Annotated in this window: 97 protein-coding genes (1 of these 97 running past the window's edge); 51 read left to right on the top strand and 46 right to left on the bottom strand. The window is 53.3% G+C overall.

Annotation, left to right across the window (positions count from 1 at the left end; all coding sequences use genetic code 11):
- The 4 genes from JIN85_RS02725 to JIN85_RS02710 form a co-directional block, all read left to right on the top strand.
- Positions 1-610: the final stretch of an amidohydrolase gene (locus tag JIN85_RS02725; RefSeq protein ID WP_200267402.1), read on the top strand. The gene continues 1,196 nt to the left of window position 1, outside the view; 610 of the gene's 1,806 nt are visible here — the last part of the coding sequence; its start codon lies off the left edge, out of view; its stop codon occupies positions 608-610.
- Between the two features lie 57 nt (positions 611-667).
- Entirely contained in the window at positions 668-3,586 is a 2,919-nt protein-coding gene (locus JIN85_RS02720) for a serine/threonine-protein kinase (protein ID WP_200267400.1), read from the top strand.
- A 144-nt stretch (positions 3,587-3,730) separates the two neighbouring features.
- A complete protein-coding gene (locus tag JIN85_RS02715) occupies positions 3,731-4,555 on the top strand; it encodes an alpha/beta fold hydrolase (protein WP_200267398.1) in 825 nt (274 codons plus the stop codon).
- A gap of 19 nt (positions 4,556-4,574) precedes the next feature.
- Positions 4,575-5,204 carry an FMN-dependent NADH-azoreductase gene (locus JIN85_RS02710; RefSeq protein WP_200267396.1) on the top strand — a complete coding sequence of 210 codons (630 nt, stop codon included), beginning with the start codon at positions 4,575-4,577 and terminating at the stop codon, positions 5,202-5,204.
- 150 nt (positions 5,205-5,354) lie between these two features.
- Here the strand turns inward: JIN85_RS02710 and JIN85_RS02705 are convergent, their stop codons facing one another.
- From JIN85_RS02705 to JIN85_RS02690, 4 genes are all read right to left on the bottom strand, one after another.
- Entirely contained in the window at positions 5,355-8,810 is a 3,456-nt protein-coding gene (locus JIN85_RS02705; protein ID WP_200267394.1) for a sulfatase-like hydrolase/transferase, read from the bottom strand.
- 126 nt (positions 8,811-8,936) lie between these two features.
- Positions 8,937-9,644 carry a PEP-CTERM sorting domain-containing protein gene (locus JIN85_RS02700; protein ID WP_200267392.1) on the bottom strand — a complete coding sequence of 236 codons (708 nt, stop codon included), beginning with the start codon at positions 9,642-9,644 and terminating at the stop codon, positions 8,937-8,939.
- A 90-nt stretch (positions 9,645-9,734) separates the two neighbouring features.
- The gene (locus JIN85_RS02695) at positions 9,735-11,285 is read right to left on the bottom strand and encodes a LamG-like jellyroll fold domain-containing protein (protein ID WP_200267390.1); all 1,551 of its coding nucleotides are present in this window, start codon (positions 11,283-11,285) and stop codon (positions 9,735-9,737) included.
- Positions 11,282-11,839: a sigma-70 family RNA polymerase sigma factor gene (locus JIN85_RS02690; RefSeq protein ID WP_200267388.1), complete on the bottom strand. Its 558-nt coding sequence runs from the start codon at positions 11,837-11,839 to the stop codon at positions 11,282-11,284. The genes JIN85_RS02695 and JIN85_RS02690 overlap by 4 nt, the downstream gene beginning before the upstream one ends.
- 227 nt (positions 11,840-12,066) lie before the next feature.
- Between JIN85_RS02690 and JIN85_RS02685 the strand changes: the two genes are divergently transcribed.
- The gene (locus tag JIN85_RS02685; protein ID WP_234047197.1) at positions 12,067-12,774 is read left to right on the top strand and encodes a glutaredoxin; all 708 of its coding nucleotides are present in this window, start codon (positions 12,067-12,069) and stop codon (positions 12,772-12,774) included.
- A 109-nt stretch (positions 12,775-12,883) separates the two neighbouring features.
- Here JIN85_RS02685 and JIN85_RS02680 read toward each other — a convergent pair whose 3' ends face one another.
- The 3 genes from JIN85_RS02680 to JIN85_RS02670 all read right to left on the bottom strand — a co-directional run bounded on the left by JIN85_RS02680 (position 12,884) and on the right by JIN85_RS02670 (position 20,329).
- Entirely contained in the window at positions 12,884-17,626 is a 4,743-nt protein-coding gene (locus tag JIN85_RS02680; RefSeq protein WP_234047196.1) for an AAA domain-containing protein, read from the bottom strand.
- A 692-nt stretch (positions 17,627-18,318) separates the two neighbouring features.
- A complete protein-coding gene (locus JIN85_RS02675) occupies positions 18,319-19,521 on the bottom strand; it encodes a M48 family metalloprotease (protein ID WP_200267382.1) in 1,203 nt (400 codons plus the stop codon).
- Positions 19,522-19,669: 148 nt separating this feature from the next.
- Positions 19,670-20,329 (bottom strand): NAD(P)H-dependent oxidoreductase, encoded by a 660-nt coding sequence (locus JIN85_RS02670; RefSeq protein ID WP_200267380.1) that lies wholly within the window; start codon positions 20,327-20,329, stop codon positions 19,670-19,672.
- Between the two features lie 57 nt (positions 20,330-20,386).
- Between JIN85_RS02670 and JIN85_RS02665 the strand changes: the two genes are divergently transcribed.
- From JIN85_RS02665 to JIN85_RS02645, 5 genes are read left to right on the top strand one after another with little or no spacing between them, the layout of a single operon-like run.
- Positions 20,387-21,331 (top strand): LysR family transcriptional regulator, encoded by a 945-nt coding sequence (locus tag JIN85_RS02665; protein ID WP_200267378.1) that lies wholly within the window; start codon positions 20,387-20,389, stop codon positions 21,329-21,331.
- Between the two features lie 51 nt (positions 21,332-21,382).
- A complete protein-coding gene (ispD, locus tag JIN85_RS02660; RefSeq protein WP_200267376.1) occupies positions 21,383-22,057 on the top strand; it encodes a 2-C-methyl-D-erythritol 4-phosphate cytidylyltransferase in 675 nt (224 codons plus the stop codon).
- The gene (locus tag JIN85_RS02655) at positions 22,054-23,298 is read left to right on the top strand and encodes a M16 family metallopeptidase (RefSeq protein WP_200267374.1); all 1,245 of its coding nucleotides are present in this window, start codon (positions 22,054-22,056) and stop codon (positions 23,296-23,298) included. Before ispD ends, JIN85_RS02655 begins: the two co-directional genes overlap by 4 nt.
- 11 nt (positions 23,299-23,309) lie before the next feature.
- On the top strand, positions 23,310-24,011 hold the full coding sequence (locus tag JIN85_RS02650) for a YwaF family protein (RefSeq protein ID WP_200267372.1): 702 nt from the start codon (positions 23,310-23,312) through the stop codon (positions 24,009-24,011).
- 37 nt (positions 24,012-24,048) lie between these two features.
- Positions 24,049-25,290 (top strand): 4-hydroxy-3-methylbut-2-enyl diphosphate reductase, encoded by a 1,242-nt coding sequence (locus JIN85_RS02645; RefSeq protein ID WP_200267370.1) that lies wholly within the window; start codon positions 24,049-24,051, stop codon positions 25,288-25,290.
- Between the two features lie 11 nt (positions 25,291-25,301).
- On the opposite strand, the gene JIN85_RS02640 is transcribed toward JIN85_RS02645, so the two are convergent.
- Positions 25,302-27,173, bottom strand: coding sequence for an acyl-CoA thioesterase (locus tag JIN85_RS02640; protein WP_200267368.1), 1,872 nt, complete (start codon positions 27,171-27,173; stop codon positions 25,302-25,304).
- Between the two features lie 115 nt (positions 27,174-27,288).
- Here JIN85_RS02640 and JIN85_RS02635 point away from each other — a divergent pair, with 115 nt between their 5' ends.
- The 5 genes from JIN85_RS02635 (at position 27,289) to JIN85_RS02615 (ending at position 32,423) form a co-directional block, all read left to right on the top strand.
- Positions 27,289-27,987 (top strand): glycoside hydrolase N-terminal domain-containing protein, encoded by a 699-nt coding sequence (locus tag JIN85_RS02635; RefSeq protein ID WP_200267366.1) that lies wholly within the window; start codon positions 27,289-27,291, stop codon positions 27,985-27,987.
- Between the two features lie 110 nt (positions 27,988-28,097).
- Positions 28,098-29,750: a peptidylprolyl isomerase gene (locus JIN85_RS02630; protein ID WP_200267364.1), complete on the top strand. Its 1,653-nt coding sequence runs from the start codon at positions 28,098-28,100 to the stop codon at positions 29,748-29,750.
- Positions 29,747-30,082, top strand: coding sequence for a tetratricopeptide repeat protein (locus JIN85_RS02625; protein WP_325108020.1), 336 nt, complete (start codon positions 29,747-29,749; stop codon positions 30,080-30,082). Before JIN85_RS02630 ends, JIN85_RS02625 begins: the two co-directional genes overlap by 4 nt.
- A gap of 156 nt (positions 30,083-30,238) precedes the next feature.
- Positions 30,239-31,537: a hypothetical protein gene (locus JIN85_RS02620; RefSeq protein ID WP_200267362.1), complete on the top strand. Its 1,299-nt coding sequence runs from the start codon at positions 30,239-30,241 to the stop codon at positions 31,535-31,537.
- Positions 31,538-31,700: 163 nt separating this feature from the next.
- Positions 31,701-32,423 (top strand): hypothetical protein, encoded by a 723-nt coding sequence (locus JIN85_RS02615; RefSeq protein WP_200267360.1) that lies wholly within the window; start codon positions 31,701-31,703, stop codon positions 32,421-32,423.
- A gap of 180 nt (positions 32,424-32,603) precedes the next feature.
- On the opposite strand, the gene JIN85_RS02610 is transcribed toward JIN85_RS02615, so the two are convergent.
- A complete protein-coding gene (locus tag JIN85_RS02610) occupies positions 32,604-33,404 on the bottom strand; it encodes a PEP-CTERM sorting domain-containing protein (RefSeq protein WP_200267358.1) in 801 nt (266 codons plus the stop codon).
- A 29-nt stretch (positions 33,405-33,433) separates the two neighbouring features.
- Positions 33,434-34,279, bottom strand: coding sequence for a PEP-CTERM sorting domain-containing protein (locus JIN85_RS02605; protein ID WP_200267355.1), 846 nt, complete (start codon positions 34,277-34,279; stop codon positions 33,434-33,436).
- 228 nt (positions 34,280-34,507) lie between these two features.
- On the opposite strand from JIN85_RS02605, the gene JIN85_RS02600 reads away from it, so the two are divergent.
- On the top strand, positions 34,508-35,746 hold the full coding sequence (locus JIN85_RS02600; protein ID WP_200267353.1) for a hypothetical protein: 1,239 nt from the start codon (positions 34,508-34,510) through the stop codon (positions 35,744-35,746).
- Positions 35,747-35,835: 89 nt separating this feature from the next.
- Positions 35,836-37,425 (top strand): methionine--tRNA ligase, encoded by a 1,590-nt coding sequence (gene metG / locus JIN85_RS02595; protein ID WP_200267351.1) that lies wholly within the window; start codon positions 35,836-35,838, stop codon positions 37,423-37,425.
- A 72-nt stretch (positions 37,426-37,497) separates the two neighbouring features.
- Here the strand turns inward: metG and JIN85_RS02590 are convergent, their stop codons facing one another.
- Positions 37,498-38,310, bottom strand: coding sequence for a hypothetical protein (locus JIN85_RS02590; protein ID WP_200267349.1), 813 nt, complete (start codon positions 38,308-38,310; stop codon positions 37,498-37,500).
- A 511-nt stretch (positions 38,311-38,821) separates the two neighbouring features.
- Here JIN85_RS02590 and JIN85_RS02585 point away from each other — a divergent pair.
- Positions 38,822-39,748, top strand: coding sequence for a LysR family transcriptional regulator (locus JIN85_RS02585; RefSeq protein ID WP_200267347.1), 927 nt, complete (start codon positions 38,822-38,824; stop codon positions 39,746-39,748).
- A complete protein-coding gene (locus tag JIN85_RS02580) occupies positions 39,748-40,668 on the top strand; it encodes a LysR family transcriptional regulator (protein ID WP_200267345.1) in 921 nt (306 codons plus the stop codon). The genes JIN85_RS02585 and JIN85_RS02580 overlap by 1 nt, the downstream gene beginning before the upstream one ends.
- Positions 40,669-40,697: 29 nt before the next feature.
- Here the strand turns inward: JIN85_RS02580 and rsmH are convergent, their stop codons facing one another.
- From rsmH to JIN85_RS02530, 10 genes are read right to left on the bottom strand one after another with little or no spacing between them, the layout of a single operon-like run.
- On the bottom strand, positions 40,698-41,729 hold the full coding sequence (rsmH, locus tag JIN85_RS02575) for a 16S rRNA (cytosine(1402)-N(4))-methyltransferase RsmH (protein WP_234047195.1): 1,032 nt from the start codon (positions 41,727-41,729) through the stop codon (positions 40,698-40,700).
- Positions 41,726-42,076 carry a nucleotide pyrophosphohydrolase gene (locus JIN85_RS02570; protein WP_200267343.1) on the bottom strand — a complete coding sequence of 117 codons (351 nt, stop codon included), beginning with the start codon at positions 42,074-42,076 and terminating at the stop codon, positions 41,726-41,728. The genes rsmH and JIN85_RS02570 overlap by 4 nt, the downstream gene beginning before the upstream one ends.
- A 43-nt stretch (positions 42,077-42,119) precedes the next feature.
- On the bottom strand, positions 42,120-43,067 hold the full coding sequence (locus tag JIN85_RS02565; protein ID WP_234047194.1) for a sugar phosphate isomerase/epimerase family protein: 948 nt from the start codon (positions 43,065-43,067) through the stop codon (positions 42,120-42,122).
- Between the two features lie 18 nt (positions 43,068-43,085).
- On the bottom strand, positions 43,086-46,778 hold the full coding sequence (gene xdhB, locus JIN85_RS02560) for a xanthine dehydrogenase molybdopterin binding subunit (protein WP_200267342.1): 3,693 nt from the start codon (positions 46,776-46,778) through the stop codon (positions 43,086-43,088).
- Positions 46,775-48,016, bottom strand: a complete 1,242-nt coding sequence (locus tag JIN85_RS02555) for a M20 family metallo-hydrolase (RefSeq protein WP_200267341.1) — start codon at positions 48,014-48,016, stop codon at positions 46,775-46,777. Before JIN85_RS02555 ends, xdhB begins: the two co-directional genes overlap by 4 nt.
- Complete coding sequence (allE, locus tag JIN85_RS02550; protein ID WP_200267340.1) at positions 48,013-48,750, bottom strand: (S)-ureidoglycine aminohydrolase; 738 nt, start codon at positions 48,748-48,750, stop codon at positions 48,013-48,015. The genes JIN85_RS02555 and allE overlap by 4 nt, the downstream gene beginning before the upstream one ends.
- A gap of 3 nt (positions 48,751-48,753) precedes the next feature.
- Entirely contained in the window at positions 48,754-50,085 is a 1,332-nt protein-coding gene (allB, locus tag JIN85_RS02545) for an allantoinase AllB (RefSeq protein ID WP_200267339.1), read from the bottom strand.
- Positions 50,082-51,302: a M20 family metallo-hydrolase gene (locus JIN85_RS02540; protein ID WP_200267338.1), complete on the bottom strand. Its 1,221-nt coding sequence runs from the start codon at positions 51,300-51,302 to the stop codon at positions 50,082-50,084. The genes allB and JIN85_RS02540 overlap by 4 nt, the downstream gene beginning before the upstream one ends.
- Positions 51,303-51,315: 13 nt before the next feature.
- Entirely contained in the window at positions 51,316-51,645 is a 330-nt protein-coding gene (gene uraH, locus JIN85_RS02535; RefSeq protein WP_200267336.1) for a hydroxyisourate hydrolase, read from the bottom strand.
- A gap of 54 nt (positions 51,646-51,699) precedes the next feature.
- Positions 51,700-52,476, bottom strand: a complete 777-nt coding sequence (locus JIN85_RS02530) for a class I SAM-dependent methyltransferase (protein ID WP_200267334.1) — start codon at positions 52,474-52,476, stop codon at positions 51,700-51,702.
- A 158-nt stretch (positions 52,477-52,634) separates the two neighbouring features.
- On the opposite strand from JIN85_RS02530, the gene JIN85_RS02525 reads away from it, so the two are divergent.
- Positions 52,635-54,344, top strand: a complete 1,710-nt coding sequence (locus tag JIN85_RS02525; RefSeq protein WP_200267332.1) for a DUF3500 domain-containing protein — start codon at positions 52,635-52,637, stop codon at positions 54,342-54,344.
- Entirely contained in the window at positions 54,341-54,904 is a 564-nt protein-coding gene (locus JIN85_RS02520; protein WP_200267330.1) for a hypothetical protein, read from the top strand. The genes JIN85_RS02525 and JIN85_RS02520 overlap by 4 nt, the downstream gene beginning before the upstream one ends.
- 4 nt (positions 54,905-54,908) lie before the next feature.
- Here JIN85_RS02520 and JIN85_RS02515 read toward each other — a convergent pair whose 3' ends face one another.
- Positions 54,909-56,333 carry a sulfatase family protein gene (locus JIN85_RS02515; protein WP_200267328.1) on the bottom strand — a complete coding sequence of 475 codons (1,425 nt, stop codon included), beginning with the start codon at positions 56,331-56,333 and terminating at the stop codon, positions 54,909-54,911.
- 171 nt (positions 56,334-56,504) lie between these two features.
- Here JIN85_RS02515 and JIN85_RS02510 point away from each other — a divergent pair, with 171 nt between their 5' ends.
- The 5 genes from JIN85_RS02510 (at position 56,505) to JIN85_RS02490 (ending at position 62,020) form a co-directional block, all read left to right on the top strand.
- Complete coding sequence (locus tag JIN85_RS02510) at positions 56,505-57,992, top strand: sulfatase family protein (RefSeq protein ID WP_200267326.1); 1,488 nt, start codon at positions 56,505-56,507, stop codon at positions 57,990-57,992.
- A gap of 187 nt (positions 57,993-58,179) precedes the next feature.
- The gene (locus JIN85_RS02505) at positions 58,180-58,386 is read left to right on the top strand and encodes a hypothetical protein (RefSeq protein ID WP_200267324.1); all 207 of its coding nucleotides are present in this window, start codon (positions 58,180-58,182) and stop codon (positions 58,384-58,386) included.
- A gap of 97 nt (positions 58,387-58,483) precedes the next feature.
- Positions 58,484-59,680, top strand: a complete 1,197-nt coding sequence (gene trpB, locus JIN85_RS02500; RefSeq protein ID WP_200267322.1) for a tryptophan synthase subunit beta — start codon at positions 58,484-58,486, stop codon at positions 59,678-59,680.
- Positions 59,681-59,740: 60 nt separating this feature from the next.
- Positions 59,741-61,318: a citramalate synthase gene (gene cimA / locus JIN85_RS02495; protein WP_200267320.1), complete on the top strand. Its 1,578-nt coding sequence runs from the start codon at positions 59,741-59,743 to the stop codon at positions 61,316-61,318.
- 45 nt (positions 61,319-61,363) lie between these two features.
- Positions 61,364-62,020 (top strand): hypothetical protein, encoded by a 657-nt coding sequence (locus JIN85_RS02490; RefSeq protein WP_200267318.1) that lies wholly within the window; start codon positions 61,364-61,366, stop codon positions 62,018-62,020.
- A gap of 50 nt (positions 62,021-62,070) precedes the next feature.
- Here JIN85_RS02490 and JIN85_RS02485 read toward each other — a convergent pair whose 3' ends face one another.
- The 5 genes from JIN85_RS02485 to JIN85_RS02465 all read right to left on the bottom strand — a co-directional run bounded on the left by JIN85_RS02485 (position 62,071) and on the right by JIN85_RS02465 (position 66,925).
- Entirely contained in the window at positions 62,071-62,745 is a 675-nt protein-coding gene (locus JIN85_RS02485; protein WP_200267316.1) for a PEP-CTERM sorting domain-containing protein, read from the bottom strand.
- 116 nt (positions 62,746-62,861) lie between these two features.
- The gene (locus JIN85_RS02480; RefSeq protein ID WP_200267314.1) at positions 62,862-64,175 is read right to left on the bottom strand and encodes a DUF1501 domain-containing protein; all 1,314 of its coding nucleotides are present in this window, start codon (positions 64,173-64,175) and stop codon (positions 62,862-62,864) included.
- A 31-nt stretch (positions 64,176-64,206) separates the two neighbouring features.
- Entirely contained in the window at positions 64,207-66,141 is a 1,935-nt protein-coding gene (locus JIN85_RS02475) for a DUF1549 domain-containing protein (RefSeq protein ID WP_200267312.1), read from the bottom strand.
- A gap of 47 nt (positions 66,142-66,188) precedes the next feature.
- Entirely contained in the window at positions 66,189-66,554 is a 366-nt protein-coding gene (locus JIN85_RS02470; protein ID WP_234047205.1) for a (deoxy)nucleoside triphosphate pyrophosphohydrolase, read from the bottom strand.
- A 101-nt stretch (positions 66,555-66,655) separates the two neighbouring features.
- Positions 66,656-66,925 carry a hypothetical protein gene (locus JIN85_RS02465; protein WP_200267308.1) on the bottom strand — a complete coding sequence of 90 codons (270 nt, stop codon included), beginning with the start codon at positions 66,923-66,925 and terminating at the stop codon, positions 66,656-66,658.
- Positions 66,926-67,124: 199 nt separating this feature from the next.
- Between JIN85_RS02465 and tgt the strand changes: the two genes are divergently transcribed.
- From tgt to secD, 3 genes are read left to right on the top strand one after another with little or no spacing between them, the layout of a single operon-like run.
- The gene (tgt, locus tag JIN85_RS02460; protein ID WP_200267306.1) at positions 67,125-68,267 is read left to right on the top strand and encodes a tRNA guanosine(34) transglycosylase Tgt; all 1,143 of its coding nucleotides are present in this window, start codon (positions 67,125-67,127) and stop codon (positions 68,265-68,267) included.
- Positions 68,264-68,587, top strand: coding sequence for a preprotein translocase subunit YajC (yajC, locus tag JIN85_RS02455; RefSeq protein WP_200267304.1), 324 nt, complete (start codon positions 68,264-68,266; stop codon positions 68,585-68,587). The genes tgt and yajC overlap by 4 nt, the downstream gene beginning before the upstream one ends.
- Before the next feature lie 56 nt (positions 68,588-68,643).
- Positions 68,644-71,082 (top strand): protein translocase subunit SecD, encoded by a 2,439-nt coding sequence (secD, locus tag JIN85_RS02450; RefSeq protein WP_200267302.1) that lies wholly within the window; start codon positions 68,644-68,646, stop codon positions 71,080-71,082.
- 96 nt (positions 71,083-71,178) lie between these two features.
- On the opposite strand, the gene JIN85_RS02445 is transcribed toward secD, so the two are convergent.
- Positions 71,179-71,871 carry an EF-hand domain-containing protein gene (locus JIN85_RS02445; RefSeq protein WP_200267300.1) on the bottom strand — a complete coding sequence of 231 codons (693 nt, stop codon included), beginning with the start codon at positions 71,869-71,871 and terminating at the stop codon, positions 71,179-71,181.
- A gap of 132 nt (positions 71,872-72,003) precedes the next feature.
- On the opposite strand from JIN85_RS02445, the gene metF reads away from it, so the two are divergent.
- A complete protein-coding gene (gene metF / locus JIN85_RS02440) occupies positions 72,004-72,927 on the top strand; it encodes a methylenetetrahydrofolate reductase [NAD(P)H] (protein WP_200267298.1) in 924 nt (307 codons plus the stop codon).
- 19 nt (positions 72,928-72,946) lie between these two features.
- Here metF and JIN85_RS02435 read toward each other — a convergent pair whose 3' ends face one another.
- On the bottom strand, positions 72,947-73,678 hold the full coding sequence (locus tag JIN85_RS02435) for a class I SAM-dependent methyltransferase (protein WP_200267296.1): 732 nt from the start codon (positions 73,676-73,678) through the stop codon (positions 72,947-72,949).
- Positions 73,679-73,753: 75 nt separating this feature from the next.
- Between JIN85_RS02435 and JIN85_RS02430 the strand changes: the two genes are divergently transcribed.
- Positions 73,754-74,677 (top strand): LysR family transcriptional regulator, encoded by a 924-nt coding sequence (locus JIN85_RS02430; protein WP_200267295.1) that lies wholly within the window; start codon positions 73,754-73,756, stop codon positions 74,675-74,677.
- Here the strand turns inward: JIN85_RS02430 and JIN85_RS02425 are convergent.
- Complete coding sequence (locus JIN85_RS02425) at positions 74,674-75,942, bottom strand: DUF2254 domain-containing protein (RefSeq protein WP_200267294.1); 1,269 nt, start codon at positions 75,940-75,942, stop codon at positions 74,674-74,676. The two genes, JIN85_RS02430 and JIN85_RS02425, sit on opposite strands and share 4 nt — an antisense overlap.
- 23 nt (positions 75,943-75,965) lie before the next feature.
- Between JIN85_RS02425 and JIN85_RS21615 the strand changes: the two genes are divergently transcribed.
- Positions 75,966-76,091 (top strand): hypothetical protein, encoded by a 126-nt coding sequence (locus JIN85_RS21615; RefSeq protein ID WP_267906601.1) that lies wholly within the window; start codon positions 75,966-75,968, stop codon positions 76,089-76,091.
- A gap of 14 nt (positions 76,092-76,105) precedes the next feature.
- Entirely contained in the window at positions 76,106-76,957 is an 852-nt protein-coding gene (locus JIN85_RS02420) for a fructosamine kinase family protein (protein WP_200267293.1), read from the top strand.
- A gap of 29 nt (positions 76,958-76,986) precedes the next feature.
- On the opposite strand, the gene JIN85_RS02415 is transcribed toward JIN85_RS02420, so the two are convergent.
- Positions 76,987-78,615 (bottom strand): MFS transporter, encoded by a 1,629-nt coding sequence (locus JIN85_RS02415; protein ID WP_200267292.1) that lies wholly within the window; start codon positions 78,613-78,615, stop codon positions 76,987-76,989.
- 213 nt (positions 78,616-78,828) lie between these two features.
- On the opposite strand from JIN85_RS02415, the gene JIN85_RS02410 reads away from it, so the two are divergent.
- A complete protein-coding gene (locus JIN85_RS02410; protein WP_200267291.1) occupies positions 78,829-80,274 on the top strand; it encodes a DUF481 domain-containing protein in 1,446 nt (481 codons plus the stop codon).
- Positions 80,275-80,285: 11 nt separating this feature from the next.
- Here the strand turns inward: JIN85_RS02410 and JIN85_RS02405 are convergent, their stop codons facing one another.
- Complete coding sequence (locus JIN85_RS02405; protein WP_200267290.1) at positions 80,286-81,785, bottom strand: amidohydrolase family protein; 1,500 nt, start codon at positions 81,783-81,785, stop codon at positions 80,286-80,288.
- Between the two features lie 19 nt (positions 81,786-81,804).
- Between JIN85_RS02405 and JIN85_RS02400 the strand changes: the two genes are divergently transcribed.
- Positions 81,805-83,532, top strand: a complete 1,728-nt coding sequence (locus tag JIN85_RS02400) for a mechanosensitive ion channel (protein ID WP_200267288.1) — start codon at positions 81,805-81,807, stop codon at positions 83,530-83,532.
- 7 nt (positions 83,533-83,539) lie between these two features.
- Here JIN85_RS02400 and JIN85_RS02395 read toward each other — a convergent pair whose 3' ends face one another.
- Both JIN85_RS02395 and JIN85_RS02390 read right to left on the bottom strand, forming a co-directional pair.
- Positions 83,540-84,445, bottom strand: coding sequence for an ADP-ribosylglycohydrolase family protein (locus tag JIN85_RS02395; protein ID WP_200267286.1), 906 nt, complete (start codon positions 84,443-84,445; stop codon positions 83,540-83,542).
- Positions 84,446-84,510: 65 nt separating this feature from the next.
- Positions 84,511-85,872: a cytochrome-c peroxidase gene (locus JIN85_RS02390; protein WP_200267284.1), complete on the bottom strand. Its 1,362-nt coding sequence runs from the start codon at positions 85,870-85,872 to the stop codon at positions 84,511-84,513.
- Between the two features lie 112 nt (positions 85,873-85,984).
- On the opposite strand from JIN85_RS02390, the gene JIN85_RS02385 reads away from it, so the two are divergent.
- The 5 genes from JIN85_RS02385 to JIN85_RS02365 all read left to right on the top strand — a co-directional run bounded on the left by JIN85_RS02385 (position 85,985) and on the right by JIN85_RS02365 (position 89,895).
- Complete coding sequence (locus JIN85_RS02385) at positions 85,985-86,641, top strand: response regulator transcription factor (RefSeq protein WP_200267282.1); 657 nt, start codon at positions 85,985-85,987, stop codon at positions 86,639-86,641.
- Positions 86,638-88,071 carry a sensor histidine kinase gene (locus JIN85_RS02380; protein ID WP_200267280.1) on the top strand — a complete coding sequence of 478 codons (1,434 nt, stop codon included), beginning with the start codon at positions 86,638-86,640 and terminating at the stop codon, positions 88,069-88,071. The genes JIN85_RS02385 and JIN85_RS02380 overlap by 4 nt, the downstream gene beginning before the upstream one ends.
- 93 nt (positions 88,072-88,164) lie before the next feature.
- Positions 88,165-89,244 (top strand): calcium/sodium antiporter, encoded by a 1,080-nt coding sequence (locus JIN85_RS02375; protein WP_200267278.1) that lies wholly within the window; start codon positions 88,165-88,167, stop codon positions 89,242-89,244.
- A gap of 184 nt (positions 89,245-89,428) precedes the next feature.
- Positions 89,429-89,578 (top strand): DUF1328 domain-containing protein, encoded by a 150-nt coding sequence (locus tag JIN85_RS02370; protein ID WP_200267276.1) that lies wholly within the window; start codon positions 89,429-89,431, stop codon positions 89,576-89,578.
- A gap of 20 nt (positions 89,579-89,598) precedes the next feature.
- Positions 89,599-89,895 carry a DUF4235 domain-containing protein gene (locus tag JIN85_RS02365; protein WP_200267274.1) on the top strand — a complete coding sequence of 99 codons (297 nt, stop codon included), beginning with the start codon at positions 89,599-89,601 and terminating at the stop codon, positions 89,893-89,895.
- A gap of 8 nt (positions 89,896-89,903) precedes the next feature.
- Here the strand turns inward: JIN85_RS02365 and JIN85_RS02360 are convergent, their stop codons facing one another.
- Both JIN85_RS02360 and JIN85_RS02355 read right to left on the bottom strand, forming a co-directional pair.
- Positions 89,904-91,202 (bottom strand): glycosyltransferase family 4 protein, encoded by a 1,299-nt coding sequence (locus JIN85_RS02360; RefSeq protein ID WP_200267273.1) that lies wholly within the window; start codon positions 91,200-91,202, stop codon positions 89,904-89,906.
- Between the two features lie 51 nt (positions 91,203-91,253).
- Positions 91,254-93,404: a glycoside hydrolase domain-containing protein gene (locus JIN85_RS02355; protein ID WP_200267271.1), complete on the bottom strand. Its 2,151-nt coding sequence runs from the start codon at positions 93,402-93,404 to the stop codon at positions 91,254-91,256.
- Between the two features lie 254 nt (positions 93,405-93,658).
- On the opposite strand from JIN85_RS02355, the gene JIN85_RS02350 reads away from it, so the two are divergent.
- From JIN85_RS02350 to JIN85_RS02330, 5 genes are all read left to right on the top strand, one after another.
- A complete protein-coding gene (locus JIN85_RS02350; RefSeq protein ID WP_200267269.1) occupies positions 93,659-94,405 on the top strand; it encodes a fasciclin domain-containing protein in 747 nt (248 codons plus the stop codon).
- Positions 94,406-94,494: 89 nt separating this feature from the next.
- On the top strand, positions 94,495-95,367 hold the full coding sequence (locus JIN85_RS02345) for a YihY/virulence factor BrkB family protein (protein WP_200267267.1): 873 nt from the start codon (positions 94,495-94,497) through the stop codon (positions 95,365-95,367).
- 34 nt (positions 95,368-95,401) lie between these two features.
- Positions 95,402-95,683, top strand: coding sequence for a hypothetical protein (locus tag JIN85_RS02340; protein ID WP_200267265.1), 282 nt, complete (start codon positions 95,402-95,404; stop codon positions 95,681-95,683).
- A gap of 96 nt (positions 95,684-95,779) precedes the next feature.
- A complete protein-coding gene (preA, locus tag JIN85_RS02335; RefSeq protein WP_200267263.1) occupies positions 95,780-96,907 on the top strand; it encodes an NAD-dependent dihydropyrimidine dehydrogenase subunit PreA in 1,128 nt (375 codons plus the stop codon).
- 87 nt (positions 96,908-96,994) lie between these two features.
- Positions 96,995-97,456: a hypothetical protein gene (locus tag JIN85_RS02330; RefSeq protein ID WP_200267261.1), complete on the top strand. Its 462-nt coding sequence runs from the start codon at positions 96,995-96,997 to the stop codon at positions 97,454-97,456.
- Between the two features lie 37 nt (positions 97,457-97,493).
- On the opposite strand, the gene JIN85_RS02325 is transcribed toward JIN85_RS02330, so the two are convergent.
- The 3 genes from JIN85_RS02325 to JIN85_RS02315 form a co-directional block, all read right to left on the bottom strand.
- Positions 97,494-97,736 (bottom strand): hypothetical protein, encoded by a 243-nt coding sequence (locus JIN85_RS02325; protein ID WP_200267259.1) that lies wholly within the window; start codon positions 97,734-97,736, stop codon positions 97,494-97,496.
- A 45-nt stretch (positions 97,737-97,781) separates the two neighbouring features.
- The gene (locus tag JIN85_RS02320) at positions 97,782-98,564 is read right to left on the bottom strand and encodes a DUF3050 domain-containing protein (RefSeq protein ID WP_200267258.1); all 783 of its coding nucleotides are present in this window, start codon (positions 98,562-98,564) and stop codon (positions 97,782-97,784) included.
- A gap of 121 nt (positions 98,565-98,685) precedes the next feature.
- Positions 98,686-99,687, bottom strand: coding sequence for a Gfo/Idh/MocA family protein (locus JIN85_RS02315; RefSeq protein WP_200267255.1), 1,002 nt, complete (start codon positions 99,685-99,687; stop codon positions 98,686-98,688).
- 529 nt (positions 99,688-100,216) lie between these two features.
- On the opposite strand from JIN85_RS02315, the gene JIN85_RS21855 reads away from it, so the two are divergent.
- Complete coding sequence (locus JIN85_RS21855; protein ID WP_200267253.1) at positions 100,217-103,471, top strand: sialate O-acetylesterase; 3,255 nt, start codon at positions 100,217-100,219, stop codon at positions 103,469-103,471.
- A gap of 79 nt (positions 103,472-103,550) precedes the next feature.
- On the opposite strand, the gene JIN85_RS02305 is transcribed toward JIN85_RS21855, so the two are convergent.
- The 5 genes from JIN85_RS02305 to JIN85_RS02285 form a co-directional block, all read right to left on the bottom strand.
- On the bottom strand, positions 103,551-104,174 hold the full coding sequence (locus JIN85_RS02305; RefSeq protein ID WP_200267251.1) for a LysE family translocator: 624 nt from the start codon (positions 104,172-104,174) through the stop codon (positions 103,551-103,553).
- Between the two features lie 8 nt (positions 104,175-104,182).
- On the bottom strand, positions 104,183-105,025 hold the full coding sequence (gene yaeI / locus JIN85_RS02300; RefSeq protein ID WP_200267249.1) for a phosphodiesterase YaeI: 843 nt from the start codon (positions 105,023-105,025) through the stop codon (positions 104,183-104,185).
- Positions 105,026-105,105: 80 nt separating this feature from the next.
- Complete coding sequence (locus JIN85_RS02295) at positions 105,106-106,179, bottom strand: CNNM domain-containing protein (RefSeq protein WP_200267247.1); 1,074 nt, start codon at positions 106,177-106,179, stop codon at positions 105,106-105,108.
- A 120-nt stretch (positions 106,180-106,299) separates the two neighbouring features.
- The gene (locus tag JIN85_RS02290; protein ID WP_200267238.1) at positions 106,300-106,668 is read right to left on the bottom strand and encodes a hypothetical protein; all 369 of its coding nucleotides are present in this window, start codon (positions 106,666-106,668) and stop codon (positions 106,300-106,302) included.
- A 9-nt stretch (positions 106,669-106,677) separates the two neighbouring features.
- Complete coding sequence (locus JIN85_RS02285) at positions 106,678-107,229, bottom strand: hypothetical protein (protein ID WP_200267236.1); 552 nt, start codon at positions 107,227-107,229, stop codon at positions 106,678-106,680.
- A 217-nt stretch (positions 107,230-107,446) separates the two neighbouring features.
- Between JIN85_RS02285 and JIN85_RS02280 the strand changes: the two genes are divergently transcribed.
- Both JIN85_RS02280 and JIN85_RS02275 read left to right on the top strand, forming a co-directional pair.
- Complete coding sequence (locus tag JIN85_RS02280) at positions 107,447-107,845, top strand: hypothetical protein (RefSeq protein WP_200267234.1); 399 nt, start codon at positions 107,447-107,449, stop codon at positions 107,843-107,845.
- Positions 107,846-108,010: 165 nt separating this feature from the next.
- Complete coding sequence (locus JIN85_RS02275) at positions 108,011-108,175, top strand: DUF4250 domain-containing protein (protein ID WP_200267232.1); 165 nt, start codon at positions 108,011-108,013, stop codon at positions 108,173-108,175.
- A 35-nt stretch (positions 108,176-108,210) separates the two neighbouring features.
- On the opposite strand, the gene JIN85_RS02270 is transcribed toward JIN85_RS02275, so the two are convergent.
- The gene (locus JIN85_RS02270) at positions 108,211-109,671 is read right to left on the bottom strand and encodes a translocation/assembly module TamB domain-containing protein (protein WP_200267230.1); all 1,461 of its coding nucleotides are present in this window, start codon (positions 109,669-109,671) and stop codon (positions 108,211-108,213) included.
- Between the two features lie 233 nt (positions 109,672-109,904).
- Here JIN85_RS02270 and JIN85_RS02265 point away from each other — a divergent pair, with 233 nt between their 5' ends.
- Positions 109,905-110,684 (top strand): segregation/condensation protein A, encoded by a 780-nt coding sequence (locus JIN85_RS02265; RefSeq protein ID WP_200267228.1) that lies wholly within the window; start codon positions 109,905-109,907, stop codon positions 110,682-110,684.
- Between the two features lie 100 nt (positions 110,685-110,784).
- Here JIN85_RS02265 and infA read toward each other — a convergent pair whose 3' ends face one another.
- Positions 110,785-111,087 carry a translation initiation factor IF-1 gene (infA, locus tag JIN85_RS21190; RefSeq protein ID WP_200267226.1) on the bottom strand — a complete coding sequence of 101 codons (303 nt, stop codon included), beginning with the start codon at positions 111,085-111,087 and terminating at the stop codon, positions 110,785-110,787.
- A gap of 209 nt (positions 111,088-111,296) precedes the next feature.
- On the opposite strand from infA, the gene JIN85_RS02255 reads away from it, so the two are divergent.
- The gene (locus tag JIN85_RS02255) at positions 111,297-112,673 is read left to right on the top strand and encodes a UDP-N-acetylglucosamine--peptide N-acetylglucosaminyltransferase SPINDLY family protein (protein ID WP_200267224.1); all 1,377 of its coding nucleotides are present in this window, start codon (positions 111,297-111,299) and stop codon (positions 112,671-112,673) included.
- Positions 112,674-112,962: 289 nt separating this feature from the next.
- On the top strand, positions 112,963-115,343 hold a 2,381-nt coding region (locus tag JIN85_RS02250), incomplete at its 3' end, for a discoidin domain-containing protein (RefSeq protein ID WP_200267222.1).

The raw sequence follows: 115,343 nt of genomic DNA, 5'->3' as shown, positions 1-115,343 counted from the left end.
ATTTCAGGGTGAATACTTTGTCGATCGTTACGGTGCGAAAGCGGCAGAGCGCACCCCTCCTGTTAGACGGATGCTCGAAATGGGCATCCCAGTGGGCGCGGGCACCGATGCAACCCGCGTGGCAAGCTACAATTCCTTCAACTCGCTTTACTGGTTAGTCAGCGGTCGCACTCTTGGCGGGCTGGAACTGTATCCAGAGGCGAACCGGATGAACCGGGAAGAAGCACTCCGTCTCTATACTGCGGGTAGTGCATGGTTCTCCGGAGAAGAGTCGACCAAGGGGACCTTGGCTCCTGGCCAACTGGCGGATATCGTTGTGACCAGCGAGGATTATTTCACGATACCTGAAGATCGCATCCGTGACTTGCAGTCGATTCTAACCATTGTCGGCGGCAAGCCCGTGTATGCATCCGGTCCATTTCAACGCTACGATGCACCACCGATTCCGATTTTACCCGAGTGGTCCCCGGTCGCAAAATTTGGAGGTTACGGTGCGCCGAATTGGAATAGATTCTCGCCCCCGCCCCACCAGCACACCACCTTCATGGGAAATGCATCAAGTGGGCTGAGCCAACTTTGGGGCTCCGGATGCGATTGTTTCGCATTCTAACCCGCCGCCCCATAAATCACCTTTCCCATCGTGCGAAATGTGATTGAATCCGCTGTCATGTCGGGCAATTCGCTCCACAATATTCCGTCCGGGGTTTCACGCCAAATCGTGGATCTCCCGGGGGACATGATCGATCGATATCGTTTGATTGAGCCACTGGGAGAGGGTTCATTTGGCAGTGTCTGGTCTGCATTCCAGACGGAGCCTGTCCAACGCCGCGTTGCGATCAAAATGATCAAGCGCGGCATGGATAGTGATGAGATTACCGCCCGATTCCTAGCCGAGAGCCAAACATTGGCATTGATGGATCACCCGAACATCGCGGCAATTCTCGATGTCGGGACAACGAACGAAGGTCGCCCCTTTTTTACGATGGAACTGGTAAATGGCGAACCACTCGCTGATTACTGTGAATCCCGTAATTTAAGCCATCGGGATCGATTGAGACTGTTTATTCCGGTTTGCAATGCGGTGCAACATGCCCACCAAAAGTCGGTCATCCATCGCGATCTGAAACCTTCAAACATACTGGTCAGTGAGGTAGATGGCAGGCCAGTTCCAAAAATCATTGATTTCGGGATCGCGATGGGGCCAGCCGATGAAACCGTGTTTGCGAGCCCCAACGCAATCGCTGGAACTCTTCCCTATACCAGTCCGGAGCAACTTGCTCACCCTTCTGATATCGACACCCGTAGCGACGTCTATTCTCTCGGGGCTGTGCTGTATCAACTCCTGACCGGAAAACCACCTCTGGTTGACGATAGCATTTCTTACGAAGAAGCCCTGCGGCGCATTCGAGAAGATTCACCACAAAAACCAAGCGCTTGCCTGGCGAAAGATCCGAATCTTCAAAAAGCACGTAAGTATTGTCACGGAGAAGTGGATGCAATTGTCATGAAGGCCTTGGCGAAGGACCTCAGGTGGAGATATGACACTGCTTCCGCTTTAGCTGAGGACATCCAACGATTTCTGATCAACCTTCCGGTTTCTGCGCGTCCACCTTCAACCAGCTACCGCTTCAAGAAATTCGCGCGTCGCAATCAGATTCCTCTTCTCGCCGCCGCACTCACCATTTTCGTACTTGTGGCCGGTGCCACCATCAGTCTCAAACAAGCCAGAGAAGCGAGAAAGTCACGATGGATTGCCGAACAAAAAAAGAAGGAAGCATTGATCAATTTCACACGCGCAAAATCCGTCGTCGATCAATACCTGAGCCGCGTTACTGAGAATCCAAAACTCAATGAAGCGGATTTCCTAAAGCTGCGGCGTGACTTGCTGGAAAGTGCGATGCCATTCTTCGAAGAGCTGGTCAAATACACGGGATCGGATTGGGAGCTTCTCAAAAACCAGGCATGGGCAGCTGGTCGGCTAGCGGAAATTTATGGCAGTTTGGGAGAAACCGGGAAGTCGCAGGAAAAATATCATCTCGCCATCTCAATAGACGAGCAGCTGATCGCACAATTCCCTAACAACCCTCTCTATCAGGCAGATCTAACACTCCATTGCAATAATTTCGGGGCCTCCATCATGCCTGAAGATGCACTTCCGGTTCTTCACCGGAGTCTGTCCATTGGTCGGCAGTTAGTCGCTCGATTTCCAACGAATGAGGTTTATTTGAAAGGTCTCATGATCACTCTGCAAAACCTCGGCTATGCGTTGAGTGAACTGCACCGACCCATGGAGGCTACTCCACTATTCAACGAAGCCCTTCAAATTGGAAAGCAACTCGTGGCACTTTCTCCCGATGACCCGGAGAATCAGGCTCATCTGGTTACCAGCCTGACGAACTACGCTAGCAACCGCGCCTCAACCGATTCCAAGTCTGCCATAGAATCCTATCAGGAAGCGTTGAGCATACTGAATTCGCTCGTTGAAGACTCACCAAAGAGTTACAGCTACCGAGGCATCCTGGCTACCACTCTATCTAACTTTGGCACAACATTAGCGATGGCTGGACAACCTGATGCTGCGAAGGAGGAAATCCAGCAAGCCATCCATATCAACCGTCGACTCGTTCATGAATTTCCTTCCATGCCGTCGCCACGCCTGCAGCTAGCAACTGCCTTATTATTTCTAGGAGATCTCGATTCCGCAGGAAACCAGTTCAAGTCCGCAGAGGAAGTTTATAACGAATCGCTTTCCATCTACCGCGCTCTATCCGATCAATACCCGGAGGTTCCGCAATATGCTTATCAAGGTTCAATGGCGCTCAGTCGACTGACTAAAATTTCCCACATCCAGTCGAATTGGCCTCAAATGGAGAAACAATCGGCTGACGCAATCCAACTTGCTCGCCAAGCCTTGGCTTTGGCCCCGGAATCCGTCGACTATCAGAACAGTTGGAAAGTCGCGCTGTTCAATCATGCCATCGCTTGTCTATCGAATGATGAATTTGATTCAGGACTGGCTGACGCCATAGAATTCGGAAAAATGTTGGACGAATCCTGGCAATCTAACGAAGCCGCCGCACTTTTATTCGCGGCAGCAGTTGCTGAGCTCCCCGAAGCTAAGAGCGATCTCCGAGACAGCTTGGGCGAACAGGCAGCCGGTTTTCTTGAACATGCCATTGAATTGAACTATCCAAAAATGGATTCATTCAAAGACGATCCTAATTTCTCTTCGCTTCGTCGCTTTGATGCATTCATGGGCCTGCAGCCCAAACCCGCTGATCTGAATGACCGAAGTCCTAGTTCATTTCACTTCGATTATCCACACGACGACCCTGGGGTGCGTCAGTGGACAAAGTCTGGCGATCGATGGATAGAGCGCTTTCCCTCCGGTAAAGAAGATCAATTCAAGAGTCTCCTACGAATTCGGGTGGAGGGAATCAGTGGTACTGAAATCGAAAATATCGCTGATCCAACGGTCCATTTTTTCATTCCTGACATCGGCGCGGAGCAGCCTTACCGATTCAGAATGCGCTCAGCGTCTGGCAAATGGAGCAATGCAGGCGTCATCACAGACCTCACCGAATAGCGAATTCCCGGGGTAGATGTTCCGTATGCAAAGCTTCAGTTAATTGTTTTAAAACTTTTTCCGAATAAGTCGGTCACGCTTTTCAGGCATTCTCCAAAAGAGATTGGACGTCCCAAATTTAAAAAAAGCGTAACCTATAAAAACATGAGCTCCATCACCACCAAAGACGGCACCAGCATTTATTATAAAGACTGGGGAAAAGGACAACCTGTAGTATTCAGCCACGGCTGGCCACTCACCGCTGACGCTTGGGAAGCACAGATGTTCTATCTTGCCTCTCACGGATATCGTTGCATCGCCCATGATCGCCGTGGTCACGGCCGATCCAGCCAACCATGGGACGGCAACAACATGGACACCTATGCGGACGATCTTGCGGAACTCTTCGAAGCACTGGATCTGCGGGACGCTGTCATGATCGGTCACTCAACCGGTGGTGGAGAAGTTGCCAGATTCATCGGCCGGCATGGCACCTCGCGTGTTGCCAAGGCGGTCCTCATGGGAGCGGTGCCACCTATCATGTTGAAAACCGAGGCAAATCCCGGCGGCCTGCCAATGGAGGTTTTCGATGGATTCCGTGCAGCGTATCTAGCCGATCGGGCCCAGTTCTTCCTCGATGTCGCCAGCGGTCCGTTCTTCGGATTCAATCGCCCGGGGGCAAAAGTCTCACAAGGGCTCATCCAATCCTGGTGGTCACAAGGCATGATGTCCGGTCATAAAAACGCCTACGATTGCATCAAGGCATTTTCAGAAACGGACTTCACCGAGGATTTGAAGAAATTTGATATCCCGACACTCATCATCCACGGCGATGATGATCAAATTGTTCCGATCGGGGCATCGGCGATGATTTCGTCTCAACTGGTTCCTGGCGCGATTCTGAAAATTTATCCAGGCGGCGGGCACAGTCTGGGCGATACTGCCAAAGATCAACTCAATGCAGATCTTCTGGAGTTCATCCAATCCTAAAGCCTAACACTTCATCATCATGTCAAAGCTCTTACACATTCAATGCTCGCCACGCGGACAACGCTCGGCATCCATCGCGGTAGCTACCGAGTTTCTTCAAGCTTATCAGGCAAGCCATCCGGATGATCAGATAGAAACCCTGGATCTTTGGGCGACTAGCCTGCCTGAATTCGACGGTGAAACCTTGAATGCGAAATATGCAGTCCTTGGGGGTGAATCCCACACCGCAGCCGAGCGGCAAGCATGGGATGCAGTCGTCCAACTCACCGAGCATTTCAAATCCGCCGACAAATATCTAATTTCACTGCCGATGTGGAATTTCAGCATGCCTTATAAGCTGAAGCACTACATCGACCTGATCGCTCAACCCGGACTGACTTTTTCTTACACCCCTGAAGAGGGATACAAAGGATTGGTCACAGGCAAACCCATCGTTGCCGTCTATGCACGCGGGGGCGCCTATGGACCGGGGACCGGTGCGGAGGCATACGATCAGCAGAGCACTTACCTGAAACAGGTTCTTGGCTTCATCGGTTTCACCGGGATTCAGGAAATCTTTGTTGAGCCGACTCTTGCCGGGCCAGATGCCAAGCAAGGCGCGATTGCCAGTGCATCCATGTTAGCAGCCAAACTCGCCAGCGATTTCTAATCGCGAAACCAAAATGAACCGGGGTTGAATGCTCCCTATCATATTACCGCCCCGGTTCATTTTGGTGATTCACCAGCTAAGAAGAAAGCGAGCTGCTCGCAGCTGACTTCACCTAGCTGTAGATTTTTTCCGAATTCGTTTACTTACCGATCACTTCTCCGCAATAGTGTAAAACCGGCGACTTTTCCCGACCGCATCCGGATCATCGAAGGATATGGTCGTTGACGACCCCACACCCTCCACCGTCGCTACTTCTGTGAAATGGAGTAAATCGTCAGACCCGTAGACGGCATAAGTCCGCTCATCAATCGAGTTGAAGGTAAGGGTAACCTGGCTACTTTCATCACCGGTTGGGTGAACCTCTGTGATCTTGAAGCCTGTTGGCCCCGGGGCGTTGAGGAGCTGTCCATCTTCAAGCCACGATCTGCTAATTCGAAGTTCATCGATTTTTCCGTCGAAATAAGATCCAATGCTTCCGCTCGCAACGTGGTGCGCCCCAATGATCAGTGAGCTCGTGTTCGCGGCAATCGTTTGGGTCACGCTTGTGATATCTTCGTTCTGATCATCCAAGGTAAAGCGAACCTTATTGGCAGTATCGTCGAACCGAACCGCGACGAAATGCCAATCGGTATCCGCGACTTCGAATGTCGAGAAAACCGCGCTGCTCGTGCTGCCATTTCCAAGCAGCAAAGCCATCCTCCGCCCTGTCCCGGAGTCACCGTAGCTGCCGCTGGTATTAATCATGAAAGCATAGTTCAAATTCGCATCCGTTAGAGCTCCGGATTTTTTGATAACCAAATATTGGCGATTGGATTCAGCAGAGGAACCCAGGGTGCTAAGTTTAACCCAGGCTTCGATCGTAAATGCTGAGCCCGTTCCGAAATCAAGAGAGTCACTATCTGGGACCACCGCGTATTGTGCAGAGGAGCGTTTGAGCGAGAACGAAGTCTTGTTTGACAGCAACTCACGCGGAATCTCGTCGCCAAATACATCCGTGCTATAGGTTGCCTGCCCAGCCGGTGTTCCATCGTTCATCTGGCTTGAGCGATCGAACAACACCGTAGCTGGATCCTCGGTATCATCTCCTGGATCTCCGTCAAAGCGATGATACAGCACCGATTGGACCCGTCCGTAGCGTGGCCCGGCCAGCATCACCACCGGCGAAAGCGCTTCGGATTCATTACCATCCACATCAGTCGCAGTCACCCGATAGAAATAGACAACGCCCGGAATCGCGGTTTCATCGACATACTCACTGGATGTCAGCTCCACGGCGATGGCGACTCCGACTTCGTCGATACTCGTTGATCGGTAAACGCTATAGGTCGCCAAATCGAAATCGGTAGAGTCATTCCAATCAAGCGCCATCATGAAGCCATCGGGAGTGACGACCAAACCAGTCGGCGCCGCTGGCGGTGTTTCACCGGCAAGGACCGATGCAGATTCTGAAATCTGCGACTCGAATGAATCGGAGTCCACCGCCTTCACAAAATAATAATAGGTCGTGCCAGTTACTGCCGTGGAATCGAAATAATTGCTGTTGATGACACCCGTCGCCAAGACCTCTCCAGTTCCGCCTTCGGTAGCCGATCGGTAAACGGTGTAGCTAACCGCGTCATCCTCGGAATTGGTGTCCCAATCGAGAGAAACTCCGGAGTCACCAGCCTTTGCGACCAGGCCCGCGGGAGCCACAGGTGGCGCAGGAGCACTGGTATCTTGTTCTCTAACAAAAATCTCGCGCACATGCATGCCGTCGCCAGACGCACGGAATGTCGCACCGCTGGAAATATCATCCGCATCCTCCGCAGCTGCAAATGTCACCGTTTGCCAAGTATTCCAGTTCGCGGTCGTGAAAGTCAAACTGCCACCACTGGCGACCGATAAATCGTCATCGCCACTGAAGCGCGAGACGGTAACAGTCTTGGCTGCAGATCCTGACAACTTGACTCGCACACTTGCCGTGCCCCCCTCCGTAACGGCAACCCCGTCTTCCTCAAGCTCAATACGAACCGAACCCGCATTGCCCGCCTCACGCGGTGTCATATTGAGATTCCAGGAGCTTACCAAATTTTCGAGTGTGGATTTCAAAGTTCCGTTAGATGTTGAAACATCCGTCGTTTCCTGGAAATCCTCGGTAAATCCGGTGCCCAAGGCAAACAGCTGGCTGTTGATCAACTTGTATTTGTGAGGAGTTGAAAGATCCAACACTCCACCAGCTTGACTTACGCCACTTCCGTAAAAGTAAAACTTGTCATGCGGTTCCGATAGATCGGTCTGCGTCAATAGTGGCCAGAGATCGACCCCATCAATGTCGCGATCATCTGGAACCTTTCCGCCGACAAGTCGCACCAGGGTAGGCATGAGGTCCAAATTCGCAGCAGTTTGATCGAGAACCTTGCCCGCTTCCAAAACGCCGGGATATCGCGCAAGCATCCCCACACGGTGGCCACCTTCCCAGTTCGTGTGCTTGGCTCCATAAAACGGATACGCGGAACCTGCTCCTTGAAATACGTCAGCTGCGATGCCGGAAGTCGGCCGCGAATGCCATGGGCCGTTATCTGATGTTAGGATCACCAGTGTATTGTTGACGATGCTGTCATCCGTTTCCGGGTTACCGTCGGGATCAGCGAGTTTATCCAGAATCTGGCCTATCCGATAGTCGATTTCAGCCACTTGATCCAGATAGCACTGAACTTTATCCACTTTTCCCTGAGCTGTTAGAAAGTCAGGGTGAGGATGAACCGGAACATGGGGAGCATGCGGGCTGAAGTAGAGAAAGAACGGCTTCGAGTCCTGCAAGGCGAGATCAATCGAGTCCAGGGCATGCTCGGTCATTGCCTCTAACAAATACGATTGCTCATCATCTGTATCGACCGCGCCATTGATGGTATATCCTGTTTTCGTCGTGTAGGATGAAACCGCCGCTTCATCCTGCATCAGATACATGGTAGGCCATGCAGAACTGTATGGGTTCTGCGGCCACATGTCGTTGGAATAAAGAATTCCAAGATATCGCTGAAAACCTTCGCGTCGTGGATTGAAATCCGTGGTGCTGCCGAGATGCCATTTTCCCGCCATCGCGGTGGTGTAGCCGTTCTCACGTAGAAGTTCCGGCAGAGTGACTTCCGTCGAATTGAGACCGGTGGTCCATGCAGCCCCAAGAGCATTATTGATCTGGGTCCGGCGAGAATAGCATCCGGTCATGAGGGACGCGCGTGATGCCGAACATACGGGCTCCGACGCATAGAAATGTGTCATTCTGATGCCATCTTCCGCCAGACTGTCAATTCGCGGCGTCAGGCTCAGGCACTGGTTCGGCGAAACAATTCCACTGACACCCGAAGCCCGGTCCGCAGGTGGAGGACCCGGGTTCTCCTTGCTCGGAAACGTATAAGCCCCGATATCATTCACTCCCAAGTCATCAAACATGATGAGCACAATGTTCGGCTTGGCGGAAACAGGCTGCGCGAAGCCAATCAAGCCAAGGGATGAAATCAGGCACGCCATCAAAAATCGCGCCGACTGCTTCTTGAGCGAGGTCGCACTGCATGCGTGATTCCGGCTGGATGCCACTTGCCCGGAAACTTGTTCGGAATGAAAGGTCATAGATTCAGTATCAATGGAAAGGTTCATGGTGGTGGTCGCTGGGAAAATCCATTCCCCAGCGACCGAATGCACCGCTTTCGACCATGAAATATTGAAGCGGCATCAATTGGGTGCGTCTTGCGATGATCAGCATTTCACGCGGCGGCGGAGGCCCATGGCCAAACCGCCGATACCAAGAAGAGCGACCACCGAAGGTTCTGGAATCGAAGTGATATCCCGGATCTGATAAGCCGTGATGTGGGAGTTACCAAATGAACTCAAATAAGGAATCAACAAGAGATCCGGATCAGAGCCATCGGCAGTAAACGTCCCGATGACATATTGACCATACTCTGTTTCTTTAATATTATCTGGATCGGACTCCACCTCCACCGAGTCACCAGTGGTCGTTCCATCCGTGCTACTGAATGACATAAATCGATCATTGAGCCCAGCAACAGATGTGCGCTGATCCGTGTAAAAAACCTGGATCTCATAAATGTGACCTGTGGTAAATGTGCCCAAATCAATGCTTGCCGCAGTCGTGCTACCACCGCCGGAAGAAGCCTGATCCAGCAAGGTCGTAAAGTTGGCATCATCTGTTGTCGCTCCTCCGAGCAAACCGGCTTGATAGGTTCCAAGTGGATTACTGGACAACCAAGTTTCGCCATTGATTTCCACAGTGGAGGTTCCTGCATTATAGGCACTAACCAATGTGCCTGTAGTGCTTACGACAGATACTCCAGTGGTATCCTCGACAGATCCCCAAGTGATCACAGCCGCATTTGCAGCAGAGCCAAGGGCAAATACAGAGGTCAGGAGGAGTGGCAGCCATTTTTGGGTTGGTATTTTCATCTTAGTTTATGCGTTTTGGGTTCGGGTTGGTAGATCGGGGGGAAGACTTCTATTCCTCTGTTTGTTGATCTTATTAAGGCTACTGCCGATTTAATCTCCGCCGACTGGTGGACCGGCTGCGCGCAATGAGTTGATGATCTTTTCGTCGATCACTCCCTGATAGATATAAATCTCATCCAGCATTCCTTCAAATTTCGGCAAGTCTGGAGTAATACCATAACCCATCCGTAGAGGACCATCGCCAGGACCTCCAGTCAGCGTATCGACCGTGTTGGTGTACGGTTTCCCACCAGCGCCAAACTGATGCTCCAACTTGCAAAGTTCTCCATCCAGATAAAGCGAGCAATCCGGCAATCCGTCTTCATGGGTTTTCCCTGTATAAATTGCCGCCAGGTGGTGCCAGTGACCATCATCCAGGACATGACTGTCGTAAAATCGGTCACCGCCGAAGGAGATGCAGGCGTGTAGTTCACCATCGCCGCTGTCGCGTGGAAACCAGACCTTCCACTTGCGGTTAAAATGGTTGTCAGGATCTCCCCATGCGATGGCTGCAGGGACCAATCCTGTTTTCTGGGCATCCTTTTCAAATTTGAACCAAAACGCAGCGCTCCTTGGGGTATTGCCATTGAATCCCGACCAGTTGGTATCAATCCAAGCCCCCTCACCTTCGCCAAATGAAATCGCATTCCCCACGGCTCCCGGGACCAATCTTGAAGTAGGATCATCTCCGATCAGGTGTGCCTGAATCACATTCGCACCGGGTAAATTTCCTTCTACCTGGATTTTGCCCGTTCGATCGACTTTATCGAAGTTGAAATAGAGATATGGCATCTCACCCGGCAGCGTGCTACGGAAGCGTCCGGGATTCGGCGGCAAAGGAAGCAAGGTCCCATCGTGATTCACCACCCTTACTTGACCTGCGGTTAGAACCTCGGAAGTTCTGGAACCAATCCGGGTTGTTAGAGCTACCTTGCCACTCAAGACGTGAACCTGGTCCGGCCCCTTCGATAACGACAAGACACCGAACTCCGATCCCTGATCGATCACCTCAAGTTCATTCGTACTCACCGAAAATCCTTTCGCGGTCTGCGGGATCTGAAACCAACCGACTCCCCGCTCCAGCACCAGATGGTTCTGATCCTGCAGATAAAACTCAGCGGGTCCCTCAATCACCAGATGCGCCCCGTTTCTTAAAGAGCATTCAAAACTGCCACCCAGCAAGTTGACCTGAGCTCCATTGCTCAAATTATCCCCATGCGATGCTTTACTGCCATTGGCATAACTCACCTCACAGACGGCACCGGGAGAAAGCCGATACGCAACCGCATCGGATACCGCCGGACCTTTCCTGAACATCAGGAACGCAATCATCAACACGGCAGCTGCAGCAATCGAACCGCCGAGAAGCCAGCGACTCGTGGATGGCGTGCTTCGTTGGAAGCGAGCCGGAAAGATGGTCTCCACTTCCGCCTTGCCTTCATAACGGGCACCGAGCGCGCTGTGCAGACGGCTCAAGGTTCGGTAAACAGATCTAGCCTGTGGATCACTTCTTAAAATCTGTTCAAGTTCGGCCGCGCGCTCAACTGATGCATTTCCATCCAGCAGTTCCAAAATCCGGCTTTCCAAATCTTCCCGTTTCATCTGGTGCCAAGGGCGATTTTAGATTCCACGCAGAGCTTGAGATTCCTGCGAATCCTCATCAGCGCGATCCTCAAGCTGCTCGCGCTCGCACCGGTATGGTCGGCATATTGTTCCAGGCTTTTGCCGGGAGTGTAGCGGAACTCGATCAATTCCTGCTCCTTTCGACTCAACTTGGCGATGCAATCATCCAAGGCATCCATCGAAACATCACGGCTGTTGCTGGCTGCCGATTGAGCTTCCTCATCTGCCAAAAGTTCGATCATCTGATTTGAGAAAACGACTCTTCCATCCCGTCGCAACCGATCCCGATGGTGCATCACTTCGTAACGCGCAACCGTGAACGCCCAGTTTAGAAATTCACTATCCTCCCTCAAACTCTCGCGCTTTTTCCAAAGCACCATATTGGTTTCCTGAAGCACATCAGCAACCGATGGACTCCCAGGCAACAGGGTCACGATGTAGGCGCGCAATGCAGATTGGTGCTGCGTGATCAATTGGACAAACGACTGCAGCCGCTCGGTTGGATCCGGCGGCATCAAATGGGGATAATCCACATCTGAATTGGAATGACTGGGCATCGTCTTCCTTAAAAACCAAAATCACTCCAAAAACGTTACAGAAAAAAAATTTGCTTCGGTTGAAAACTGATCCACAGCCACCGCCCCCCAACCGCCGCTAGCTCCAGCCCCCCTAGATTTGACGACTTCCTAGGCTGCCATTAACTTCGAAAACTGGAAGCAACTGAAGAATCATCATGGAAAAGCACGCAACAATTTACCGAATGGTCACTCCGAACCACCTTTGCCCGTGGGGAGTGAAAGCACTTGATCTGCTCAAGCGGAATGGCTTCAAGGTGGAGGATAAGCACCTCAAGACCAAGGAAGAGAACAAGGAATACAAAGAGGAAAACGGTTACGATGAAACACCGCAGATCTTCATCGAGGGCAAGCATCTGGGCGGTTATGATGATCTCCGTGAGCACCTTGGGCTCGGGCCGGATCCCAAAGAAGGCGAGACTTACCAGCCGGTGATCGCCGTTTTCGCAGTGACCTTCTGCATGGCGCTCGCAACCAGTTGGGCCATGCTTGGAACTCTTTCCCCGATCCGCATCGGGGAGCTTTTCATTGCCTTCAGCATGTGCGTTTTAGGCATTCTAAAACTGCAGGATCTACTTTCGTTCGCGACCGGCTTCGTGCAATACGACCTGCTTGCCCAACGCTATGTCCCCTACTCGTATGTTTACCCATTTGTCGAAGCGGGTGCGGGTGTACTGATGATCGCCGGGGTTGCGACCTGGCTCGCAGCCCCTGCGGCCTTGATCGTCAGCACCATCGGTGCGATTTCGATCGTGAAAGCGGTTTACATCGAAAAACGCGACCTCCATTGCGCCTGCGTCGGCGGTGGAAGCAGCGTTCCTCTCGGCTTCATATCCCTCACCGAAAACCTCATGATGATGGCCATGGCGATCTGGATGTTGGTGACGAATTAACAGTAACTTGATTCAGAATCCGGGGACTCCTCTGCCCGATTTCAAGAACTCAAAAATGAGTCCACATTCCAGATCGAACCACGCTAAATTCAACTTGAAAGAAATCGACCTAGATCACTTCTACGTATCCCTTTGCCAACTTTTCAGCCACCAGCTTTTCAACTTCAAGCGCCGCTCTGGACTCGTTGGAAAATTCTTTCACCCGGGCCTGACCCGACGAGCCGATTCGACCGTAGTTCAATCTAATCGAGCAACCTATTTGATTGATGGACCAGAATTTATGCGAAGTTCCTGCGGTAAACTCAAAACGCCTCAGCGCATCAGGCGTGGTATTTTGGGGTTCGCTAATCCCGGTTTCCAAGAATGATTCCTCTAGGGGGATTTCTTTATGCAGTTCCAGCTCTTCAGGCGTCTCTTCTTTGTGGAGTGCTCGCTCGATGCGTTGCAGAATCGCTTCAGGCTCATGCCACCAATCCTTTATCATTACCACAACCACTCCCCAGCCAAATGCACGTAAAATCCCGGGCCGGGTATGGAATTGTTCCATGGCACTGCCCAAGGTTCCGCGGTCAATCAGAATCGCTATTTGATAGCGCTCCTCATCGGCAGCCCTGATTGCGATGTCACATCGGAAGCGCCCTTGACCAACAGAGGTATCAGCGATCCATCCTCGCATCTCCAGAGCTGCAGCAATCTGTGCCGCCACGAAGTGGTTGGTATATTCCTTGGTATGCGTTTTGTTCTTCAATGGATTGAGTCCATCCAGAACGAGACGTGCGGTAGCTACATCGCCGTTTGATTGGCCTTCCGCATACTGGAGGAAATTTTTCAGAGCCCTCGCACCATCGTTATAGTCATTGGTGATTTGAGTATATCGGATGCTACTGACGAGCACCATGTGATGCCGTGCACGGCTAAAGATGACATTCAGGCGTTTCTCGCCACCCCGTTGATTGATCGGACCAAAATTCATGCGCATCCTACCCTCTGATTCCGGCGCGTAACAAACGGACATGAGTATAATATCACGCTCATCACCCTGAATATTCTCCAAGTTCTTCACGAACAAACCACAGAATTGATCGTCCTCCTCGCGCGCATACTCCGCTTCAAGCCGATTGGCGAAATCGGAATCCACTGCAGCAATCGCATTGAGGGCAGATTCAATCTCGTCCTGCTGCGCCTCACTGAACGCCGCGACGCCAATACTGAGGTTCGATTCGCAAACCAGCAAATCGTGCACTAGGCGGGCCACGACGGCAGCCTCCACAGAATTACGACGATTACCGTAAACACCATTTGGGCAATGAACAAAACTGATCGGTCGCGCTAATATCTCCGGCACCAGATCCGTCATTTCATCGACGGAATCCACCTGCAATTTCTCCCTCTGCGCTACGGAAATCTGACGATCCGGAATCGTGAATAGCTCTCCTTTATAAAAAGCAGCATTGCTGAAACCAATCAGTGCCTCGTAACGGCTGCGATAGTGCCACGCCAGCAAAGTGCTAGGCAAACTGCGAGTACTCTGAGTCAGGAAGCTATCCGCGTCCATCATGATACTGACCGTTTCACCATCTTCATCAATCGATATCTCGTCCTCCTCATCTCCGTCAGCGCTACCGAAAAAATTGGTCGGAGGGAGCTGCATTTCATCACCTACCACGATCACCTGTTCTGCCCGATAAGCAGCTGGAATTGCATCTTCAACGGGAATCTGGCTTGCCTCGTCAAAGATCACTACATCGAAAAGTCCTGTATCAAGAGGCAGTGTATCCGAAACTGACAAAGGACTCATCAACCAGATCGGTTTCAGATCGCGAACCACTTGCCCAGTATCCCCTGCAGCAAGGTCGCGGATCGATTTGTATCTCATCGTCTTTCCGAACTCATGCTCCACTTCGCGGCGGCCGGCAGAGTAACTTTTCTTGAACAATTTCAATTCAGGGCTCAACGCTGTAGCTGACTGAGTTGAAATCTGCACATGTTCGAGAAATCGTTGCCGTACTTGATCAAGGATCCAGTGTACATTCTGATGCAGCCACTCGTTGTGGACGCGAGACAGTCGATCCATCTTCTGTTGCAAGACGCGACTATCAAAACGCTGGATATGACGATCCGTCTGATAGAACGATTCGAGAGTCTTGCGTGCGTATGCCGCTTCTAACTGATTCGATATCAGGTCAAATTCACGTATCGAACGCCGCATTTTATCAGATGCAGCTGAAAGCTCGCATAAGGTCGGCAATAGCTCAGGCAAAGTATCCAACTCCTCGCAAATTCCACGGATCGCGGAGGAGACATCCTCCAGATCCATGCCACTGGCATCAAAAATCAGAGAATCGACTTCCTTACGCAGCATTTGGAAGCCAGCAGCGAGGGCCGCCAACTCATTCACCAATTTAGTGCTCTGCTGTGTCGAGAGCAGGCTTGATCTGAACTCAGAGATGGCTGATGGAGCACTGGGGTCTGTTAGCTCTGCGAGCCTAGATGCAAATGCCTGCGGATCTTTCTCACCAAACTTAGTCAAACTCTGGTCTGACAACTCATCGACAATTGCAATGGCTGCATGCTCTGCTGCCAAGTCCGTGAGAATTTGCTCCCAGGTAGGTGCTATAGCATGTGTAGAGAAATCGTAATTCGACTTCAGAACCTTCCTCAAACGCCACCATCCCGGATTCAGGAAACCGAAGGTTCCATGCACTCTTTTTGCAAGTTCAAGTGCGGCGAGGGTTTCTTCAGCTGACAGTTTGACTCTCCACTTACTAGTTTTCTTTTGTGCGGTTTCCAGCTCTTTAAGCGCTTTCGTGTGATCAATCTTGAGTTTAGACCATTCTTTTGAACGCGGACTTTCAGGATCTAACAAATTGATCTGATCCCGGCTCGCTATTGGCTGGAGACGTTGGGAAAAATCGAGCAATTGCGAGATGCGTTCAAAGGAGTTCCAGTCCTCTTGAGGCAATCCGGTACGTTGCAGTGCATCAAGAAGGTCATCTAGCTGCCGTTCAACTGCGCCCAACCGATCCATGCAGCCATCCAATGGTGAATCGCTATGGATTACATCTTCACCGAGGTGACGTAGGGGGTGTCTTGCAAAAATTGGATCTACCCCAAGATCTAACAAAACAGCATTCAACCTCTCAACCGTATCGCCGAATTTTACCCATTCTCCATAATGAGGCAGTCTTTCTTCCTGTTCCGCTGTAAGAGCCGGACATGCGCTACCATCCTGGCTTCCTCGAAGCTGAATTAGTCGGAGAAGAATCTCACGCAATGGAACACCAGCTTCTCCAGGCACGGAATTCAGTTGCTCCATATAATTTTGAAGCAAACCCAACTCGGTCTCCATCGTTCGCAAGGCCGCATCTCGTTTGGGAGAGCTTCCTGACACAGTGTTGCCCGCAAGCCAACCTTCGTAGGTTTGCTTGAGGTTCATCACAAACTCCTTCTTGTCCGTCTGGGAATCATGGATCAAGCAACAGAGTTCATCGAGTCCCTGCTGGCGAAGACGATGAAAAACCACATCAATGGCGGCACGTTTTTCACAGACAAAGAGCACTCGTTTGCCACGGGCTACGTAGTCTGCAATGAGATTCGTGATCGTCTGCGACTTTCCTGTTCCCGGAGGCCCCTGGATGATGAGACTTTCCCCATGCCTAGCCTTCGCGATGGCACTGACTTGGGTAGCATCTGCCGAGATGATAAGATATTGGTCAGACGGCTTAAGCGGCACTGGAGAAGACACATCCACAGTTTTTGGATCAATCGAAAACAACTGATCAAATGCCTTACCCGAGGTGTTGTGTTCGATTAGATTGGCATAATCACGCACCAAGGTCATCTTGCGATAATTGAAGTTCGCCAGGGTAAGCGCGCAGAGGTCAAATTCCCAAGAATACGGATTCCCCTCGGCTTCTTGAATCAATGCATAGTGTTGCGCTTCGTGTTGATCGGGTGAAGCCAAAAAAGGCGTCCGTGGCCGCGGTGGTGCACCGGCTAATTCACGCAAGGGTAATGGCGACGGCACCACCATCTTCTGGAACATTTGAAGTCCCAGCGGGCGAAAATCTGATCGATCGTAACTATAAGCGAGGTCATCCGCACGAGTAGCTACGGCTTTCCGTTTTTTCTCCATCCTGCGCCGGTATTGATCCAGACGCTTGCTGGCTTTTTCATGAATCAGTTGGATCCTGGGCTTGTCGCATAAATCCAGAAGCACCCCTGGTTCGGTTTTCTGAATTAAACCTCGAAGTGATTCGTGGAAATCTGCGATCGTCGTTTCCCTCAAATCAATCTGGTCGGGCAGCTCAACATCGTAAAGCTGATGGAGTTGATGGCGCAATGCCGGATTAATCTCTAACTCCGTACCCTGTGGTTCCAGAATGTATTGATCTTTCACACCTTTGCGTTTCACTAAATTCACCGGCATCAGTAGCAATGGGGAGTGAATTCGCTCCTGAGGTGATTCCTTCAGATTGTTCCAGCGCAAAAATACCACCACCAATCTGAGCTGGGAGAAGCCATACTCGGCACGACTTCTTCGAGCATCACTGATCAGCTTATCTAGCTGCCCAGGCAGATATGGTGCGTCTTCGAGCCGCAGCCATTTTTGCAGAGGGATCGAACGACCTGACTTCACCTCACCTTCGAGATGATGATGCCAAAATAACAACTGGTCTTCCTTGATATTCCGATAGTCGAGCACTAACGGCACGCTGGCAGTTGTTAGATTTAAGGTAGACTGCGAGCTTTTAAAATACAGTAAGCGATTGCGGCGCGAAACTTCGAACAGACGATCACGTAGATGATTCTGGATGATCTTTCTTCGTCCCCCGCTGGTTGCATTTTCCAATCCCGGCAACCGGTTGACATCGGTATCCGCGGGTTGATCACGATACGTTTCCAGGGTCCGTAGTAGTCTGGATAGATCCTGAGAACGCTTCCCCCGGTGCAGCTCAGTCATTTCCACCAAAGCCGCCGCAATGACTGGATGCAGATGCGATTCTAACAAGAACAGGTTATGACGTGCATTGACAAAACTTTCCAAATCTGCCAGCACGTTGAAATCCAGACCAAAGATCAAACTGGCGAACAGCATACCAATCGAATGAATGTCGGTCAGTTCATCGTGATGGCCGATCTGATGCTCCCAACTGACATAGCCAGGAATGAAAACGGGGCGTGTAATTTCTTCCCTTGCGCCGTTGATTTCCAAATTTGAGAAATTCTCTCTGAAATCATCCTGATTGATCTCACGCGACAATTTTCCAATCACCTCCACCCCACCACCTGCCGGTGCAAGCAACTCGCTTAACTTGGTGAGATTCGAGGTCTGAGCAATCCCTTCCGCTTGTACGAGCCTGAGTTCCAGCCCTCCGGAAATCCCCAGCCCGGATAGTCCCCGCAAAGCAGCAACTTTACCCGCATGGTGGATCGCAATAGTTTCTCGGATTAGAGGAAAAATCGCGGACAACGCATCTTCCAGCTGAAAGCCTCCTCGCTCAATCCCAAGTCGAAGAAACCGACTGAATGCTGATTCTTCGTTCATGGTTTTTCCTTACCAATTTTCGCTAAGACCTGTGCCGCAGTCTCCTTCAAATTCTTCATCACTTTCGGTTTCACTTTTAGCTCCTTGGTGGCGATTTTTTCAAAGTATCCCAAACATTCCATTGCCCGCGCCTGCTCGATTCCGGATGCGAGCGGTAATTCCTCCAAATCCGAATCAACCGCGCAAAAATCGAGCATGACATTACAAAGATACTCCCTTTCAGCTTTGGAAAGCGACCCGAGATTCTGTATCAAAGAGGCGTCGTCATCGTTTTGTTCCAAATCGAAATCTGGAAAATACAGCCTGGCGTGCGCGAGTACTTCGTCACTTCTGAACCAATCCGGCGAGAGGTGAAACTTCAAGAAACTCCGAGTGATCCGAACCAACTTCAGCTGGCGTATCAGGTCGAGCGACTCCAGCTCCTCTGATTGATCCAGCATCCGATCAATAGCCTCGTCACAGTCTGGTGAATCCTCAACCCACAATTGTAGGGCTCGGGCACGGATGAATGTTTCAGGATGCGTAAGCTGGCTGATCTTAGGTTTCGATTTCGCGAAAATCTCCTCAGCTTGAGAGAGATAACTTTTGCCGCTCACCTTTGATAAACCAGTCACCGCCTTCACCAAACTTGCCACGGATATTTCTAAATTGCCGGTCGCTAAATAACTGCCACGATCTGAGAACAATTCAGTCGCCAAACTCCACAATCGAGCACTCTGGCGGTGACTCGACTTCCCGTTTGGGTGGATCGCAGACTGATGGAGGATGCGATCTGCCAGAAAATACACCCCGCCTTCCATATGCCATAGCCGGTAGTGAGCCAGTTCGTGGCCTACCACACCGCGCAACTCCTCAGGTGCCAGCAACGTCAGAATCGGCCCTGAAAAAAGCAGGTGGATCTCACCAGATACATAACAAATCGCGGCATTGGCAACGGATTCCCCCTCGGACTGATAAGCGTTAACTACGATATCCGCCAAACCAAGTGCTTCCTGAGCAGCGGCAATCTCCTGGAAAAGCTCAGGATGCTCTTCAGCCGTCAGCCGATAAGTATCACGCAGAAGCGAGAGTCTGACTTCGTCTAAATTCTGATCTGTTCTCTCAGCCTCTGCCTGCCATTTCCACACTTCAGGTTCATAGGTTCTTAGCCAATCGACCATCATCTGGTGCTGTGGCAACGCTGTTAGGGACCGACTCATATCGCGTTGAATTCAAGACGCAGAATTGTCGGTCTACAACCTTCAATCGAACTACGAAGGGAGAACATGCCCCCCTTAAAGAGGCTCTAACTGCTCTACCTAATAGCCATTTTTGCAAAAAGGTAGAGCACGTAAGAGCAGATGATTCTCAAATCCGCACAAACACCTCTTCCTTCGGCATGCGGACTTTGGCCAAGTCGGCGTATGGATCGGTGGCATCGCGGTAGCCGAGCGGACAGATCACGACCGAGGACAATCCTTTTTCTTCCAGGCCTAATATCGCATCGAACTCGCCAGGCAGGAATCCTTCCATCGGGCAGGCATCGATGCCGAGCATCGCCGCACTGGTCAGCAAGGTGCCGAGGGCGATGTAAGTTTGGCGAGCGTTCCAGGCTGCAAGTTCGGCTTCGCTTTTCGCACTCACGGTCCCGGCCATCATGTCCCGATAGGCCTGGAGTGAATCCGCCGGAATGCCGCGAACTTCGGCTGTCCGTGAAATGAGCGCATCCACATCGGCCACGCTGAAATCCTTTTTAATGGTGAAGACCACCAAATGAGACGCTTGCCCAACCTGTGGCTGGCCGTAAGCCGCTGGGACCAGTTTTGCCAAAACTTCAGGGTCGGTCACGACGACGAATTTCCATGGCTGCAAACCGTAGCTGGATGCGGATAAATGGATCGCCTCCTCCAAGGCCGCCCAATCCTCCGCACTGATCTTGCGGGAAGGATCAAATTTCTTGGTAGCGTAGCGCCAGTTGAGGTTGCTGATGAGTTGATCGTTGGAAATGGGCTGATTCGTATTGCTCATGTCTCATTCATAACGGTTCGCAGTGCCGTTGGATAATGCGCTTTCCCGATTGCAGTGATGCCGTTTCCGCATCACATTCGCGGTGTGCTCGTGCAAATCCGATCGTTTCTCACCATCGTCGAAGAAGGCAGCCTGCGCCGCGCTGCGGACCGGTTGCGCGTTTCCCAATCGACACTCACCCGGCAAATCCAGGCGCTGGAGCACGAAATCGGCGGTCGCCTGCTGGAGCGAACCTCATCCGGGGTGCTGCCAACGAATGGAGGCCATGCTTTGGCGGAGCGGATGCGAAGTTTTTTGAGCGACTACGACGATGCCCTGCTCGAAGTGCGCCGCCTGGTGCGTGGCGAAAGCGAGCAGCTGCGGATTGGCTTCATCGCCTCCGCCGCCGCGCAATACCTGCAACCGCTGATGTCCGACCTGCGCGAACATTTTCCCGGTTCAAAAGTCCGAATGCTCGATCTTTCTCCGGGCGAACAAATCAGTGCCCTGCGGCGTGGGGAAATCGATCTCGCCCTGATTGATCAAGGCAGTGAATTGCTATCGCGCGATTTCTACGTGCGCAAAATTGCCGAAGTCCCGAGCGAAGTCATTCTGCCAAAAAACCACCCGCTTGCCTCGCGAACTGGGGTGTCGATCGCCGATCTCAAAGACGAAACGTTCGTCAAGGGCCCGGATGCGGATTTGCCCGGGTATGAGCAACGGCTCGTGCAGCTGTGCTGGAAACTCGGCAAATTCCGGCCGAAGTTCATCGGTCAGCCGGACAGCCTCGCGGACGGACTTTCCATGGTCGCAAATGAAGACGCGGTGCTGCTCGTTCCGGGATTTGATCGCCAACAAATGTCGGCCTGTTTCACCACTTGCTTCGCCTCCGTTCCGATCACCGATCCGGGCGCGGTGTGGGATCTCTCGATCGCCTGGCAACGCGGCCGCGCCTCGGCGCCACTACGATTCATGATCGACTCTTTTTCCAAATCGGGCTCTATCCAGCAGATCGCCCGATGATTCAGAAATTCCGGGGTTGCGGCGGGTCGCTGGGCTGGTGAAGCTGGGCGGGTGACTCATGATTCCAACCCCGCGAAATGCTGTGCGATTGTCGTCGCCGCAGGATCGAGCCGACGAATGGGCTTCGATAAATTGGCCGCTCCGCTGGCAGGTGTTGCCGTGTTGCGCAGAACGTTGGAGATCTTTCTCGCTGCGGAATCGATCGCGGAAGTGATCGTCGTTTGCCCTGAAGATCGCTGGGATTTGCTGAAAACAGAAAGTTCACCCAAACTGGTCAAACGCGTCGATGGCGGCAAGGATCGGCAGGACTCGGTGGCAGCGGGATTGGCGGCGACGGACCTTCCCTGGGTCGCGGTTCACGATGGAGCACGGCCGCTGCTGCCCGCTTCGGAGATCGACCGATGCGTGGCGGAAGCTCAGAAACATCGTGCAGTTTCGCTGGCACGCCGGGTGACCGAGACTTTGAAAAAATCGGACGATTCCGGCTTTTGCACGGAGTCGGTTTCGCGGGAGAATTTGTGGTTCATGGAAACTCCGCAGATTTTTGACACGGAGCTGCTGCGCCAGGCTTACGCCGAGGTTGCGCGGGCAGGGTTAACCGTCACCGATGAGGTTTCCGCGCTGGAAGCGATCGGCGTTCGCGTGAAATTCGTCGAATCCGCGCATCCGAACTTGAAAATCACGACGCCCGCCGATCTTGCTCTGGCAGAGGCACTTCTCAAATGAACAAAGCAACTTACGAATGGCGGCAAATTCCGGGTGGACCGAAACTCGCGGTGGCAACGGTGCCGGATTCGGAGTGCGCGGCGCTTTCAATCTACATTCCGGCTGGCAGCCGTGACGAAGCCAACCTGCCCACCGGCTTGGCGCATTTCGTGGAGCACATGGTTTTCAAAGGAACCACCCGCCGCAGCGCGAAGGAGATCAGCTTTGAAATCGAAAACGGCGGTGGCCAACTCAATGCCTGCACCACCGAAGATCACACGGTTTATGAAGGTCGTGGCGAAGCCGATCTGATGCCGGTGCTGGTCGACGTGCTCTCCGACATGGTCTGGAACGCGACCTTTCCCGAACATGAAATCACGCTGGAACGCGAGGTCATCGGCGAGGAAATCACGATGTATCGCGAATCGCCTTCGGATCACATCGGCGATCTGATTTCCAGCGCACTCTGGCCGGATCATCCCCTCGGCAACCCGATTTCTGGATCGCTGGAATCGATTGCGCAAATCGATCGCAGCACCTTGCTCGGCTTTCGAGATCAACATTACTTCCGCGAAGACATCGTGATCGCCGCCGCCGGGCCGTTTTCGATTGATGAGATATCGGCGATGTTCGAGCCATTTTTGCCGGAGAAGTTTCACGCGGTTGAAGCACCACTGGCATTCCACCGGAACGGGCAGATTCCGGGTCGGGTGACGGATGCGCGCGAGACCGATCAGTTGCAATTGGCCATGGCCTGGCACACGCCCGGGTTGCAATCGCCGAAGCGCCACGCGTTGCGCATGCTCAGTCTGATGCTCGGAGAAACGGCGAGTTCACGGCTGTTTCTGGAACTGCGGGAGGAACGAGGGCTTTGCTACCAAATCGGCAGCGATGTTTCGTTTTTCGACGAAACCGGCGCATTCGAAATCAGCGCGGGACTCGATCCTGAATCGCGCGAGGAAGCCATTGACTGCATTTTGCGGGAGATCGATGATTTGCTGGAAAACGGGCCGCGCCCGGGCGAGCTGGATCGGGCGAAGCGGTTGTCGATTTCGCAAAGCAAGCAGGCTTTTGAATCGACCTCATCGCATGCCGCGTGGGCGGGTGAAGGATTGATGGATTTCGGACGTATACCTGCACCACTCGAATGGCGTGAAAGCGTTTTGGCGGTGACGGACGAGGAGGTTCATGCGGTCGCGCGTGAGATTTTCCTCAACCAGAAACCGGCCATCGCTGAAATCCTGCCCAACGAGGACGAGTAAAACCCTCTCCCATGCCCCAGCCGTTCCACCCATTTTCGACGCAACATTTCACCGCGGTGGCGATTGGCGGGGTAATCACGACGATTTTGCTATTGGCCGGAAAACGGGGTGGCAAGCCACGCCTGATTTCCACCGGCATTCTCGCATTTCTCTGCCTTGCAGCCTATCCGCTGAGTCAGGCGGCATGGATGACCTATCCGGGAGATAAATCCTTGGAAACGGTGCTGCCATTCCAACTTTGCGACCTGGCAGCGATAACGGGAGCTTTCGCCCTGCTCTCGCGGCGGCATTATTTCGCCACCCTGACTTATTTCTGGGGCTTGGCGGGCACGATCCAGGGCTTGCTCACGCCAGCGGTGACCGTGGGCTTCCCAAGCGCGCCGTTCATCATGTTCTTCGTCCAGCACTTCGCGATCGTTGCGGTGGCGTTGTATCTTCCGATTGTCGAAGGTTGGCGGCCCAAGGTGCCGTTTTGGCGGAGCCCGGTCGAAGTCATGGGCTGTTCGCTGATCTATCTGGTTTTTGCCCTGATCATCAATCGGCTGCTCGGAACCAATTTCGGTTTCGTCAATCATCCACCGGAAAACCCAAGTTTGATCGATTACCTCGGCCCCTGGCCCTGGTATTTGGTGTGGATGGCGCTGATCGCCCAATTGGCTTACCTGCTGTTGGCGTTGCCCTTCGCCGGGCGCAAATTGCAGTCAGGAAAATGATTTGGAGGCTGCGGGTTCCAATTGTATATCGATCGCGATGAGCGATGCCTCCGCCAATGCGGCCCCGAAACCGAAGAAACCCCGTGTCAACGTCCGTCGTCCCGATGTGATGGAGCGGGTAGCCGCCGAAGTCGCGGTGCATTTCCACTCATCCATCGTCGAAAAACTCAAAGATCGCGGCGGCAAAGTCACCATCGGCAACACGACGGTGCTCTTGGCCCAGCAATTCGGGTTTTGCTACGGCGTGGAGCGCGCGATCGATCTGGCCTATGCCTCGCGCCGGGTATTTCCTGAAAACCGGATCTTTTTGATCGGCGAGATCATTCACAATCCGGACGTAAACCACCAATTGCGCGAAATGGGGATCGTTTCCCTGCCGTGGCAGGAAATCACGCCGGATTATGACGATTTGACCGAGGACGATGTGATCATTGTACCGGCATTTGGCGCGCCGACCCATTTCATGAAAAAAGTGGAAGAGCGCGGCAGCTATGTGGTCGATACCACTTGCGGCGACGTGATGAAAGTGTGGCGGCGAGTGCGGAACTACGCCAAGGAAGGCGTGACTTCGCTGATTCACGGCAAGGCAAATCACGAGGAAACCCGGGCAACTTCATCCCGCGCCCTCGGCGAAAAAGGCGACGGCCACTACCTTGTCGTGCTGACGCTCACCGACACGGATTACGTCTGCGATTACATTCGCCATGGCGGCGACAAAGAAGAATTTCTGCGCCGGTTTGAGGGCTCGACCTCACCGGGATTTGATCCGGATTTGCATCTGCAGCGGGTCGGGGTGGCCAATCAGACCACGATGCTCAAGAGCGAGACGGAGGAAATCCAGCGCCGGTTTCACCAAGCGATTGCGGATCGGGACGGAACCGACACGGCGTTTCAGGTTTTCGACACGATTTGCGGAGCCACTCAGGAACGGCAGGATGCGTTGTTCGAGATGCTGCGCACGAAAATGGACCTGCTTTTGGTGGTCGGCGGCTACAACAGCTCAAACACGCAGCATCTGGTGGAAATCGGCGAAAAAAGCCTTCCGACGTTTTTCATCCGCGATGCCAGCTGCATCAAGTCGCTGGACGAAATCGTCCACTACGACCTGCACCACAAGCAGGAGGTTTCCTCGCCTTATTCCGAATTATTGCTCGGTGATAAGCCCGTCACGGTTGGCATCACCGCCGGCGCGAGCTGCCCTAACAATCTGATCGAGGAGACGATCGTGAAAGTGTTCTCGCTGCGGGGTGTGGACCACAGCGAGTTGGAACGCCTCTAATCCGGAGCCGATCAAATGTAAGGCATGAAGGAGGTGTAAACTTCCGACGGAATGTCGAGCAGGCTGTAGTCCTTTGAAGAAACGAACAGCAGGCTCTGCTTGCCTTTGCCGAGCAGCTGGTTTTCCGAGCCGAAGATCTGATGCTCCAGCGTGCAGAACTTGCGGTTGGTTTCGGCGACGCGGATTTTGACGGTGATCGTATCGAACTCGCGCGATTCGCGGACGAATTTGTGCTCGAAGGAGCGGGTGAGGATGTAGAACTTCGTCGTTTTCAGATCGAAGTCCGGCATGACTTTGTTGAAGAACAACTCGCGGGTCTTGCCGACAAACATGGCATACATGCCGAAGTAGACGTTACCCACCGAGTTCGTATCCGAATAACTGGCAATCAGCGAGTAAACGAACCACTTGCCCTCGAAGTGCCCGCCGAGCGCATGCGCATCATCGGGGGGCGCAACCGGCGAACCCGGCACGGCAGCCGCAGGTTTGGTAATCGCACGCAGGGCTGGGATTTCAGTCGCGGCAGCTTCCATCACCTCGCCAGCACGCTCGGTCACGACCCGAAGCAGATCTGCGTTGAACACCAGCCAGATGACATAAATCAACGGAAGAACCGAACCGAGGATCATTAAGGCGGTGCCACTGGTATAGTAACCGAAGGCGAAAATCACCAATGAGATGCTGGCGAATGAAAACATCCGGATTTGCGGCAACGACTGCTGAGAATTGGGAATGAAGCAGCGGGCGATCGCCAGCGATGCATAGCCAACGAAAAACGAGGCGAAGAACACCATAAAGTATTCCAGCTCGAGCTTCGCCCAAAGCCCGATCAAAGTAATGACCGCAACCAGGAAGAACGTCGGGATTGGTGAATCGAGGATTTTCTTAGGCAGCATCGCAACCAGCATGTGCTGGCTCTTGCCCACCGTAATTCCCAGGAACCACTTCAACGCGACATAGCCGCTGTCCAAGGTCGTCAGAATACAGATTCCGAGGAACGAATAATATGCCAGTGGCAGTAAGCCGGCGGAGTTATCATTCAAGCGATCGATGTATTGGACCACCAACTCATGGGCATAGTGGAACTTATCGATGCCGAGCTGTCCGAAGCTGGTCGCATCGCCCTTGCTCAATACCCAGGTCGCAAGGCAACCGTGGAAAATCAGCAGCAGGAAGAAAATCGAGCCGCCGAAGAAATAGCTCAAGCGCACCGAGGTCTTTTCCCGGTGAATTTGGATCGCACGCTGCCAATGCTGTAAATCCAGCCAAGGGCCAACCAGCAGACCGACCAGCAATGGCACGGAATACCCCAGCAGGCTCGGTCCCTCCCAAGCCTTCGGAAGAACCGCATGCCAATCCAGGCCAACCGGGATGAACGGTTTCAAGGATAGCAGGATCATCGCAATGCAGATGACCAGCAGAACGCCGAATATCGCGTGGCCGACCTTGATCTTCTGGATACCGAATTCCTCACCGAACAAACAGCCAGCGGCTAGCACCACAAAAACCACCAGGCACATGTAGAGCGGAAACAATCCACCGGTCGCCAGTTGCAGGGGCCAGAACAGGTACCTCGCCAAGGCAAAAACCGTCAGGGACAGCGCTACTACCTGATAGAGATAGAAAATCAGCCGGAATGGTTTCGAAAATTTCTCAAAGAAGATCGCCAGCGATTCCTGCCCGCCGCTATGACGCTTCGCCACGATGTGGGTCAAAAACCCGAACAGCATCAAACCCAGCGCGTTCGGCACGGCAAACACCAGCAGCCCTTCCAAGCCGAACATGTAGGTCATCTGGACACTGAAAAACAGCCCCAGCCCCCACATCCACGAGAGTGCCACCGAGTTCCCCCAAAAAAGCGCGTTGATCCACCGAAAATTCATGAAGGATTCAAGAAACCCCCGATCGGCCACAGCCGCAAGCCGGATTGTTTTGAAGAACGATTCCGCTGACAAATCCCGGTCGCGCGCGCGGTATTTTCGGGGTATTTGCTTCACCATGCCGATGTTCCGAACCGCATTGCTCCTTTCCGCCGCCACCTTGGTGGCTTCCGCTGATGAACCGAAGACCCTCCAAGGCGTGCCCAAAGACTGGGACGGTGCGGTAAAAATCGGCCCCGCGCAAATTCTCGACACCCCGGAGCTGACCACCATCCGCATTTCTACAGAACCCGCTGATGGTAAAACCGATACCAAAACGGAACCGATCGAATTCAAAATCGAGTGGAAAAACGAAAAGCCGGATTTGGAATCGTTCCAACGGACCTTGAACACCAAGCAATCCATGACCACATCGGGCCACCGCTCCGGCATGACCTCCATCACCCGGGAACTGGTCTACAGTTCTGAATATAAAGCACTTCTCATTCACCTTCAGGCGGACCAACCGGGAGCGCTTACTTTCACCACCAGCTTTGTGACGGATGGGAAATTAACCGCCGTGGATCGTCTCGAGACCCAATGGCAGGGAAACAAGACCGATCAAAAAGCCCGCGTCTGGGTCATCCCCTTCGAGTCCGAGGTCTACAACAAAGGCGGCGTCCAAACGATTCCCGGCGAGGGAGAAGCCTTGATTATTCTCAATGCTGACGGGGAAAACACCTACAAAACTTTGGCCGATCGCTTTGATCCTGGTCACCCCCACCCCAATCCATGGCAGATCTGGCAGGAGTTCCTCAAAGCCCGCAAAACGGACTGACAATCGGCTTGCCCTGCCCGACTACGTTCAAAACACCGAATTCTTATTGATGCCGCCGCCGCGCCTCTCTTTACTCGCGCCGGTCCCCACCAAGGAAGCCAGCCAATTTCATGATTGAACATCTTCGCAAATACTCAGGCCTGATCATCGTGGTCTTCGCCATCCTCCTCGTTGCCTTTGTCCTCGGCGGTTATACCCGGAACCTAAAAGGAAGCTCCGCTGGCGGAATGAAAATCATCAAGGTTGATGGTATCAGCTACACCGATACCGAGGTCCACCGCCAGGGAAAAGCCGCCTTGGATTTGACCTACGCTTTGGCCAATGCTGGCGATTTCTCGCTCTATCAATTCATCATGCCGATGATGGGGCAAGAGGCTAACGGCAGCGATCCAGCGGAAAATTTCTTTGTCAGCCGAATGATTCTCAAGGATGCCCGGGAGAAATTCGGCATCTATCCGGGAGAAGATGAAATTTCCGATACCATCCGCGGCATGCGCGCTTTCGCCGGCCCGGACGGAAAGTTCAGCGAAGAGAATTACCGCAATTTCATTGAAAAAGGCATCGGCCACATGGGACTCGCTGAGCGCGACCTGCGCGAACTTGCTGCAGATATGTTGGTAAGCAAAAAGCTCAATGCCGTCCTCGGCTCAGGGTTGCTGGAAGATAAGAAGATCGCAGAACTCAATCTGGCTCTTCAAAACCAACAAATCACCGCAGAGCTGGCTCACCTCGACGTGACTCCGTTCCGTGAAAAAATCAGCCCGACCGATGACGAGCTGAAAACCTACTGGGAAACCATTCAAGAGAGTTTCACCACCCAACCCCGTCGCAAGTTCAGCTATTTCATCGCCAAGCCGGAAGCCCCGGCTGATGCCGGTGAAGAGCCGGCCGCCCCAGGCCCTGACGCTACAGATGAAGAAAAAGCCGCAGCCACCAAGGCCGCAGAAGAGCGCAAAGCCGCCGCTGCAGAAGACAAGCGCAAGAAACAACAAAAGCTCAACGCTGCCGTCGACGATTTCATCTACCAGCTGGGTGACCAAAAAGGCATCGGCTTTGAAGAACTTGCCAAGCAGAACGGTTGGGAGATCCAAACCACGGATTTTTTCACTCAAGCCGAGCCCCCTGCTGAGCTAGGGGTATCACTCCGCAGTTCCAGCCAGCCCGGAAAGGCATCTGACATTCTATTCCAAATCCAGCCGATTGATAGCGATCCCGCTTCGAAAATCTCCCCAGCGATTCCGATCGGCGATGACGCTTGGCTCGTTGCGCGACTTGATGGCGAAGAGAAATCCAGAGTCAAAACCTTCGACGAAGCCAAAGAGGACGCCCGCACTGGCTACATCAATGAAAACGCAGCCGATGCGATGAAGAAAGCAGCTGAAGAAGCCCTTGCCAAAATCAAGGACAGCCTGGCAGCCGGTAAAACTTTTGAAGAAGCCGCCACCGACGCAGGGCTGGGTCCTGTCAAGAAGGTCGCCAACATCACCTCTTCCTACCGCCCTGATCCATTGGATGAACCTCAGAATTTGTTCCAATCACTGCGGAATATCGATCCAGGCACGGTCGCGGATCTGAACATTCAAACCGACCACATTTTCATCCCATACGTGGCGAAACGCGAAGTGGTGAAAAAGGCTGATGCCGACACCAGCGTCCAGAACGCCGTCTCCTCCGCCACCAGCCAAAACGAGTTTGCGGCCTTCACCGCCTGGCTCAATGAGCGGACCGAAACAGCTCACGTGCAACTTCTCAATCGCCGGTGAGCGATCGCGACACGCTGTTTGATGATGCCAACGGCCATCTCGCACTCGGCGAGATGGAAGAGGCGGTCGCCCTCTACCGGCAATGTGTGGCGCTCGACCCGGATTTTTTCGATGGCTGGCACGCACTCGGCATGGCGCTTCTCAAAACCGGTTCCATCAAGGAAGCCATCGGCTGTGGCCTTCAAGCGGTGACGCTGCGGCCGAATGACCTGCTAGCCTGGACCGGACTTTCTCAAATGTATGTCCGCGATGGCAACATTCCTGAAGCAGAGGCTGCCAAAGGCAATGCCCGTATTCTTTCCTTGGGCGGCAAAGTGGTCCGCGATGCGTAAAGCTTGATACGCCTCCGAATGATTCAGCCAGACGGCCGAATATTTGCAAATCGCTGGAATCCAGCTTGCTCCTGAACAGCAAGCTAACTTTCCGCAATCAAGCGACAGCGCCTGATCACCAGTTTCAGTCAGGTTCATGGGAATCTCATTCCCCTTATGGACCCGAATACACTGAAATCACTGAAATTCGCTCTGGCCGCAGTCGCCATCACCTCCATCCCATGTGGATTTCTTGGGTATTCACTGGGAAAAGAATCCGGTGCTGCCGCCCTGTCCGATCAAATCGACTCGGGCCACAACCCCTCGGTCAGCTTTTCAGCTAGTGCCAGAAACGCGCGAGATACGAACCATTTCGATCGCGTGCGGTCACGCAATATCCAGCAAGCATCCCGCATCCATCAGCGATTCACTGCAGCGATGCGGGAGTTTGGCCATACCTCGCTCTCATCAGTCGATTTTACCGCCATGTTCGACCTTTGGGAAACGGCAAGAAAGTCAAACAACCAAGAGCTTGAGAGCCTCTTGCGAAGCCTGGAAAAGGAAAACGAAAGCCAGGGTTCGCTGATGACCACGGCCATGCTGGCAAATCAATTCGGCAGCAAGAACGGTGCAGCTGCGGCTGACTATTTCCTTTCACTCGAAAAACCGCAGGAACGCGTCACCGGCTTCGCCAGCGCGATGGTTGGCTGGATGCGCGATGATCCTGAATCCGCCTACCGCTGGCTGCAACAGCATGAGGGTAATCTCGGCCCCGAACTGAACACCCGTGACCTGAAGGCGATGTATTTTTCACTCAAAGCTAAGGCCGATTACGCAGGAACCGTGCAGCAGGCCTTCAGCTTGACGGGCTCAGATCAAACTGCGGTGCTCAAACTACTGGCGGAACAATCAGCACCCGACGCTCAACAACGCACCAAGTTGCTCGATTCACTCTATCAGCAGGGTGATGAAAAGCTGACTCGTCGCGTGGAAAGCCAGATCATCGACGAACTCACCCGCCAAAACCCGAGTGAGGCAATGTCAGTCCTGGCCGGACTCCAGATCAGCGAGGAACACCGCGAGGAACTAGAGAAGAAATCATTGAACCTCTGGTCAAACGCAGCCCCCAAAGGGGCGATCCTTTGGCAGCAGCAAAACCTCGTTGGCCAGAAAAATGCCGGAGATCAGATCGCCGATACATTTCGCAACTGGGTCGCAAAAGACGAAGCTGCCGCGACCGAATGGCTCCGCAGCCAGGGCAATGAATTCAAAACCGACCTCATTTTCAAGAAAGCCGGTGAGATGTTGCAGGATCAAAACCCGGAGCAGGCCGCCAAATGGCAGTCGCAAGTCCTGGATGACGCATCGCGACAGCAAAGTTATCGAAAACTCTATCATCGCTGGAGACTCCAGGACCCAGAAGCAGCGGAAGCCTGGAAAAACTCCCTACCGACAGCCGATCGCATGGCACTTTGAACATCCAACAAAGATATAGAATCAGCAAACACATCTTCCATCAACGCAATTGAATGCTGGTTTTTGATAATACAAAACAAGCAAACTAATTCATATTAATACAATTTCATCCCATCAACTCCAACCAAACATTCCAGGAGTTGATATTAACATTACTCAAACCATGAAATTGACTAAATATGCATTAGCACTGGGAATCATCTCAGGATCAGCAATCACAACAGCTACAGCCGGCACTTATGTCAGCGAAGGTGTATACGGCAACCCGTTCGAAACCATCACCGGCACCGCCGCTACTAGTATCTGGAGTGATGTCTCGGAAAACGTACACAGTTCCGGATTCTCGAGTTGGCCGGGCAGCAGCGCATGGACGGCAACCATGTCTCCGAATAGCACGTCTGGAACAACCACCGACATTGAGGTCGAACGCGTTTCCGGCTCAGGAAGCGGCCTTCTTGACGGCGGCCCCTACCCGTCAGATGACACGGTCTACTTCGGCGGCCTGCGCATCAGTGACAGCACAGGTGGTGTGTTGAAAGCAGTTGAAGTGGACCCAGTCGATGACTTGTCCGAAGTGGTCTTCCAGTTACAGCTCGGGGAAGCAAACGGCTCCGACCTCACCACAACGGCTCCGCCCGTCCTGCGTTACACCACTTCCTCAGGAACCTATGCCATTACCGCCACCATCGGTTCACCCGCCTCCAGTTTCGAAAACGGGACATATAGCAATGGCGAATATGATGTGGATGAGACGGTCATCCTGAACGAATACAAGTTCGTCTTTAATCTGAGCGCGGTAAGCGAAACCATTCTCAGCTTTGAAGTCGAATGGAGCCAGTACATGCACTCCCAGCTTTACGGTCTCCAGATTGATCAAAAGGATTAACCGGACTGGAATTGCATAGAACCGGAATTGCAGGACTGCCACGCAGATGCGTGGCAGTCTTTTTATTCGGTATACTCAACTCTCCAAGCATCTCCATCAACACCCACATGGCATACAAAAAGGGTTCCCGGGCAGAACCCGGAAACCCTTGTCATGGCGGCACCAGCTAGCTTTAGAAAATCAAACTCTGCGTCTAGCCAGCAAACCAAACATCCCAATCGCTCCCAACAAGATGAAGGAAGGCTCAGGGATGGATGCGGGCAGGATGCTTTCCGTGTAAACTACGGCTCCTTCATCAAGCTGCATGCCATAGATTTGAGCATGCTGCACGGCATTTACAGATACCCAGATTTCGGAGATCTCCTCCTCCACCCCACTGAGATCCCACTGGAATGCATAAGTTCTGACACCGATGTCATAGCCAGTATAGCCTGGGGATTCAATCATTCCATAATAGGATTCATAGGTGGCGGAGATCGTAGCAATTGCGCCAGATACAGTCATGTAGCTGAGGGTAGGCATTTGTTCCTGATAGAATGACCAGACCAAAGCATCCCCAATCTGGATCTGAAATACCACGGTGGCTACATCTTCAATCGGAGTCGCATCATACGCCCGGATGATCCCGCCGTCGATATCCCCCAGTGATTGACCGCCAAAATAAAGTGACCCGCTCGAGGGATACGCTCCTCCGCCCGCACCGTTGGACACCTTCTCCACTACTGCCGTGGAATTGCCACTGTTCGGACTTATCGCAGACGGCCAATCACCCGATCCTGGAAATTTCGGATATCCCGGGAGATCATCACTACTGAGTCCATCCCAAAGAGCTGTAGAACTGGAAATTCCGAGATCCACTTCCACAAAAGGATATCCGGTAATGGCATAATCCGCCTCATCATATCCTACCACCGTCGTGACCGCATGGGCGCTGCATGTCAAAGCAGCAGTGAAGATTCCCGCTACTGAAAATCGCATCATGCTTTTCATAAAAAAAATGCAATTAGATCTCAGGCCCGGCGACGGAAACCAACACTGGCAAGACCACCTAGCGCGATGAGAAGGATCGAGGATGGTTCCGGGACCTGGGTGACTGTTAGAGTCGGCGCCGTGTAGCCGTAGGTTTCACTATCCGTGGTGGAAATCTCGATGGTATTCGATTCGGTTCCACTCACGATGAGTCCAATTCCCAAATTTTCGGTTTCACCACGGATCCAGGCATTTACCAGATCGGTGATATCGATGGTAGCATAACTGAGAGCCAGCGTCCCATCGAAGGTCAAGGTTCCGACCGGACTAACGGCGATCGTTTCACTGCCGAAATTGCTATCATACCAGTCGGTGGCAGCATCCGGATCACCTTCAATCGATTGATAATTCGGTGGAGCACCACCTTCGTAGGCCAGATCACCTGGACCACCGCTCACGTAGTCCATGAAGTCACCGTCGACAGTTCCATCAAGATCCGCGAATGTCGAAGTCAAAGCGTAAACGTCCAAAGCGGCAGCGGTTTCCTGATTGTCAGCATCGCTCTCAAGCTGAATGGTCAGCACAGCCGATTCCACTTCTTCCGTGATCCCGGTTAGATCGAAGTTGAGATAAGCGAAATTGAACTCATAGAGATAGTCGTTATAAAGCTCACCAACACCACCTTCTCCGCCATCGACCAGATAGGCTGCACCAAAGCTTGGTATCGATTGAACATAGTAATTCCCATACCCAATGGAAGAAGCTGTCAGCACCGTCGAAGCATTTGCAATGCCATTGAACGCACCAAGAAGAACCAGTGGTGTCAGCATTTTTTTCATCATCCCCGGTTGAGAAACTGGAGTCAAAAATCGAGATATGTATTTCATCAGGTCAATTATGAAGTGTGGTTGTAGTAACTTCTTTCCACTCGAAGACTCGATGGCTTCTCTTCGATTGACTAACGTTGCATTGTCAAAAGCCGTTATCTCATTGCACTGATTGAAAGAATTCAACATCTCATGCATCTTCGATTCCCCCAAAAAGACCATCGCCGAGAATTTCGACGAATTGCCTCGTCACTACGCGCCCTCTTTCACTAGTTATGGAACATGCGAATGTTGATTTTCACCGTTTTGATGTTGGCCACTGCTTTTGCCGAACCCAAAACCGCCGCCGAATGGGCAACACAGCTGGATGAAACACTGAAGAATCAGCCTGGATATCTCGCTCACTATCACTCGACTATGCCGAAAGTTGAATTGAAAGGCATTATTGGACTGGATCGGGAATCTGGAGTCGGATTTGCCCGGTTCGATATCGAAAAAGACGGAAATGCCATCACCGGCAAATCCTGGTCGGTCGAAAACGGTGACTATTTTGTAGACGCCATGGGGACTCGTGGGTTTCTTCCCGGCCAAATTCCGGAAATAGATTCGCTTCGAAAGCTCTTCCCAGGCAGTAAGCTAGACCGGAGCTTGTCGGCTCCCTCTTTGCTTCTAGAGGGTGATGGTGTCGTTCTGAACTACATGGTCAGCCTTTCGGAATTGGCTCCTGAAACGGCGTGGCTTAAACCCGCAAGTGAAGGCACACTCGGCGGTATCACGGCTCAATCCGTCACATTCCAAACCAAGGAATTTGGAACCTTGGTGATTGATCGAAAAACCGGCCTGATTCGTGAGCAAACGATCACGGATTCCAAAGGTATCAAGCGCGTTCTGCAACTCGACGATTTCAAAATCAATCCAGGCAAAGAAGCACTCGTGGATATTTCCAGTGATTGGCGGGTTGCAGGCGCCAAGTCCATGCTGGACCCCAACATCTTAATCGGATCTAGGCATGAGATTTTTCAGCAACTTATCGAAGTAGTTGGAGAGGGCAAAATGCCGATGTCGGATTTGGATGAGTTTCTAGCTCAACCGGCATTGATGGATCTGTGTCGGGAAATTTGGAAGCAACATCCAGACTCGATCCCGCCAGACCATATCTTGAAAGAAGTGCTGCGTGCCATCAAAGATGAAGCTCAAAAGAAGTGGAATACCAATGCACCAACTGGTGAAAAATCAGATCTGGCGTTTTTGAAATTCTTCAACACTCAGGGATTCCGAGATCAGATCGCCACCAGACTGACAGAGAATTATACATCCAGACCCGAAAAGGTAGAGGTGGCAATGGGGCTGCTATTTGGTCAGAACCCACCATTCGAGGCCACCAGCGAGCTCGCTCAAGAAGCGAGCAAAAAAGTCCAGGATGCCACCGTGATGGCCTATTACCGAGCTCCACTCTACTCAACCATGACGGATCTCTGGGGTGAACCGGAGCCAGACCCGGTCGCCAACCAAAAGGACAAAGAGTGATTCCGGATTCGCGGATCTTGCACGGCGGGGTGAGTTGATGTTGGCTGTCCGCGGGCGCGAGCCTGGACCTTTTTCATCCCCACCCTTCCATGTTTTACATCACTACCGCGATCGACTACACCAACGGCTCACCGCACATTGGCCACGCCTATGAAAAGGTGCTGACCGATGTGATCGCCCGCTATCAGCGCCTCCGCGGCGATGAGGTGTTTTTCCTCACCGGAGTCGACCAGCACGGGCAAAAAGTCCAGCAAACGGCCGAAAAAGAAGGGGTGAATCCAGCGACCTTCGTCAAACGCACCACCAAGAAATTCCTGAATCTGTGGGAAAAACTTGATGTCAAATACGACGGATGGGCGGAAACGATCGATGATCGCCACAAAGCCTGCGTGCGCGGGATTCTGACCACGCTCAAAGATCAGGGGCAGCTGTATAAAAAGAGCCACACCGGGTTTTACTCGGTGCGGCAGGAGCAATTCCTGCAGGACAAGGATCGCGATGAATCCGGCAATTTCGGCCCGGAATGGGGCGAAGTGGTCGAGCTGGAAGAGGAAAACTGGTATTTCAAGCTCAGCGAACACACGGATTGGCTGAAAAATTTCCTCACCAACACCCCGGACGTGATTATTCCCGCGTTCCGCAAAGCCGAGCTTTTGAACGCTCTGGAGCGCAATTCCGGCCTGGATCTGACGATTTCCCGCCCGAAAGAACGCCTTCGCTGGGGCATCGAGTTCCCATTCGATGAGAACTTTGTCACCTACGTCTGGTTCGATGCGTTGATCAACTACATCTCCTTTGCCGGATACCAGGCGGCTGCTGATGCGAAACTTCCTGATTTCTCCAAACTCTGGCCTGCAAACGGTCGCCCGGTCCACGTGATCGGAAAGGACATCCTGATCCCCGCGCACGGGATTTACTGGCTCTGCATGCTGCATGCGATGGGCTTCAGCGATGAGCAGATGCCACGTCTGCTGGTCCACGGCTTCTGGAACGGCCTTGGCGGCGACAAGATGTCGAAATCACTCGGCAACATCGTCGATCCCATCGAACTCGCGGACAAATTCGGCGTCGAAGCCGTTCGCTACTACCTGGTGCGCGACATCGTGACAGGTCGGGATTCGAACTTCGATCTCGATCGCCTGATCATGCTCTTCAACACCGAGCTTGCCAATGAATTGGGCAACCTGTGCAACCGCGCGCTCAACATGAGCCAACGTTTCACCGGTGGAACCCTCAGCGCTGGCGGAGATTTGACCGACGATGATCTGGCACTTCAGAAATCCCTCAGGGATTCCATTGCCTCCTATCAATCCGCGATGGATGAGTTCGACATTTCCAAAGGCTTGGAAGCGCTCAATCGCCACGTCGTGCATTGCAACCAGTATGCTGAGCGGATGAAGCCTTGGGAGCTCAAGAAAGATCCCGCTCAGACAGAGCGCCTCGCCACCGTTTTGTATCACCTGGCGGAAAGCGTGGCCCACGCATCCGTGCTGCTGTCTCCGGTTCTGCCTGAGGCTGCCGCAAAACTGGCGGATCAATTGAATCTGCCCTCGCTCAAGGAGCTTTCCCTCGGCGATTTGAAATGGGGACTGCTTCCGGAAGGCCACCAAATCGGCAAACCCAAGCCGGTTTTCCCCAGAATCGTGGTAGATACCCCTGATAGTGAAGCCTCTGCTTGATGGTAAAAACCGCCTGCGGAATCAATTCCACAGGCGGCTACAAAACCAATCAATCAAGTCCGTGAGGGTGATTTAACAACGGGAACGACTGCGCTTGAGCAGGAGCAATGCACCTACCGCTGCCAGTGAAATCGTTCCCGGCTCTGGAACCGCGACCACTTCAAAGCCGCTGAAGGTCAGCACATCTTGATTCCCAGAAGCAGTGCCGAGCAGTCCTAAGCTGACCAGTGAGGTCGCATCGAAACTGAAGGTGAGGGAATCCAGCGCCTGCGAAGAGGTAAATTGGAAGGTGTAGTCCGAATCGGATGCCGATGTGCCGATCGACAGTAGTCCAAGCAGATCGAGTAGCTCCGCAGAACTGCCGCCACCACCGGAAATTTCCGGATTGGTGATGCCAAAAGTGAGGGTATCCAGCAGGCCGACAGGGAGTCCGTCGCCAGAGGCAACGTTAAAGTGGACTTCGTATAGCTGATCAGGGACGATCGCCAAATTCGAAACGACTGCTTGAGAACTCCAGGTCGACAACACACTCGCTCCAACCACGCTGGTCAAAAGTGGGCCAAGCGCGGATGCCAATCCACTGGTGGTCAGTTCACGACCGAATACCAGTTGATCACCTGTTGTCTCGGTATAAGCCGCAAGTTCAACACCGGCTAATCCAGTGTCAACTTCGGCAAAACCGCCTGCGCCATGAGTCCAGGAGACATCCCCTGAAGATTGGCTTTGGGTATAAACCGCATTGTTTACTGTTAATGCGATCACGCCGGATGAGCCCGGACGCCTTGCTCGAAAATCCGGATTATAAAAATCCGGTGCCTCAATCAATGTCTGCCCTAGCGAAACTGCTGGCAAAGCAAAGACCGCTAGAATCAACTTCTTTCTCATAAAGCGAAATAACTAAGTTTGGGTGTAAGGGTGGTTTTGAGAAGGGGGAGGCCTATGAAAGCGTTTGCGATAAATAGCTAGACTGTCTGCCGGATGGGACTTCCGGGTTTACTAAAGGTTAAACATTCCAAAACGTTTGAACACAGAAGTGACAGTCGTTCACTATTCACAGTGCAAGATCCTGAAGGAAAACCTTAGGATAATCCATCACGTGCTGGGACAATCGATTGATAATCTCAAAAGTTGCTTGAACTACGCACAATCCTTTGATAATAAGGTCAAAGTTCGAATCAGCCTTCCCCAACACTCGACATTTTGCCTGTTCCCCCCGGGTGAAATCCACTCAACTCATCGCTCCTATGTGACTATCAAGTGATAACCTCATCACCACCCCGATTATCCCCTATCCAAAACCTTACATTCATCTGAAATATCTTGATGATGTCATAACGTTAATCCATACGTAATTCCACCCACCCCCCGGACTCCTTAAGGACTTTCCTTAATAGTCATGAATCAAGACCCGAAGAACCCAAGCTCTATAAAACCGAGCTTTCATGAACTCGAAATGATGGAAGCTGCCGATTTCCGTCATCTCAACGCATTCCAGTGCGTTTATGAGGAGAAAAGCTATACCAATGCAGGGCATGCCCTTCACACAATCCGGAAGGCAATCCGCCGGATGATCGACCATCTGGAAGAAGCATTTGAATGCCAATTGTTCAAAGATGAAGAACTTGGTAAGTTATCACCTAGTCCATTTGCCGAACGATTGTTTAATGATCTGCGCTTTTTAACCGCGACCCAGCGCTGCTTTAGTGAACATATTCGCAATGTTCGCCAAAACGGTCGTGTCCTCCAGGTTGGAAGCTCATCAGCGGTTTTCCGCACCCGGGCATTCCGATACCTGTTCCGCAAGTTGCAGCTGATGCGACAGATCAAAATATCCTACACCTCGGTCGAACCGGATGATGCAGGTCGATTTCTGGTTTCCGGGTATTGTGACCTCTACATTGGGTGCTGGAGCGGGAATACCAAACGCTACATTTCGGAAGAGGTCGCTGAAACGACCTTCGCCCTGTATGTGCCAACAGATCGCGCAGCGGACTATTCAGACGGCCATTTACCGGAAAACGGCTACATCGTTTCCCTGGATGGCGTTGAGATTGATCCGGCCAAATTGCCGCGCCTTTGCAAAGGTTGGGAAAGTCTACCAGAAGAAAAATGGCTCCTGTGGCTCGATCGCCCGGACCAATGTCCGGATGATGTGGTGATTTTCGCCCCAGAGGCCTCAATCAACCTTTCCCATTGGGCTGCCGTCGGTCCAGTTGGATTTTCCAACATCCGACAAACCCTGCGCGCCACCTTTCTACGCCAACATCCCTATGAGTTCCTACCAGCCCTGACACAAAAGATCCGGCTGAACTTGAACAATTGATGAACCTTCCCGAAATCCGAGAGCTACAGGTGTTTTTGGCACTTGCTAGAACCGGCAGCTTTTCATCCGCAGCAAAACAATTGGGAGTCACCCAACCTGCGATCAGTGCTCAAATTGCCAAGCTGGAACAAGAAATCGGCTTCTCGCTGTTCTATCGTTCACCGGAGGGCACCATGATCACAGATCAAGGCAAAGCCTTGATTCCGCTGGTTGAGGAGATCGAAAGAGAGCATTCCAATCTCCTGCGGCGCGCCTCTTATTGGAAACGGTCCCGCACGAAAAGTGTCAAAATCTGGCTGGATGGCAGCCGGATTGCCCAACACGCCCGATCCTGCTCCACCGGCGTCGAGTCATGGCACGATCTTCTCCCCGGCGAGAACTGGATCGACGCTCTGAAAAACTTCGAAGTCGACATCGTGGTCTGCGGCTCATTCCTCAAATCCGCAGACGTAAGCGGAATCGGCAAATCCATCGTTTACAGTCAATCCGGCGCCACGGTCACCTGGAATCCTGCCTTCTATGGGCTGAAAAATGATCGTTTCAGCTTCCCGGATGCACTCGATTTCCCGACGATTCTCCCTTCTCAAACTCTTGCTTACGGCTTTCGCGAATTCATCTCGGATTGGTGCCAGACAGCTTATCGGCTCAACATCGAAGATGTCATCGAATGCGAATCCGAATCGGATGCCATCGACATCTGCAAGCTAGGCCTGGGGGTCATGATGTTCCCCGGTGATACCGACACCGATTTCTACAAAGGCCAAACGCCGCTCAATTCCGCCAAAACCTTCGAATTTGTCCTCCCTTCCGCCTTTGTTTTTGCAATCCGCCATCGCGCAGAGGAGCAAAATCCACTGGTGATGAAAACCGTCGCGGCTTTGCACGAAGCCTTGCTGCCACTGGCTCCCAGCTCATCCTGAGATTTCGCTGATGCGGTTGAAGCGGGTCTCTAATCCGCCAGCACCGCCCATCGCAACTTGGCAGGCTTGCTTCGAGGGTTTGCCCGGCGCTCATCCGCCGATGCAACCCCCACCTGATCGCTGAGCTCTGAGAAAACCCCTGCTCGAAATAGGGCCTGGAAGGCCTTTTTCACGCGTCGGTCCTCACCCGAGTGGAACGTTAAAATCGCCACTCGCCCGCCTGGCTTCAGGCAACTCGGGAGCAACTGCAGAAAACGATCCAACGCCGCGAACTCATCGTTCACCTCAATTCGAATTGCCTGGAAAACACGGCGGATGGTGAGATCAACCAGCTCCTCATCCAGTCCAGCCAGGATTTCACGGAGTTTCGCAACCAAGGCGGGCGAATCCGCAAAGTGAATGCCAGCCAGGTTCTGCGCGATGAGGTCTGCCCGTGGCTCGTCGGAATTCTCCGCCAGCGCCGTCGCCAGTTTTTCGGCACTCACCCGCTGCAACCATTCCCCGGCCGACAATCCACGCCCGGGATTCATCCGCATGTCCAATGGACCAGGGAGCTTGAAGCTAAATCCGCGCGATGGATCATCGTATTGCATTGAGGAGCATCCCAGATCCGCGAAGATGAAATCCACTCCGGAAATTTGCCGCGCGCCTAACACTTTCCCGATGCCTGCATAATTGGAACGTACCGCCTCGAAAACCTCAGCGGTAAAACCCTCATCCCGCATCCGCGATTCCGTCTTCGGCTGCTCGATCGGATCCACATCCAAACCAAGAAGCATCCCTCCGGGAGCGATCTTCTGCAGAATTTCGCGAGCGTGGCCACCGTTCCCAAGCGTCGCGTCCATGCCGATCATCCCCGGCTGCAACCGCAATGCCTCCAGACATTCCGCGACCATGATCGGCACGTGCGAGCCAGCCGGGGTTTTACCGGATGCCAGCACTTTGGCCACGGTCTCCTGATAGCGCAGCGGGTCGTGCTCCTTGTATTTATCCTCGAATCGACGAGGATTTTTTCCGGAGTAACGTTTGCGCCGCTTCGGTCGTGGTTCGCTTTCGCTCAAAATTCAGAATACTTCAAGTTGTTCCCACGCGCTTTCTCGACCGGGTAGCGGATCTCGTTATTCGCGATCTTCGCCTGCATCACCTCGCCAAGGTTCAAGCCGAGGTTGTCCGCCAATTCGAATAAAAGAATCCCGACGTCCGCAATCTCCGATGCGATCTCATCCCGCCGAGCTTCGACACGCTTTTCAATCTGCCCCGGCTGTTGCCAGACGAAATGCTGCATCAACTCTCCAGCCTCTGCTGCGATTGCCACCGAAAGATCCTTCGCGTCGTGAAATTGCCGCCAATCGCGGGCATCCACAAACGCTTGGATCTTGGTGGTGATTTCTGAAATCGAATCGCTCATGGCTGATCCTTACCGAATCCTCGGCGGAATGCCACGCGATTCATCAGGCAGCGGCAAAGCTCTTGCGTAACATCGCCAGGCTCTTCGGAACTGCTGTTAGAGGGTCTTCCTTGCCTTCAAACTCAAGCGAAATATAGCCCGTGTAGCCGGCATTTTTCATGATCCCGGCAATCCGATCGTAATCGAGATCCAGCGTGTACCACACCCCGCCGCCGTAGTAGGTCTTGGTCTGAAACAGAACAGCGTCCGGAGCCAGCGCCGCGAGCCGGTCATAGGGATCTTCGAGGAAGTTTCCGGTGTCCAAAGTAACTTTCAGCCAAGGAGAATCCACGGCGTCCACCACCCGTTTCACGCCTTCCACCGTGCGACCCAGTCCCCAGTGGTTTTCCAATCCCATGACCACGCCGCGCTTTTCGGCTTCCTTGGCCAAACCTTGATAAGCCTCGATCACCCACTCATAGGCGTCTTCTTCATCATAGCCTTCCAGCGGAGTTTCCTCGCCGCGGTGCGCCATCAGATCATCGAAGTCCTTCGAAGTTCCCCACGTGCCGGAGTTGACCCGCATGGTCGGAATTCCCAGTTGATAGGCCTGCTCCAGGCAATCGATGGTGTGCTGAACATTGGCCGCACGCTTTTCCTTGTCCGGCGATAAGAAACCCTGGTGGGTGGAATAGCCCATCAGGTCCAAGCCTAACAAAAACGCCTGGCGCTTGAGTTTCATCAGCTCGCCGCGCTCGGTCGATGCGAGTTGCTTCTGCAAAATCTCGACGCCATCAAATCCCATCCGCGCCGCATGGTCGATGCAGATTGGTAAGGGGCGAAGATCGTCGCGTTCAAATCCCCAGAACGAGTAGGAAGATACGCCGATGCGGTTTGCCACACCCGATTTCTTCGCTGGAGCGTCTTCTTTTTTGGGGGCGGGTTCTTGAGCATTCACCAAACCAGCGGCTCCCAACACAGCTGCACCGGATAAAAACTGTCGTCTTTGCATAACCCAAAACAACCGGTTTCAGAACCGAATGCAATCTCCGATCGCCATTCTCACCGCTTCTCCGGTCGCTGGAGATGGCAGGTAGAAATCACCGGTAACTCCAAACGCAGCCACGGCATCACGGATCGCCTCTCTAACAGAAATCGCCAACATAAATGGCGGCTCGCCGACCGCTTTGCTGCCGTGAATGGTCCCGGATTGAACCGCATCCGATAGCAAACTCACGCGAAAATCTGCCGGAGCATCACTGAAGGCGGGAATGGCATAAGTGCTCGCACTATGAGTGAGCAGCGAGCCTTTCTCATCCCACTTCAGCTCTTCCTGAGTCAGCCATCCCATCCCTTGCACAAATCCCCCTTCGATCTGCCCGCGATCCACGCCTGGGTTGAGAGAATCTCCCACATCATGGAGAATATCCACCCGCCGAACCTTGGTCATGCCGGTAAAGCCATCCACTTCCACCTCGGAAACTGCGGCACCCCAAGCATAGTAATAAAACGGTCTGCCCTTGCGAACATCCCAATCCCACTCCAACTCCGGAGTTCGATAAAATCCAGCAGCAGAAAGTTGCACCCGGCGATTGTAGGCAGCCCTCGCCAGTTCACCAAAACTCATCGCCTTGGCACCACAGGCCACTTCCCCAGCGGAGAACACCGCATTTGCAGCCTCTCCACCTAATAACTCCGAGGCGACGATTGAAAGACGATCACGCAATTGACGGCATGCATCTTCGACAGCCTTGCCATTCAAATCCGAGCCTGAGCTTGCAGCGGTTGCCGATGTGTTAGGCACCTTGTCTGTGCGCGTATTCATCAACCGAATCGCCTCCTTCGGCAATCCCAGCTCACGCATGACCACGCCCAGGATCTTGGTATGCAGCCCTTGTCCCATCTCGGTTCCACCATGGTTCACCTGCACCGACCCATCCTGATAAATCAAAACCAGCGCACCGGCTTGATTATAGGCTTTCAGGGTAAAGCTAATCCCGAATTTAACCGGAGTGATCGCCAAACCCCGCTTCAGCCATGGGTGCCCGGCATTCCAGCCTTCAACTTCATGTTGCCGATTTTCGAATTCTGACGATTTGAGCAGCTCCCGCCAAATGCGTTGAACTCGAACATCGCCCACGTCCGCGCCGTAATGGGTCGTGGAGGATTCACCTGCACCGTGATAGAAATTTTTTTCCCTGACCACCTCCGGCCTCAGGTCCAACCGGCGAGCGATCCGTCCTAAAATTTCTTCGATGACCAACATCCCCTGCGGTCCACCAAATCCCCGGAAAGCGGTGTGTGACACGACATTGGTTTTCACCACCTGTCCCACAAATTTCACATCCGGGATATGATAACAATTATCCAAATGGAACAGCGCCCGATCATTCACCGGTTGCGAAAGATCCAGAGACCAGCCGCCATCGGAGAATAATTTTACCTCCGCAGCCAACAATCTACCAGAATCATCGTAGCCAACGCGGAATTTGGCATGAAATGGATGCCGCTTGCCTGTAAAGCGCATGTCAACATCCCGATCCAGCTGAATCCTGACAGCTTGACCAGTCACCTGCGCCGCAAGTGCGCAAACGGATGCCCAGGCGTTGCCTTGAGTTTCCTTTCCACCAAATCCCCCACCCATCCGTAGAGACTCTACCACCACCTCATTCCGGGTTCGACCCATCACCTCCGCAACAATCGCCTGCACCTCTGACGGATGCTGGGTTGAACTCACCACATGGATGCCGCCTTCGGTGTCCACTTCTGCCCATGCCGAATGTGTTTCAAGGTAGAAATGTTCCTGACCACCGATCTCGAATTCACCATCGAGAATATGCGGCGAGTTCATCAGCGCCGTATTAACATCGCCTCGATCCAAAACATGCGGATCGGTATGATAAGACTCCGCCTCTATCGCAGTCTGGATTCCTAACAAGGGTTTGAGAACCTCGTAGACCACATGGATTTTTTCCGCAGCCAACCGGCACGACTCCAGATTTTCACCGACGACCACAGCAATCAGCTGACCTTCGTAAAAAACCTCGTCCTCCGCAAACAGTGGCTCATCATGGCGGGATGGACCCACATTATTCAATCCGGGTATGTCTTTCGCTAACAAAACCGTCCGAACTCCTGGCGTTGTCAACGCAGCCGATACATCCATTTCTAACAACTTCGCACGGGCATGTTTCGACAAGACCGGCCAAACCTCGAGCATCGGCCGTTTCAACGCCTGGTCGTGCGTGTAAACTGCGCGCCCAGTGACATGTCCTATCGCACTTTCGTGACGCAGAATCGGTGGCGGAATGTTCTCAGTCCTGGTGAAAGCCTGATATGCGTGATCCGATGGCGTGTTATCTCCACTGACGAAGACAAATTTTGCAAAAAGGCCAGAAATCAGAATGCGGCGGTATTCTGCAGAACCACGCACATCGCTTAAAGGCGTGAACTCGCTTTCCAATAGGTCGAAAAGCTCGCGGCTTGCATCGACCGGTTTTCCTAACAGAAATTGTTCTGCCATTTTAGCGCGCATCGGAGTGGCTGCCACCCCTCCAAATGCAAGCCTGACCTCACGGATCAATCCGGCTTCATCGGTGTCCATCCGAAACGCGGCGGAAACAATGCTGATGTCCATTTCCCGTCGTTTTGAGACTTTATGAAATTCGGATCTACCGGAAAGGCCACGTGGAATGACAACAGCCGACATCACCTCATCCGACTTCATCGCAGTGGATCGATAGGCGACAAAAAAGTCATCCAGTTTCAGCCTGCGCTCACCTGCTTTAGAAATCAGGATGATCTCCGCGTCCAGAGCTAACAGAACTGGAGCCGCATCGCTGATCGGTGAGGCGGTGACCAGGTTTCCGCCCAGTGTCGCCCGTTGCCGGATTTGCCGCGAAGCGAAGACAGACAACATTTGATCGAGTGCCGGGTATTCTCTGCGGATAGCATCACTCACTTCAACCAAAGTCGCTGCAGCGCCGATGACCCAGCAATCCTCTGTTCGTTCGATCTTTCTGAGAACAGCTACATTTTCCAAGCCAATGAGCCGCGGGTAACGAATGTGGCGCTTGTTGATAAGCACTGCCAATTCGGTGGCACCAGCAACCAAGGGTGCGTCCGGAAATTTGCCTTTCAGATGCAATAATTCTTCCAAGCTTTCCGGTCGTAAATATTCTCCGCCAGAAACAGTCGACTCGCCCCTCAAAGGCGCCCGATCACATTTTACCCCTGCAAATTCTACAGGGTGATCCTTTCCTGCCAGAGCTTCCGACATCGCATCACGGATGGCCCGATAGCCAGTGCAGCGGCATAAATTTCCACACAACCGATTTGCAATTTGCTCATCCGTTAGAGGTGAATCGCAATGATAGGCTTCCACCATCGAAGCAATCAAACCAGGTGTGCAATAGCCGCATTGCGAACCATAACAATCCACCATCGCCTGCTGCACTGGATGAAGCGTCCCACCTTGGTCGAGTCCTTCCGCAGTCCAAATTTCACGTCCTTCCAAGGAAGGAACCAGAGCCAAACAACTGTTGATGGACTTCGGTTTACCGTCCGAATCTAACAACACCACCGAGCACGCACCGCAATCTCCTTCCGCACAGCCACATTTCGCGCCAGACCAACCATGATTCCTCAGCAAACTGAGCAGATTCTCATTGGCGCCCACGGATGAAACATCCACTTCGCGGCCATTGATCCAGCAGGTTTTCATAGACTCAAACTTTTGAGTGTTTCCGCAAGAACTGCCACCCCTTTCCGGATCGCTTCCGGTGAGCTGTATTCATCCGGGCGGTGGCTGTAACCCTTGAAGCATGGAATAAAAATCATGGTTATCGGGGAGAGCCGCGCCATGAATAATGAGTCGTGATATGCCCTGCTGATCATTCTCTGCGTGCTGAAGCCAAGCTCCAAGCTCTTGGCTTCAACCAGTGAGACCAAGTTTGCGTCACAAACCGCAGGCTCGTCCGAATTGATCGTCTCCAATGAACATTCAATTCCACGCCGTGTGCAAATATCAGCACTTTGAGTTAAGATCATTTTCTCCGCACGCTCGCGAGCAGCCATATCGGTATCTCGCAAATCGACTTCCATCTTCACGGCAAATGGAATGCTATTGATCGCACCCGGTTTCACCTCGAAAACGCCAGTGGTGGCAACCGTGTCGGCACTTCCACTGGTGATGGCGGCTTTCTCAACGGCCAGAGCGATCTCCGCACCCGCAAGCAATGCGTCATGGCGATCCGGCATAAGGACCGCCCCCGCATGCCCGCCTGCGCCTGTTAGATGAAAACGAAATGCAGCTGGAGCAGCGATTTTCTCAACCACGCCGATATCGATCCCCCGTTCTTCCAATTTAGGACCTTGTTCAATGTGAAGTTCAACAAAAGAACTGAAGGCACCGCGATCTAACAAGACATCGCTCATTTCACTCACATGGCCTGCCCGCCCCCGCCAGTGATTCAATCCAAGTCCGTTTTCATCCTGCAATAATTCAGCACGCGCCAATGGCATGACCCCGGACATCATCCGACTGCCGAGACAGCCGACACCGAATCGCGTTGGCTCTTCCGCAGTGAACATGATGAGCACGATCGATCTTCGTGGCACATACCCGGATGCTTTCAGAGCACGGATCGCCTCCAAGCCACCGAGAACGCCAACCACTCCATCATACTTCCCCGCATTTGGAATCGCATCGAGATGGGAACCGGTTGCCACGGGTTCAAGATCCGGATCCTGCCCCAACCAGGTTGCGAATAGATTGCCAATCGCATCCTCATGCAGCGACAAGTCGGCGCTGAGGCATCGCTCTTTAAACCATGCTCTCGCCCTTAAGTCCGCATCTGAAAACAAAACTCTCGTCACTGCCGGGAGAGGATACTCCGAGATATTCCCAAGTTCCTCGATCTCTGAGGAAAGTCGATCCATCTCGATGCAATCCGCGATCATGGCAGGCGATTGATGTTTTTATAATACAAATAACTCGCCGGATAATCCCCCATAGCGACAAACCATTGCGGGCAATACGGTGCCATCCAAATTACATCTCCGGCTCGAACCGGATAGTAACATTCTTCCAGCCGATAGACCCCCTGGCCGGAAAGCATCAGCAATCCATGCTCCATGATGTGCGTTTCCACGAAGGGCAAGGTCGCGCCGGGCTGGTAGGTGAAGATATTCATCGCCAGATCAAATCGGGCATCGTCCGGCAATAGCACTTTTAACCGAGCCTTCTCATTTCCGAGAAAGGCTTGATCTGAAATCTCCGCGGAATTCCCGACGATTACGGGTGGTGGCTCAAGCCCGGGATGGCGCTCGAACCGTTTTCGAAACAAGGTAATCCGGGCGTTCTCGTCGCCCTTCAGCACGAAACAAGTTTCCGGAGGAAGGTAGATAAAATCTCCACCCCGCATCTCGCGTTGCCCGCCATCCCAAACCGCCTCTGCTGATCCGGTTTCCAAATAAATGGCATGTTCGTGAGCGTCTGAAGGGAACTTGGCCGTGCCGCCACCTTGATCAAACCGGATCAACATTTGAGTTACCGAAGAACCCATGGCAGGAGAGATCATGACATAACCGGTGGCTCCCTCCCAATCCGGGAAAATGCTCGGGACGTGACCATCCTCAGCAATCAAGGCATGCCTTGCAGCTACTACGGTTCTCGTTGTTCCAAAAAGCTCCATCTTTCACCCTCCGTGATCTGGTTTCAGAAAACGCCCGCGGGATGCATCCGTAACTTTCTCACCCCGCTGCCATGTTGAGCAAATTCTCCATTCACGCGACTGGCCGGTGTAAATGCTCATCGCATGACGATAAAGCAGATCACGTTCCCGAATTTCATCCGGACTGCGCTCCAACAGAAAAAAGTCCGCATCAGCTCCGATTCGAAGGCCACCTTTCGAGCGCGGCAGCCCAAACCGGCGCGCGACGTTCCATGAAAACATGCGGGCCAAATCCTGAAGGCCAATTTTACCTCTCAGAGCCTCATTGCACAGCAATTCAAATCCATGCTGGCAGCCCGAGATGCCACCCCACATGGCAAATACATCCTCGCCTTGTTTTAGGTCCAACGATGCAGGCGAGTGATCCGACCCTATGGTATCGACCCATCCCTGCCTCAGCGCTTTCCACATTCCCAACACCGCATCACGACCTCGCAGAGGCGGTGCGCATTTAGCAGCCGGACCGATCACGCATGCAGCCTCGTCATCCACCAGCAGATAGTGGGGGCAGGTTTCCGCCGTTACGCGGACACCTGCCTCTTTCGCCTCAGTGATCAATTTCAAACCCTTCGAGTGACTGACATGGACCACATGTAAATCCGCACCCGTTTCAGCGGCCAGCTCCAATGCCATCTGTATCGCGGCAAGCTCAGCTTCCACTGGCCTAGACTCCAGCCAATCCCGCATCGATCCGGGACGCTTGGATGGGTTAGCAAGGTGATGCCGCGCGATCCATGCGTCATCCTCGGCATGGACAGCCACCGGCAAATCTAACAATACCGCAAGTTCCATCCCTCGCTGCAAGGTCTTGGCATCCGCTGAACTAAATTCATCAAGGCCGCTTCCACATAAAAATGCTTTGAATCCGATGACTCCCGCAGCAGCCATCTCATCCATATTTGCAATCGAGTCCGGTGTGAGTCCGCCCCAGATTGCGAAATCGACCAGCGATTTGTCCTCCGCCAATCGGCGTTTTTCTTCAACCGCGGCCGCATTCAGCACAGGTGGCGACGAATTCAGCGGCATGTCAAAAAAACAGGTTCCACCTCCCGCCGCCAGGGATCTCGACCCTGTTTCAAACCCCTCCCAATTCGTTCTCCCTGGTTCGTTGAAATGGACATGCGCATCCATCACGCCGGGCATTACGATTTTCCCCGTAGCATCCATTTCGCGACTGGCCTTTCCGGACAAATCTTGATCCATCGCGACGATCTTGCCGTCCAAGATCCCCAGGTCCGTCACTCCTCCGTTAGGTGGCGTCGCCTGCCGAACAATCAAATCGAAGTCCATTTTCATGGTTTCCAGCGCTTCAAAAACTCCACCAGAATATCAATACCAGCTGCAATATCGTCAGGCTCTGCATACTCGTCCGGATGATGGCTCAAGCCACCTTGGCAACGCACAAAAATCATCCCAATCGGCATCACAGTGGATAAAATAACCCCATCGTGACCTGCGCCGCTCGGCAGCATTCCATGAGCGCCTGTTACCGATTCAAGACTCGCCAACAAGATTTTGGTTAGATCGGGATCGCAATCGACCGCGCCATTTTGCTGAACGATTTCCCAACCGAAATCAAGATCACGCCGGTTGGCGATCGCATCGAATGCATTGCGCAACTCGCCAAGGTGATGTTCCAATGCTTCGTCATCCGGATGTCTTAAATCCACTGTGAATTCAGCAACCTGGGGAATCGCGTTGCTCGCCCCCGGATGCACTTGAATCTGGCCTACCGTCCCCACCAAGGGAGAATGCTCGCGCGCCATGGTCTCCAAGGCTAGCACGCACTCAGCGGCACCAGTCAATGCATCACGCCGCAGATCCATCGGAGTGGTCCCGGCATGATCCGCCTGCCCGGCCATGACCACACGCAGCCGGACCTGGCCGCATATTCCGCTCACGATGCAGGCCGCCTCATCCGCATCCTCCAGCACCCGGCCTTGCTCAATGTGGAGCTCAACATAACCGTCACTACTAGATTCATCGTAAAAAATCGTTTCCGCATCATCCAGCCAACCCTCGTTCTCCAGCACCTCTGACAGACTGAGACCATCCATGTCACGCTGTTCCAGCTGCCAGGATTCAAGCTCACCGATTACCCCCCGACTGCCCAGATAGGTCGACTGGAATCGCACGCCTTCTTCGTCAGAAAACCCGAGAACATGCACAGGAAAAGGCAGCACGACGTTCTCATCGCGCAGCACTTCCAGAGCCGCCAATGCTCCGATCACGCCCAGCGCGCCATCGTACTTTCCGGCATCAATCACTGTATCCAAGTGCGAGCCTAACAAAAGCGGTTTGGCATCCGCGCTACCGCCGAGAATCCCGCGGACCGTGCCACCGACATCATGACACACTTCCATCCCCAGGCCCTCCATCCATTCCATGACCAATTCTGCGGCTTCACGATTGGCTGGGGATAGAAAGGTCCGAACCAATCCTTCCGGAGCATCGGAAACCGTTGCCAACAACTCAATCCGCTCCAACGCTCGTTGTAAGATTTCCTGTTTCATATTCTAACATCTATCAGCTCCCCCGGTAGGTGCTGTATGACCAGGGGGAACAAAGCAATGGCACATGATAATTCAACCCATCCGCCATCTCAAACCGAATGGGAATTTCGTCGAGAAACGGACTTTCGATCCCCTGAGCCTCAAAATATTCCCGGACTGAAAAGATCAGTTCGTAGATTCCAGCGAGCCGATCATCCGCTTCAACAAGCGCAGTGTCGCATCGCCCGTCCGCATTCGTACGGATTTCCTTCAAAAGGCTCCCGGCATGGAAAAGCCGAATCCGCATACCGCGCGCGGGAATCCCGGAAACGGTATCTAGAACGTGCGTCGTCAGCTTTCCCATTCCTGAATCATCCAACAAAAAGCGTCGGCATCCAGAATAAAGCGCGAAAGCCCGTCATGGCTTTTTGCAAAGCATCGACAGACGTTGCCACGTCCACCGGATCGGGCCGTCATCATCGATGAGCTTCATCGTCGAGCGCACTTGCGGGCTCGCTGTTGCGATCAATTCCCGCACCTTCGCCCGATTTTCTTCGGGAGTAGCGGCAGCTTTGAAATACCACTCGAGGTCCGGTTGGTTCATCGGCAGCAGTTCTGCGTGGATGACATCAAACCCGGCATCGGTCGCCAGATCGGTCCATTCCCGTCGATCCAAAAGTCGGCCGTGGGATGGATCACGCAGTTTTTCGACCTGATGCAGCCACGCCGCCGTCTCCGGATCACCATCGGCCAGACTGCCGTCGATCACCATGAAATAGCCGCCGGATTTCAGCACGCGAAACGCTTCCCTCACAAAACTAGCGACATCGCTGAAATGATGTGGAGCGACCCGGCATGAAACGAGATCAAAGCTCGCGTCCGGAAATGGAAACCGCTCTGCTGGAAACAGGGCGGACTCCACCTCAAAGCCTTCTTCCTTCAAAAGATTCACTGCATTGGCAATCATCGCGGGCGCAAGATCACCAAGCACGACCTCATAGCCCGCTTTTGCCAGAGCAAGCCCGGCGTGACCGCCACCCGTCGCAACATCCAAAGCCCGTCCTTTAGGCTCGGAAATGAGTGCCAGCAGCTCGCGGACATCCCGCGTGTCCTCCAAAATATGACCCCGCCCATAGTTTCCCGCCTGACGATCAAATTGCGCGGCGGACCGTTCCTGTTGCGAATCGAGTGACATGGTGAAGGCAAGCACAAGCGGCCTCCGCCCCCAAGCCCCCAGATGAATTTCCGCAAAAAAACATTCTGCTCGATTTCACCCAACCAGAAAGGCGTGACTTAATCATGACTTAATGCGAAAGAAGTTATACGTCGATTGCTGGAGAAACCCCGTATCCTATGAAAACTCTGCTTTTTACCCTACTGCTTAGCGCTCCTGTCTATGCCGATACCGAGGCAGTTGTGGAAGCCGCCAACGATTTCATGGCGTTGCTTTCCACTTCTCAGAAAACCGTATCATCCTCGCAATCCAACAGCACTTGTCTATTCAGTGCCACCATCGGAAACGTCACGACTTGGTCAAACGTCCCTGTTTCAGCATCCACTCGCAACGGACTCCAATTCTCAGGACTAACCACCGAGCAATACAATGCAGCACTGGCCGTCGTGGAAACCGCGCTCAGTGACCAAGGTGTCACCCTATTCGATGAAATCCGGCTGGCAGACAAATACATCAGCGGTGAAGTGACCAACTCAAAAGGCACGACCAACAGCATGTGGGGGTTTTATAAATACTATATCGCCTTCATCGGCACTCCCTCCACCACCACGCCATGGACGTTGCAAATTGGTGGACACCACCTCGCCTATAATCTGACCTACAATGGGACTTACGTCAGCGGAACTCCGATGTTCTCAGGAACGGAACCCAACAGTTTCACCATCAGCGGCACGACCTACAGTCCACTCGGCACGCCAAGGGAAATTCTGGAATCCCTTCGTCCCACTCTGACCACGAGCGCAAAGCTAAGCGGCACTTTCAGCGATGTGGTATTCGGCCCCAATGGAACCGGAAATCACGATACCGTGCAGCCAAAATCCTATCCAACTTCCGACCGCGGCCAGCTGTATTCCTCTCTGACCACCGCCCAACAGGAGCTCGTTCTGGAATATATCAATTTTTGGATCAACAAACCAGATGCCTCCATCTCGGATGTGATGGCGGCGAACTACACCAGCCCCGAAGCTCTTGCAGACACCTACATCGGATATGGAGGAAGTTCTACCACGCTTGGATCAAGCGGCAGCTATTTCCGGGTGGATGGCCCACGGCTATGGATCGAATATGTCGTCCAAGGAGGAGTCTATGATCAAAGTGGCATCCATGATCACTCGGTGGTTCGTGATAAACTCGCGGACTACGGAGCCGCCTACGGCTCGACAACCGTAGCGACCACCCTACTTCCTCCGGAAATTACCTCCCAGCCCGCGAGTGCTGAAATCGCTGAGGGTGACACCCTGACATTAACTGTAGCGGCCACCGGCACGCCCTCTGAGTTCAGCTATCAATGGTATCTGGATGACACCGCAATTACCGACGCAACCGATGCAACGTATGAGGTGACATCGGCCACGACCAACGACGCAGGCGAATATAAAGTCACAGTGACCAGCACGGCTGGAAAAACGACCAGTGACGTCGCCACGATCGTTGTAACCGAGGCATCCACCGAGCCTTTTGAGACGTTTCTCGAAGAAAATAATCTGTCTGACGCAGAGGATGATAGCGATGGAGACGGCATCAGTGCACTTCTGGAATGGTTTTTCGGGGGTGACCCTGCTACTCCCGATTCAGAGATCCTTCCGACAGCTAGCTATGATTCCAGCACCTCGACCTTGTCATTTTCATTCCTGATCCCGGCGGACACTGGCAGTGTTACGTGGGATCCTCAGACCAGCACGAATCTAACCGATTGGATTTCGTTAGAAGAAAATGATCAAATCTCCATCGAGCTCAGCGATGAGTCGGATGACTACCAGTCTGCCGTGATCTCGATCACTGACTCTACCCCACCGCTGTTTTTCAGAATTGTCGTAACGGCACCATGAAATCACTCATTGTCATCGCGATTTCGCTGTTCGTCTGCGTGGCTCTACAAGCACATCCTGCCCCGCATTCCGAACTGCTACTCCGACCCTCCGATGCAGCCATTTCGGCATCCCTGATCCTGCCCTTATCGGAGCTGGAGCTGGCTCTTAAAAAGCCGCTCCCCGCCAAGGAAAAGGCATTTCCGCTGTTGCGAAAATATCTAGCAGAACGGATTCATCCTGAATCTCCAGACGGGAAAAAGTGGACGGTGGAAATCGGTGACCTTGAACTCAAACCGGATACCCGCCCCATTGAATCCGATTCAGACCCGTCCAATCCCCATGAACATGTGTTGTCACATCCACGAATGGTCATTGCGGCGGCCCTTAAATTCATACCTCCACCAGGCGAGCTGATTTCAAAATTCAATTTGGAATATACCGTAATCCATCACGAAGTCATGTCCCACAGGACCTACGTTCTCCTCGCAGCACCGGAGGGTAAGGAAGGAAGCAAGGTGGTGGAACTGATCCGCTCATTCAATACTACGGTGAGCATCGATTTGACAGACAGCCCGTGAACCATCAATCACCGGCTGGCCCACGGTTTTTGGCTTCCTTCTCTGTTTCCATCCCCTTATCCCCCTGTTGGTCCATCCATTGATCCAGTTCCTTCTGGAGCCGCTCTTTGATCTCTGCCATCTCGGGTTGTTCCGCCAGGTTTTTGGTTTCATACGGATCTTCCTGAAGATCGTATAACTCGGCTCCCGGTCGATGAAACAGCCAATCGACCCTCGCCGCCAATGCATCGTCATGCTGCTTCTCCGCGTTCTTTTTCCATGAAATCAGCGGTTGCGATTTATGGAGACCACCGATGCTGAATGTCAGCTCAGGAGCCAGGTTGCGGATCAGCTTATATCGTTGATCCCGCACCGCACGCATCGGGTATGGCCCAATGGCGCCGAACATCCGAATGGTAGTATGTTGTGAAAAGATATAGTCGCGGAGCTGGTCATCTCCACCTTCCAGAATCGAGAGAAAGCTACGGCCATCGAATCCGGTATTCCCCTTGGCATCGGGGCATTTGACATCAACTTTCGTGGGATCAATGCCAGCAGCCTCAAGAAATGTCGGAGCGACATCCACATATTGCATCAAGGCCTTGCTGTTACTTCCGGGTTTGATTTTGCCGGGCCAGCGTGCCAGCGCCGAAGCATGGATTCCATTGTCGTAGAGACTCCATTTTCCGCCGTATGGAAAACTGCTGCCTTGCTCGCTAACAAACAACACCAGTGTGTTTTCAGCCTGTTGGGTTTCCTCCAACAACTTCAGCAGATTCCCCACCTGCGAATCAAATTTTCCGACTTCGCCATAGTATTTCGCGAGCAACTTGCGGGTCACCGGATTATCATGAAGATAAGGCGGAATCTTGATTTTATCGGGATCGGCGGGCGTTCCGCGAGTCCACGGGCTGTGCGGATCATTCGATGCATAAACCAAAAACCACGGCTGTTTGGCATCCCGGCTCAGGAACGAGCGAGTGACCGAAAGGTCATCCGCCCCTTCGATGTGCTGGTAGGGAAATGACGCAACCGGCCCGACATGCTCTTTATTTTGCAACGCAACCCGGTAGCCAGCATCCTTCAATTCTGAAAACAAACTACGAGTCCCATCGTAGAGCCGGGTGTGATTTGGATAAGCACCGCTGCGGATTGGATACAGTCCCGTGTAAAGTGCGTGGCGCGTCGGCGAGCACGTGGATGCGGGATCGAACATTCCTTCCAACAGCATCGACTCGGTGCGCAGCTTATCCAGATTGGGAGTTTTCACATCCTGATTCCCTTCAAAGCCGAGATCACGCCAGCAGAGATCATCAGCAACGATGATCAGAAAATTCGGCCGCGATTCCTCAGTTTTTTCCTCAGCGGCACAGGCGGTCTGAAAAAAGGAAACCGATCCGAAAATCACCATCCATCCGGCCAAGATCCAGTTGCGTTTATTTCGTTTCATCAGTCAAAAGGGCTACGAGCCTACCATTGTATGTTAGATCCCCTCCAAACGTTCCCCTTGTCGCCGCTTTTTCGTCACAATTTGTAATCGCCCTATTCGGCGATCATCGATTGAAATGAGTAGAACGAGCTTCAAACCCATCGTTTTCACCACTCCTTCTCCGCTCCATCCATGAAACCCAAGCCCCTTGTCTGTTTTCTCATTTTCCTTGGTCTCGCTCAACTGACGACGGCAAAATCCGAAACTCCGAACATCGTCTACATCCTCGCGGATGACCTTGGATACGGAGATGTCCATTGCCTCAATCCGGACGGCAAAATCGCGACACCCCATATCGATCAGCTTGCGGCTGAAGGGATGCGTTTCACGGATGCGCATAGCAGCTCATCCGTTTGCACTCCCAGCCGCTACAGCATTCTAACAGGTCGCTACAACTGGAGAACGCACTTGCAAAGCGGTGTCCCCGGCGGTTTTGCAAAACCATTGATCGCGCCGGATCGCATGACCGTGGCGACCCTGCTGAAGAATCACGGCTATGATACCGCCTGCTTCGGCAAGTGGCATTTGGGTATGACTTTGCCTAGTCGCGATCATTTGAATGAGAAGATCCTCGATACCCCATCAAGCCGTGGTTTTGACGAGTTCTTTGGAATTGCAGCGTCACTCGACATGCCGCCCTACAGCTTCATCGATGGCGATCATTTCTCACCGGCCATCGATACTGAAAAGTCCTTGTTCATGGACCGCGTTGGACCAGCGGCGAAAGATTTTGAGGCGATCGAGGTATTGCCGATGCTGACCCAAAAAGCAGACGAATACATCCGCAAGCATGCGAAATCCGATAAACCATTTTTTCTCTACCTTCCTCTGACCGCGCCGCACACGCCGCTGGTTCCCAGTAAGGAATGGCAGGTCAAAAGCGGTCTCGGTCCTTATGGGGATTTCGTGATGCAAACCGATGCTACGATCGGCACCGTACTTGCTGCTTTGGATGAAACCGGCATTGCCGAGCAAACACTGGTGATCGTCACCAGTGACAACGGTTGTGCGCCCATGGCTGGAGTGAAAGCCTTGGAGGAGCAAGGTCATCATCCCAGTGCTCAATTTCGGGGTCTCAAGTCCGACATCTGGGAAGGCGGCCACCGTTTGCCGTTTGTGGTGAGATGGCCTGGCAAAGTGGCAGCTGGAAGCACCAACCCGGCTCTCATTTGCCTCGGCGATTTCATGGCCACTTGCGCCGACCTGTTAGAAGTCAAACTTCCCGACAATGCCGCCGAGGACAGCATCAGCATTCTGCCACTTCTTCTGGGTAAAACGGGTGAAGCCCCTCGCCGATCCATCGTTCATCATTCGAACAATGGCAGTTTCGCCATTCGCGAAGGTTCATGGAAATTGGAACTCTGCCCCGGCAGTGGCGGCTGGGGAAATCCAACCGATCAAGCTGCCATGAAACGTGGCCTGCCTGCGGTGCAGCTTTACGATCTGAGCAAGGACATCTCCGAAACCACCAATGTTGAGGCCGAACATCCGGAAGTCGTCACCCATTTGAGAGCCCTGCTGGAACAACAAATCGCCGACGGCCGCAGCACACCCGGCGATAAACAGCAAAATGATGCGCCGATCGTGGTTGAGAAATTCAGCGGGCAGTCTGGCAAATGACGGCACCCTTTCTGAAGGCCCCCCTTCTGAATCCATTAATTCGAATGCTAGCAGCAATCATTCATCATCGAAGATCCGCAATTCTCAGAATGCACTTTGAGAGATCGCTTCAACATTGACTCGCGACGACATGCGAGTAGTTCTCATCAGAACTCACGAAAGCAACAGAATCTAGCCATCTGCCGCCATGCCTCGTAAAACGAAATCATTTCTTCAAGGTGGCCTCGGCTGCTTGCTATTTTTCTTTATTTTAGCCGGACTTGCTCTGGCTTTAGGCGGAAGAGTACGGGCAGACCTACCAGGGGTTCTGGCGCTGTTTGTGATAGGAGGACTGCTTGGGCTGCTCGCAAACTGGTTTTATCAAAAGGGCAAAAAAGATCAAAATCCGGATTAACGGATTCCTTGCTCGGATCGGATCAGTTGCCGCTTCCATCCGCGAAAACGCAACTCGCCCTTGAATCATAGCGAATCACGAGGAATGATCGCTGCAGATGCCTTCCGCGCTTCCTAACATGCCTGATGCCACCGGCCATTTCGGCCAATTCGGTGGTATGTTCGTGCCCGAAACCTTGATGACCCCGTTGCAGGAACTTTCCCGCGCATACGAGGAAGCCAAGGCTGATCCGGCGTTTCATGAGGAACTCAACGATCTCCTCACCCATTACGTGGGCCGCCCCACGCCACTTTATTTTGCGGAGCGATGGACGAGAGAGCTGGGTGGCGCAAAAATTTACCTGAAGCGTGAGGACCTGCTCCACACCGGGGCGCACAAGATCAACAATGCGATCGGCCAGATTCTTCTCGCCAAACGGCTCGGCAAAACCCGCATCATTGCGGAAACCGGCGCCGGTCAACACGGCGTTGCCACCGCGACCGTTTGCGCACGCTTCGGCATGGAATGCGTGGTTTACATGGGCTCGGTCGATATGGAACGCCAGGCGCTGAATGTTGCGCGCATGCGTTTGATGGGCGCTGAAGTCCGTGCCGTCACGGCAGGTCAGGCGACACTCAAGGAAGCGGTGAACGAAGCGATGCGCGACTGGGTAGCCACCGTGGAAACCACCCACTACATTCTCGGCTCCGCCTTGGGCTCCCATCCTTTCCCGATGATCGTCCGCGATTTCCATCGGGTGATCGGGCTCGAAGCGCGTCAGCAGATTCTGGAAAAAGAAGGCCGCCTGCCTGATTTATTGGTCGCCTGTGTCGGTGGCGGTTCCAACGCGATCGGGCTTTTCCATCCATTTTTGCAGGACACGGACGTCCGCATGGTGGGCGTGGAAGCCGGTGGTCACGGAATTTTACCGGAGCAACACGCTGCCCGATTCCAAGGCGGCAAGCTCGGCGTTTTACAAGGAACCAAGACTTGGTTGCTGGCGGATGACGACGGTCAAATCCAGCTCACGCACTCGATTTCCGCAGGTTTGGACTACGCAGCAGTGGGACCGGAGCATGCCTACCTTCAAAACGCCGGACGTGTGGAATACACCTACGCGACCGACGATGAAGCGCTGGCCGCATTCAAGCAACTTGCTTATTGCGAAGGCATTATCCCAGCTCTTGAGAGTTCTCACGCGATGGCCTATGTCGCGAAAATCGCGGGTAGTTTGCCGAAAGACTCGATCATCATCGCGAATTTATCGGGTCGGGGCGACAAGGATGTCGAACAAGCGGCGAAGCATCTGCTTTAAGCCGCTTCAGAACAAACTTGCCCAACTTACTAACACTCATTACGCTCCGCCCCCCAAGCGATGAGCGACAAACCCGTTTTCCTATACGATACGACCCTGCGTGATGGCACGCAGGGCGAAGGCTTCCAACTTTCCGGCCTCGACAAGCTGCGAATTGCGATTCGGTTGGATGAATTCGGCGTGGATTATATTGAAGGCGGCTGGCCGGGATCGAACCCGAAGGACGTCGAGTTTTTTCAGGAAGCGAAGAAGCTTGAGCTGAAGCACGCGAAGCTCGCCGCATTTGGATCGACCCGCCGTGCCAACACCGCGGTGGAAGACGATCCACAAGTGGCACTGCTTCTCGCCGCGGAAACCCCGGTGGTCACGATTTTCGGCAAAAGCTGGGAGTTGCAGGTCACCGAGGTTTTGCGCACCACCATTGAGGAAAATCAGGCGATGATTCGCGATACCGTGGCCCATTTGGTTCAAAATGGCCGCGAGGTGATCTATGATGCAGAGCATTTTTTCGATGGCTACAAGGACGGCCCCGAACATGCGCTCAGCACCCTGATCGCCGCTGCCGAAGGGGGGGCCTCCTGCCTGGTCCTCTGCGATACCAATGGCGGCACACTCCCTTCCGAGATTGAGAAAATCTGTTCAGTCGTCAAAGCCCGCATTCCTGACACGCCATTCGGCATCCACACCCACAATGACTGCGAACTCGGGGTCGCCAACGCGATCGCTGCGGTCCGCGCGGGAGCCAAGCAAGTCCAGGGAACCATCAATGGTTACGGCGAGCGAACAGGAAACTGCAACCTAACTTCCGTAATCCCGATTCTGCAATTGAAGCTCGGGCTCGACGTGGTTCCTCAGCTTGAGAACCTGCGCGATCTTTCCTATTTCGTAGACGACATCTCGAACAATCCACACTTTGCGCGCGCCGCATTCATCGGTCGCACCGCCTTCGCGCACAAAGGCGGCATGCACGTCAACGCGGTGCAAAAGCTGGCCCGCAGCTACGAGCACATCGTCCCGGAAAGTGTCGGCAATTCGCAAAACATTCTCGTTTCCGAGCTCAGCGGCCAATCGAACATCCTCATCAAGGCGGAGCAGCTCGGCATTCCATTGGAAAAAGGATCATCCGAAGCAAGCGCCGTCCTGCGCCGGGTGAAAGAGCTGGAACACGATGGCTACTCCTTCGAAAGCGCGTCCGGCTCGCTGGAATTGCTGATTCTGAAAGAGCTTGAACGTTACACCAAGCCATTCACTCTCAACGAATACCACACCAGCTTCCGACAATATCGCGACGGCCACCCGCCGGTTTGTGAAGCAACCGTGAAACTCGAAGTCAATGGCACCCCTGAGCTTACAGTCGCAGAAGGAAAAGGCGTCCTGAACGCTCTGGATCTGGCATTACGGAAAGCACTACTGCCCTTCTACCCACAAATCGCCAACGTATCGCTGCTCGATTACAAAGTCCGGATTCTGGAAGGGCGCGACGCGACGGCATCGATCACCCGCGTTTTGATTGTTTCCACCGATGGAGAAAAAACATGGAGCACCATTGGTGTTTCCGACAACATCATCGAAGCCAGTTGGCTGGCTCTAACCGATGGGATTGATCTTTTTCTCCAAGGGGTAACCCGATTGGAGTAACACCCAAACGTGCAAGCCACCAATCCCTACGCTCCCCCGGAACTCATGGAAGATCCGGTGGAGTCTCCGCACGATTGGTATATTGATGGACTCAATATTCTGGTTAGAAATCATGCGGCCTTGCCCAAGGTGAATCTCGATACCGGTGATGATGACGCTGAATTGATCGAAGTTCCGATGCGACTTTTTGGCGGTATGCCGTTTTGGGCGCAGCTGATTTATTTCACATTACTACCCTTGATCTTCGCACCAAGAATAGGACTGAGCCTATTTGTAGAAATCGCCCTCATGGTTCTTTTACCTTTATCGCTGATCCTTCTGCGTCGATTATTCCCAAAATCACCGAGGGAACCAAAGTCTATCAATATTCGGCTTTATCGGGATAAAACTGCGGTTCTTCGCGATCGTAGACGCATCAGGATTGCGATCGGGATGTTTGTAGTTGGGATAGCGACTTTCTTTTTAGGTATCGGATTAGGAATATCTCAAGCCAACATCCGGCTTGAAACCTTATCGATTATTCTCCTCACTGGCATATTCATCATGTTTGCAGCTGTAGTGATTCTTTGGGGAATTCAGGGTCGGCTGTGTCTAAGATATGGCCTAGGCATTCCTTCAGGCTGGGCTCGCTTGAAAAATGTTCACCCGGATGGATTCGCCAAAATGTTGGATTTGGAAAGGCAGCGCGCTTCAACTCCATAAAAAAAGCCAGCCGGGTTAAACCCGACTGGCCTGGAAGAATTCTTAGAAAATCAGTTGCGACGGCGGAAGCCAAGGAAGCCCAGGGCTCCTAAGCTCAACAACAGCGCGGAAGTCGGTTCTGGAACCGCTTCCAAGCGGGCTTCTCCAATCTGGAAAAGAGGGCTTCCATCCGATTGACGAACCGTTGGGAAAACCAAGAGGTAGGTGGTGTAGGCCGTATCGTTCGCGAAGGTTGGTTGGCTCGCAGATGCGGTGTTGCGGCCCGGATCGGTCTCAAGACCAGTCGACATGTCGAGGACGATCGGAGTGAAATCAGCCAGGTCAAAGGTATCATCGGGTGTGGAAGAAGCCGTCACGGAGTTGCTTCCATAGAGAGAGAAAGTCAACGGATCACGCTCTGGAGCATCGCCCCCGGTGGACAGGAACAAACTCGTTACGATGTAGGACGAGTAAGTGGGAGTTACAATGTATCCGGTATTACGCGAGTTAAAGTTCAGATACTTGGTTTCTGGATTGCCATCTATCGCCATTGCTGGGGATTCGCCAGCTGGATAATAGTTACCCAGAAATCCGCTTTGGGCGGTAGCAATGGTAAAGATTCCAGTGCCAGAATCCAAGGTACCAGCGCCGATGGTGTCGGTAGGTTCAGTGATCGTGATGGCCGCATGACTGGACACCAATCCAGCCGCCATCAACGCAAGTATTGCGAGTGGTTTTTTCAGCATTTGTCTGTTTGTTCGGGAGCTAGTGGATAGAAATGAATCGCTTACCAGCAACGCACTTCACGCACACAAATGTAATATCAGCAACTCATCCGCCATGAAAACTAAAAAATCTTAACTTAACTAAAAAGCTCGGTCACAGGTTTGCCCTGATTTTTATCAGCACCAGCCATTTTAAAGGGCCGTTTGCTTGGGGAATAGAGCACGAGATCATAAGGCAGCCCGAGGGCATAGCCGATGGTGGTGTTCAAATCCTGCACTGAAACCAGCCCCTCTTTGACTTTGTTGGCTCCGGCATCGGTCAAGCCATGGGTCATTCCTCCTTTCACTCCGCCCCCTGCGAGAACGCATGAAAATGCAGCCGGATGATGGTCCCGCCCATTGTTATGCTCCGCATTCAACTCGGGTGTCCGACCGAACTCAGTCGCGACGACGACCAAAGTGTCTTGAAGTTTCCCGCAAGCCGCGAGATCCGTGATGAGCGCCGCATAGGCTTGGTCAAATTCTTTGCACCGCCCTTCGACCCCGGCAAAATTGTCATAATGGGTGTCCCACCCTCCAAGCGCGACTTCCACAAAACGAACATCGTTCTGCACCAGACGGCGCGCCAGCAAGCACCCTTGGGCAAAACGGCCGGAACCGTAAAGTTTGCGAGTTTGCTCTGATTCCTGAGATAGATCGAAAGCTTTCAGATCCTTGGAATTCATCAGATTGATCGCATCCCGATACAGCTCCTCATATGCCTTCACGTCGGCGTTGGGGTAGCGGTTGTGAAACTGCCGATTCATCTTGTCGGCCAAGGCCAAGCGACGGGAAAAATCGTCCTGCCCGACCTCTTTTGCCAATTTCGAATCCTTTAGGCCCTGATTCGGATCACCCACGGGCGCTGCCGCAAACTTTGCACCAAAAAATCCGCCGCCGACCCGCTTCCCGGCGGTATTGATCGCCACAAACGGAGGCAAGTCAGGATGGAGCGGTCCACCCAAACGCTGAACCCATGCGCCGAGTGAAGGATGCTGGATGGTGTTGAGCAAATTGTAACTGGTATGCATCACATACGAACCCTGCTCGTGAGCGCCCTGTGTCGAATTCATGGAATTGATGACGCACAGCTTGTCCATCACCTTCGCCGTATTTGGCAAATAATGCCCCACCATGATGCCGTCGACATTGGTTGGAATGGCTTCCGTTTTTCCCATGATGGCCTTGTTTTTAGGCTTTGGATCAAAGGTATCAACATGGCTCATCCCGCCATCCATGTAGAGATAGATGACGTGTTTGGCCCTGGCCTTGGCAGCGATCTCTTTCGCCGGAGCGGCGGATGCGATACTGCCGCCGAGCATGGGAAACAAATGCACGCCTAAATAAGTTCGAGCGGCATTCGACATGAATTGGCGGCGGGTTAGCTCGTCAGCTCGATTGAATGGGTTCATGGGAAAGTGGATTGGGGTTTTAGAGAGGATTCTATTGGAGGAATAGGAATTCAGAAGACATCACCAAGGCTGCGACGATGTTGTGATATCCGTTTTCACCGCGGGTTTTCACTTCATCCATCATCCAGCCCATCTCCTCTTGAGAGGGTGGTCGACTCAGGATGGTGATGTATAATCGCCGAATTTTATCCTGATCCGTCTTCGCATCTTTCAGGCTTTGATAAAGGTGAGCATTCGGATTATTGACCAACTTATCCTGAACAAATCCATTCATCAGAGACAACACCTGACCAATATTCGGCTCGCGGGTATCGGCATCGACAATTTCGCGATTGGATTGGCCAAAGGTGGATAAAAAGTGATCGGGTGGCGCGGGCGAAGGCAGCTCGGAAGCGCGCACCATTGCATCTTTATCATACAATTCGCCACCGGACATCATCGACATCATGGCATTACCGCCTGCGTTGCCGTCCCCCGGATTGCCTTCTTCGATCAGGCTCACCAGGTGATTGTAATACTCTGTCACCTCCTTCTTCGATTTGAGGGCGAGAACTTCCTTGGACAGTTGTGTCATCGTTTTCTGACCAACCAGAACCGGCTTGCCGTCGATCTTGATCCGGTCATCGAAACCACGGCGAGGTTTCCGATCCGGATCTCCATCGGAAAGGGTGATCAAGGAGTCCCAGATCTGTTCGGCGGAAAGGCGCTCAATTTTACGACCGTGGAAATCATCGCCGCCAGCGACAACTGACGGATTCGGATTGGTGGCGAACTGGAATGTGCGTGTCAGCAGCAGGACATGTTGAAATGCCCGCAAATCATAGCCCATTTCGACCATCAGGTTCGAAACCAGCGTCACCAATTCAGGATAATGGCTGTCTTCAGTGGGAATGTAACTGTCGACTGGTTCGTAAATCCCCTTCCCCATGACCCGGCGCCACATGCGATTGGCAATCACGACCGAAAATTGATCTCCGGTTTTGGCTGTCACCCACTCGGCCAGCATTTTGCGGGCATCGTCCCGGGGCCGTTTTTCCGAAACACGAACCTGCCGACCAAACGGCGTGCGGGCACCGACAAGCTCCCCCGGCATGGCTCCGCGATATTGATAATCCTCCGGTAGATGGATATTGCCAGTGCCGCCACCACCTAAAGACAGCCCGTAGACTTTGTTATACATCAGCTGGGCGATGCTGAATTTCCGGGTCGCGTATTCCTTGCCCTTGTTCAGTTCATCATAAAGCTCCTGCATGTAATCGCGCCTTAGCGGCTCCTGACCATTCGTGAACGCCGCCAATTCATAAAAATCCAGTCGCTCGGTCTGGTTTCCGAATGGATCGTCGTGGCACTGCGCGCACTCCATGCGTGATCCCAGAAAGACCCGCATGCTATTGGCCACGTTATCGAGCGGCATGCCACGATCGGCCGTGTAGTAGCCGACGGCTGCCGTTTCCGGATCCCAGCCATCACCTGCCGAAGCAAGCAGTTGATGCGTCATTTCATTCCACGGCATATCGTTGTCGATCGCCGTCCTTACCCAGTTCCGGTAGGGTTCGAAATCAATGGGTTTTCCCTCGACCCGGTCCCGCACCCGAAGCAGGTCAAAGGCCCAGTTCGTCATGTGACTGGAATAGCCTGGTGATGCCAGAAGATAGGAAATGAGCTGCTCCCGTTTATCCGGATCTTCAATTTCCAGAAATGCCAGTGCCTCTTCAGCACTAGGAATGCGGCCGATCGAAACCAAAAATGCGCGCCGCAAAAAGGTCGCATCATCGGTCACCTCCGGCACCGAAAGCCCCTGCTTCTTGTAAAACGACGCAATGTGCTGATCGATTTTAAGAGCGGCCTTCTTCAGGTAAGCCGGATCATCTTGCGGTCGGGTCGTCTGTGCTCCGGCGGGCAACACGCTGATGAGCAGCGCTGTCACCCCGGAGCCGAAAATTGGCAGGAGAGAAAGAATCTTCATGGGTTTGGAGACTACTTCAAACTAGAGACTCCATTTTCCCAAGTCAATCAGCTGTTTCGAGTTATGAATTCATTCACAATCGGCCGATCGGCCGGCGCCCATTCCAGATCTGCCAGCTCGGTCCAGGCACACCAACGGATTTCATCGTGTTCAATCGGCACGAGAGTCCCACCGGAGATTCTGCACAAGAAGGGAGAAAGCCGGATTCGCGTCGTATCACCTTCCCAGACTACCGGCTCAAGAGGCTCACCCACTTTCACATCCACCGCCAGCTCCTCCATCAATTCCCGCCGCAACGCCTGTTCCGGCGCTTCTCCGATTTCAATTTTTCCGCCGGGAAACTCCCAAAAACCACCCATGGAGCGGCCCGGCGCTCGACGACACGCCAGCACCCTCCCGTCCGCATCCAGCATTAACCCGCAAACGACTTCCAGCATCTCTGAATGATAAAAATAAAAAAGCCGCCGGTAGAAAAATTCCCCGGACGGCTGACTGAAGACTCAAAAAACTCGAATCAAGCGATCGCAGTTTCTTCCTTCTTATCGCCTTTCTTGCACTTGTCGCAATCAGCAAGGGCAGTTTCTTCCTTCTTATCGCCCTTCTTGCACTTGTCGCATTCGGCGAGCGCGGTTTCTTCCTTCTTGTCACCCTTCTTGCACTTGTCGCAATCGGTGAGGGTCACAGTTTCCTTTTTCTTTTCGCCATCCTTGCATTTTTCGCACTCAGCGTGTGCGAAGGAAGCGGTCATGGAAGCGACGAAAAGCATGCTGAACAGATATTTCATGGTTTTTGGTGATTAGGGGTTCGATGGGTTGGTTTCGTGGAAATCCGACTTCGGATGATGAAACTACGCGATCATAAGAAAGTCGTCAGGAAAATTTATTCGTTTTTTCCGCTAAAAATCGCTTTCCGGTGCGCAGGTTGCCGCTGGAACCCCCTTTTCACTTGGCCTGGAGGCTCTTCTGCCGTATCCACCCCGTCCCTTGTCATTCACCGTTCTAGCCGCTGATCCCGCATCCTCCGCTCGCCGAGGCGAGCTCGTGCTGCCTCATGGCAAGGTCGAGACCCCGATTTTCATGCCGGTTGGCACTCAAGGATCGGTCAAAACCTTGCACCCAACAGAGCTGGATCTGCTCGGGGCACAGATCATTCTCGGTAATACCTACCACCTCTGGCTCCGCCCGGGGCACGAATTGATCAAGGAACTTGGTGGCTTGCATGATTTCACCACCTGGCAGAAACCGATTCTCACCGATTCCGGCGGATTTCAGGTCTGGTCACTATCCAAACTTCGTAAGATCACGGAGGAGGGCGTTCATTTCCAAAACCACCTGGATGGTTCAAAAATGCTGCTCACCCCTGAACTGAGCATGGAAATCCAGGCAGCACTTGGATCGGACATTGCGATGTTGTTCGACGAATGCCCGCCCTATCCGTGCGATGAAGCCTACGCCGCCAAGTCTCTGGCATTGACCACTCGTTGGGCCAGACGTTGCAAGGACTGGATAACAGCCAACGAGCCACGCTCCGGCACCGGACGCCAGCATCACTTCGGCATCGTTCAAGGCTCCATCTATGCCAACCTGCGCGAGCAATCAGCCCGCGAATTGGTGGAAATGGACTTCGACGGCTACGCAGTCGGCGGGGTTTCCGTCGGCGAACCCGAAGAAGAAATGTTCCGCGCGATCGACAACGCCGTGCCATTTTTGCCGCAGAACAAGCCGCGCTATGCCATGGGACTTGGCACCCCACCGCAAATTCTGGAAATGATCGGTCGAGGCGTCGACATGTTCGATTGCGTCATGCCAACCCGGATTGCCCGCCACGGCATGGCCGTCACGCTGGACGGGCCGATCAACATCAAAAACCTGATTCACGCCAAAGATCCGCGGCCGATTTGCGAAAGCGCGCATCCACACGTCGCCGGATTTTCACGCGCTTACCTGCGCCATCTTTTCCGCGCCGGGGAAATCCTAGGGTTGCGCTTGCTTTCCTTTCATAATCTGCATTTCTACCTCCGCCTTGTCAGTGAGGCGCGTGAGGCCATTTCCGCCGGAAATTTCCTCGATTTCAAAAAGAATTTCATCGATCGCTACACCCGTAATTCGCAATCCACCACGCCATGAGTCCACTTTCCGCTGTTTCCGTCCTAGCCGCCAATACCACACCCAATCCATTCACGAGTCAGGCGCCCATGTTCATCGGCCTGATCGTCATCATGTATTTCCTCATGATTCGGCCACAACAGAAGCAGCGGAAGGAACAAGCAGCTCGCATTGCAGCGCTTCAAAATGGTGATCGCGTCGTCACCACGGCTGGTCTCCACGGCATCGTTCACCACGTCAAAGAGCACACAGTGATGGTGAAAGTCGCGGAAGGAACGATTCTCGAATTCGACAAACCCGCCATCGCAAACGTTGCCAAGAAAGATACCGCCGGGAAGTAATCCAGGTTTTTGCCATTTCGCGCTGATCCGCGCACACCTACCAGAAACATCACGCCATGCTTGCATTCATCGATATATATAAAGACCCGTTGGTGCTGTTCATCATCGGTCTTGCACTGCTCATCCTGTTCTTCTGGTACTTCGCGACCGATATCGAAAAGTACAAGCGAAATCTGGGTTCCCTCCTCCTGATTATCATCTGCACGCTCTGCCTGTCCGCAGTCGTGCCACCAAGTGAGAAACTCAAGGGCGGTATCGACATCATCGGTGGTTCGTCCTTCACCCTCAGGGTCCAACCACGCGACAAAGACAATCCCACACCGCCAACCGATGATCAAATCGCCCAGGCGATTTCCATTCTTCGGAAGCGTCTGGACAGCACCGGCACCAATGAAGCCCAAATCGTGCGCCAAGGCGAAGACCGCATCTTGGTGCAAATGCCCGGGGTGACCGAAGAAGAGGCTGCAAACATCGAGAAGGTTATCCAAAAAGTCGCTAAACTGGAACTTCACGCCGTGAGCCGTGATTCCGAGAAGCCGGATGCTGCTGGCAAAACGCTGGCCCAGCGTGTCTCGGAAGGCAACGAAATCGAACCTGGCTACAAGGCCTTTGTCTACAAGGGCAAAACCGATGATGGAAAAACCTTTGAAAAACCCATTCTCCTGAAGCGCGCTGCCGCCCTTGGAGGTGCCGATGTCAAAGTCGCTTTTCCGAATCCACAAGATTCAACCCAGGTCGAGATCAACCTCAACTCCGAAGGTGGTGATAAGATGATCCGACTGACCAAGGACATGCAACCCGGCACCGACCGGATCGCCATCGTTCTCGACGGTGAGGTGATTAGCGCGCCAACCGTTCAGTCAGTTCCTCTCGGATCTCAATTCTCAATCTCGGGACTCTACGAAGCCGGTGAATCAAAAGAACTTTCCGATGCATTGATGAACCCGCTGGAGAACCCGCTCACGGTTGAATCCAACGAGCACGTTTCCGCCTCCTACGGTACTGCGCTGATCAAACAAGGCATCTATGCGGGGATTGTTGGCCTCGCGCTTACCTTCTTGTTTGTCCTGGTTTACTACCGCACCGCTGGTTTCATCGCCATCATCGGCCTGATCGTTAACGGCATCATCCTTTTCGGAGCGATGGCCATGTTCGGCTTCCCTTTCACACTCCCAGGTATCGCCGGTCTGGTTCTCACCATCGGTATGGCGGTCGACGCCAACGTGCTGATCTACGAGCGCCTGCGGGAAGAAATTGAAAGCGGAAAGTCCCTCCAGCACAGTGTCAATCTCGCCTACGAGAAGGCATTCAGCGCGATTTTTGACTCCAACATCACCTCGCTGCTGACCGCTGGAATTCTGTATCACTTCGCCAGTGGCCCGATCCGCGGCTTCGCGATCACGCTCATCGTCGGACTCATTTCCACCATGTTCGCATCGATCCTGGTGACCCGCGTTCTGTTCCGCTGGGGTTTGCACTTCGGGATTCTCAAAAAGCTTAGCTTCCTTCATCTGGTCCCTTCACTCACCACCGATTTCCTCTCCAAGCGGAAACTCAGCTTCATCCTGCTTGCCGTCATCTATGTGGCCAGCATCGCCGGTGGCTTGATTCACAAGGACAAGATCTTCGGGATCGATTTCACTGGGGGCACCACCATTGATTTCCAAATTCCGGAAGGCAAAAGCCTGCCACTGAATGAGGTAAAATCCTCTCTCGCCTCACTCAAGTTGCAGAAGGAAGCCTATGCCACGGAACTGAGCAATCCGGCAACCGGAGTCACCATGAGCATTCGCTGCGCGAACGAAGACGTGGACAAAGTCATCACCGGCCTTCGCAGCTCTGTTGCCCTGCTCGGCGAATCACACCAGGACGCAAAATCCGGGGAAACCATTTACGACATCAGCGCTGACAAACAGCTGGTTTCCTCCCTGCTCGGTAAAAGCTTCCTTTACCAATCGCTGATCGCACTTGGCCTGAGCCTTGTCGGCATCCTGATTTATATCTCGATCCGGTTCGAATTTGCATTCGCAGTTGGTGCGTTCATCACCACGATCAACGACGTCTTGATGACCCTCGGCATTGTGATTCTCTGCGGTCAGGAACTTTCGCTCATCCATGTCGGTGCGCTGCTGTTGCTGGCTGGTTATTCGATCAACGACACCATCATCGTCTACGACCGCATCCGTGAGCGCCTGCAAGTGGATACCGGCTCCATCAAAGACATCATGAATGGCGCGATCAACTCCACGCTGTCACGGACCTTGCTGACCTCCGGCACCACCATCCTCACCGTGGTTGTCTTGTATATCTTCGGTGGCCCGACTCTCCGGGACTTCTCATTCACCGTCCTCATCGGCTTGGTGATCGGCACCCTGTCCTCGATCTTCCTCGCTTCTCCGCTGGTTTACATCTGGAGCAACCGCAAAGGAAACAACATCCGCCGCGCGGTCGCCCGCTCCAACGGTGATGCGGAAATCACCGTGGCCAATCAATAAAGCGAGCCACTCATCCCCATTCCAAAAATGGCCACCTGGATCACTCCGGGTGGCCTTTTTTAGTCGATCATTCGATCGAAGAATTCCGATATTTTCTCACTCTCCTGAATTCTCTTCAGGATCAAATTCCGGCGGGCTGTCGTTCATTTCGCGTTCAATCTCGCGATCGATCATTCGCTCGACAAACGGGTCCTTCTTGAATTCTTCGTAGGACACCAATCCATCGCCGTCGGTGTCCAACATTTTGACAATTTCGGCGGGTTCAGGTGCGGGCCGTGGTTCTGGTCGGTCCTTGCCCGTGATCTCCCCATCCCCATCGGTGTCGAGTCGCTTGAAGAGTTCCTCACATTTTTCCGGTGGCAGTTTGCTGAACATCTCGCCATTTTTAAATTCCTCGAAGCTCACGCCGCCGCTGTGGTCCACATCCAGCTCCCAGAGCCGACGCATTGGACGGCCACGACGGGGCCGACCTCGCTCCAGTTCATCCGCATCCAAGCTGCCATTTGAGTCTTTATCCAAGCGAGCGAACAGCAATTCCCGTTTCTCTTCCGGCAACTGGCCAATTCTGGTGATTGCCATGAATTCTTCTTTCGAGAGCTTTCCATCGCCGTCGGTGTCAGCTTTGCGCCAACCTTGATCGTCCGGCGGGCCGCCAGGATCTCCATCGTCGTGAGCATGGGGTCCCGGAACGTGCTGCTCTTGCGGTGGATTCTTGGGAACCTCTTGGGCCTGAACAGCACCCGGCAGCAGCAGTCCTGCGACGATTTGCGAAATGGAGATTGTTTTCATCGGCAAAATAAGCGTTTTTCTTGACCAGGTTTCCGGCCCATCATTGAGCCGCTCCACCGATAAAAACACCATCAACCCAGCAAAGTTTCAGGTAAATCCACGGTCATCCCAACCGGTCTTTTTCGCATTCCCATGCACATTCACGACATTCTCGCCCAACGCAAGCCTTCACTATCGTTCGAATTCTTTCCGCCACGATCCGAAGCCGCATGCGAAGATCTTTACCAGACGATCCGGGAATTGGAGCCACTTTCCCCGTCGTTTGTCTCGATCACCTATGGAGCGGGTGGCGGCACCCGGGAGCTGACGCATGATCTGGTCTTGCGCATCAAACACACCACTTCCATTCCTCCGGTCCCGCACCTGACCTGTGTCGGTCATACCCAGGAAGAGATCCGTTCGATTTTGGAACGCTACGCTGCCGCTGGCGTTGGCAACATCCTCGCACTCCGGGGCGATCCGCCACGCGACCAGCCGAATTACGACTGGTCGCAGGGAGATTTCACCCATGCCAAAGACCTGGTCGCATTCATCGCAGAATTCAATCAGACCGACTGTCATCCTCAGCCACAAGGTTTTGGCATCGGCGTGGCTGGATTTCCTGAAGGCCACCCTGCCACTCCGAACCGGATGAATGAAATGGATTTCTTGAAAGCGAAAATCGACGCCGGCGCCGACTACATCTGCACCCAGCTTTTCTTCGATAACCACGATTTCCTCGATTTCCGCGATCGATGCCGACTGGCTGGCATTCAGGTCCCAATCATTGCCGGAATCATGCCCATCACCTCCGAGCAAGGCATGCGCCGGATGGCAGAATTAGCCGCTGGCGCGCGCTATCCTGCCAAACTCCTGCGCACCCTCAGCCGGGCCAATGGAGATCCCGCAAGCGTCGAACGCGTTGGCATCCACTACGCTGCCGAACAATGTGCCGGACTTTTGGACGAGGGCGTGGACGGGCTGCATTTTTACACGCTGAACAAAAGCCACGCGACCCGTGAAATCTACGCCAGCCTTGGCCTGGACACGCTTGCGAAGACGCCAACCAACGGTTGAGGCTTGCGCAATCCGATTTTCAGTCAGCTGGCGCCAATTGGTAACTGACCCAGCCGTGTATCAGGAGGCACTGGTAAAGCCGGACCGGCTGAGTGAAACCAGCGGATTGAATCAGCGATTCGACCTCCACAGGATCTAACAAAGCCACCGCCGTGCCGTGGGCGGAACGGGCATTTTCAAAATCCTTCTGCGTGGCCTCCGGTGGCAACAGCAACCGGAACCACGGAGCCGTAAGTGCTCGGTAGGCCGGAGTATCGATGGCAGTCGCCAAATCCGCGCTCACCAACATTCCGCCGGGCTTCAAATGCTTCGCGATGTTCGCAAACAGCTCCTGTCGTTCGCTTGTTTCCATCAGGAAATGCGAAACCAGCAAGCAGGTTGCCGCATCAAAACCGCGATCCAGTGCCAACGAATCAAGATAGCCGGTGTGAAGTTCGCAGCGATCCGCCAAACCTGCTTCAGCGACTTTTGTGCGACAAATGTTCATCATCGGCTCCGAAGGATCGATCCCGACAAAAGTCCAGTCCGGGTAAAGTTTGGCGAGGAAGATGAGTTCATTTCCAGTTCCCACTCCGACACAAAGAATTCGCGAATCCGCCGGTAAATCCGCCATGACTGCACCGAGGAAATGCAGCATCGTATCGCGCAAACCGGGAATACGCCCCGTGAATTGGTCGTAATTCGCCGCGCGTTCGCGATCAAAAAGCAGCTCTGGGGCAGTGGGCTTAAGAAGTGGATCATTTGAGGTCATGGCGGATTCATAAACCAGTGTCGGCCTGTTTCGTACTTCCCATTCCGCAAGACGATTGATACCTAATACGCATCAATGATTGACGACCTCCGAGTGCTGCGCGCCTTTGTCGCTGTCGCGGAAGAATTGAATTTTCGGAAAGCAGCGGAGCGTTTGCACATGAGCCAGCCACCGCTCAGCCGGATGATTTCGACTTTGGAAGACCAAATCGATGCCCAGCTTTTTGTGCGCAGCACGCGGAAAGTGGAACTGACACGCGCGGGCTGGCTGTTTTTGGAGGAAGCGCGATCACTGCTGGATGCAGCCGCAGCAGCTGGCCGGAGAATCCGACACGAAGTCAGCTCACAAGCCCGACCGCTGCGGGTGGGCAGCACTTCATCGGCGTATTTTACAGGCCTGCCGGAACTGATGAATCATTTCGGCCGAACTGAACCGAGCATGGCCGTGGAAATGGTGGGAATGAATTCGGCGGATCAACTGGAGGCACTGGCATCCGGAAATTTGGACGTTGGATTTGTCTTACCGCCTGTGCTGCATTCGGAATTATCATCGGTCCTGTTTGCCTCAGTTCGCTTGCAATTGGCAGTGCGCGATGATCATCCGCTGGCCAAAGAACCAGGGGCCGTAAGCCTGAATCAGTTTCGCCACGAAACGTTCATCTTGCATCAACGTGCCCAAGATCCAGGGATGTTCGAAGGGATTCTGCGCTGCTGCGAACGGAGCGGCTTCCGGCCGAAAATCCGGGTCAAAACGGAGCAGGAACATTGCATGGGATTGGTCACCTCCGGAGCCGGTATTCACTTTTCTGCAGCACCTTCCATGTGCCTGAAAATGTCCGGCATTTCTTTCATCGATCTCGATGGCGAAGCCCCATGTCTGGAAATTTCGATGGCGTGGAGAACGGATGATCCATCGCCCGCATTGGCGAGTTTTCTCAAAGCAGCATCCACCCGATCTATCGCCGAACCGACAGCCCACCGCACTCCAGATTCTCGCTAGTCTCTGGAAAGCTCTCTCCGCGCCAGCTCTCTCACACGCTGCCGTTGAGACTCGATCAAAAGCCCGTGCTCAAAATACTCCAACGCGGTCTGGCGAAATCCGTCCGCCGCTTGGCGCAAATCTTCGTGATCCAGATGCATGATGGACCAAAGCGCTTTTTGCAGTCGCATCCCGACTTCCACCATCGCCGAGCCATCACGCGCGATCGGATGGAAGGCGTCAAAAACAAGATCTTCCGCGGCGATGCAGGGGGCAAAGATCCGATCAAAATCAGCCTGACCGACTTTGCGGTCGAGGTCATTGGTTGCCCAAATGTGGAAGAGTTCGGTCTGGATGGAGAGCACCTCAATCGCCGTCCCGGGATCATTGACCGCTGGAGATAGTGCCCGATCCGCCACCTCGGCCATCAGGATCATGGCAAAGCGCGGATCCGTGGTTTCGTTGCGGTTGTTATCGATTGCCAGGCAGCGCTGAAGTTTTCTCCAAACTTCGTCATCCGGTTTGGTGCCGCCATACAATTTCCCGATGGGGATGTTTTTGGTGACGAGCGAACCGGGTCTCACCTGAAGCACGATTTCCGTTTTCAACTCTTCCGCCAGCTTCTGCAGCTCCTCCATGTTGATGTATTGGATGTAACCGAACTTCTCCGGAAACCACGCCAAGCCTGCGGATTGCTCATGATTGGATTCCGACAAAGGTCGACCGCCAAGAGGTCCGACCATTTGCGGGTTCGAGAGAGTTTCCCGGGCAGCTAGGCTGACTCGGTCCAACGTGTCCCCAAGTTTACCCAAGCGCGATACACGATCGACCCAGCGCAAGAAAGACATCAGCACCCAGGCGACGATCGCGACAAATCCTACAAACAAGACGAAGCGCCCCGAGCGACCGAAACTGAAACCACTCAGCGCGGTAATCGAAACCAAGGCATAGATAAAAGCAGCTAGAAATGACGCCAGAGTCGACTGAACACCGGTATCACTCATGACAATCCGTGTCGCCCGCGGCGAAGCGGAACTGGCGACCGATGCAAATGCCGACGCAACCGCTGACACTGAAAACGTAGCTACGGTGAGCATGGTAGTCGCAAGAATCGTAAACAAATCAACCAAGGTCTCTTTCTCGATCTGGATCGTCCATTTTTCCGGAAATCGCTTATCTGCTAGAGAAGCAAAAATGATCCAAAAAATCGCAGCGCCACTGAGCAACACCGGCCTCACCCACAACATGGATTTGATTTTGGAAAGATAGAATTGGAGGAGGGTCATGCGAAATTGGATCGTCTCACATCATGAACCAAGATCGCGGATATCGCCAGTATTCCCTGCGAAGTTTTTACCATGTGGATGACGGCACGCTTCTCGACTCCACGGTTGATACGTCGTTCGCTTTCAGATATTCACCGAATGAATCCTAAACCATGATGAAAGTATGGCAGACGATGCAGACCACCTGATTGCAGCGCAACTGGGAGCTGATCTACAGCGAGTCACGCCCGTGGGAGGCGGCTGCATTCATGCTGCGAGACGCATGGATTTGGATGATGGTCGCACCTTGTTTGTAAAATCAGGTGCAGGCCATCTTGCGAAACTCCTGCAAGCTGAAGCCCATGGTCTGAAGCTCCTCTCCCCTCACATCCGGGTGCCAAGATTGATCGATCAGCGACAATTGCCGGACCATGGGTATTGGATCGCATTGGAGTGGCTCGATCTAACCATCGAATCCAGAGCTTCAAAGCGCGATCTCGGAGAACAACTCAGGCAGCTGCACGCGGTTACTTCGGATGAATATGGTTTGGCTGAAAACAATTTCATCGGCACGACTCCCCAAGACAACACCCGCTCAAAAGATTGGACCGAATTCTTCATCGAGCATCGCATCAAGCCCCAATGGCGTCTCGCAGCCGCCGCAGGATTTTTTCAGTTCGATCGGTTGGGTAGGATCATCACTGCCATTCGAGATCGGCTCGAAGCTCATTCCCCTCTCCCGGCGCTGCTGCACGGCGATCTTTGGTCCGGCAATTTTGGATCTTTGACTGATGGTTCCGCCGTGGTGTTTGATCCCGCCCCGTATTTCGGCGATCCGGAAACCGACTTGGCGATGATGGAACTTTTTGGTCCACCGCTCGATCCGGATTTCCTCCAAGGTTATGGAGATCCAGCCGTCGGGAGAGATCAGCGCAAACCGATTTATGACCTCTACCACGCCCTCAATCATGTGAATCTTTTCGGGTCAGGATATCAATCCATGGTCGAGCGTTGCCTCCATCGGTTAGGCTGCTAGGTTTTTGTTAGAACCATTGAGTTCAATCGCTACTCCGGCTCATGATCGGATTTTTCAGGATGATCCTGCGTGGATTCATGAGTGGAAGGCTCCGGCATCGGAGTGAATTCTCCGATCGGAATCTGCGGGCCAGCCGGGCGCTGCGGACCGGGATGTTTTGACTTCCCGGCATTCTGCCGTGAGCCAGGTTTGGCGCGAGTCAGCAGCTCAAACGGGAAGTAGGTCAGCTTCCGAAGTCCGGCAACGTTCGAGACGTGAGCCATGGCTCGCCGGGTTTCGTTGAACAAGACCGGCAACCGAAGCGGGGCTTCCGTTTTTGAAACCTCACGAACATAGGCAAGGCGATGAATCGAATAGAATCCGACAATCACCGCTGCTAGAAAAACGAAGTCCAGGCCCTGCAGATTGATCGCAGGAATTTCTTTCGGTACGATTTTATCAACAGCCGCGGTATAAGATAGGTCGATGGTTACCTGAACATCCGCCATTCGATCCGCCATGTAACCACCCACCAACGGTCCGATCGTTGCTGCGATTCCAGCGACCACGGCATTCGCTGCGAGAAACGAAGTCGCCTTGCCGCGTGGCGCACTGATCATCGCGAGATTCCCCGCACAGAGGTTCACCCCTGCGGTGGAAATTCCCGAAAGGACGTGAATGATGATGAGCAGCGGCAACGTGCCCGCATGCTTCTCCGGCATCGTCGTGAATGGCCAGAGCAACAAACTGAGGAAGAACAATTGCCCGGCAACGATCAGTGCCGCTCGATTGCTCCAACGATCCGCGATCGTCCCCCAGATTTTGAAGAAAAACACGTTCACCAACTGGCTCGCCACCGCGAGGAAAATCACGGTCGAGATGGGCATCTCCAACCGCCGCAGCATGTACACGCCAAAGAATGCGGCGGCCATATTGATCGCAAAGTTCCATGGTCCCATGAACCGCAATAGCCGCAGAAAATCCTTTGATTTGAACGGCTCGGCCAGCATCCGAAATGGCGAAACTTTTTCCTGAGGTGGCGGTGGCGGTTCAGGCACACGTCCGAGGAAGATCACGCCGATGAGACCGGCCAAACCACCAATTCCAAGCATGGCGCTGTACGGAATGATATTGCTCCCTGTCCATGCACGCAGGGGCTCGACGCCGAAACTCGCCACCAACGTGAGCAATGCCCCAACGAGCGTGATAACTGCGAAGCGATGGCTGAAGAAAATTCCGTATCGCGCCTCCGGGATCAAATCACGCATCCACGAGTTATAAGAGCATCCGGCGATGGAGCTGACTCCGAAGTACCAGAAAAGCAGTAGAACCAATGCCGTCACCTGCCAGGCCGGAGGAACAATCCAAGGAAGAATCGGAATCACCATCCAAACCAAGCGCCCGAGAATCACCGGAAGAACCACCAAGGCCTTGCGTCCGCCGGTTTTCTCAACAAGGAAAATAGCCGGTATTTGCAGCAACTGGCAAAGTGGCATGATCGCAGCAAATGAGCCGACCACGAAGTTCGACGCACCCAGTTCCAGTGCGAAGGCAACCAGAAACGCGCCCCCGGTGAGCACGCCCATCGCCTGCGAGCAAATGCCGTCGTAGACGAGATTCTTGAGACCGCGCTCCAATTGCGGCTCATCAATTTCGTTTTGGTGTCGGAACCATGCCATGGTGAAAACGATGCAGCCAACATACCAGTCGGCTCAATTCATGGATTTCGATCAGTTTGTCACATGATTCGATGCATGCATCTGTTTTTTTGTTAGATCCCCGCCATCCGGGATTTTTGAGGACATTTGAGTGACCTAATCGCTTGCCCCTCGTGGCCAGCCATGGCACCCGGGGGTGGTATGAATTTTTCGAAGACCCTAGTGATCGCGCTAATGCCGACAACCGGAACGATTTTGGCGAAAGACGCCCAGGTTTCACCAGCCCCAGAAATCGCCAAGTCTTCAAGCCAATCACCATGGGAAATCACGGGAGCTGCAGGACTTGCGGTTAGCGATGGAAATTCCGATTCGGTAGCTTGCTCGTTGCAACTTTTGGCTTCTTACCAAAAGGACAAAAACGAAGCCTACCTTGGTGTTGATTACTTTTACGCTGAAAGCGAAGACGTCACCAGCACGGACAGCCTGAAACTTTTCGGCCAGTATAACCGGGATATCGGCGACCGATGGTATGTCGGTGGTTACGGTTCATATTTCCGCGACAACGCATCCGCCCTGGATTATCGCACGGATGTCAGCGCGCTGTTGGGATACCACATCCTAAAGTCTAACAAGACCACTTTATCGTTCGAAGCAGGCCCTGGCTACGCTTGGGAAAGTCGCGACGCCGAAAGCGATTCCTTTCCCACCTTGCGACTGGCGGAACGCTTTGAATATCGATTCTCAGCAACCTCGAAACTCTGGCAATCGCTCGGCTGGACGCCGCGCACCGACGATCCATCCGACTCGATCATCGAGCTCGAAGCCGGCATCGAAACTCGCATCACGCGCAAGGTTTCACTGCGGACGTTCGTGCGGCATCGGGTGGACGACACACCGGGTGATGGCAATGGAAAATCAGACACCTCGCTGCTACTGGGTCTGGCCTATGATTTCAACGGGTTGCCGGATCCAAGTGCAGGCTCGGAAGCTCGACGCAGTTTGATGCCCGGCACCACCAGCTCTGCAGCGAAGAAGGATGGTTGGAAAACCACCGCCGCTTTGGGACTTTCCGCAAACCGTGGGAATGCGGAAAAAACCGGCCTGACCTTCGATTGGAACACCGCCTACATCAGCAGTGAGCGGGAGTTCTTTTTCGATCTTGGATACAATTACGGCGAGAACGACGGCGAAACCGCCAATGATCGGTTGATATCCCGTGTTCAGGAGAATCGCTATCTCAGCGACCGATTTTTCATCGGCAGCGGCGTTTCATTTCTTCGCGATGAGCCGGCGGAAATCGCGTATCGGGTCGCGCCATCCGTGGTTGCAGGGTACTCGTTCATCAAAACCGATCGCACCAAATTATCATTCGAAGCCGGTCCATCATACACGTTTGAAAAGACCGGCGAAGACACAGACAACTTCGCCTCCGCCGTTGCTGCCCAGCGATTCAGCCACACGTTCAACGAACGCTTCGCGCTGAAGCAATCAGTCACTGCAACCTCCGAGTTGGAGAATTTGGAAAACTTCAACGCGATCGCTGCGATCTCGTTAGATACGACTCTTAGCGATCGGCTGATCTGGCGCATCGGCGCGAACTACGGCTATGAAAATATTCCAGCAGATGGCCGTGAGCATCACGACGCGCAATTGACCAGCTCGATCGCGGTGAGGTTCTGAATTTCAACCCATCACAGACCGGCAGATTTTTTCAGTGAACTGATCATTGTCTGCGATTCCTCCAGCAAGGCAGGCAGATCCACCTTCGCCAGACGGCCGCCTTGCTTGTGGATCTTGCCATCGATCATCACGAAATCGACGGACGCCGGATTCGCGGAATGAGTGAGCATGAACTCAGCGGAACCAACTGGTGAAGTGTTGAGGCGATCGGTGCGGACGGCGATCAGATCGGCGCGCTTGCCGACTTCAAGCGATCCGGTTTGCTCGCCCAGCTGCAATCCCCTCGCCCCGCCGATGGTAGCCCAGGAAACAACCTTCGATAACGAAATGGGCAACATTTGGGTCGCCAATCCAGCTGCAAGATCGGCGGTGATTTTCATGACCTCAAACATATCCGCGCGCCCGGCCAGCACCATGTTGTCGACAGAAAGCCCGAGCTCCACACCGGATTTGGCAATTTCCAGCAACGGCGGCAATCCGTAACCGACTTCAAGTTCAGTCCACGGGCTGATCGAAAGTGGCGACCCGGCATCCGCTATCAATTTGAAATCGTCGAGCTTCGCGTGAGTTGCGTGGACCAGTTGAATATCGGGACCTAACAAGCCGTTCTGGTGAAGTTTGCGGATGCTGCCATTTGCAGCTTTGGCAGCGGTCGAGGCAATGTGAGTGGTGAGTGGAAGTTTCATGGACCGTGCGGCCTCCCACTCGGCGCGCCAGACTTTTTCCTCGCAGCGATCCGGCCCACGAACGCAAAGGCCGAGGTGAATGAGCGGGTTGTCCAGCTCAGCAAGCCGCTTCTGTGTGGCAGCCAGCGAATCGACATCCATCACCTCGTCTTCAGCAATGTCCTGAGGATAGCCGTAGGAGAACCGGCCGCGCACGCCAGATGCGAGTTGAGCTTCCAATTCCGCATCGGCAAATTCGCGGGCCCGCACATTGTGTGCCCAGTTGTTCACGGTGGTGATCCCGGAATTCACCGCCTCCGCGAGCGCCAAACGCACCCCCACTCCGCTGGCTTCCGCCGTCCATGTCTTGGCCAAGGCTTTCTGGGTTGCGAAGAAATCACCCTTTGCACTGCTCTGAATCCCGCGTGCGATGGTATTCCACATGTGCCAATGAGTGTCGACAAAACCGGGCATCACCAGGGTTCCACTGAGATCGATTCGACTCACCCCCGGTGCCTCAATCGAAGCAGCGATGGCGAAAATGGCGCCGTCTTTCACATGGATATCCACCTTTGAGCCGTCGAGTTCATTTCCCGCTTGGGACAAAAGCGTGGCTCCACTGAGGACATATTCTTCGGATTTGGCGGATGCTTTCTCCGCCCCGAAAAGACGGCCGGCACCCAGTGCCACTCCGGCGGAAAGACTGCTGACGATGAATCCGCGCCGATGAACGGTATTTTGATAGTTGGGCAATTCCGAAATGCGATGCTCTTCCATGGTCCGACTTAGCGCGGATTCCAGTCCAATCAAGGATTTCCAGGCATCGACCGGTTGCAATCGTTGCAACAAAATGCAAAATCACAGCATGGGAGTTCGCCGATTGATGATTTTGTGGCTGTTTCTTGCAGTTATTGTCTCCGCACAAGAAACCCAGCCGCCGGTTCAACCCATTGAAAATACGGCTCAAAAGCCAGCATCTGCGACGGTCGAGAGAAGTTTAAGTTCGTTGAAAACTGTCATTGGACCACTTTCCGACGCAGTCCAGGAAGTTGAGAAATTGCGCGGTGATTGGGCGCGGGCCAGCTCGGAAGAGGAAAAACAGAGCATCCAAACTCAGATCGACGCGGCGATGACGCGTGTCGCCTCGTTGCGCAGCAATTTCCGGGGAATTCTCGGTGGTGCTGAAGCCGCTGAATACGAAGGCTCGAAAGTCGCGGATACCAATCTGCAGGAGCAGGTAACAGAGTTGTTAGATCCGTTGTTAGGTGAGCTGCGCGAAGCGACATCGAAGCCAAGGGAAATGGATGAACTTCGAAAATCGCTCAAAATGTGGCAGGAGCGGAAGAAAAAATCATCCGATATCGTCGATCGGATCGATCAAATTTTGGCGATCAACCAAGATCAGGATTTGATTCCGGAAGTCACATCAGCCCGGCAATTGTGGGCTGATCGGATGGCTGAGGCCGCAGGACAAATCGAGGTGATCCAGGTGCAAATCGAGGATCGTGAAAGTCATCAGGAACCGATATGGACCACGGTTTCGCGCTTGTTCAGCAATTTCTTCAAAAGCCGAGGCATGAATCTGCTTTTGGCGTTGCTGGTAGCGGCAGTCGGCTTTTTTGGCACACGCCGCATCTACCGCCTGATTCGTCGCTACAGCCCCGGATTGAGATCTGGGAAAGGCAGCCTGTTTAGCAGAATCTCAGACATCGTAGCCATGGTGCTAGCAGTGCTCATCGCGGTAATTGGTGTGCTTCTGGTATTTTACAGTCGTGGTGATTGGCTACTTCTAACACTAACAGTCGTGGCACTATTCGGCATTGCCTGGGCTGGAAAAACCGCACTGCCGCCGTATCTTGAACAAGTCCGCCTGTTGCTCAATCTCGGCCCCGTCCGCGAAGGCGAACGGCTGATCTATCAGGGATTACCCTGGAAGGTCGCCGCACTCGGGTTCTACAGCCGCTTGGTGAATCCGAATCTGCAAGGTGGCACGTTACGCGTGCCGATCCGCGAGTTGATGGGGATGATCTCGCGCAAGCAAGATCCCAAGGAGCCGTGGTTTCCTTCCGAGGTCGACGATTGGGTGGTTCTATCCAATGATATTTTTGGGAAAATCATCAGCCAGTCACCGGAATACATCGTCATCCTGCGCCTTGGAGGAAGTCTAACAACCTTGCCCACGAACGAGTATCTAGAATCGAATCCTCAGAATCTTTCGCATGGATTCCGCGTATCCTGCACCTTCGGCGTCGACTACCAGCACCAGGCTGAAGCCACTACCACCATTCCCAAGATCCTGTTGCGCGCGTTAACTACGACACTCATCGGAGAATTCAGCCGGGAGAAAGTGCGCTCCATCAAGGTGGAGTTCGAAAACGCTGCCGCATCCTCGTTGGATTATCGAATCTTGGTGGACTTCGATGGCGAAATGGCCCAGCGCTACAATGCGCTGCCGCGCCGTATCCAGCACATTTGCGTGGACACGGCGAACGCTGAAAACTGGGTCATACCATTCGCACAAATCACCGTGCATCAGGCGGCGGTCGCTGCCGATTTAGAAAAAACAGCGACCCTTGAAGGCGAACCGGAATGAGGCGCTTTCAGGGACTTTTGGTCGTCGCACCCAAGACCAAATCACGCGCTTCGAGCTCCTCGGTCCATTCAAGTGGCAAGCTGTCGATGATTTCGGCTGCGCCATAAATCATCCCCAACATCATGCCACGAGCCGCGCTATCACCCCCTGCGCGTGCATTTTCGACCATTGCAACAAATGGATCTGCGGGATGCCGAAGCAGCAAGTGGCACACTCCGGGAAACGCACCATCCACACGGCAACTCAATTTGTGATCCGCTAAAGCTTGGAGATCGGTCCGCGATGAATCGGCGGATTCTCTTGCGGAGCCAAGCCAGCGTCCAATTGAACTGGTGCCGAACAAGGCGCCCACCGAATCGATTGATTCAGGAATGGTGCGCCCTGACTGAATCTCAAGGATCACCTTTGCAAAAAATTCGGCAGCTCCGATCACATCGGGATCATTGTGGGTAAAAGCAGTTACTTTTCGGCAGGCTGCAAGTAGCGCATCATCGTCCGGCCATTCTAACGAAAAGAGCGGAGCAATCAGTGCTGCCCCGCCGAGATCATGGGAATGCGATCCCGCACTTTCCGCGGGTAAACCGAAGTGAAGGTTTTTCAGGGTTTCCTTCGTTGCCCCATCGCGATAACTAACCGTTGCCGGATCGTCCCAAAACTTTTGCCATACCCGCGCGTAGCCATCCAGATCGAATGACTTCGCTTTCATGAGATACATGAACAATAGAACGGCCTGATCCCCATAGTGGGTCTGATTCCCGGCGTGTTTGCCAGGATGGTATTCAGTGATCGGATTGTGGAATTGTTCCGGATTGGGTATTTTTTGAACAATCTCCTGTGGGTCATAAACCCAGTGAGGGCCGAGGCAAATCGCATCTCCCAGCAAGGAGCCAATCAGAATCGAGTTCGCTGACATATGCCCAAAATACACCCAATCCGGCTTCGTAAATAAGAAAATATCCCGGCCTCTGGTTGCCACAATCATTCTTCAGCCTGATAGGCGAAGCGATAGAACTGCGAGGTTCCTGATTGAACAGTCGGAGTCATCACATCCAGCCAGCCATCCGCAGAAGCGGTAACACGCGTCGACTCCCAATGTTCGAGATCGCTCGAAGTCTGGAACAGGTAACTCACATTTGGCACCGCTGGCGAATGAATCGTCACCATCATCTGATCATCGACTGTGGAAAAATCCATGGTCGTGCCGTGGTTTGGCAAGACGAGCAATTCCAGCGATCCATCTTCCGCGAACGGCGTTGCATATCGCTCATCGGTATAAACCGCGTTGCCTGTTAGAGTTTCCAGAAACGAGGCGAGGTTTGCCTTTTGTTGTTCAGTCAGGCCAAGTTGCTGCGTTGCTCCACCCGCGCGAAGAAGCCTTGTGTCCAATCCGGTGACATTTTCAGGAATCGAATCATAGTGATTGATGACGGCCAGTATGGTCGTGAGCGAGGCATCATGCATGAATCCGCCGTGTGGGCTTCCATTGCGATCCACCAGATTTCGCAGACTCGGCGCACGTGTATTCGTGAAATCACTCACACCCGAAAACGAGCTTACGATGCCATTGTTGCCGCTCGCCGGATCGATCGAAAACTCCGGCGGCTGATGGCACCCCGCGCACCCCGCACCACCCAGATTGGGCGGATTGAGGAAGATCTGCTTTCCTGCATTTTCATTGGCGGTGAAATTTGGAAATGGCTGCCCGTCATTGGCAACCTGACTACGTCCTTCATCGTAGCGGCTATCGAATGATTGGATACTGCGAACAAATTGCGCCAGTGACTTGCCCACCCTTTCTTCCGTAATCTGCGGATCGCCGTACACTCCTTGGAACAGAACCTGGTATTCTTCGTAGCCAGACAATTTCTCGATCAAATCTGAGAAATCCCCATCACCCTCTGTCCCGCTGAAGCCCATCTCTTTGTGGTCTTGGATCGGCTGTGTCGCCTGATCCTCCGCGCTATCAGCACGCTCATCCCAGAAAAACCGTGATTCATCCGAGAAACGCGCATTGATCAATCTCATGGAATGCCGGCCGGTCGTACCCGCCACACCCACACTTGCCACAGATGGATCACCAAACGCGTGTTCCTGTTGATGGCATGACGAGCAAGAAACCGCATTATTCGCCGAGAGACGCTTGTCGTAAAACATGACTCTTCCGAGGGTCGCCCCTAAATCTGTGATCGAATTATCGGCCGGGGTGTTATCTTTGGTGATATAATCAGGAATGGGCTGGTTGGCATAATTGGCCGGAGCGGTCAAATCAAGCACCCCGTCCTGGGAAAATGCCGAAGCTACAAGAGCGGCAAGAAGCGGGATTATGGGTTTTACTTTCATAACGCCTCAAGGTCTAACACCACCACCTGAAACGAAGATGAATCCACGACCCTTTGTTATATCTTTTTTATTCATCTTCCATTCAGGTTCATTTTGATATGAAATTCGCGAGATGAAGTTGCTGGTCGTGGAAGATAACGAACGCTTGCTTAAGAGCCTGGCAGATTACCTGCAGGACGAAGGCTTCGTGGTCAGCTGCGCTGCGGATGGAGAAGATGGCCTACACAAAGCAACCAACTGGGAGTATGACCTCATCATTCTAGATGTGATGTTGCCGGTTACCGATGGTTGGACGATCTTGCAACACCTTCGTCAATCAGGCAGCTCAACCCCGGTCATCATGTTGACCGCAAAAGATCAATTGGCGGATCGACTGCGCGGACTGAACGGGGGCGCAGATGATTATCTGATCAAACCATTCGAAATGGAAGAACTCGTCGCCCGTGTCCGCGCAGCGCTGCGGAGAGCGGCTGGCAGCCCATCACCGTTGCGAACTTTCGGCGACGTTTCGTTAGACACGACCAATCGCATCGCTTCGCTCGGAGGAATCCCGGTGGATCTATCAGCCCGCGAATTTGCGCTCCTCGAAATTTTAGCCTCCAAACACGGCAATATCGTATCCCGTGATTACCTCTACGAAAGATTATTCGATGATGAGGATGAATCACTTTCCAACATGTTGGATGTTTATATTTATCGACTCCGCAGCAAACTCGGAAAACACAAAATCCAAACCCGGCGCGGTCTTGGTTATATCTTCCAATCATGAAGTTTTCGAGCCACATCGCAGCCATCACGCAAAGCATCAAATGGCGGGTATTTTTCTATTACACGCTGCTTCATCTACTGGTCATCAGCCTTCTGATTGCCGGATTCCACACTTATGAAAAACAAAGCCGGATCCGTTCACGCACTTCAGAAATGCAGGAACTGGCGATGCGCTACATGCCGCTCTTTTTTGCACCAGGCCACCAGGGCCCGCCCAATGGAAGAGGCCCCGCCCCTCCTCCGCCGCCGCGTATCGACACCCGCCAGCTGAAGGAGGATGTCGAAAGCATGGAGCACAACGGATTTTTCCTCGCTGCAATCGACCATGATGCCGTTGTAAAATTCCGCTCCCCCACATGGCCAACCTCGTTGAATGCGCCCCCCATTCCTGAGGGCAAGCCATCCTCCATCACCGAGATGCCCGGATGGATTCTCTACAGCCACCAAACGGCCCAACAGGATCGTGTAATCATCGGAACCAGCTCCGTAGCTCTTGAACAAGAAGTGCGGCATCTTACTGTTGTAGCAGGAGCCATCGGCGCCGCGATTACGGTCATCACCTCGTTGGTTGGAATGCTGATTCTACGGTTTTCGCTCAAACCGATCTCCATGATCAGCGAGTCCGCTACCCGAATTGCCGAAGGCGATTTCAGCGAGCGGATCGATACCGGAAGCCAGCGATCAGAGCTTGGTCAACTCGCCGTTGTTCTCAACAAAACCTTCTCGCGGTTAGAGGCTGCAGTCCAGCGTCAGGTCCAATTCACGGCCGATGCATCACACGAACTACGCACTCCGGTCGCAGCCATTTTGGCAGACTGTCAGTATTCCCTCAAACGCGAACGCCCACCGGAGCGGTATCTCGAAACCATCGAGGTTTGCCATGAATCAGCCCAACACATGAAGAGCCTGATCGAATCACTCGGAGCCTTGGCTGCATTCGACTCAAAAGACGCATTGCTCAATCCAACACCGATTCAGTTAGAAGATGTGCTGCTGCAGGCAAGGCAGATTACCGAGCCCCTGGCTGCTTTGCGGAGCATTGCGTTAGAAGTGGATCTGCAGCCAGTGCAATTGATCGCCGATGAGCGGCAACTCAGTCAGGCAGTGATCAATCTTCTGGCAAATGCCGTCCGATTCAATCGACCAAACGGGACAGTCAGCTTGAAATGTTGGACAGAACCAACCATGGCCTGCATCGAGGTCGCCGATACAGGCATTGGAGTCCCTCATGAACTGCAGGATCACATTTTCGAACGCTTTTTCCGGGTTGATCCTTCACGCAGCAACAAAAGTGGTGGCAGTGGCCTGGGGCTGGCCATCACCCGAACCATTGTGGAGGCGCATGGTGGAAACATCCATCTCACGAGCGAGCTGGGAAAAGGCAGCCGGTTTGTAATCCGCATCCCACTTCGTCCGGTTCTGTTAGATTGAGCTGATGGGAATCGCGGTCGATTTTTCCAATTGGTCCCAAACCCTAGAACGGGTAGAGGTAGTGATCCGCAACAATATTTGCGCTCATTCATCATGACACACGCCATCGTATTTCTCCTCCTTGGCCTTGTGCTGCTTGTCATCAGTGCGGAAAGCTTGGTCCGCGGTGCATCGCGGCTGGCAGCAGCATTTGGAATTTCTCCACTGGTCGTGGGCCTGACCGTGGTTGCTTTTGGAACCAGCGCGCCAGAATTGGCGGTCAGCACGGTGGCAACTTTCAGTGGCCAAGCGGATATCGGCCTGGGAAACATCGTCGGCAGCAATATTTTCAATGTGCTGGTGATCCTCGGTCTTTCCGCGGTCATCACGCCATTGGTCGTCGCGAAACAATTGGTCCGCCTTGATGTCCCCGTGATGATCGGCCTTTCCATCCTGATGTGGATCATGGGGCTGGATCAACAAATCAGCCGGGTGGATGGCGTGATTCTATTCGTCATCGCGATTTTCTACGTCACCTACTTGATTCGGATCAGTCGCCGCAAACCCGTTCTGGAAGCCGAATACGCAGGTGAATTCAGTGCATCGAAAAAAGAGAAATCCTCATGGTTCAAAAACATCGTGATGGTTTGCATCGGCATCGGCGGCATGATTCTCGGCTCCAAATGGCTGGTCGATAGCGCCGTCTTGATCGCGCGCCAATTCGGCGTATCCGAGCTGGTGATTGGCCTCACGATCATCTCGCTAGGCACCTCGCTCCCTGAAGTCGCAACCTCGTTGATCGCTGCATTCCGGGGAGAAAAAGACATCGCCGTGGGAAATGTCATCGGCAGCAATATCTTCAACATCGTCTCCGTCCTCGGCATCTCTGCGGCGGTTTCGCCAAAAGGAATACCGGTCCCACTCGCAGCCCTGCACTTTGACATTCCCATCATGGTTGGAATTGCGGCAGTCTGCCTCCCACTCTTCTATGCCCGTTATCGAGTTAGCCGGCTAAATGGCATTTTCTTCATCGCCATCTACGCAGCCTATCTAACCGATCTCTTAATGAGCGCCACGGGGAGCGCCCATCTATCAGCCTTTCGGCATATCATGCTCTACTATGCCTTACCCTTCGCAGCGATCTCCCTCTTCGTCTCCGTTTGGCTCGGGCGTCGTAGTCTTAGGGCAGCTTGATGGCTGCACACTTACGATGAGTGCAATTCGCAATCATCAATCGCAAAATATCTCATGAAAATTGTAGTTGCGAATTAGGAACCCTGATAACTGCAAGGATTTCCCGTCTCAAAAGGAATGGCATCACGATTGCGAAAGGGAAAGGAGTCGAGACGATTCAGTTTCGATTTTACCCCATGAAATTATGATCACACTCGTTATTACATTTGCCATTCTTGCGTTGATTGCTGCTATTTTTGGCTTTGGTGGAGTCGCCAGTGAGTTCGCAGGTATTGCCAAAATTCTATTGTTGGTATTCATCGTTCTCGCAATCATCTCCTACTTCTTCCACTAAGAAATTATACCGGCAGGACTATGAAATCGTCAAAAATTTCATCGTTATCCCTCATCGGTTTAGGACTGATTCTCCCTGCAATCGCCGCCCGAGCTGCTCGCTCGGCGGCGGGTGCGGGATATCATGCAGTCACCCACATGGACCCGCCGAAAAACCCTGCTCACCCTGATGTTGCCTGGAAAGATGCCATCGTATGGACATTGGTTTCCGGCATGATTGGAGGACTCACCCGATTGGTTGTTAGAAGATCCATGGCAGGCTCTCCTGTTCCGGCTGAAGGCTATGATTTGGAGAAAAAAGCGGATCGCTTGGTTTGATCCATCGATTATGCAGCCTCAACTTGTGACGCTGCCCGATCGACAAGATTAACCAATATCTCCTTCCGATCAAACCGCAGCGCGAAGGCTCGGGCTTTCGCAGAAAGATCAGCGCGTTGCTGGTCGCTCATCTGTGCCACCTGATTGAGGCAAGACTGCAACCCTTCCACATCGCCCGGCTCATGTTCCAGGCAATGGCCGCCACTTGCTTCCGGGATTCCTCCAGTCCGCGTGGTGATCACTGGACCTAATCCGCCAGCCAGCATTTTTTCAGCCACGGCGATTCCAAAGGTTTCGACAAACTCAGTCCTTGGCTTGCTGGGCAAACACCAAGCATAGCACGCATGCATCAGTGCTCCTTTTTCTGCGTCACTCACATCATCCAGAACCAGCACATCCGGCATATCTGAGGCCAATTCACGGATGAGTGCTTTGGATGGTCCGTTGCCACAAATGATCAATTTCTTTGCCCCACGGAGACGACAATTTCTCCATGCAGCCAGCAAATCATCGACCCCTTTGGCTGGGGCGATCCGTGATAAGAACATCACATATCCATCCCGCTCCAGCCCACGGTTTTTCAAAACCTCGTCGACTCGATCAGGCTGTTTTTCGATTTCCAAATAGGCTGCCGTATCGATAGCCGGATAGCTGATGCCGACCCGCTGCTCCAGCTGACCCGTGAAAAGAGTCCCGAGATGCGAATCAACCTCCCGCCCAGCAGCGATGATGAGATCTTTGGTAAACCGACTGACCGCGACCGGCAGGTCATGCTCAAGGTAGTTGGACAGCAAAATCTGTGCAGCACCCAGACGCCCTTCAGCCAGGGCATTTCCCACCACATTGGTGATGTCAGAACCCACTGCCTCCCCCACGGTGTAAACCGATGAACTGCACCCGGACAGGCGAAAGCTGTTCACTGCCTGCATCACCATTTGGCCATGAGGAACCAAATAGAGATCCATCAGCATCGTTTCTCCGGGCAGGCGATGAAGCAAATCGACCAAGTGCCCGCCGATTCCCAAGCCCAATCGGCCATCCAACACCTTGTAATCCCCTAGCGGATCAGGCCTATCAACAGTGATACCCGGCGAATACGGGCTGATCGTTTCGAGCGGTTTCAGCGGCAAAGAGCTCTCTTCCAGAGTTGAAATCGGGTAGCTTACGATGTGCACATTCTCCATGCCGAGCGCCAGTGCCGCCTCGGCAAGATTGCGGGCCTCCGTAGAGTGGCCACAAATAATCGGATCGGCGCGAACGAGAAAGACTGCGTTTTGGATCGGAAGCTGTCGATTTGAGTAAGGCATAAGCTGCGGGGTAAAAATTTCGATTTCCGCAGGGTGGCAGATTCCGTGCCGTCAGGAAAAGAAGCTGGGAGGGCGCTCCTTCATTCCAAACTCCGATGGCTCCGGCCCCATGGTTAAATGGAGACATCCACCTCCACACAACTCACCTATTTTCAGCCAACTGCGACCAATCTCATCACCATTCAGCACTGCCTTCTGGATAAACACATTTTCGCGGGAATTTCCCTCCACCAAGATGGTAAACTCGCCATCCGGCAGCTGGATTTTGGCCGCGTCGAAGAGCGGACTACCAATCAACATCAGCGGTTGCCCGCAGACTGGAAAGAGCCCGATGGCATTCCACACATACCAAGACGAAAGTCCACCGGAGTCCTCATTTCCGGGCAATCCTCCGGGGCCGATGGTAAATTGGTGGTCCATCACCCTTCGGACGATGCGCGCCGTGCGATCGTGGCGCCCGGCATAAAGATAGGCAAACGGTGCCTCCATATCCGGCTCATTGTTCAACCCTTCAAAGCGGAAAATCCGCTCGCCGTGTCCTGGTTCCGCAAAGCCGAAAAACTTGTCCAGCAGTTGCACAAATCGACCTTCTCCCCCCGCAAGCTCGATGCGGGCACGCATGTCATGAAGCAGCCGGAACGAATAATTCCAGTTTTCGCCTTCATAATACGTGGAGTCTTCACGTAACAAACCGGTTGCCGGGTCGAAGGCATTCCGCCAATGCACGGATAATGCGGACGCCCTGTCGTGAATCACCTGATGGCCGACCGTTCGTGCCATCCGCGCCATGCAGAAATGGGCGTAGGCGATGTCGAGTGTATGGGACAAAGGATTTACGACATAACTTCTGCCATATTCGCCAAACCGGCTTTTTCGCCCCTTTCCACTTTGGCTGGTTTTCCAGAGCAATGACAGCACCCGATCCCAATCCGCCTGGATGCCACGAACCCGGGCATCCTCAAGAATGGCATGGCAAAGGCCAGTCGCCTGTTTGGTGAACCGATCCGGCACATTGTCCATGAGATAACTGATCGGAAAACCACCTTCACGTGCCGCCACTTCGCACAAGAATTCAACGAATCGCGCCCCGCGCTCCGGCCACAGAGTCATCAGTAACGGGAGTTGCGTCTTATACAAATCCCACAAGGTCGAGAGATCGAAGAAAAACGGCCCTGATTTCCCGGTGAATGGGTTTTCATCGGTGAACTCCGCCGGCTTCAGGGTCGCATGATACAGAGCGGTGGCAAAAACCTGCCGCTGTTCATCGGTGCCGCCTTCCACTTCGATTTTCGCAAGCGCCCCCTCCCATCTCTCTGCAGCATCACGAGCTGCCGAAACCAAACCACATCCCGGCATGGCATCATTCGCCCGCATCGATGACTGCACGGAAAAACCAAACGACAACTCCATTTGGCGGCCATTTCCGCCGGAAAATCCGAAACCAAACGTCGGGCGGTATTTCTGTTTCTCCAAAGTGAGCTCGTAGGTCTGGTCGTCGATTTGCTCCTCTTCCTCCCACAAAAATGCATGCCCTTCTCCGACGCATCGAAAATGCAGCGGAATGCCTTCCATCACCACATGTCCGGCAACGGATCCGTCTTCCAAGATGCGAAATTCCGCTGCCTGCGGATAGGTTCCCATGTCATCCACCAGCAATCCGCCTGCAGAGACATCGACCACCACGGTTGGCTCAATGGATTCCGGAAAATGATAGCGATGTACCGCTCCACGCTCCGTGGCGGTAACCTCAAACCCGATCCCATCGGCCTGAAATTGGCCGCCGTAATAGCCCGGCCATGCTTTTTCCTGAACCAATTCGCGGCGCATCAATCGCTCATCAAGCCCACCTTTTCCCAACGGTGTGGTTAGAAGGTAGTTGTAATACATGCGAATCCGCCCCGTTCCACTTTGCTGGAAATGGGCGATTCCAATCGCCTCGTTTTTTTCGAACATCACCGGTGGAGCACCGCCACTTAGTGACAAGCCATAGCGGCCATAGCCCGATACGTAAGCTCCCGAATAGGCACACGCCGAGACCATGCCAAACGGCAAGCAAGCGCCCGGGTGAGTATTTCCGATAGGCGGCTTCGCTCGCCACCAGGTCGCGGCAATCCCTTCGGGCTTTGGCAAATCGGCCGCTTCGCAACCAATGAACGGATCAACCCGAGAGTGATTCGGCAGGTCGTTGGGACGCTCAATCATGATTCAATTACTAGCTTCATCCTACAAGCAGCGAACGGACCAAATGATTCAAGATTGATGTAGCAATATGCACGAAGACTTTTACCTATGCATGGTTTGGTTGAAATTCCGAATTATATCAATTCCTACATCATACTGACTGTGTGCGAATTACAGATACTAACATTCCGGCACCGAATATGCGATTGGATCTCAACAACCTTCATCACCGCCATGTGATGCTTGTGTCAAACAAACCTCATCCCATTGATCTCATGAAAACTTCAATTCCCAATCACCGTTCCATTTGCCTATCTGCCGCCACCCTGGCATTAATTTTTTCCCTTGGAGCAAACGCTGAAACCGTATCGCCACCAGTCGTTGGCACCCCACCCGCTGAATGGCATAAATCGACACCCGCTTCTAACGAAAAGGAAACTCCTGCCATTCCCGAATCTGGCGTCAATAAGGCCCAAGCAATCGACATCAAGCCCGTTGATAAAGACGTGGAAAAAATCATGGAGAAAAGCGAAAAGCCAGCTCCGGAACTGACCATCACAGAAATCGTCAAAGGCTCGGAAGATTTCACCACGTTTGTTGCTGCCATCAAGGCCGCCGGAATGCAGGACACCTTGAAGGGTGACGGCCCCTTCACCGTTTTCGCCCCGACGAATGAGGCATTCGACGCGCTGCCAGAAGGAGTTTTGGAAACTCTGATGAATCCGGAAAACAAGGAAATGCTGAAGAGCTTGCTGTCCTATCACCTCCTTAACCAAAAACTGACCGCCGAGGACATCGTTCCAGGAGACTACAAAACAGCTGAAGGTGAGAATTTGATTTTCGCGGCAACCGATGATGGGTCGATCACGCTCCAGGGAGCCAAAGTCATTCGCACCGACATCATGGCCACCAATGGCGTGATCCATGTCGTCGATAAGGTGCTGGTTCCACCTACGATGACCATCGAGCCTGCAAAGGAAAATCCAGCATCGACGACTGCGGCAAAAACCGCAGAGCGCTAAAATCCCTCTAACAGAAACTCATATTCTAACAGCAGCCCTTCGAATACACAGAAGGGCTGCTGATGGGTTTGCAAGGATCGCGAATGATCATGACTCCCTTCCAACTCCTCAAGTCCGCTGCCAGCGAATGGATGTCCGATAAATCCATGCGACTGAGTGCAGCCTTGGCCTATTATTCGGTCTTCTCACTCGCCCCGTTATTGATCGTCGCCATCTCCATCGCTGGTGCGATTTTTGGTGAAGATGCGGCGCGTGGAGCGGTTCGGGATCAATTGACTGGTGCCATTGGCGATGACGCAGCCACTGCGGTTCAGGAAATGATCAGCGGCGCTCATAAAAGCGGCAACAACGCGATCATGGCGGTTGTGGGAGTCTTGGTTTTATTGGTCAGCGCCTCCGGGGTATTCGCTCAACTCAAAGATGCCATGAACACGGTGTGGCAAATTGAGGTGAAGCCGGGTCGCGGCATATTAGCCATCGCGAAAGATCGAATCCTTTCCCTAACCATGGTCTTGGTGATCGGCTTCCTGTTGTTAATTTCATTGTTACTCTCAGCCGCTGTAGCTGCGACCACCGATTATTTGGCGGCAATTCTGCCCATCCCCGGGTTCCTCTGGCTCTTGGTGAGCTTCCTCATCTCCATCTCGGTGATCACGTTGCTTTTCGCGATGATTTTCAAAATTCTTCCTGATGCGACGGTGAAGTGGGAAGATGTCTGGATCGGCGCATTTCTAACAGCTTGTCTATTTTCAATCGGCAAACTCCTGCTCGCGCTTTACCTCGGTCGGCAAGAGGCCGCGTCAACTTATGGAGCCGCTGGCGCATTGATCCTGATCCTGAGTTGGGTATATTACTCCTCCAACATCCTGCTTTTCGGCGCAGAATTCACCCAAGTTTATGCACGCTCCAAAGGGCGACGCATCGAACCCAAACCCGGTGCGGTCCGCGTCGGCTCGGCATGATTTTCTTTAATCCCTTATCCAACCCAAACCTCCCATGATCAAACAACTGACCGAACCATCTAACGATTTCGCTCCTGTTAGTGCCCCTTCAACTGAATCCGACATCACCCTCGCGCTGAAGCTCGCAGCCCGTGAGAAGGCCGCGGAGGCTCAGGAATTAGCAGCTGCAAAAGCCCAGGAACTCAAGGCATTTGCCGCAGTCAAACTCCAGCAAGCCAAGCTGCGTGCGGAATATGATACACGCAATCATCCGGGCCGGAATCTCATGGTTGCATTTGCGATCGGCTTTGGCCTTGGACTGATTTATCGCAAGTAAATCCCCAGTCATGGCGTTTCTGCGTTTACAGAATTTTCCAATCAGGCATGCTTTTAGCTTCCCCTGATTCCTTTACCCCCAAACCCTTGGAAAATCATGGCTACGCTGGAAACGACCGTCGACGGTCTGAAATTCAAGAACCCGTTCGTGATCGGCTCCGGGCCACCCGGAACCAACGTCAAGGTCATCAAGCGCGCCTTCAAGGAAGGCTGGGGTGGAGTCATTGCGAAAACCGTCAGCCTTGATCCATCGAAGGTCGTCAATGTTGGGCCACGCTATGCCAAGCTCTATGCAGCCGATCAAAAAGAAGTCATCGGTTGGGAAAACATTGAACTGATCAGCGATCGAAAATTCGAAACCTGGCTTGATGAATTCAAGGAAGCCAAAGACGAATATCCCGAGGGCATGCTGATCGCCTCCGTGATGGAGGAATATCGCAAGGACGCATGGTGCGAAATCATCGAACGCTGCCAGGATGCCGGGGTCGATGCCTTCGAGTTGAATTTTTCCTGCCCGCACGGCTTGCCCGAACGAAAAATGGGCGCTGCCATGGGCCAGGATCCGGCAATTCTTGAAGAAGTTTGTGGTTGGGTCATGGACGTCGCCAAGATCCCGGTTTGGGCCAAGATGACCCCGAATGTGACCCACATTGAGGAGCCGACGGCAGCCGCTCTGAAATCCGGTTGCCAAGGAGTTTCCGCTATCAACACGATCCGCAGTGTGATGGGCGTCAATTTGGAAACGCTGCGCCCGGAACCTACCGTTGAAGGTTATACCACTCCCGGCGGCTATTCATCCAAAGCGGTGAAACCGATCGCACTTCGGATGGTGATGGAGATCGCGCAGCTCATCAAAAAAGAATTTCCCGGCCGATCATTATCGGGATTGGGAGGCATCGAAACAGGAGCCGATGCAGCTCAATTCATCCTGCTTGGCAGCAATACCGTTCAGGTATGCACTGGCGTGATGAAGTTCGGCTACGGCATGGCAAAAGACCTTTGCGAAGGGCTTCTGGAATTCATGGAGAGCAAAAAATTTGAGACTCTCGATGATTTCCGTGGACTCAGCCTTCCCTACTTCACCACCCACGCAGAGTTGGTCCGGATGCAAACCGAACGTAAAGCCGAACAAGCTGCTGCCAAGGAGCGGGCCGCCATGGTTAAAAATGATGCAGAATGGGATGGCGACGATTTCGTCCAGCAATCCGATGCTCTATCGCGTTAGGCAGTTCATTCGACTCTGAATAACTATTTTGCTTCATCGAATTTAATCGCATCTACGATGCAATCTGACAGCATTCTGAAAAGTTCGATGAAAAATCCTGCCAGCACGTATCAAGAAGCATTCGATGCCGAGCGAAATAGCATTCGCATCTTGCTACAAACCCAAACTCCCATCGAAGTGGCACAAAGGTTGACCAAAAATGGTTGGCCATGGGAATGGGCGTGCGCGGCTGTAGAATGCATCGAACTACGCGAAAATCCAGCGAGCTTGCCCCATGGGTCCGCTGCCAATCAACGATACCGAGAAAAATTAGAGTTAAAGGCCAATCTCGGACTTGGTCTTTTAATCATCGGATTGCTATTTTCGCTGTTTACTCTTGTAGTAGCTTTCAACTTTGGCGGAACTGCTATTATTGCTTATGGAGCAGTCATTTGCGGTGCAGGCTTATGGCTCAATGTTCGTCCGAAACTCAAATTCTTCCCCAATCGTCGACTCCCTAAATACCAGCCACCAAGAGACCCTAAAGTCTACTCACCTGACAGCTATTAACTTATTGAGAGATCGGCTTCCTTGATTTGAGAGCTCGTCATGCGTTCGGTGCATCTTGATTAGTAGTAGCATCTTTGGGAATCACTTTCATTTCTATTATGGATTTCTCCAAGGCTTTAAGGGCGAAAGCCATTGTTGCAGCAATGCCAAAAAGGACCAGAAAAGCTATCCCTATCGGAACTGCCCATAGCTCCTTCGGATCCATGTTCAGCAGCACCATAAAGCACCACATCATTGAAAAGACGGCGAAGCCAAAAAGCATAAACGAAAACTTCTTCACCTCGCGAAAGTGAAGTGATTCAATGACGCTTTCAATCCATTACCGTTACTTCGCCTTTTTCTCCAGCATCTCTGCAATCCCATCCCACAATTTCAGCCGCGCTTCTAGAGCAGCGGCAGCTGCATTCGCCGCCTCATTTTGAAGTGCAGAATCATCGCCACATAGCAGCGCAACCATTTGTCGGCCCATCTCGCCGTGCTCGTCACCATCGAGCTCGATATGCCGTTGCAGATAATAACGAAATTTGCTGAGCTTGCCTTGTGTCGAATCGTCCACCTTGGCCACAAGTTCGCCGAACATGGCCGGAATCAAATCCTCACGACCGTAGGTGAACGCCGCCGCGATTTCATGCAATTTGCCGCCGGTTAACACTTTGAAAGTATGCTGAACGAAATCGAGCACGCACTGTGGTGCCTCGATCTCCGCCAAGGCGACTTCCAGCCATGCACCGGACCGTAGTCTGGCAATCACTGCCTCGATCGGCCCGGTGTCCGCGCCGCATTCCTCCATCGCATGCAGGTAAATTTCATAATGGCTCCCGGGCTCACCACCGATCGAAAGATCACTTTCCTCACCCAGCACGATCTCATTGATCAAGCGCGCGAGCTTCGGTTCCTTGGCTGGCAGCCACGGCACTTCCACGCAGGTAAGGCCACGCTGCAAGGCCTTCAACAGCGACATGAAATCCCACACCGCAAACACATGATACTCCATGAAACAGCGGATCGACTTGAGATCCGTAAGCAGTGGATAAAGCCGGTGCTCCAGCAACTGCTGCCGGATGGGGTCCAGTCGTGGTGCCAGATTGGCGGGAAAAGTCGTCGTCATGCGCGCATGGATTCTGCCCCGCTGCGGCACAATATCAAGCCCCACCGCCACGTGGATTGCAGCCCGTTTGCGAGTCGTTAGCGCTCAATCCCCCGCTCCATCGGTCGGCTGCTATTGGCTGCTATTCTTCGCCTGGATATTTCAGGCCGATTTGTGCGCGAATGCGGTCCATCGTTTCCATCGTCGCCAGGGTATCTGCGTGCGAAATCATCGGGCTTTCGATCTCTCCCGATCGCAAACAGCGCATCGCCTCCTCCAGCTCGTGGACATAGCCTTGGCCTCGACGGGGCGCACGCACGGTTTCGCTATGATTTCCCACCGTGAGAGTTGCCTCGTTTGCATCGAGAAATCGGGATGGGACACGAATGAATCCGTCCTCGCCACCGATTTCGAGCGGGCATTCGAATTCGGTCCGCATGCTGCAGGTGAACCGCGCCACCCCGCCATGCTCGTAGCGCATCAAGCCGGAAACCATTTCGTCCACCCCGGTTTCGGCGAAATCCGCCATCACCTTGATCTCGACCGGTGCACCACCACCCATGGCGAGCTGGCTCACCGTCAATGGATAAACGCCCAGATCCAGCAAGCCACCGCCACCCAGCTCCGGGTTCAACCAGCGATCCTTCGGATCTTTCGATAGACCCACACAAAACGAAGATGAGACCAATCGCGGTTTGCCGGGGCCGACACGCTCTTCCTGCAGCCATTTGCGGACAACTTGAAAGACCGGTAAACAGCGCGTCCAGACAGCCTCCATCAGGAACACATTTTGCTGTTTGGAAATGGCGATCAGCTCACGAGCTTGAGCCGCATCCATCGTCATCGGCTTTTCACAAACCACCGGCTTGCCTGCAAGCAGCATGCGCTTGGCGGATTCAAAATGAGCCGGATGGGGCGAAGCAATGTAGACGATGTCCACGTCCGGATCCGCAGCCAATGCCTCCTCCCCTTCCATCGCACGACGAAATCCGAATTCTTGAGCGAACGCCTCTGCCCGATCCAGGCTGCGGCTGCAAACCACTTCCAGCACGGCGTTCGGAGTCATTTGAAGATCCCTGACAACATCACGGGCGATCCGACCAGGGCCCAGCACTCCCCATCTCACAGTGTCAGCATTTTCCATCAAACTCATATCCTGACCCTCTGCGCGATCCTCCCCTCCCGGCAAGCGAGAATTTCGGCCCGAATTTGGAGACGCATCCACATGAGAGATTTTGTAGCAGGAATATCTTGATGGTTATCAGGCACTCTCAGGCGATATGACAATTATGCACAAAATGAACTCTTCGATAGATAACATGCACAATTCGATTATGACTCATCATTTTGCAGCAATTTTGTTAATTATTTATGCTAACCAAACTCCAAGACCGACCCAGAAAATTACGTTTCGATAAACTCCCTCAAATCCTTGAAAACAACGGTGCCCACCTTTATGCAAATTTACATAATTCACTCATATTCATGGTATTGAAAATGGATGACATCTTATAATTTCACCCTAACAAACTAAAATTCACGCAATTCAATGCTTGTCACCTAATTCGAAAATCAAGAGCATTCGAATCACTTGGAACGCACCGATTTGATCGGTTCATCGAAAGACCCTATTTTTATTCCAAGTGTTCTATAACATAACAAAAACCTCAGTCGTGAAGTCACCTTTCCCTTATCTCTTGCTGCTAGCTACGATGGCGCATGGAGAGATCAACATTCAAACCGAGCAATCGACGACGGCACTGGCCTTCGCTGACCAGGCGAGTGCCACCGATCTCATCAACAATGGCCAATCTACCTTGGCAAGCGTTACGGCCACCTCCACCAGTGCCACCTTCCCAGCAACAGGAATCAACGATGGCGTCTACGCAAACAGCCCGTATGCCGCGAATACCTATTTCCAGGCAACCACGGATTTCCCTGCGGAAGTCACCTACGATCTGGATGTTTCGGTGAATACGAATGGCTACGACATCACTTCGATCGATACCTTCATGGGCTGGGCAAACTCCGCTCAAATCCAGGCGAATCAGGATTTCACCGTCGAGGTCAGTCTCGTCGGCTCATCCGGATACATCCCGCTGAGCAATGTGTTGTATCAACCCTTCTCAAGCACCGGCGGCACTTATGAAAGCCACGTCAAATTAACCGACACGGAGGGAGTGATCGCCAGCGGAGTCGATAGCATCCGCTTCATTTTTGGCGATCCAGGATCAACCATCACCCCGAACCCGGGAACGGTGATTCGGGAAATCGATGTCGCCGGCACACCTTCGGCCGCCGCTCCCGAGCTACCCGCCGTTTCGGTGAATGCAACGTGGAGTGATACGGATGCAGCCTTTGCGGAAGACGTGATGACTTCCGATTTGGTCAATAGCGGCCAGCCAACCTTCAGCTCACTCACCAGTTCGATCGCCCCGCAATTCGGAGCCGGTGGCCAAAACGATGGAAGTTATGGCCTGGCCTCCACATCGTCCGCAGCGTTCTACCGCACTGGTGGCGGTCGGCTTCCGGCGACTCTCACGTTCGAGCTGAACGTCGGGACCAATACCGGAGGTTACGTGATTTCCTCCGTGCAAACAATCGCTGGCTGGAAGTCCGGAGGTACCCAAACCTACGCCAACCAAAAGTATTCCCTGGAGTATCGACTCGTCGGCACATCGACCTGGCTCGCAGCACAAAGCGTCGACTACAGCCCGTTCAGCAGTGCGAGCAACACCGCCGCGATCTCAAAAGTCGTCCTGTCCTCGCCAACGGGAATCATCGCCAGTGGAGTGGACGCAGTCCGATTCAATTTTGAAACCCCGACCCGAGGGACTGGCACCAACAACGGCATCGTGATCCAGGAAATCGACGTGGCTGGATACGCCGTTGGCGATGTTCCGAAACAAGCCACGATCGAGCGTCCATCAACCCGTGAAGTCATCCAACGCGGTGACTCCAACACCGCCGACATTCCCATTTCCGGAACCTTCAGCGGCACGGGCGACCGGATCGAGGCCCGCGCAGTCGTGATGGATGGCACCACGAACAATGGCACCACCACCGATTGGCAAACGATCGTGACCAATCCGACTGCGGGCAGCTACTCGGGCACCCTGAGTGGGGTTGCCGCTGGCGGTTGGTATCAGATTGAAGTTCGCGCCGTCACCGACGACACCCCTTCCGCGACTGCGGTGGTGGAAAAAGTCGGAGTCGGTGATGTTTATGTCACCGCCGGCCAATCGAATTCCGCCAACGATGGTGGCCCGGCTTATACTCCGACCGATGACCGGGTCAGCGTCCGGCTTTCGGTGTCCGGCTCCACCTGGCGTCACGCCTACGATCCGATGCCGATTGCAACCGCAAGCGACGGCTCGGTTTGGTCACGCCTCGGCGACAAGCTCGCTGCCGCCACCGATCTCCCCATCGGGTTCATCTGCGTGGGCGTCGGCGGCACGCAAACAAGCCAATGGGTTCCCGGCCAATCTCACTATGACGATCGGTTGAAACCAGCCGTGCAATCATTCCCGGACCACGGATTCCGCGCGGTCTTGTGGCACCAAGGTGAAACCGACTCGGTCTACAGCACGACTGCAGTGACTTACGCCGCCCGGATGGCATCCATCATTTCACAATCCAGAATCGATTGCGGCTGGGACGCCCCTTGGTACATGGCGGAAGCATCGTTCCATCCATCTGCGGTCCTGAAGCAGGAAGAACCGGTTACCGCCGGGCAGCGGGCGACGATTTTCGCCGATCCACTGGTATTCATCGGACCTACGACAGACGGTTTCCATTTGGAAGATGCAAACGGCGGAAAACTCAAAGACACCGTCCATTTCAACGCGGCCGGTATGGCCGATCACTCGGATCAATGGCTGGAAATTCTCAACGGAACTCCAGGCATGACACCACGGAACGGCAACTTCGAGGACAACCGGGACTCCACCATCACGGGTCTGGGATTGCTTTCCGATGACGCTTCACAACTGGTCACCACCGATACCAACACCGATTCCCCATCCATCCTTGGCTGGCGCATTCTCACCGCTGACGGCCAAAACGCAGCCGATGGAAGCAATGGAATCTTCAACCCAGGCAGTGCAACCTACGCGGGTGCAGTGGACCGCATCCAAAGCGGTGTCATGTCCCACATGAACGGTCGCCATGTCGCCGTTCTCGATGGCGGCTCCGCTGGAAATTACTTCCTGCACACCACCCGGGCCTTGGTAAAGCCCAACACCGCGCACGTTCTCAAGGTCGCGCTCGGCGTTCGCGATGACCCATCCACCTTTGGCGGTGCAACCATCGAAATCCTGGCCAATGGTGAAACCGTCGCTTCCGCTTCATTCAGCAAGGAAGACCTGGACGCCATGGAAAACGGTAACGCTGCCGGGACATTCACCGACGTGGGGCTCACCTACACCACCGGAGATACCGTCACAGCCAACCAAGTCCTCGCCATCCGTGTGATCAAAACTGCGGGAGCCGGAACTGTGCTCGATTTCGACAATGTTCGATTCCTTTCCACAGAGGTCGGCTATCCGGCATACCAAGCACTTTATTGGGAGAACACCGAAGATTCAGCAGCTGCGAACGATGCGGACCCCGATGGCGATGGCCTGAGCAATGCGATGGAGTATGCCCTGGGCTACCATCCGCTGGTGGCGAACTCGCTGCCTCAAGTCCAGGTCAGCACCGGCGAAAACGGCACCGTAGCCAGCTACAGCATCCCGCTCAACCCGGACGCTGCAGACGCATCTATCGAGCTGGAATACTCGTATGATTTGGTCACCTGGTATCCGGTCAGCAGCTCGGAAGACGAAGATGTCACCAGCAGCCGTCTCACCGATTCATGGACCGTGGAAATCAATCTGGTTTCGCATCCTAAAGCGTTCTTCCGCTTGGTGACACCGGAAGACTCCTGATCCGAATCACGGATTCAGAACGATTCAGGATCACCCCGCTCTCCTCCGAGGGCGGGGTTTTTCTTTTCCCATTCAGAGCTTATTTGATCAACAGAAGCCCGATCCCTAACAAGCAGAAGATCCCGCCGGAGATCCAGCGTTCCATTTCACCAAACTTCGGGTGGCGTCTGATCCAGCCGCCGATCGATCCCGAAAGCAGGGCGAAGCAGCTATCTCCCACATAGCCCATCAACACAAAGGCAACTCCAAGAATCAGCAACTGGAGCCACATCGGGCTCGTTCCCGGCGAGGTGAACTGAGGTAAAAATGCCAACAGGAACAAGGCGATCTTCGGGTTGAACAATCCCACCATCATGCCCTGGCGGAAAACAGCTGCCGCATTTTCCTGTTGGAACGTCGGATCTGTCACAGGCACTGGCTTGGTCATGAATTTTCGAATTCCCAGATAGAGCAAGTAGCCAGCCCCCAGATACTTCAACATCGCATACGCCAGCGGAGACGAAGCGAAAACCGCCGATAAGCCCAACGCAGCCGCGAGTGCATGGCTTAAATTTCCAACAAAAATCCCAGTGACCGATATCAGCGTCGATCTAACGCCTTGGCTGAAACCTCGTGCCACGATGTACAGCACCGCAGGCCCGGGTGTTAGAATCATCGCGACCGTTGCCGCGAAAAACAAAATCAACTTGGATTCTGAAAACATCGTCGCCGTCAGGAAAGATCTAACAAACTCACCTCAGGTGGGCAATTGAGCCGGACCCCGTGAAGATTCCCCACACCGCGTGTGACATGAACTTTCCGTCCCCGCCAATCATGCAACCCTTCTGCCATCGAGCGATCCTCAACGGGCAAAATCGGCCGCCAGCCAAGCACTGGAATCACCAACTGCCCGCCATGGGTGTGGCCGGAAAACATCACGTCCCAGCGGTAATCCGCCACGCGCTTCTTCGTATCTGGATTGTGCGCCAAAAGTAACGTGGGGATCTCATCGGTCATTTCACGGTCCACACGATCAAGGCATTCCTCCGGCTTGACTTCCTTGCACCAAAGATCTCCCAAGCCAGCGATGCGCAACCGCTGACCCGCCACTTCAATGTCTTCACGCTGATTGAACAGCAGCTTGACCCCGACCGATTTCAAATCCAGCTCCAGCCGCCGCGCGACGGACATCGGCTTGTGCTCCGGCCAATAGGGCAAATCATGATTTCCAAGGCAGGCATAACAATTGGGCTGACCTTCCAATGCCGCCAGATGCTTCGGGTAATCTTTGAATTGAAAGTCACCGCCAGTCACAAAGTCACCTGTTAGAAAAACCATGTCCGGCTTGTGGGAAAGACCGATCCGAACCGCTTCGGAAATTAACCACCAAGGCACCACGCTGGAAGCATGCAGATCCGAGAGATGCAAAACCCGAATCGGTTGTTTCAACCCAAGCCCCGTGATTTTCTTGAAGGTTGTCTCTAACAACTTCGCCTCGCGCTTGCCTTCAGCGATCCCGCCACCAGCCGCCAAAAGCGATCCTCCGCCCAGCGCGAAAAACTTTCGTCTGCTCATCTTCCACCTCATCGCCGCGCCTCTTATCCTGACAATTCTCGGTTCTGTCGATGCGAGAATCGTGGCGATCCAGCAGCCAGCTAATCGGCTTTCGGCACTTCCTCCTCCAACACGATGCCCATCTTTTTGGCGCGCTCATGCCATAGCGTGCGAGCATGTGTCTGGAGATCAGCGACTTTGTCTTTCTCATCCACAATCTCAAAGCCGAAAATCGTTTCGATCACATCCTCGAAACTCACCAATCCTATGGTGGTGCCGAATTCATCGGTGACCAACATGATCTGATGCCGTTCAGAAATAAATCTTTGGAACAACACATCCACCGGCGTGTATTCCGGCGTCACTGCGATCGGCCGCACGACTTGTTCCAATGTCCCGGTATCATCCGCGTCCTTCAGGTGCGCGATCAACGCTTCTTCACGAATGACAAACCCGGTCACCTCATCCCGATTCGTCTTATAAACCGGAATTCGGGTGAATGGTTTGCCTTCGATTTTTTCCACAAATTCGACCAAGCTGGTGCTTTGCGGCAGCGCAAAAATCACCGGCCGCGGCGTCATGATGTCTTTCACCTTCATGCCATGTAGCTGGATGAGGTTTTGCATGAATTGGCTTTCACGCGGTCCAAGCGATCCTGATTCCGCCGCCATGCGCGCCATCGCCAGAATTTCTTCCCGCTGCATGGTGTGACTTTCCCCGCCTTTCGGAGTGATCAACTTGGTGATCTGCTTGGAGCACCATACAAGTGGCTTGAGAGTGGTTGTTAGAAAAACCAGCATCACCGAAACCGGAGCTGCCAGTGGAACCGCAAACCTCGCCCCCAGAGTTTTGGGAATGATTTCCGTGATGACCAGGATCGCCAAAGTCAGGCCGCCTGCAAAGATCGATTCTCCCACATTCCCAAACAAACTAGCATACTGTGCACCCGCGCCAGCCGCGCCCATGGTGTGAGCGAAGGTGTTCAGGGTCAAAATCGCGGAAAGCGGGCGATCAATATCAGACTTCAGCCCCTCCATGCGCTCTCCCCATTTCGCCCCCTTTTCCTTTGCGCCTGCGATCGAAGCCGGAGTGATCGAAAGCAAAACTGCCTCCAAGATCGAGCACAGGAACGAAACCGTCAGTGCCAACAGAATGTAAATAATCAGCAGAGCCATCAGTTGTATCGGCCGCCGCATGGCGGGTTCTGCAAGCTAAGGTCGGCTTCTTCACCGATCAAGATCCATTTCAGAACCGCGCAAACCTCTCCAACATAAAAAGGCGGGACCAAGCGCTGGTCACTTAATGCCCTCCGATAGGGCAAATTCCAAAGGCAGATCGCGCTTGTTCCAGAACTTCGTCAGCCTGGCCTCAATCTCCTCCGGAGCTTCATCCACCATCTCATTGGGCCTCCCCCGTCTGCCAGCCTGTTCTAACATTTTTCGAACCACCTGCTGCCGATCAGGTCCGCCATTCAGGTAATAGTGGGTCAGAAGTAACGCAGTTCCGTAAGCTCGGTAGCGATCATCCGGCGGAAGTTCCTCCATCAACTGCACCCATCCCCGCCCTTCCAAATGGAGCACTTTCGATACCGGAACGAGGCGAATGGTGGGTTGGCGGGTCGTTCCCAATCTTCCTTTTAAATGATCCCGGACAGCCGCATCCATTTTGCTGAATTAAAATCTCCCTCCGCCGCTGTGCGCTGCAGCGAAATATTCCGCGATGCCATCGATAAACCAAGGCGGCAATCTCTCCATCTTTTCATGCATTCCCAGATGGACCAATTCATGCACGGCAAGATCTTCATCCACCGTCGGCGTCCGTGCTGTTCTATGAGCCACCACGGCGTTCAAAAAGTAATCCGCTCGAATCAGCACCCTTGCCTGTCCACGACCGAGATAAAATCCGGCCGACCCTTTGGCAGCGCCTGCCTGCTCGTAAGCCGCGCCCTCTGCAAAAATCGAAATTTTCGGCATCTCCCGGGTTGGTGGAGCAGCCACGGGTAACGCAAATGCTTTCAAGGCGGCGGCGGTCGATTCCCCAAGCACGGCCAAGCGTTTCACCGCAGACTCCGGCACTTGGCCGATGGATTCCAATTCGAAATGCGATGTCTTCCAAATGCGGCGTCCACCTTCCCTCGATTCTGCGGGTCCCAGTGTCACCACCACAGGCGCCACCTCCTGCGCCAGGACTGCAGGGAACCGCGCAAGTATCAGAATTAAGGACACCCACCATCCATTCGGCATTTCATGCTTATAGAAAGCATCCTTCGATCTCACAACGATCAATTGTCTGCAGGAACCCCAGCGGGAGATTCTTCAATGCATACTGATTTTCTGGCATCTACACCGAATGGCTCCGGTGCCAAGTCCGTCGGAGTCCGATGTGTGAAAAGTGATTTTAGCGCTTTGCAAAGCGAACCACCCTCATTTAGACCCGCGCGAAATGTTTTCTCAGGAACCAATTGAATGGCCAGATGAAGTTGAGATTCTCATCGATCGACTTGAAGGTGAGTCCGCAAAGCGCGAGCTCACTCGCGAAGAACGTGCTGTGATCGATGTCTATGAAACCGTCCCCATTCTCGAAAGCGAAGATGGATTGCATGAATTTTGGCAAAGTGGGGTGGACCATCAACGGGTGATCAACTCCTTCGAACTGATCGGTGCGACCACCCTTGTCGATCCGCTCAACGCCAGCCGCTGGTGTGGAAACCGCAGTCAGGATCGCAACGACTACAGCGAAACCGAGGCGGATTACCTCGCAACGATCGAAGAAGAGCTGCCTGGCGGATTGGATGAGGTGCTCGACCTGCTGATGGATTTCATTGAGGAAGAGCTGGAGTAATCCCGCCTGCCGGTGACTGCTGCCCCGCATTGCGGTCACTGAATTCGAACAAACTGTCGGAAAATCAGAGCAGATGATGTTTCCGGCAGCCATCACCTTTCTCTTGCGAGTGATACCTGAGGGTGCGATTTTTTCCGCACTGTGGATTTATCGAACTACCTGCAAATGGACCCGCATCTTTTGCTGGGCTTGCTCAATACGGAACTGCGCAATCACTGCGACTCATTGGATGATCTGGTGAAAACCCACGATCTGGATCAAGAGGAGCTGATCGCAAAAATGTCAAAGTCCGGCTACACCTATCAGGCGGAGCAAAATCAATTCCGCTAAGGTGCAGTCGTAAAAATACAAGTGATGCGGCCAGCTCAGCGTTTGCCGCCTTTGTAAATCTCTGAAGCCATTTTCAGAGTGATATTGCCGATGCCTGCATCGATCGGCACTTTGACCACAACCCGGCCAGTCTCAGGATCGACCGGGTATTTCGCGGCCAGCATTTCAGCGCGATCAAAGGCATTGGCGTTCAGGGAAATTTCGAACTCTCCCTTATAGCGCATCGAGCTGGCGACGCGTTCCGCAGCTTCTTGCTGCAATCGGGTTAAATCCTGCCCTGCAGGTGAAGCACCTTGATCATCGTCCTTTGACGGCTCCGCATACTTGCCAGAGCCGGAGCCGACATCATCGGAAGGGTCTTCAACGAAGAGATCAAACTGCGCAGACGATTGATCCGCACCTTGCGCGATCAGTTCCCGCACTTCTTCCGGTGTCGGGGTTCTTGCTTCAAGGGAGCCAGAGACGGTCATCAAGTCACCGCCGTTCAGTTTGACTTGCGATAGTTCCATTTTGGCACCGCCCGTTTTCAGTTTGAATGACCCGGACTTGAACTCAACGCGGCGGTAATTGTGATAAGCATCCACCACTGAAAGAGAGCGCAGCAACGGAAGGCTGTCGCGGAAAACCAGGCGATCCGAGTCGCTGATCGTCGCCGTGCCTTCCAAATTCACACCGCTTGGAGTGTTGAGTGATCCGGAAACCTTGAAAGAACCAGAAATGGTGCCATCCATAAATCGCTGGGCAGCTACGGGAATCAATGCAGACATGGGCACCGAGGTCATCACTGCCGTGCCAGACAAAGTCGGCCTGGAGCCACCTGTGATGTGCAATCCGGTGAGATCCAGATTCGCAGTGTCATCACCAAACCTGGCATCGTCAAAGGTGATGCCCTCCGGCGTGCAGGTGGCAGCGAGGTGAATGATTTTCAAGCCGCGGATCCAATTCTGGCTGAAGGTGCCGCCTTTCAAATCGACTTTCCAGCCTTCCGCAACGCGCTGAATGCGAGCTTCCGCGCCGTGAATAGATCCTTTCGTTTGATCCGAGAATCCCCAACCCATGTTGAAGTCATTGATTTGCAGGGCACTTACTTTTACCCGGCCGTATGTCTTGAACAAAGCCTCGCCGATTTGCTGCGCAGCTGCATCATCGTCAGCGCCCGCACGCATTTCCAGATTGGCGGACGCGGCGGTGATCAAGCCTGTGTCCCAAGCGCCGGTGAAACCGTCCAGCAAGGACATTTCACATTTCATGCTGGTAACTTTCAACGAATCAAAAAAGGCGGCCTTAGAACCTTTCATTTCCAGATTCACCAGATTCAGCTGCCCCTCGGTCCGCTTGAATCCGTTCGTTTCCAAATCCTTTGCGCCAAGGGAGCGCTCAATGGAGTCCTCCACCTCCTTCTGGAATGGCCGACCATCGATTCGCATCACCAAGTAGCCCCATCCAATTAGAGCCAGAACCACCAAAAAAGCCAGCAGCCGGAAGCACAGCTGCATGAAATGGAATAGAAGGCCTTGCGACTCGCCGCCAGATCCTGAGTGCCGAAGTTGAAACCAAAAGCCCTGACTTGCCACCCATTGGCTTAGGCGTTCATTGAAATTTTGCGATTGCTGGGACTCCATAAAGTTTGACTCGCCACAGGGACGCAGGAAGCTAAACCGCAGCCGCTCATTCAGACCAGTGGAAATTTGCCTCGCACCACCACTTTCAATCGCATAACACCCGACCCGTGGAAGCCAATGACTATAAAGTGCGTTTGGAAATCTTCGAAGGTCCTCTCGACCTGCTCCTTTACCTGATCAAAAAGGACGAAGTCGATATCCAGTCGATCTCCATTGAGCGCATCACCCGGCAATACCTCGACTACATCAACACTTTCAAACTGCTGAATATCGATCTTGCTTCGGAGTTCATCGTCATGGCGGCAAATCTGATGTATTTGAAAAGCCGCACCTTGCTCCCGAAAGTCGATCAACCGCCGGAAGAGGATGCGGAAGAAGACGATCCACGCTGGGAACTGATCCGACAACTGATCGAATACAAGAAATTCAAAGACGCCGCCGGATTTCTATCCATTCGCGAAATGGAACAGGAAGGCCGCTTTGCGCATCAGCCCGAAAAGCAGGATCTCACGCCCAAGGAGCCGGTGCCATTGGCGGAAGTCTCGATTTTCGATCTGATCCGGGCGTTCCAGAACGTTCTCAAACGCTTCGAGGAATCCCACGATTTCGGCGACATCATCGACGACCGTTACACCGTTGCGGACAAAATCGAATTCATGCTCGAAAGCTTCGAGCCCGGTGTTGCCCGTCGATTCGAAGATTTATTCCAAACCGCAACCACCAAAGCTGAGGTCATTGTCAGTTTCCTCGCAGTTTTGGAATTGATGAAGTTGAATCAATTCGTCGTCCGACAAAATAGTCTGCTGGGTGAAATCGTGATTGAACGCCGCAGCCTGAACAGCCTGACAGAAATTGAGGCCGCTGAAACCGACCAAATCACTGATTGATTGGCCTACAGTTTCGCAACGTCGAAGCGCCCGGCCTCTCACTAGAGACAAGCTGCTATGATGGCAGCCGATGAAGTTCAGAGGCTGCACTCGCGAAGGATCAGCCCAAGCGGAAAACGATCCGTGCTTTGGTGAGGTCATAGGGTGACATTTCCATTTTCACCCGGTCACCAACGACCAAACGGATGAAACGTTTCCGCATTTTTCCGGAAATGTGAGCAAGAACTTCATGCCCGCTGGCCAGCTTGACGCGGAACATCGTGCCGGCGAGAACGGATGAAATTTCGCCTTCCACCTCCACGGCTTTTTCTTCACCTTCCTTGACCGGCTTTCTGGACGGACCAAAACGGCGGTTATTTCCTCGTGAAGAATTGCTGCGTGATTTATTAGGGCGGGGAGGCATGGAAAAAGTAAGAATAAGTCGGAGGGAAAAACTAAAATGCCTCCGGCAGGCAGATTCATACCCCAGATTCGAACGTTCTTCAATCCCAAAAACACGCTTCCCCTGAGAACGGGACAAGCAGATGCTTGCCAATGTCTGCTACAACCTCCATTTTCCCTGCACCCCGCCACCGATTGTGGTTACAAAAAAACTGAAGACAGTCCCAAGCCATGCCTGAGATCACCGAAAAGGACCTGCCAGCAAACATTAAGCCATTGTGGCTCAAAGCACTCAGTGCAGTCCAAGCTTCCAACCCCACCTACACCATCAACTTGGTTCAAGCCATCCTCAAGGATAACCCCGGTTTCCTTGAGGGCCGCAAATTGCTCCGGAAATGTGAAATTCAGCTCGCCGGCAGTGCTCCTAAGAAAAAAGGCGGCCTTTTTGGCGGTGGAAGCAGCAAACATTCTGGCGTTGCGAAAAAAGATCCCGCAGCTGCACTTCCACTGATCGAAAAAGATCTGGAAAAAGATCCGTTGGATGCTGCGAACAACGATTTGTTGTTCGATTGCGCGGTTCGCATGGATCTTCCTGAAACTGCTGCCTTCGCTCTTGAGACCATCCGCAAGGGTGCTCCGGAAGGAAACATCAAACTGCTTCACAAGCTGGCTGATTTCTACATTTCCCAAGACAACCACCTTGCCGCCTCTGAAGTCTACACCGACATCACCAAATTTGTTCCAACGGATTCGGTGGCGGTCAAAGGCGCGAAAGACTCATCGGCCAAAGCGTCCATGCAGAAACAACGCTGGGACGAAAATGCGGACATCCGCTCGCTGATGAAGAACACTGCGGAGAGCGAAGAACTCGAAAAAGCTGCCCGCACCGGCTTGACCCGCGAGCAACTTGAAGAACGCCGCGACAAAATCATTGAGCGCTACAACGCCAATCCAAATGATCTCGCTGCCTCCAAGGACCTTGCCTCGATCTACGAGCAATTGGAAGACTGGCAAAACTCCCACACCTTCTATCAATGGGCCTACTCACTCAGTAACGGCGACGTCGCCCTTGCAAACAAGAGCGTCCAGATGAAGGACCGCGCTGCGGAAATCCAACTGAAGAATCTCGAAGCTGCCGCCGCTGCCGATCCGGAAAATCCGGAGCTTCAGCAGCAACTTGCCGAAAGCAAAGCCGCGCGACTTGTCGAGCAAGTCGATGAGGCGAAAAAGCGCGTCGACCAAAACCCGACCGATCCTCAACTGCGCTACGAACTTGGCCACGCTCTTTACCAAGCAGGAGATTACAGTGCGGCAATCCCTCACCTCCAGCAAGCAACCCGCAACCCTCACATTCGTACGAAGGTTCTGCTTACCCTCGGTCGCACCTTCAAGCAGAAGGGCATGTTCGACATCGCCGTCAAACAGCTCACCGATGCTTTGGCTGATCTCCAGGTGATGGATGCCACAAAGAAGGAAATCCTTTACGAAAAGGGCATGATCCACGACGAAATGGGCGACAAAGCTGCCGCCCTCGACTCCTTCAAGCAAATCTACGAAGTCGACTACGGCTATCGCGATGTTGCGACCCGGGTGGAATCATCCTACTAATTCCGCTCTTACCGCAATTGCTTTCATAAGCCGAACTCCCAAGCCGGAGTTCGGCTTTTTTATGATTCTTACATGAGTGATATGACTACTTGGTTTAGGTCGATCACTTAGCTGCAAATTACGATTTCCAGCGCAGTTTTTGCTAACGATTCCTAAGTAAAATCAAGGCTCATTCGTTTCCAAAGACATTGGCATTCATGTTACGATAAGTTCACACAATGGGTCTGTTTCCCCGCCCACTCAGTGGCACTTTGCGCGCCGGTCGCCTTGGTTGTGACCGCCCGTTCTCATGAAATCGAAAAATCGTATTGTTCTACTTTTCACACTTTCAAGTTTTGTCATCACGACAGGCTTTTCGAGTGCTCAAACCAATCATACTTGGAATGGCACTGATGGAGACTATCTGACTCCTGCAAACTGGACCCCGGCGACTGCCCCTTCCGCCACAGACCCTGTCGCTATTTCCGCAGGCACAGTAACCACCACCACGGAGCTTTCCCGGGCTGCGGAAACCACCCTGTCCGGCGGCATTCTTCAGGTGACAGGTGTCAATTTCCTCAACGCAACGGACGCAGCTGCCACGCTGACCATCAACAGTGGCGAGCTTCAGCATTCGGGAGCATTTTTCGTTGGCGCCAGCAATCTTGAGGGAAAAATCGTCCAGAATGGCGGCACACTCACTTCCACAGTATCTGACGGTTGGTATCTGTCACAAAATGAAGGGTCCAATGGAACCTACGAGCTGAATGGCGGCACGCTGAACGTGATCGATAACTCCACCAACATTGATGAGGAGATTCAGATCGGCATCCAAGCCAATTCCGATCTCTTCCATCTCAACGGTGGCATTGCAAATTTCTCTGCGGCAACTACGGGACGGCGTTTTTATGTCTCCCGCAATGCGACGCTCAAAATCGATTCAGGTACTCTGAACGCCGATGCGTTCCAATATTTCATCATCGGCCGCCAAAGCGCCACCAACACCCTTTCCAAAATGGAGGTGAATGGTGGTGACATCAACCTGACCAACACGACCGGCGCATTGATCGTCGGAGCCGGAAACGGTGGGGTTTTGAATTTCAACGGAGGAACGCTCCACACCAACAATGGCTCCATGTGGCTCGGTGATGGCTCGGCCGCTGGAACGGTAAACCAGACCGGTGGTGAAATCGATCTGGGCACCAGCAACATGACGCTTTCGCGCCAGAACAGCGGCACTTACCAAATGTCCGGCGGCCACCTTTCACTTGGATCGATTGTCGTCGGCTCCGGCACCTACCCTCAATTTGCTCTGCAAGGTGGTGAGGTTGTCCTCACGGGAGATCAGCGGTCGATTGTCGATGAGTCATGGTTTTACGCCCTTGCTCCAGTGGAAGCGACTTACGACGAAGCATCGAATACCACGACACTGAGCGCCACCAAGCCGACCGGTAAGGAATCGACTTATCGCTACTACCGTTTCACCACCACACGCTTGCGCGATCGTTTCTCGACTGCGATTCAGTTCTCCGAATTCGAATTCCTGCACAACGGACAACTCGTCAATCTCAACGGCGTCACCGTCGACAACGGCGGTGCCACCACTCCCGATGCGGAAGGCCCAGCCAATGTCATCGACGGCGACGTCACCACCAAATGGTACCAGGGCGTCAATGGACCCCTCGTTTTCGATTTCGGAACTGCCACCGCGATCGACGGTTACCGCTTTGTAACTGCCAACGACTATCCGGATCGTGATCCACAACGCTGGACCTTGGAAGGCAGCTCGGACGGCTTGACATGGAACGTGATCGATCGGGTCATCTCCGACTATCCGATGACCACCAACCGCCGGGTGGAAACTCTCGACATTCCCCTTCCGACGGACGTTCCAGAAGAACCCGCTCTCACATCCCTGGACTGGATCGGCGACAAAAGCTCGGTCTGGGACGATGGACTGAACAACTGGTTTGCGGATTCAGCCACTGCCTGGGTGGATGAGGTCGATGCGATTTTCGGCGAACAAGGAACCAGCAAGGCCATCACGATCAACGGCACGGTTGTCCCATCGTTGCTTGAGTTTAACGCTGCGGGCTACAGCATTTCCGGCGGTTCATTCTCCCTGGACTCTGGAGTCATCGACACCAATTACGATGCCACTATCAATTCGGTGATCACGGGATCCGCCGAAATCCGCAAGGGTGGCGACGGAATTCTCGAACTCACCGGCCAGAATACTTTCACCGGCAAAACCAACGTCCGCTCTGGCACACTTCTGTTTACAGGATCCGCCAGCAGCACCGGTAACGGTGGCTTGTTGATGGCTAACGAAACCGGCGCCAAGACCATCCTTGAGATGAACAGCACCGGTTCGCTGACCTATTCCGGCAGCGCTCTGATCGGTAACGCCACGGACTCCGTTGGGATTTTCCATCAAACGAACGGCACGGTCACCAGCGGAACGAGCGGTGCCTACTTCACGGTTGGTAACGGCTCGAATGCCTATGCGGAATTCCGTTTGGATGGTGGAACATTCAACGCATCCACATCTGGCCCATCCGGCATCCGCATTGGTTTCGGCGGCAGCTACGGCAGCCTCGTTCAAACCGGCGGAACCCTCAACTGCCCACGCTACCTCGCTATCGGTTCGGCTACAGGAACCGGGATGGCTTCCTTCCTCTCTGGAAACGC

The sequence above is a fragment of the Luteolibacter pohnpeiensis genome (assembly GCF_016595435.1).
Taxonomy (GTDB): Bacteria; Verrucomicrobiota; Verrucomicrobiia; order Verrucomicrobiales; family Akkermansiaceae; genus Luteolibacter; species Luteolibacter pohnpeiensis.
Note: the sequence above shows the minus strand (reverse complement) of the source record. Positions and strands in the feature narration are given on the sequence as shown.

Bases quoted from the DNA above. Each gene is read 5' to 3' on its own strand.
- JIN85_RS02605 (WP_200267355.1), bottom strand. From the start codon at position 34,279: ATGAAATACATATCTCGATTTTTGACTCCAGTTTCTCAACCGGGGATG.
- JIN85_RS02410 (WP_200267291.1), top strand. From the start codon at position 78,829: ATGCCGACAACCGGAACGATTTTGGCGAAAGACGCCCAGGTTTCACCA.
- uraH (WP_200267336.1), bottom strand. From the start codon at position 51,645: ATGGGAAAGCTGACGACGCACGTTCTAGATACCGTTTCCGGGATTCCC.
- JIN85_RS02430 (WP_200267295.1), top strand. From the start codon at position 73,754: ATGATTGACGACCTCCGAGTGCTGCGCGCCTTTGTCGCTGTCGCGGAA.
- JIN85_RS02390 (WP_200267284.1), bottom strand. From the start codon at position 85,872: ATGAAAGTAAAACCCATAATCCCGCTTCTTGCCGCTCTTGTAGCTTCG.
- JIN85_RS02520 (WP_200267330.1), top strand. From the start codon at position 54,341: ATGAAATCACTCATTGTCATCGCGATTTCGCTGTTCGTCTGCGTGGCT.
- JIN85_RS02510 (WP_200267326.1), top strand. From the start codon at position 56,505: ATGAAACCCAAGCCCCTTGTCTGTTTTCTCATTTTCCTTGGTCTCGCT.
- JIN85_RS02565 (WP_234047194.1), bottom strand. From the start codon at position 43,067: ATGCAAAGACGACAGTTTTTATCCGGTGCAGCTGTGTTGGGAGCCGCT.
- JIN85_RS02630 (WP_200267364.1), top strand. From the start codon at position 28,098: ATGATTGAACATCTTCGCAAATACTCAGGCCTGATCATCGTGGTCTTC.
- JIN85_RS02295 (WP_200267247.1), bottom strand. From the start codon at position 106,179: ATGGCTCTGCTGATTATTTACATTCTGTTGGCACTGACGGTTTCGTTC.
- JIN85_RS02670 (WP_200267380.1), bottom strand. From the start codon at position 20,329: ATGAGCAATACGAATCAGCCCATTTCCAACGATCAACTCATCAGCAAC.
- xdhB (WP_200267342.1), bottom strand. From the start codon at position 46,778: ATGAAAACCTGCTGGATCAATGGCCGCGAAGTGGATGTTTCATCCGTG.
- JIN85_RS02400 (WP_200267288.1), top strand. From the start codon at position 81,805: ATGGGAGTTCGCCGATTGATGATTTTGTGGCTGTTTCTTGCAGTTATT.
- JIN85_RS02655 (WP_200267374.1), top strand. From the start codon at position 22,054: ATGAACAAAGCAACTTACGAATGGCGGCAAATTCCGGGTGGACCGAAA.
- JIN85_RS02320 (WP_200267258.1), bottom strand. From the start codon at position 98,564: ATGACGACGACTTTTCCCGCCAATCTGGCACCACGACTGGACCCCATC.
- JIN85_RS02490 (WP_200267318.1), top strand. From the start codon at position 61,364: ATGGAAGATCCGGTGGAGTCTCCGCACGATTGGTATATTGATGGACTC.
- JIN85_RS02590 (WP_200267349.1), bottom strand. From the start codon at position 38,310: ATGAGAAAGAAGTTGATTCTAGCGGTCTTTGCTTTGCCAGCAGTTTCG.
- allE (WP_200267340.1), bottom strand. From the start codon at position 48,750: ATGGAGCTTTTTGGAACAACGAGAACCGTAGTAGCTGCAAGGCATGCC.
- JIN85_RS02635 (WP_200267366.1), top strand. From the start codon at position 27,289: ATGCCGATGTTCCGAACCGCATTGCTCCTTTCCGCCGCCACCTTGGTG.
- JIN85_RS02290 (WP_200267238.1), bottom strand. From the start codon at position 106,668: ATGGATGCGGCTGTCCGGGATCATTTAAAAGGAAGATTGGGAACGACC.
- JIN85_RS02600 (WP_200267353.1), top strand. From the start codon at position 34,508: ATGTTGATTTTCACCGTTTTGATGTTGGCCACTGCTTTTGCCGAACCC.
- JIN85_RS02315 (WP_200267255.1), bottom strand. From the start codon at position 99,687: ATGGAAAATGCTGACACTGTGAGATGGGGAGTGCTGGGCCCTGGTCGG.
- JIN85_RS02275 (WP_200267232.1), top strand. From the start codon at position 108,011: ATGGACCCGCATCTTTTGCTGGGCTTGCTCAATACGGAACTGCGCAAT.
- JIN85_RS02370 (WP_200267276.1), top strand. From the start codon at position 89,429: ATGATCACACTCGTTATTACATTTGCCATTCTTGCGTTGATTGCTGCT.
- JIN85_RS02305 (WP_200267251.1), bottom strand. From the start codon at position 104,174: ATGTTTTCAGAATCCAAGTTGATTTTGTTTTTCGCGGCAACGGTCGCG.
- JIN85_RS02465 (WP_200267308.1), bottom strand. From the start codon at position 66,925: ATGAAATATCTGTTCAGCATGCTTTTCGTCGCTTCCATGACCGCTTCC.
- JIN85_RS02580 (WP_200267345.1), top strand. From the start codon at position 39,748: ATGAACCTTCCCGAAATCCGAGAGCTACAGGTGTTTTTGGCACTTGCT.
- JIN85_RS02270 (WP_200267230.1), bottom strand. From the start codon at position 109,671: ATGCAGCTGTGCTTCCGGCTGCTGGCTTTTTTGGTGGTTCTGGCTCTA.
- JIN85_RS02540 (WP_200267338.1), bottom strand. From the start codon at position 51,302: ATGAAACAGGAAATCTTACAACGAGCGTTGGAGCGGATTGAGTTGTTG.
- JIN85_RS02340 (WP_200267265.1), top strand. From the start codon at position 95,402: ATGATCAAACAACTGACCGAACCATCTAACGATTTCGCTCCTGTTAGT.
- JIN85_RS02480 (WP_200267314.1), bottom strand. From the start codon at position 64,175: ATGAACCCATTCAATCGAGCTGACGAGCTAACCCGCCGCCAATTCATG.
- JIN85_RS02475 (WP_200267312.1), bottom strand. From the start codon at position 66,141: ATGAAGATTCTTTCTCTCCTGCCAATTTTCGGCTCCGGGGTGACAGCG.
- trpB (WP_200267322.1), top strand. From the start codon at position 58,484: ATGCCTTCCGCGCTTCCTAACATGCCTGATGCCACCGGCCATTTCGGC.
- JIN85_RS02385 (WP_200267282.1), top strand. From the start codon at position 85,985: ATGAAGTTGCTGGTCGTGGAAGATAACGAACGCTTGCTTAAGAGCCTG.
- JIN85_RS02640 (WP_200267368.1), bottom strand. From the start codon at position 27,173: ATGAATTTTCGGTGGATCAACGCGCTTTTTTGGGGGAACTCGGTGGCA.
- JIN85_RS02710 (WP_200267396.1), top strand. From the start codon at position 4,575: ATGTCAAAGCTCTTACACATTCAATGCTCGCCACGCGGACAACGCTCG.
- JIN85_RS02395 (WP_200267286.1), bottom strand. From the start codon at position 84,445: ATGTCAGCGAACTCGATTCTGATTGGCTCCTTGCTGGGAGATGCGATT.
- JIN85_RS02365 (WP_200267274.1), top strand. From the start codon at position 89,599: ATGAAATCGTCAAAAATTTCATCGTTATCCCTCATCGGTTTAGGACTG.
- JIN85_RS02610 (WP_200267358.1), bottom strand. From the start codon at position 33,404: ATGATGCGATTTTCAGTAGCGGGAATCTTCACTGCTGCTTTGACATGC.
- JIN85_RS02255 (WP_200267224.1), top strand. From the start codon at position 111,297: ATGCCTGAGATCACCGAAAAGGACCTGCCAGCAAACATTAAGCCATTG.
- JIN85_RS02695 (WP_200267390.1), bottom strand. From the start codon at position 11,285: ATGAAACGGGAAGATTTGGAAAGCCGGATTTTGGAACTGCTGGATGGA.
- JIN85_RS02425 (WP_200267294.1), bottom strand. From the start codon at position 75,942: ATGACCCTCCTCCAATTCTATCTTTCCAAAATCAAATCCATGTTGTGG.
- JIN85_RS02645 (WP_200267370.1), top strand. From the start codon at position 24,049: ATGAGCGATGCCTCCGCCAATGCGGCCCCGAAACCGAAGAAACCCCGT.
- JIN85_RS02470 (WP_234047205.1), bottom strand. From the start codon at position 66,554: ATGCTGGATGCGGACGGGAGGGTGCTGGCGTGTCGTCGAGCGCCGGGC.
- JIN85_RS02330 (WP_200267261.1), top strand. From the start codon at position 96,995: ATGAAAAATCCTGCCAGCACGTATCAAGAAGCATTCGATGCCGAGCGA.
- JIN85_RS02585 (WP_200267347.1), top strand. From the start codon at position 38,822: ATGAATCAAGACCCGAAGAACCCAAGCTCTATAAAACCGAGCTTTCAT.
- JIN85_RS02555 (WP_200267341.1), bottom strand. From the start codon at position 48,016: ATGATCGCGGATTGCATCGAGATGGATCGACTTTCCTCAGAGATCGAG.
- JIN85_RS02715 (WP_200267398.1), top strand. From the start codon at position 3,731: ATGAGCTCCATCACCACCAAAGACGGCACCAGCATTTATTATAAAGAC.
- JIN85_RS21615 (WP_267906601.1), top strand. From the start codon at position 75,966: ATGAACCAAGATCGCGGATATCGCCAGTATTCCCTGCGAAGTTTTTAC.
- JIN85_RS02650 (WP_200267372.1), top strand. From the start codon at position 23,310: ATGCCCCAGCCGTTCCACCCATTTTCGACGCAACATTTCACCGCGGTG.
- JIN85_RS02420 (WP_200267293.1), top strand. From the start codon at position 76,106: ATGGCAGACGATGCAGACCACCTGATTGCAGCGCAACTGGGAGCTGAT.
- JIN85_RS02705 (WP_200267394.1), bottom strand. From the start codon at position 8,810: ATGACCTTTCATTCCGAACAAGTTTCCGGGCAAGTGGCATCCAGCCGG.
- JIN85_RS02435 (WP_200267296.1), bottom strand. From the start codon at position 73,678: ATGACCTCAAATGATCCACTTCTTAAGCCCACTGCCCCAGAGCTGCTT.
- JIN85_RS02380 (WP_200267280.1), top strand. From the start codon at position 86,638: ATGAAGTTTTCGAGCCACATCGCAGCCATCACGCAAAGCATCAAATGG.
- metF (WP_200267298.1), top strand. From the start codon at position 72,004: ATGCACATTCACGACATTCTCGCCCAACGCAAGCCTTCACTATCGTTC.
- yajC (WP_200267304.1), top strand. From the start codon at position 68,264: ATGAGTCCACTTTCCGCTGTTTCCGTCCTAGCCGCCAATACCACACCC.
- JIN85_RS02485 (WP_200267316.1), bottom strand. From the start codon at position 62,745: ATGCTGAAAAAACCACTCGCAATACTTGCGTTGATGGCGGCTGGATTG.
- JIN85_RS02445 (WP_200267300.1), bottom strand. From the start codon at position 71,871: ATGAAAACAATCTCCATTTCGCAAATCGTCGCAGGACTGCTGCTGCCG.
- JIN85_RS02515 (WP_200267328.1), bottom strand. From the start codon at position 56,333: ATGAAACGAAATAAACGCAACTGGATCTTGGCCGGATGGATGGTGATT.
- JIN85_RS02720 (WP_200267400.1), top strand. From the start codon at position 668: ATGTCGGGCAATTCGCTCCACAATATTCCGTCCGGGGTTTCACGCCAA.
- JIN85_RS02700 (WP_200267392.1), bottom strand. From the start codon at position 9,644: ATGAAAATACCAACCCAAAAATGGCTGCCACTCCTCCTGACCTCTGTA.
- JIN85_RS02620 (WP_200267362.1), top strand. From the start codon at position 30,239: ATGGACCCGAATACACTGAAATCACTGAAATTCGCTCTGGCCGCAGTC.
- JIN85_RS02415 (WP_200267292.1), bottom strand. From the start codon at position 78,615: ATGGCATGGTTCCGACACCAAAACGAAATTGATGAGCCGCAATTGGAG.
- JIN85_RS02570 (WP_200267343.1), bottom strand. From the start codon at position 42,076: ATGAGCGATTCGATTTCAGAAATCACCACCAAGATCCAAGCGTTTGTG.
- JIN85_RS02360 (WP_200267273.1), bottom strand. From the start codon at position 91,202: ATGCCTTACTCAAATCGACAGCTTCCGATCCAAAACGCAGTCTTTCTC.
- JIN85_RS02505 (WP_200267324.1), top strand. From the start codon at position 58,180: ATGCCTCGTAAAACGAAATCATTTCTTCAAGGTGGCCTCGGCTGCTTG.
- JIN85_RS02675 (WP_200267382.1), bottom strand. From the start codon at position 19,521: ATGAGTCGGTCCCTAACAGCGTTGCCACAGCACCAGATGATGGTCGAT.
- infA (WP_200267226.1), bottom strand. From the start codon at position 111,087: ATGCCTCCCCGCCCTAATAAATCACGCAGCAATTCTTCACGAGGAAAT.
- metG (WP_200267351.1), top strand. From the start codon at position 35,836: ATGTTTTACATCACTACCGCGATCGACTACACCAACGGCTCACCGCAC.
- cimA (WP_200267320.1), top strand. From the start codon at position 59,741: ATGAGCGACAAACCCGTTTTCCTATACGATACGACCCTGCGTGATGGC.
- JIN85_RS02345 (WP_200267267.1), top strand. From the start codon at position 94,495: ATGACTCCCTTCCAACTCCTCAAGTCCGCTGCCAGCGAATGGATGTCC.
- JIN85_RS02615 (WP_200267360.1), top strand. From the start codon at position 31,701: ATGAAATTGACTAAATATGCATTAGCACTGGGAATCATCTCAGGATCA.
- yaeI (WP_200267249.1), bottom strand. From the start codon at position 105,025: ATGAGCAGACGAAAGTTTTTCGCGCTGGGCGGAGGATCGCTTTTGGCG.
- JIN85_RS02685 (WP_234047197.1), top strand. From the start codon at position 12,067: ATGGTCACTCCGAACCACCTTTGCCCGTGGGGAGTGAAAGCACTTGAT.
- JIN85_RS02375 (WP_200267278.1), top strand. From the start codon at position 88,165: ATGACACACGCCATCGTATTTCTCCTCCTTGGCCTTGTGCTGCTTGTC.
- allB (WP_200267339.1), bottom strand. From the start codon at position 50,085: ATGAAAATGGACTTCGATTTGATTGTTCGGCAGGCGACGCCACCTAAC.
- JIN85_RS02525 (WP_200267332.1), top strand. From the start codon at position 52,635: ATGAAAACTCTGCTTTTTACCCTACTGCTTAGCGCTCCTGTCTATGCC.
- JIN85_RS02665 (WP_200267378.1), top strand. From the start codon at position 20,387: ATGCCGTTTCCGCATCACATTCGCGGTGTGCTCGTGCAAATCCGATCG.
- secD (WP_200267302.1), top strand. From the start codon at position 68,644: ATGCTTGCATTCATCGATATATATAAAGACCCGTTGGTGCTGTTCATC.
- preA (WP_200267263.1), top strand. From the start codon at position 95,780: ATGGCTACGCTGGAAACGACCGTCGACGGTCTGAAATTCAAGAACCCG.
- JIN85_RS02280 (WP_200267234.1), top strand. From the start codon at position 107,447: ATGTTTTCTCAGGAACCAATTGAATGGCCAGATGAAGTTGAGATTCTC.
- JIN85_RS02530 (WP_200267334.1), bottom strand. From the start codon at position 52,476: ATGTCACTCGATTCGCAACAGGAACGGTCCGCCGCGCAATTTGATCGT.
- JIN85_RS02355 (WP_200267271.1), bottom strand. From the start codon at position 93,404: ATGATTGAGCGTCCCAACGACCTGCCGAATCACTCTCGGGTTGATCCG.
- JIN85_RS02350 (WP_200267269.1), top strand. From the start codon at position 93,659: ATGAAAACTTCAATTCCCAATCACCGTTCCATTTGCCTATCTGCCGCC.